Raw genomic sequence first — 115,343 nt, forward strand, 5'->3', positions numbered from 1 at the left:
GAGCGCTCCAGGCCGAAGCGCAGCCCCCGCTCGTCCAGTTGACTGCCGAGCAACGAGGTCCGGCCGGGGTCGGCACCCCGGCTACCCGACAGTACCCAGTCCAGGGCCGAGCCCAGAACCTCCGTCGCCAGCCGCTCGTACCGCTCCGGATCCAGCCCGAACCGGCGCAGCGCCTCCACCTGGCCGGACGCCGCCAACAGGTCGGCCAGCAGGGCCTCCTGAGGGGACCGGTCGCGCAGGCGTGCCCGTACGGCCGCCACCCGTGCGGCCGTGTAGTGGATCGAGGCCTCCGGCACGGACTCCAGGGTGAGCACCGCCGCCTCCCGGTCACCGGCGGCCAGTTGGACCCGGGCCAGGCCGAAGGCGGCGCTGACGAACCCCGGGTCGGTGATCCAGACCAGCCTGTAGTACTCGGCGGCATTGTCCAGTTGCCCCAGCACCTCCGCGCACAGCCCGAGGGCCAGCTTCGGGGCGGGCTCGCCGGGGAAGGCGTCGTAGATGGCGTCGAAGGACAGGGCCGCTATCTCGTCGTCGCCGGTGGCCAGCGAGGCGATCCCGCGGGCCCACACCACCCGCCAGTCGTCCGGATGCCGTTCCTCCAGCTCGGTCAGGGCCTCCCCGGCGACGGCCAGTTCGCCCAGTTCGAGCCGGGCGCGCAGCTCCCGCAGCCGCAGCTCGGCGGAGTCGGCCGGGGCCGAGCCGAGGGCGCCCAGCAGGTCGGCCGGGGCGGAGGCGAGGAGTCCGGCCAGGAACCCGGCGTTCGGGTCGGCGGGGTCCACCAGCGGCACCGGCAGGGCCAGCGCGGTGTCGTGCGCGTCGAGCGGGGCGGGCCCGGTCGCCGCCGGGGCCGCCACCGGGGCCCCGGCTCCCGGAGGAACCGCCGCCAGAACCGGAAGCGGAGCCGGAGCCGGAACCGGATCGGGCCCCGGCGCCGCGCTCCCGCGGCGGGGCGCGGGCACCCCGGCGCCCGCGATGTGCGTGGCGGAGGTACCGAGCGCGGGCACGCTCCCGGCCCCGGACCCGGCCCCGGGCCCGGCCCCCGCCCCGGCCCCCGTCACCGGAGCGGGCACGGAAACCCCGGCCCCGGACGGCTCCGGCACTCCCGCGCCGGCCGCCCCCGGCTCCCCGGCCGGAGCCGGAGGCGGAAGCGGAGCCGGACCGGGAACCGGCGCCACCGATCGGCGCCGGCGCCCCCACACCCCGCGCGGGACCTCCCGCACCCCCAGCCGGGACACCTCCGCCCCCGCCACGTCCGCGTACAAGCGGGTGTCGGGAACCCGCAGTTCCGGCCCGAACAGGGTCGACGGCTGCGGCCGCGGCCGTCCCGTCTGGAGCGCGACCACCTCCCGCAGCACGCCCGTCAGCTGGTCCGCCATCTCCTGCGCGGAGGCGAACCGCCGCCCCGGATCCGGGTCGGTCGCCCGTACGAGCAGCCGGTAGAACGACTCGTACCGGCCGAAGACCTCGATGTGCTCCGGATCCGGCAGCGAGTCCACGAACACGTTCGTGTAGCCCTGGAAGTCGAAGGTCAGCACCGCCAGGGTGCGCGCCACCGTGTACAGGTCCGAGGCCACCGAGGGCCCCAGCTCCGCCACCTCGGGCGCCTGGTAGCCCACGGTGCCGTAGATCGCCGACTCGTCGTCGTCCATCCGCCGGACCGCGCCCATGTCGATCAGCTTCAGCTGGTCCTGCTGCTGGATGGCGTTGTCGACCTTGAAGTCGCAGTACAGCAGGTTCCTGCTGTGCAGGTGGCCGAGGGCCTCCAGGGCCTCGATCCCGTACGCGCAGGCCTGTTCCACCGGCAGCGGGTCCCGCCGCCCGTCCGGCCGGCGCCGCTCGTTCGCGATCTCCTTCAGCGACTTGCCGCCCACGTACTCCATGACGATGTACCCGTCGAGCGAACCCGTCCGCTGGTCCAGGTGCTCCACGAAGTTGTAGATCCGCACGATGTTGGAGTGCTCGATCTCCGCCAGGAAGCGCCGTTCGGAGATCGCCGCCTCCATCGCGTCCTGGTCGCCCGTGTCCAGCAGGCCCTTGAGGACCACCCACCGGTTCGAGACCGCCCGGTCCACCGCCAGGTAGACCCAGCCCAGGCCGCCGTGCGCCAGACAGCCCGCCACCTCGTACTGGCCGTGCACCACGTCACCGGCGCGCAGCTTCGGCACGAAGGAGTACGGGTGTCCGCACTTGGTGCAGAACCCCTCCGTCCGGCCCGGCCGGTCGCCCCGCGCCCGGCCCACCGGCGCCCCGCAGTCCGAACGCGAACAGAACCGCTTGCGCTCGGGCACCTCCGGGTTCTCCAGCACCGCCGCCGAAGGATCCGGACGCGGCACCTCCGGCATGGTGACCAGCCCGGCACCCAGCCTGCTGCGCCCCGACGAGGGGGCGGCGGAACCCGAACTGCGCACCGACACCGAACGGGTGGACGCGGCACCCGGCAGGGACCGCGAGAGCCGGCCCGACACCGACCGGCGCGAGGACGAGGAACGCGAGGACCGCGAGGAGCGCGCCGACGCCGAGGAGCGGCCCGAACCGCGCGAGCCCGCCGACCCCCGGGAATCCCCGTGCCGGGCGGCGCTCGTCATCCCCGTCGGCGGCGACACCAGCTCCTCCGCGCCCGCCGCGACCGAGCCGACCGGCGCGAGCCCGCAGGTGTCGCAGTAGACCTCCCCGCCGCCCATGTCCTCGTACGTCCCCGGGCAGCCGGGACGCCCGCACGGCGTTCCGATCAGGCTCACGCGTCCTCCTCCTCCGGCCCGGCGGGCCGGTGGTCCTCCGGCAGGGGCTGCCGCGGTACCAGTGTCTCGGCCGTCGCCCTCTGGTAGCGCAGGACGGCCTGCTCGGCGGCGCGCAGGTCGCACGGCGCGCTCCAGAGCATCCGCCGCGCCGCGTCGTAGCGCTCGATCAGCAGCGGGTCCTCCGCCATGCCGTGCCGGGCCACCTTCGCCTTGTACGCGTCCAGCCGGCCGCGCAGTTCCGCCCGCACCGCCAGCGGCGCCGTCACCGCGGTCAACGATTCGCGGGCCCGGGTGAGTTCCTCGTCGGACCGGTCCTCCAGGGAGTCCAGCAGCGGCGACAGCCGGTGCCACTGGGACCGCCGCCGGTACTCGGCCGCCGCCGCCAGCTCCTCCTGCAGGGCCGTCGGCGGGCCGCTGACCGCCGGGACCTCGGACGCCGCGATCTTCGCCAGCACCTCGACCCGCGCCGTCCGCGCCTCCGCCAGGGTCCGGTCGGCCCGCGAGAGCACGTCCCGCACGCCGATCAGCCGCGCCTCCGCGTCCTGCCGCACGGTCAGCACCGCCTCCACCTCACGGCGTACGTCGTCCAGCGCGCGGGCCGCCCGGTCGTAGCGGCCGGTGTCGGGCCGGCCCCCGCCGGGGGCGGAACTCCCCGCCGCCGGGATCCAGAACCCCAGCGGGTCCGCGATCACCCGAGCGCGCAGCTCCGCCAGCTCGGCGGTGATCTCCTCCAGGTCGTCCCCCGAGGGGTGCTCGCCCGGCCGCACCCCGACCGAGTGCGCGAGGGCGCGCGTGCGGTGCAGTTCGGCGCCGAGCAGGTCGATCCGCGCGGGCAGCGCCGACCACACCGCGTCGGCGGCGACCACCACGTCCAGGGAACCGGCGTACAGCTCGTTCATCCGGGCCACCAGCTCGGCCAGCGAGAACCGCTCCGCCAGCGCGCTGCCCCCGGCTCCGGCCCCGGCGATCACCACTCCGGGACCGCGCAGCCGCTCGGTCAGCTCGGCCAGGTCCTCCCGGGTGGGCCAGCGGCGCCGCTCCCGGATCTCCCGGGCGGCGGCCAGCGCCCCGCTGTAGGCGTCGAAGTACGTCCACAGCCGGGTGACCGCCGCGTCGGCGGCGGCCCAGCGCTCCTCGGTGACCCCGCTCAGCGCGGCGCCCTCCAGCAGCCGGCGTCCGGCGTGGTCCTGGAGTGCGAGCAGCGAGGTCTCCACCGCCTCGTGCTCCGCGCCCAGCCGGGCCAGCGCCCGGTCGACCTCGTCGCGGTCCATCACGTCCCGCCCCGTCCCCGGTCGGCTCGCGTACGGCCTCGATTCCGCCACCGGCTCAGCCGTTCCGGTACTTGGGCGCGGGCGGCTGGGCCTGGCCCGGCAGCACGTTCTCGAAGTGCTTGCGGTAGGAGACCGCCCAGGGGCTCTGCTCGCCCCCCGCGCGGTAGTTCTCCAGCACCTTGTTGACCCGGCGCACCAGGTCGGAAGCGTCCTTGTTCATCGCCACCCCGTAGAACTCCCGGGTGAAGGGCGCACCGACCAGCTGCACCGACGGGTCCTGCGCCGCCTGGCCGGCGGCCAGGGCGTTGTCCGTGATGATGCCGTCGACCTCGCCCAGCTGCAGCCGCACCAGGCAGTCCAGCTGGTTGGGCACGGACACGGCCGCCGCACCGTACGACTTGGCCTTGAGCGCCGCCTCCGCCGTGGAACCGGCGGCCGTGCAGATCCGGCGGCCCTGCAGCGAGGCGTCGTACCCGGTGATGTGCGAACCCTTGGGGGCCAGCACCTGCTGCCCGGCCTCGAAGTAGGCCGTGGAGAAGGCCACGTCCTCCAGCCGCTTGCAGTTGATCGTCATGGTCCGCACGACCACGTCGACCCGGCCCTCCTGGAGCGCCGGGATGCGCTGGCTGGTGGGGATGGCCCGGTAGATGACCGCGTCCTCCCGGCCCAGGATGTCCTTGGCTATGGCCTTGACCAGGTCGATGTCGAAGCCGTCGAGGTGGCCGTCGGGGTTGCGGTAGCCCCACTTGAAGCTGTTCTGGTCCACACCCGCCACCAGCTTGCCCGCCTTGCGGATCCGCTCGATCGTCGGACCGTCCATACCGGACGGGGCCAGGCTGGCCTCCGGGTCCTGGCAGGTGTCGGCGGGGGCGAAGGGGGCCGCCGCCATCGTGGCCGGCTCCTGGACGGCGTTGCGGTGCGCGGTGCCCGGCGAGGTCCGGGCCAGCGGCAGCAGTACGGCCGCCGCCGTCACCGCGCAGGCGGCGGCCATCGCGCTCACCCCGCCCCAGCCGCGCAGCCGGCGCACGGCCCGCCGCGGCCGGGCCGCCTCGGCCGCGGCGGGCGCCCCGGCCGTCGCTGCGGCCGGGGCCGACGCCGCCTGGTGCCCCGCTCGTGTCCGCCGTATCCGCATCGATCTCACCTGTACTCCGAAAGCCTGCGACCGATGCCGAGGAGGGCGGCGGCCGCACCGACGGCCGCGAGCGCCGCCGAGCCCGTGACCAGCCCGCCCAGTGCGCCGAGCCCGCCCCGGGCGGCCCGGGTGAACTGGTTCTGCTCGTGGGCCACGGCCCGTTCCAGGGAGGCGTCCACCGTGTCGAACGAGGCCCCGCTGCTGTCCGGGTGCCGTTCGTCCCCGATGACCTGCGGAAGGGCGAGCTCGTAGTCGCCCTTCATGTCCGATTCCCGGGCCGCCGCGTGCCGCTGCTTCCACTGCGCCACACCCGCCACGGCCTGCGAGACGGGCTCGCGGCCGCTCGTGTCGTCGGCCAGGCGCAGGGCCCGCGCCAGGCCCTCGTCGAGCTGCTTCATGTTCTTCTCGTAGTCCACGTCGTACTTGTCGGACTTCTTGTCCGCGGCCAGTACGGCGCCCCGCGCGATCAGCGTCAGGTTCTCGTTGGCCCGCGCCTGGAGCGAGGCGATCCGCGCGTCGTTGAGCACCTTCAGCGACTCCTGGCCGCCCGTCCGGGCCTCGCTCAGCCCCGACCGGGCGAACGTCTGGCCGACCGTCAGCCACAGCAGCACGATCGCGGCGGCGGCCGTCGCGGCGAGCAGCCCGTGGTTGAAGACCCTGTGGGTGCGCAGGTAGTTGCGGCGCTGGGCCCACACCAGGGCGGCCAGCGCCAGCACTCCCGCACCGGTCGAGGCCAGGGGCCAGGCGCGGGCCTCGTCGTAGTCCGTGTAGAGCCGGCCGGTCTCCGCCTCGTACAGGCGCTGCGCGGCGGGCAGCAGGACCGTGCTCATCTGCTCGTTGGCGTAGCGCAGGTAGGCGCCGCCGAGCGGCAGGCCCTGCCGGTTGGTCGCGCGGGCCTGCTCGATCAGGCCCGTGTAGCGGGGCAGCTGCTCGCCGAGGAGGGCGATCTCCTTGCGCGAGTCTCCCCCGGCCCCGGTGTTCGCGGCGGCGCTCACCAGCAGCCGCGAGGCGTTGGCGATGTCCTTCTCGTAGCGCAGGCGCACGTCGCGGGGCTCCTGGGCGCCCGCCAGGAAGCCGCTGGAGGAGGCCGTGTCGGCATCCGCGAGGGAGCGGTAGATGCTCGCCGCGTCCGCGCTCAGCGGCTGGCTGCGGCCCACCACGTCGTCCGCGGCGGTGACCCGGCCGGAGACCTCCCACACCGCGACCGCGCCGAACAGGACGACCAGCGCGGCCAGCGCCGCGCCGATGATCCGCAGCCGGCCCGGCTCGGTCGTGGCCGCGGCGCGCAGCCGCTCGACGCCCTCCGCCCAGGCGGTGCTCCGCCCCGGCGGCCCGGACGCCCCCGACGGCGCGGGCGCTCCCGCGTCCGGCCCGGAGGCGGCGCTCCCGGGCGCGGCCGCGCGTGTCGTGATGGCCACCCTGACCTCCCCCTCGGTCCTCTGCTCCGCAGCAGTATGGCCGTAGTGGCGACCGACCACAGCACCCGGAGCCCGATCTTGGGCGATCCCACGCCCCCGTGCGCCCCCTTGCCGCCCCCACGGCTCCCCGTCCCCCTTCCCACCTCAATACGCCCCGCCACGCCCCACGGTTCCCGACTCGCCCGCCCGGCGCGCGGGTTCACCCGAAGTGGGCACGGAGCTTCGCGTGGGAGTCGGGTGGGGCGGCGAGGGCGTCGAGGCCGAGGAGGGCGGCGCCCAGGACCGGGGGGGCCGTCACCACCGAGAGGCGGGCCAGCGGGGCCCGGGCGGCCAGGAGTTCCGCGATCCGGTCGTTCAGCTGCGGGTGCCCGGCCGCGAGGACGCTGCCGCCCAGCAGCACCGGCACCTCCTCCCGCAGCAGGTCCAGCCGCTCCAGCGCCACCGCGGCCAGCGCCACCACCTCGCCGGCCTGGCGTTCCACGATCGCAGAGGCCACCGGGTCGCCCGCGGCGGCCACCGCGAACAGCACCGGCACCAGTTCGTGCATCCGCCCGCGGGCGACCGCGCCCAGGTGGAGGGCCTCGATCAGCGCGGCCATCGAGGCCAGCCCGAAGTGCGCGGGCATGGCCTGCGCGAGCAGGGTGGGGCCGCCGCGTCCGTCCTCGGCGCGCGCCGCCCACCACATGGCGTCCTCCGCCAGGCCGCCCCCGCCGCCCCAGTCGCCGGAGATCACCCCGAGGGCGGGGAAGCGGGCGGTCCGGCCGTCGGGCAGCATCCCGACGCAGTTGATCCCCGCCCCGCACACCACCGCGACCCCGCGCGGCAGGTCCGTTCCGGACAGTCCCGCCCGAAGGATCGCGAAGGTGTCGTTGCGCACCTCGGTCCGCGTGCCCCAGCCGCGCGCGCCGACCGCGGCGGTGAGCTGCCGTTCCTCCACCGGGAGGTCGGCGTTGGCCAGGCAGGCCGAGACGAGCTCGGCGCAGGGCGCGCCGGGCCGCAGCCCAGCCGCGGCGGTGGCCTCGTCGACGGCCTGCCCGAGCACGTCCACGGCCGCCTCGATGCCGATCCGGGGCGGCTGGAAGCCCCCCGAGCGCCCGGTGCCGAGGACGGTGCCGTCGGCGCCGATCAGGGCCACGTCGGTCTTGCTGTTGCCCGCGTCGACGGCGAGGACGGCCGCCGCGGGGCCGCTCGCGCGGGCCGTGCCGGTCGTGCCGGTCGTGCCGGTCGTGCCGGGCACACCGGTCACGCCCATGGCAGGTGCTCCTTGTTGTGCGCGAGCAGCCGGTCGGTCAGCCCCTCCGCGAGGTCGTACTGGCCGACCAGCGGATGTGCGAGGAGCGCTTTGGAGACCCGCTCGCGTCCGCCGCGCAGCGCCGCGTCCAGCGCGAGGTCCTCGTACGCGCTCACGTGGGCGGTCAGTCCGGCGAACAGGGGGTCCAGGCGGGGCACGGGCAGCGGTACGGGACCGGAGCCGTCGACGCGGGCCTGGACCTCGATGACGGCGTCGTCGGGCAGGAAGGGCAGGGTGCCGTCGTTGCGGGTATTGACCACCTGCACGGAGGGGCCGCCGCCGCCCAGCAGGGCCGCGGCGAGGTCCACGGCGGCCTCCGAGTAGAAGGCGCCGCCCCGTTTGGCCAGCAGTGCGGGCTTCTCGTCGAGCGCGGGGTCCCCGTACAGGGCGAGGAGTTCCTTCTCCATCGCGGCGACCTCGGCGGCCCGGGAGGGCTTCTCGCCCAGTTCCCGGACCACCTCGTCGTGGGCGTAGAAGTAGCGCAGGTAGTACGAGGGCACGACGCCGAGCCGGTTCAGCAGGGCGCGCGGCAGGCGCAGGTCGGCGGCGACGGCGTCGCCGTGGCCGGCCAGCAGCCGGGGCAGCACGTCGGTGCCGTCGGGGCCGCCGAGGCGTACGCCCGTCTCCCAGGTCAGGTGGTTGAGGCCGACGTGGTCGAGGTGGACCTCGGCGGGGGCCACGTCCAGCAGCGCGGCGAACTTCCGCTGCAGGCCGATGGCGACGTTGCACAGTCCGACCGCCTTGTGCCCGGCCCCGAGCAGGGCCCGGGTGACGATCCCGACGGGGTTGGTGAAGTCGATGATCCAGGCGTCGGGGGCGCTCCGGCGGACCCGTTCGGCGATGTCCAGCACCACGGGGACGGTGCGCAGGGCCTTGGCCAGGCCGCCCGCGCCGGTGGTCTCCTGGCCGACGCAGCCGCACTCCAGTGGCCAGGTCTCGTCCTGGAGCCGGGCCGCCTGGCCGCCGACGCGCAGTTGCAGCAGGACCGCGTCGGCGCCGGCCACCCCGGCGTCGAGGTCGGAGGTGGTGGTGACGGTGCCCGGGTGGCCCTGGCGGGCGAGGATCCGCCGGGCCAGGCCGCCGATCAGCTCCAGCCGTTCGGCGGCGGGGTCGATGAGCACCAGTTCGGCGACCGGCAAGGTGTCGCGCATGCGTGCGAAGCCGTCGATCAGTTCGGGCGTGTAGGTGGAACCGCCGCCCACCACTGCGAGTTTCATCGGGCCTAGCCTTTCACTCCGGTCAGGGTGACGCCTTCGACGAACGCCTTCTGGGCGAGGAAGAAGAGGACGATCACCGGGGCCATGACGAGCACGGTGGCTGCCATGGTGAGGTTCCAGTTGGTGTGGTGCGCGCCCTTGAAGGACTCCAGGCCGTAGCTGAGGGTCCAGGCGGCCGGGTTGTCGGAGGCGTAGATCTGCGGGCCGAAGTAGTCGTTCCAGGCGTAGAAGAACTGGAAGAGGGCCACGGCGGCGATCCCCGGCCTGGCCATCGGCAGGACCACCCGCAGCAGGGTGCGCAGCTCGCCGCAGCCGTCGACGCGGGCGGCGTCGAGGTATTCGTCGGGGATGGTGAGCAGGAACTGGCGGAGCAGGAAGATGGAGAAGGCGTCGCCGAAGGCCATCGGGACGATCAGGGGCCACAGGGTGCCGGAGAGGTCGAGCTGTTTGGCCCAGAAGAGGTACATGGGGATGACGACCACCTGCGGCGGCAGCATCATCATGGCGATCACCAGCAGCAGCGCGAGCCGCCGGCCGCGGAAGCGGAACTTGGCGAGGGCGTAGGCGACGGGCACCGAGGAGACCACGGTGAGCAGGGTGCCGAGGCCCGCGTACAGGAGGGTGTTGCGCCACCAGGTGAGGAACCCGGGGGTGTGCCAGACCTTGGCGTAGTTGCCCCACTCCCAGGTGCGCGGCCACAGGTCGCGGGTGAGCGCCTGGTGGTCGCTCATCAGGGAGGTGAGGAAGAGGAAGACGAAGGGGAGGACGAAGAACAGGGCGGCGGCCACCCCGAGGGAGTGGACGGCGACCCAGTGCAGGACCGCCTTGCGGGTACGCGGCCGGGCCGCCGGGGCCGGTCCGCCGGCGGGCGGCCGGGTGCGGGGGCGCTCGTCGGTCGGGTTCGTGTCGGTCAGGGTCATCTCAGTCACCGGCTCCGATCAGTCCGCCACGGCGGCGCATCAGGAGCGCGGTGAAGGCCATGGAGAGGGCGAACAGCACCAGGGCGACGACGCAGGCGGCTCCGTAGTCGGAGCGCTGGAAGCCGACGTTGTAGACGAGCTGGGGCAGGGTCAGGGTGGACTTGTCGGGGTAGCCCGGTTCGAACTGCTGGCCCGAGCCGCCGATGACCCCGGCGGCCACCTTTCCGGCGACCAGCGGCTGCGTGTAGTACTGCATGGCCTGGATGACCCCGGTGACCACGGCGAACAGGACGATCGGGGAGATGTTCGGCAGGGTGATGTGCCGGAAGCGGGCCCGGGCGCCGGCCCCGTCGAGCTCGGCGGCCTCGTACTGCTCCTTCGGTACGTCGAGCAGCGCGGCCATGAAGATCACCATCAGGTCCCCGACCCCCCACAGCGCGAGGGCGGTGAGCGCGGGCTTGGACCAGGCGGCGTCGGTGAACCAGCCGGGCGTGGGCAGTCCCATGCCGTCGAGCAGGGTGTTGGCGGGGCCGGTGCCGGGGTTGAGGAGGAAGACGAAGGCCAGGGTCGCGGCCACCGGCGGGGCCAGGTAGGGCAGGTAGAAGAGGGTGCGGAAGATCCCCGCGCCGGTTTTGATCTTTGTGATGAGCAGGCCGATGCCGAGGCCGAAGACGACCCGGCAGCTCACCATGACGACCACCAGCCAGAGTGTGTTGCGCATGGCCGGCCAGAAGAGCGGATAGTCGGTGAAGACGTAGCTCCAGTTGGCCAGGCCGTTGAGGACGGGCGGGCGGAAGCCGTCGTAGCGGGTGAAGGAGAAGTACACGGTGGACAGCAGCGGGTAGGCGAAGAAGACGGCGAAGCCGATCAGCCAGGGCGACAGGAACGCGGCGGTCCGCAGGGCCGCCCGGCGCCGTTTGGCCCGTGCGGTGTTGGGGGCCACCGGGTCACTTCGCCTTCGCGATGTCGGTGTCGATCTGCCGGTCGGTGGCGGCGAGACCGGCCTGGAGGTCGGGCACGTCGCCCTTCTCGAACCGGTACGCGAAGTCCTGGAAGGTCAGCTGGTAGGTGCCGCCGTCCGGCTGGGCCGGAGTGGTGTTCGACTTCGGGTGCCGGGCGATGTCCATGAAGGTCTTCAGCGCGGGGGTCACCTTGAGGTCCGGGGACTCCAGCGCGGCCAGCGTGGAGGGCACGTTGTGGATGGAGTTGGCGAAGGCCACGACGGCCCCGGTGTCGGTGGTCATGTACTTCACCAGCTCCCAGGCGGCGTTCTGCTTGCGGCTCGTGGAGGAGATGCCCATGATCGTGCCGGAGAGGTAGCCCTTGCCGTAGTCGTCCACCTGGTCGTCGGGTACGGGCAGCGGGGCGGTGGCGACCTCGAAGCCGACCCCGGCCTCCTCGGCCATGGCGGCGCGCCATTCGCCGTCGATCTGCATGACCACCTGACCCTTGTTGAAGGGGTGTGCGGAGCTCCACTCGTCCCCGAAGCCGGCCCGGTACCTCTCCAGCTTCTCGAAGCCGCCGAGTTTGGCGACCAGGTCCTTCTGGGCGGTCAGCATCTTCGCGAAGGCCGGGTCCTTGGCCAGGTTGGAGCTGCCGTCGGCGGCGAAGTAGGTGGGGCTCCACTGCGCGACCAGGCGCATCGGGGTGGTCTCGTAGCCGTGGAAGGTGGGCATCACGCCGAGCTGGTCGTACGAGTCCCCGTTGGACTTGGTCAGCGCCTGGGCGTCCGCGACGAACTGGCTCCAGGTCTTGGGGGGTTCGGTGATCCCGGCGGCCGTGAAGGCGGTCTTGTTGTAGACGAGGCCGTAGGCGTCGTGGAGCAGCGGGAGCGTGCACTGGTCGTCCTTGAACCGGGTGTACTCCAGCAGGGTCTTGGGGAAGACCTTCGCCTTGTCGATCCCGGACTTCAGGAGGAAGGGGTTCAGGTCGGCGAGGGCGCCGGAGTTGCAGAACTTGCCGACGCTGTCGGTGCTGAAGGAGGAGACCACGTCGGGGGCCTTGTCCCCGCCCGCGCGCAGCGCCTGGTTGACCTTGTCGTCGGTGATGTCGCCGGTGACCTCGACCTTGATGTTCGGGTGCGCCTTCTCGAACCGGGCGATGTTCTCCTCGATGGCCTTCACCTCGGCGGGCGTGTTCCAGCCGTGCCAGAACTTCAGGGTGACGTCCGCCTTCGGGTCGTCCGAGGCGGTGCCGGCGCTCTGGCCCGTGCAGGAGGTGGCGAGTACGCAGAGGGCGGCCAGGAGGGTGGCCGCGGTGATCGGTCGTCGTCCGGTTCTGGGCATGGCGGTGCTCGCTCTCTGGGGGGAGGAACTTCCGGTGGGTGGTGCCGGTGAGGGGCAGAGGGGCGCGGGGGTGGGGGCGGGGTCAGCGGGAGGTGTCGAACACTTCCTCACGGGCGGCGGCCAGGGCGCTCTCCAGGGCGCCGCGCAGGACGGGCCGTTCGTGCACCTCGCCGGCGACCAGGCGGGGCCGGGAGGGGGCGATTTCGGCGAGCTCGTCCTGGAGGAGGGTGCGCAGGGGGTCGCCGCCCGCGCTGATCACGGCCCCGGACAGGACCACGAGTTCCGGGTCGAGTACGGCGACCAGCGAGGCGAGTCCGGTGGCGAGGACGGTGGCGTAGGACCGCAGGAAGTCCAGGTGCGGTCCCTCGGGTTCGGCGGCGGCCCGCCGCAGCAGGGCCACGGCGGCGGCCACCTGGGGCCCCGGCGGCGCGGCGGCGGACCCGGGCGGCAGGGCCCCGGTCCCGGTATCCGTGCCGGGTGCCGCGGGGACCTCGACGCCGTGTTCGCGGGCGAGGCGGGGCAGCACCTGGGCGCCGGCCAGCTCCTGGTAGCCGCCGGAGTTGGCCCGGGTGACCTGCCGGACCAGGGGGTGCCCGGGGACGGGCAGGAAACCGACCTCGCCGGCGCCGCCGGTCCAGCCGCGGTGCAGCCGGCCGCCGAGCACCAGGGCGGCGCCGAGGCCCTCCTCGTTCCAGAGCAGGACGAAGTCCTCGTGGCCGCGGGCCGCGCCGAGGCGCTGCTCGGCGACGGCGGCGAGGTTCACGTCGTTCTCGTACTCGACCGGCATGGGCAGGGCCGCGGCCAGTTCGTCGAGCAGGGTGGGGGAGTGCCAGCCGGGGAGGTGGCTGGCGTAGCGCAGCCGGCCGGTCTGCGGGTCGAAGGCGCCCGGGGTGGCGATGACCAGGCGGTGCAGGTCGTCGCGGTGCAGTCCGGCGGCCGCCACGGCTCCGTCGAGGGCCGCGGTGACCTGTGCGACGGCCTCGGCGCCCTCGGCGTAGGGCAGCTCGAAGCCGCCGACGACGGTGCCGCTCAGATCGGCGACGGCCGCGACCACCCCCTCGGGGGTCACGTCGAGCCCGCCGACGTGGGCGACGCGCGCGTTGAGGGCGTAGAGCTGGGCGTTCGGCCCGGGGCGGCCGCCGTCGGTGCCGGTGGCCACGACCAGCCCGGCGGCCTCCAGGCGGGCGAGCAACTGCGAGGCGGTGGGCTTGGAGAGGCCGGTCAGGTGCCCGATGCGGGTCCGGGAGAGCGGGCCGTGCGTCAGCAGCAGCTCCAGGGCGGCACGGTCGTTCATGGCGCGCAGCAGGCTGGGGGTTCCGGGGGTGGCGGCGGGCATGGGGCTGGGTCTCCCTCACCGAGGTGAACTGTTAGGTAAGTTTCCTATTGGCGTCCGAGCCGTGTCAATGGCGGTGCGGAGGGTGGTGCGGAGGGTGGTGCCGAGGCGGGCCCGCCGGGGTGCGGACGGGGGTGCGTACGCCGCTGCCCCGCCGGCGGTGACCGGCGGGGCAGCGGCTGCGGCGCGAGGCGCGCGGGACTACTTGGAGATCCGGGGGTTGCCGGGCGAGGACGGCGCCGGGATCGGGTTGGTGGCCATGGACTGCGGGGAGGACGGGTTGGCCAGCGCCGAGGGCGGGGCGACGGAGGCGGCCGGGTCCGGGGCCTCCTCCGGCTCGGACGCGTCCGGCAGGCCGCCGATGATCCGGATGCCCGCGGCGTCGAAGGCCTCCTTGATCCGCCAGCGCAGCTCGCGCTCCACGGCGAACTGCTGGCCCGGCATGGTCTTCGCCGACACCTTCACCGTCATCGAGGCCAGCAGCACCTCGTCCAGGCCCAGCACCTCCACCGGCCCCCACAGGCGCTCGTCCCACGGGGACTCCTTCGCCAGCGAGTCCGCGACCTCCTGGACTACTCGGCGGATGTGCGCGAGGTTCTCCGTCGGCTTGACCTGCACGGCCACGCCGGCCGTGGCCCAGCCCTGGCTGAGGTTGCCGATCCGCTTGATCTCGCCGTTGCGGACGTACCAGATCTCCCCGTTGTCGCCGCGCAGCTTCGTCACGCGCAGCCCGACCTCGATCACCTCGCCGGAGGCCACTCCGGCGTCGATCTTGTCGCCGACGCCGTACTGGTCCTCCATGATCATGAAAACGCCGGAGAGGAAGTCCGTCACCAGGTTGCGGGCACCGAAACCGATCGCGACGCCCGCCACACCGGCGCTCGCCAGCAGCGGGGCCAGGTCGATCTTCAGGGCGGCCAGCACCATCAGTGCCGCCGTGCCGAGGATCAGGAACGAGGCCACCGACCGCAGCACCGAACCGATCGCCTCGGACCGCTGGCGCCGCCGCTCGGCATTGACCAGCAGCCCGCCGAGCGCGGTGCCCTCGACGGCCTCGGCGCTGGTGTTCATCCGGCTTATGAGCTTGGTCAGGGCCTTGCGGACCACCGAACGCAGCAACGCCGCTATCACGACGATCAGCAGGATGCGCAGGCCGATGCTCAGCCAGGTGGCCCAGTTCTCCTCGATGAAGCTCGCGGCGTTGGTCACGCTCTCGGCGGCGTCGTCGGTGGTGTTCGCTGCCAACGGGAGCAGGGTGGCGGGCGAGGGCACGGCGGGGAACCTCCAGGCATAGCGGTCTGCCCGCGGGACGTGATGCGGGACAGGCCAACCACACTAACCGGGCACGGGCCCGACCCCGTTGTCGTGTTCGAGGGAGAGACCCGACTCGCCGGGGGATGAAGGGGGGTGTGGTCGAAAACACCTCGGACCCGTTACGGGCGCGTGGTGGCGCTTCGACCAGCCGTAAGGGGAGACTGGAGAGCAGATCGTCCCGGCGCGAGCCACGCGCCGCCGGCGTACAAGGAGGCAGTCCGTGCCGCACGTCCTGGTCCTCAACGCGTCGTACGAACCCCTCGGTGTCGTACCGCTCCGCCGCGCGCTCGTCCTCGTCCTGGAGAACAAAGCGGTCTCCCTGGAAGAATCGGGCGCCTTTCTGCACAGCGCGACGAGAGCCGTCCCCGCTCCCAGCGTGGTCCGGCTCAAGCGCTTCGTGCGGGTCCCCTACCGGGGGCCCGTTCCACTCACCCGTCGCGCGCTCTTCGCCCGCGACGGTGGCCGCTGCATGTACTGCGGGGCCGTCGCCACCAGCGTCGACCACGTCATCCCGCGCAGCCGGGGCGGCCAGCACGTCTGGGACAACGTCGTCGCCGCGTGCCGCCGCTGCAACCACGTCAAGGCCGACCGGCACCTGCTGGAGCTCGGCTGGCGGCTGCGCCACCAGCCCGCCCCGCCGTCCGGCCTGGCCTGGAGGATCATCGGAACGGGCCACCGGGATCCCCGCTGGATGCCGTACCTCCAGCCGTACGGGGCGGACGACGCGCTGGAGCGCATCGGGGCCGCCGCGTCATAGGGGCCGCGGACCCGGCTACGGGAGCACCGAGAAGGCCGAGGCCGACCAGAGGCTGCAGCCGAAGCGGGTCGCCCGGCGGTCGCAGGTGACGCGGACGAACCGGGTGTCCGCAGCGTCGAGCCGGACGGTGTCCACACCGCCGCGCGAGGTCACCGCGACGGCCGGGCGCCAGTGCACGCCGTCGGGGGAGGTCTCGACCCGGTACGCGGAGGGGTACGCGTCCTGCCAGTGCAGGCGCAGCAGCCCGATCCGGGCCGGGGCCGCCAGTTCCGCCCGCCACCAGGCCCCGTCCACCGCCGGTGAGGACCACCGGGTGGCGTCCGAGCCGTCCACCGCCGCCGACGCCGGGAAGCGCGGGTCCTCGTCCGCCGAGGAGGAGGCCCGCGCGCCGCGCAGCAGGTCCGGGCCACCGGTGCGCGGCACGGCCCGTACGGTCAGGGTGCGCGTCTCCCCGGCGAAGGCCACCGGGACGGCGTAGGTCCCGGCCGGGGTGCCCGCCGGCACCGTCACCTCCAGCGGGACGGACACCCGCGTGCCGCGGGGCACCACCAGGTCCCCGGGCACCTTGACGGCCACCCCGGCGGGCGGGGCCGCCGTGAACGGGCCGCGCACCTCGCCCGGTCCGAGGGACGACAGCTGCGCGGTCACCGTGTGCGGGCCGCCGCCCATCTCCACGTCGGCCGGGGCCGCGTCGGCCAGGTCCAGCCGGACCCGCGGCCCGTCCGCGAACCACGGCACCACCGCGTGCACCACCGGGTCGGCGCCCGTCCACGACAGCCGCACGGCGTCGGCGCGCACCCCGGCCGCGTCGGCCTGGGTCCATCCGGAGGCGGTCGCCTCGCCGATCCGGCGCCAGCCCTCGCCCGGTACCCGTACCTCCACCGACGCGCCCCGCGCGTCGGCGGCCGGGGGGTCCGTCATGACGGTGACCGCGGAGAGCGGACGCGCGGTCTCCAGCCGGACCGTCCAGGAGCCGGGCGCGTGCTCCACGGTGCCCTCCTGGCGGGCCGCGCCCGTCCAGCCGTCGGACTCCTCGGCCACCCGCTTCAGGAAGGGGTCCAGCACGGAGGTGTCCACCTTGGCCCCGCCCTTCTCGGCCAGGGCCCGCCGCGCCGCGTCCAGTTCCCGCGAGGCCTGCCAGGCGGCGGCCCCGTCGCCCCGGGCCTCGGCCCGCAGCAGGTCCACGGCCAGCTCGCCCGCGGCCCCGTAGCGCGAGAGCCGCTCCAGCCAGGGGCCCGCCTCGGCGGCGTAGGAGGGCAGTCGGGCCGGGGCCTCCCGCAGCACGGTGAAGGCCGCCCGCAGCCGCTCGCCCGCCTTGGGGTCACCGGCCGCGCGGGCCCGCCAGAACTCCTCCACCAGCGGCTTCAGGTACGCGGACTCCTCCAGCTTGAGCCCCGAGGAGGCGGTGTTGCCGGCCAGGGCGGCCAGCGCCTCGCGGGTGCGCCGGTCGGGGCCCGCCAGATCGTGCACGGCCGCGGCCCAGGACTCCCCGGCCCGGTAGCCGCGCGGGTTCCAGGCGTAGTCCGCCGCCGTGAACAGCGGGATCCGCGACAGGGTGCCCTGTTCCATGGCGTTGGCCAGGACCCCGGCCGAGCCTCCGGCCACCGCCGGGTCGCGGCCCGCGTAGGGGCCGAGGAAGATGCGGCCCGGGTCCCAGTCGTTGACCGGGTAGTTGTCCATGGTGACCAGCGGGTGCCCGAGCGCGGAGCGGGCTCCGGCCAGCTCCTTGCCCGTGATGGTGCGCGGCACCACGCCCACGCCCGTCCAGGCGACCTCCACCCGGGGGTCCAGCGCGCCGGCCAGCGCCGTGCGGTAGGTGGTGGCGCCGTCCTGGAAGTACTCGGTCGGCAGCAGCGACAGCGGCGCGGCCCCCGGGTGCCGGGCGGCCAGGTGCGCCGCCAGTTCGCCCGCGACCTCGGCGTGCGCCTTCGCCGCCGCCGCGGGACCCGTGCCGTAGCGGACCCGGTCGGCCCGGCAGCCCCACTCCGTGTAGCTGACGTCCTGGAACTGCAGCTGGAAGGCCCGGAAGCCCAGCTCCCACATGGCGTCCACCTTGCGCAGCAGCGCCGCCCGCTCGTCCGCCGAGGCCAGGCACATGGACTGCCCCGGGGACACCGCCCAGCCGAGGACCACCCGGTTGGCGCGGGCCCGCTCCGCCAGCGCCCGGAACTCCTCCTGCCGCTCCGGCGGGTAGGGGTCGCGCCAGGCCGTCGTGCGGTACGGGTCGTCGCCGGGGGCCAGCAGCAGGCGGTTCTGCTTGGTGCGGCCCAGGAAGTCGAGCTGGGCGAGCCGCTGCTCCCGCGACCAGGGCTGCCCGTAGAACCCCTCGGTGACCCCGCGCACGGGGGCGATCGGCCAGTCGCGCACCAGCATCCCGGGGACCTTCCCGGGCCCGGCCGCCAGCAGTTGACGCAGCGTCTGCGCGGCGTGGAACAGCCCGTCCTCGCCCACCCCGGCCAGCGCGACCGTGTCCCGGCCGCCCGTGCGGCCCACCGCCAGCCGGTACCCGCCGTCGGGCAGGTCCCCGGCGGCGGCCGCGCCGAGGGAGCGCAGCGCGGCCTCGGCGTCGGGGCCCTGGAGCCGTACGACGAGGGCCCGTTCGGGCAGCGCCGCCCCCGGGGCCCGCTCGTGCAGGGTCCGTACGCCCGCCCCGCGCAGGGCGGTTCGGACCACCTCGGCGGCGTACGGGTCCACGTCGTGCGGGGCGACCAGCACGGCCTCCGCCCCCACCGGCAGCTCCCGCCCCGGATCGGCGACCGCCGACTGCGGCCGGGGCCACACGGCGGGCCCCTCGGCGGCGGTTCGCGGGGGATCGGAGCCCGGGTCGAGCAACGGTACGGGGACCGCGGCGGAAGCGGCGGCCGCACCGCCGTCGGGACGCGGCGTACCGGAGGTCTTCGGCGTGGCGGTGATGCCCTGCGGGGTCGCGGCGACCGCCCCGCCCAGCAGGCTCCCGATGACGGCGACCGCCGCCGCGGTGCTCCGCTTCCTGCCCCTGAGCTGCACGAAGCCTCCCCGTCCCGAGTCGTCCCCCGCTCGTACGAACGAGCCAGAGCCCACCACCCGTGCGGCTGAAGTGTCAATCGGGGAGGGTGATCTGACCTGGATCCGCCAGGAATGCGATGCCTCCGACTGGGTATGGCTGCGGTGTTCACCGGGGGTGTTGCATGGGCGCGTCCGACGGACCCGCACGAAGGAGTGCTCCCATGAACGCCCGAACCGCCGTCCGCACCACCGCCCACGCCCCGCTCGCCCACCTGCCCGCCCAGTCCGGGCCGGCCCAGGGCCCCCTCACCAGCGAGCCCCCGCTGGCCGGCTCCGCGTACGCGCCGCTGACCAGCGAACCCCCGCTCCTGGAGGAGGCTCCGCTGACGAGCGAGCCGACCACCCCCGCACCGTCCGCCGAGGGCCTCTAGGGCACCGGGCGGACCGCCCCACCCCACGACAAGGGAGCTCCATGGACGACCTCGCCCGGCTCGCGGCCCTGCACGGCGTCGCCACCCGCTACCAGCCCGCCGAGGACGTCACCGCCGACGTCCCCGAGGCCACGGTCCGGGCCGTCCTCGGGCTGATCGGGGTACCGCTCGACACCGCCGGGGACGTCCGGGCCCTGGCCGAGGCCGCCGAACGGGAGCGGGCCGTGCGGCTGCTGCCGGCGACCGTGGTGCAGTGGCGCGGGGAGGCCGTTCCGCAGGCCCTGGCCGCGCTGCCGCCCGGGACCCGGCTGAGGGTGGCCCCGGAGGACGGGGCGGCAGAGCGGGACTGGGCCGCGGAGCTGCCCCTCGGGGTGCACCGGCTCACCGCCGAGGCCCCCGACGGGCGCACCGCCGGGGCCACCCTGATCGTGGCCCCGGACCGGGCGCCGGCCACCCCCGGCCGGGCCCACGGGCTCCTCGTCCAGCTGTACTCGCTGCTCTCGGAGCGCTCCTGGGGCATGGGTGACCTCGGGGACCTGGCGGAGCTGGCCCGCTGGGCGGCCACCACCCACGGCGCCGGGTTCGTCCAGGTCAACCCGGTGCACGCGGCCGTGCCCGGCACGCCGACCGACCCCTCCCCGTACCGGCCCGCCTCGCGCCGCTTCCCCGACCCGGTGTACCTGCGGATCGAGGACGTCCCCGAGTACGCGCACTGCCCGGAGCGGGCCGCCCTCGGTGAACTGGCCGCCCGGGGCGGGCGGCTGCGCCGGGAGGTGCTGGAGAAGGGCGCCCTGATCGACCGGGACGCCGTCTGGGAGCTCAAGCGCGCCGCCCTGGAACTGCTGTACGCCGTACCGCGTTCCCCCGAACGGCAGGCCGCCTACGAGGGGTTCCGCGCCGGGCAGGGCGCTCCGCTGGATCGGCACGCCGCCTGGTGCGCGGCGGCCGCGGGGGAGGATCCGGCGGAGCGCGCCGACTTCCACGCCTGGCTGGTGTGGCTGACGGACGAGCAGCTCACGGCCGCCCAGCGGACCGCCCGGGAGGCCGGGATGGCGGTCGGGATCGTGCACGACCTCGCGGTGGGGGTGCACCCCGAGGGCTCGGACGCCCGGACCGGGCCCTTCCACGCCCGCCGCGTCTCGGTGGGCGCCCCGCCGGACGCCTTCAACGCGCGGGGCCAGGACTGGGGGCTGCCGCCCTGGCGGCCCGACGCCCTGGAGGAGTCCGCGTACGCACCCTTCCGGGACCTGCTGCGCGGGGTGTTCCGCTACGCGGGCGCGGTGCGCGTCGACCACGTCATGGGCCTGTTCCGGCTCTGGTGGATCCCCGAGGGGGCCCCGCCCGCCGAGGGCACGTACGTCTCCTACGACGGCGAGGCGATGCTGGCCGTCCTGGTGCTGGAGGCCCACCGGGCCGGGGCGCCGGTGGTCGGGGAGGACCTGGGGACGGTGGAGCCGCGGGTGCGCCGGGAGCTGGCCCGGCGCGGGATCCTGGGCACCTCCGTGCTCTGGTTCGAGCGGGACTGGTCCGGCAGCGGAGATCCGCTGCCGCCCGGGGCCTGGCGGGAGGGCTGCCTGGCCACCGCCACCACCCACGACCTGCCGCCCAGCGCCGCGAAACTGGCCGGGGCGCACGTCGAACTGCGCGACCGGCTCGGCCTGCTGACCCGCCCGGCGGAGCGGGAGCGGGCCGAGGACGCCGCCGACACCGCGCAGTGGCTGCGGGTGCTGGACGGGCTCGGGCTGGAGACCAAGGACGAAGAGGCCGCCGTGCAGGCCCTGTACGCCTTCCTGCTGCGCACGCCCGCCCGGCTGGTCGGCGTGTGGCTGCCGGACGCGGTGGGGGACCGGCGGCCGCAGAACCTGCCGGGCACCTGGGACCAGTACCCCAACTGGCGGCTGCCGGTCGCGGACGAGACGGGCCGGCCGCTGACCCTGGAGGCGCTGACCGCCTCGCCCCGGGCGAACGCCCTGCTGAGCGCGGTCCGGGAGGGGGCGCAGACCCGTACGGCACCCCCGGGCGCGCGCCCGCTTTAGGTGTTCGCTACTTTGGCACCGTGGACAAGAAGAACGCTCTGCGCGCCGGCGCCGTCACGGCCGGATCGACGCTGATGATGCTGCTGATGACGTCTCCCGCCCTCGCGCTCACCCGCGACGACGGCGACGACCCGGGTCCGGGCCTGAGCATTGGCGAGACCATCGGCCTCTACGTGGCCCTGCCGATCGTGCTGTTCCTGGTCATCGCGGGTCTCGTGATGGTCACCGACAAGTCGCGCAAGCAGCAGTAACACCAGAACGGACGTGGGACGGCCCGACCGGGCGCATCCACTGCCGAAGGCTTCCGGGGCGCCGGAGGTCCGCCCGTCCGGCTCCGGCCGTGGACGGGTGGACCTCCGGCGCCCCGTCGCGTCCGCGGCCGCTCCCCGGGCCTACGGGACGTCGGCCAGCAGCTTGCGGAGCAGTCCCGTCAGGACGTCGATCTCCGCCGCGTCGAACCCCTTGAGGGCGGCGGCCTGCGCCTCCAGGCCGGCCCCGACCGCTTCGTCGATGAGGGCGAGTCCGCGCTCGGTGATGGTGACCTGGAGGCCGCGGCGGTCGTGCGGGTCCGGGCTGCGCGTGAGCAGTCCGGCCTTCTCCAGCTTGTCCAGGCGCCCGGTCATGCCGCCGGTGGTGAGCATGAGCGTGGCCGACAGCTGGCGCGGCGAGAGCGTGTACGGGGCCCCGGAGCGCCGCAGCGTGGCGACGACGTCGAACTCCCCGGTGGAGATCCCGTAGCGGTTGTAGACCCGCTCCATCGCGTCGCCCATGGCCCTGGCGATCCGGTAGATCCGGCCGAAGACGCCCATGGGGGCGGTGTCCAGGTCCGGTCGCACCGCGAACCACTGTGCGGTGATCGCGTCGACGGCGTCCTTGCTGGCTGCTTCTTCCCTGATGACCTGGTTCATGTCCGAAGTATCCAAGTTCCGCTTCCTCGTTCGCAAGAAACTAGCTTGCAGAAAACTAGCTTAGTAGTAAGCTACTTACGAGCGATCTAGTTGGGGGCAGCGGGCTCCCGGTCGCCACCGCCGAGGAGTCGCCGTGAACCGCGTCGCCACCATCGCACTGACCGCGCTGGCCCCCATCTCCTGGGGTTCCACCTACGCCGTCGCCAGCGAACTACTGCCGCCCGACCGGCCGCTCTTCACCGGGGCCATGCGCGCCCTGCCCGCCGGACTCCTGCTGATAGCACTCTCCAGGAGCCTCCCCAAGGGCGCCTGGTGGTGGAAGTCCGCCGTCCTCGGCACCCTGAACATCGGGGCCTTCTTCCCCCTCCTCTTCCTCGCCGCCTACCGGCTGCCCGGCGGCGTCGCGGCCGTACTGGGCTCCGCGGGCCCGCTGTTCGTCGTCGGCCTCGCGGCCCTCGTCCTGGGGGAGCGGGCGAGGCTGCGCACCGTGCTCGCCGCGGTGGTCGCCGCGTTCGGCGTGAGCATGGTGGTGCTGACCGCCGAGGCGAAGCTCGACCTCATCGGCGTCATCGCCGGCATCGTCTCCTCCGCCTCCATGGGCGCCGGCACAGTGATGACCAAGCGCTGGGGGCGCCCCGAGGGCGTCGGCCCGCTGGCCGTGACCGGCTGGCAGCTCACCGCGGGCGGACTCGTCATCATCCCCATCGCGGCCCTGGTCGAAGGCGCCCCGCCCGCCCTCGACGGCAAGGCGTTCCTGGGCTACGGCTACATGATGCTGATCAACACCGGCGCCGCGTACGTCCTCTGGTTCCGCGGCATCGGCAAGCTCTCCGCCACCTCCGTCACCCTGCTCGGGCCGCTCTCCCCGCTCACCGCCGCCGTCATCGGCTGGGCCGCGCTGGGCCAGGCGCTGACCCCGATCCAGGTGGTGGGCATGGCGATCGCCTTCGGAGCCACCGTCTTCGGACAGCTCCCGGGCCGCGCCGACCGCGCCGCCGCCCCCGTGGCCGCCGCCCCCGTGGCCGCGGCACCCAAGGAACCGTTCGGTTCTCCTGAAGAAACCGATCGAAATGTTTCGATGGACCTGGGCAATGTGAAGGTGCGACGGTAGGGCACATCCAGATCAGCTCCAGACCCGAGGGAGAGACACCCAGGTGGCCGTCACGGACCGCGCCCGAACCGTTTCGCAGGAACAGCAGCAGTCCGACAGCGGACGCGGGAAAAGGGGGGCCGCCGGGGTCGGCGTCCTCCTCGCCCTGCTCGCGACGGTCGTCTGGTCCGGCAGCTTCGTGGCCACCCGGGGAATGGCAGGGTCCGTCCCGCCCGTCCAGGCCGTCTTCTGGCGCTGGATCATCGCCGCCCTCGCGGTCGCCCCCCTCGCGGCCCGGCAGGCCTGGCAGCAGCGGGCCCTGATCCGCAGGCACCTCGGCTACATCAGCCTCGCCACCCTCTTCGGCGTCACCCTCTACAACACCCTCGTCCACCAGGCCGGACTGACCACCTCCGCCTCCAACATGGGCATGATCATGGCGGCTTCGCCGGTCATCATGGCCCTCTACGCCCGCCTCGGCGGCGAACGGCTCGGCATCCGGCGGACCTCCGGGATGCTGCTCGCGGCCTTCGGGGTCCTGTTCCTCGTCGGAGACGGCTCGCTCGGCTTCGACTTCACCGCCGGCGACCTGTGGATGTTCGGCGCCGCGCTCTCCTTCGCCACCTACAGCGCCCTCCTCAAGCGCAAGCCCGCCGAGATCGGCGGCCTCGCCTTCCTGTTCACCACCTTCGTGCTCGGCGCGCTGATGCTCGCCCCCGCCTACGCCGTCTCCCTCCACCTGCAGGGCGGATTCGAGGCCACCGCCGGGACGGTCGGACCGCTGCTCTACGTCGGCGTGTTCTCCTCCGCCGTCGCCTTCTTCGCCTGGAACAAGGCCATCTCGCTCATCGGCGCCGCCCGCGCCGGAGTCGTCTACTACCTCCAGCCGGTCTGCGTGGCGGGACTGGGCCTGCTGCTCCTCGGCGAGCGGACCGGCCCGGCCGAACTGCTCAGCATGGCCCTGATCCTCGGCGGAGTCGGGCTGGCGAGTGTCACCCGGAGGTAGGTTCGGGGGCGTGATCGAGTGGGACATCAAGAAGCTGCGGATCCTGCGGACCCTGGCCCACCGGGGGACCGTCACCGCGACGGCCGAGGCGCTGCACATGACGCCCTCGGCCGTTTCGCAGCAGCTGACCAACCTCGCCCGGCAGCTGGGGGTCCCGCTGCTGGAGGCGCAGGGGCGCCGGGTCCGGCTCACCGACGCCGCCCACCTGGTGCTGCGTCACACCGAGGACGTCTTCGCCCAGCTGGAGCGGGCCGACGCCGAAATCGCCGGGTACCTCTGCGGGGAGGCCGGGGAGGTGCGGATCGGCGCCTTCTCGACCGCCGTCCCGGTGCTCGTGGTCCCCGCCGTCGCCGCCCTGCGGCGCAGCCACCCCGGGATCGAGGTCCGGATCCGTGAGACCGAGGCCGCCGAGTCCTACGAACTCCTCTCCGCCGGGGTCGTCGACCTCGCCCTGTCCCTCGCCGCCCACGCCCCGGGCGCCGGTGACCCCCGCTTCACGCGGGTCACCCTGCTGGAGGACCCCCTTGACGTCGCGCTGCCGCCCGGCCATCCGCTGGCCGCGGCGCGGGGCCTGCGGCTGGCCGACCTGGCCGGGGAGCGGTGGATCTACGGGGGCAGCGGGCCCTGGTCGGAGATCACCCGCAGCGCGTGCGAGGCGGCGGGGTTCGTACCGGAGCAGGCGCACTCGGCGTCCGGGTGGACGGCGATCCTCGCGATGGTGGAGGCCGGGATGGGGGTCGCGCTCGTACCGCGGATGGTGTCGGGGAGGGCGGAGGGGGTCGCGGTGCGGGTCCTGCACCAGGACCGGCCCACGCGGCACGTGATCGCCGCCCTGCGGCGGGGCTCGGAATCGGCCCCCGCCCTGGCCCGCGTCCTGACGGCCCTCCAAACCGCAGCCACCTGACCCGTCCCGCCACCGCTGCGCGGGCTCCGCCCCCGTACCCCCGCGCCTCAAACGCCGGCGGGGCTGGATCTTCCAGCCCCGCCGGCGCTTGAGGCGCGGGCGCGGAGCGCCGTGCAGTGAGCCGCGCCGGCGACTGAGGCGGGAACGGAGGAAGGGCGGGTAGGGGACAGCACCGCGCAGCGGCACGCACCCGCACACGACGGCCGAGCCGCGCGAGCGACGCGTCGGAAATGGGCCCGGCCCCGCCCGCCCCCGGAGGGGCCGGCGGGGCCGGGTGTCGGGCCGGGGGTCAGGAGCGGGAGGCCGCGGCGGCGTCGGCCGCCTGGGCCTTCAGGGCGCGTTCGACGCCCGACCGGGACTCCGACACCAGCCGCCGCAGCCCCGCGTTCGGCTCGGCCGAGGCCAGCCACGCGTCCGTCGCGTCCAGCGTCTCCTGCGAGACCTGCAGCGACGGGTACAGGCCCACCGCGATCTGCTGCGCGATCTCGTGGCTGCGGGTGTCCCAGATCTCCTTGACCACCGCGAAGTACTTCGCCGCGTACGGCGCGAGCAGCTCCCGCTGGTCGCTCTGGACGAAGCCGCCGATCACGGCCTCCTGCACCGCGTTCGGCAGGTCCGCGGAGTCGATGACCGACGCCCACGTCTCCGCCTTGGCGGCCGCCGTCGGCCGCGCCGCACGGGCCGTCGCCGCGTGGCGCTCGCCCGCCGCCGTCGCGTCCCGCTCCAGCTCGGCCGCGATGGCCGGCTCGTCCGCGACACCGGTGGCGACCAGCCGCTCCAGGAACGCCCACCGCAGCTCGGTGTCCACGACCAGGCCCTCGACGGTCTCCGAGCCGTCCAGCAGCGCCGCCAGGTACGCGAGCTGCTCCTCGGTACGGGCCGTCGCCGCGAAGGCCCGCGCCCACGCCAGCTGGTGGTCGCTGCCCGCCCCGGCCGTCCGCAGGTGCTCCCGCGTGGCCTCGGTCCAGGTCGCCAGGCCCTGCTCCCGCCACGCCGGGTCGGCGTACAGGTCCACGGCCAGCTTCACCTGGCGGTGCAGGGACTGCACGACGCCGATGTCGGACTCCTTGCCGATGCCCGACAGGACCAGCGCCAGGTAGTCGCGGGCGGCGAGCTCGCCGTCGCGGGTCATGTCCCAGGCGGAGGCCCAGCACAGGGCGCGCGGCAGCGACTCGGTGAAGTCGCCCAGGTGCGCGGTGACGTTGGCCAGCGAGACCTCGTCCAGGCGGACCTTGGCGTACGACAGGTCGTCGTCGTTGAGCAGCACCACGGCAGGACGGGCACGGCCCACGAGCTCCGGTACCGCCGTCCGCTCGCCGTCGATGTCCAGCTCGACGCGGTCCGTGCGGACCAGCTTGCCGTCCTGGAGCTCGTACAGGCCGACCGCGATGCGGTGCGGGCGCAGCACCGGCTCGCCCTTGGCGCCCGCGGGCAGGGCCGGGGCCTCCTGCCGGACGGCGAAGGCGGTGATCATGCCGTTCTCGTCCGTCTCGATCTCCGGGCGCAGGATGTTGATGCCCGCCGTCTCCAGCCACGCCTTCGACCAGGCGGTCAGGTCGCGGCCGGAGGTCTCCTCCAGCGCGCCCAGCAGGTCGGACAGTCGGGTGTTGCCGAACGCGTGCGCCTTGAAGTAGGCCTGCACGCCCTTGAAGAAGGCGTCCATGCCGACGTAGGCGACGAGCTGCTTGAGGACCGAGGCGCCCTTGGCGTACGTGATCCCGTCGAAGTTGACCAGGACGTCGTCCAGGTCACGGATGTCCGCCATGATCGGGTGCGTCGACGGCAGCTGGTCCTGGCGGTACGCCCAGGTCTTCATCGAGTTGGCGAAGGTGGTCCAGGCGTGCGGCCACTTCGAGCCCTCCGCGTACGCCTGGCAGGCGATGGAGGTGTACGTCGCGAACGACTCGTTCAGCCACAGGTCGTTCCACCACTCCATGGTGACCAGGTCGCCGAACCACATGTGCGCGAGCTCGTGGAGGATCGTCTCCGCGCGGACCTCGTACGCCGCGTCCGTCACCTTGGAGCGGAAGACGTACTGGTCGCGGATGGTGACCGCGCCGGCGTTCTCCATCGCGCCCGCGTTGAACTCCGGGACGAAGAGCTGGTCGTACTTGGCGAAGGGGTAGTCGTAGGCGAACTTCTCCTGGAACCAGTCGAAGCCCTGCCGGGTCACGTCGAAGATCTCGTCCGCGTCGAGGAACTCGGCGAGCGAGGGGCGGCAGTAGATGCCGAGCGGGACGGACTGCCCGTCCTTGCCCTCGTACGAGCTGTGGACGGCGTGGTACGGGCCGACGATCAGCGCGGTGATGTACGAGGAGATCCGCGGGGTCGGCTCGAAGGCCCACACCCGGTCCTTCGGCTCCGGCGTCGGGGAGTTCGAGATGACCGTCCAGCCCTCGGGGGCCGTCACGGTGAACCGGAACGTCGCCTTCAGGTCGGGCTGCTCGAAGCTGGCGAAGACCCGCCGCGCGTCCGGGACCTCGAACTGGGTGTACAGGTAGGCCTGCTGGTCGACCGGGTCGACGAAGCGGTGCAGGCCCTCGCCGGTGTTGGTGTAGGCGCAGTCGGCGACCACGCGGAGCTCGTTGGCCCCGGCGGCGAGCCCGGACAGCGCGATCCGCGAGTCCTGGAAGACTGCGGCGGCGTCCAGCGCCTCGCCGTTCAGGACGACCTCGTGCACGGCCGGCGCGACCAGGTCGATGAAGGTCTCGGCGCCGGCCTCGGCCGACTCGAAGCGCACGGTGGTCACGGACGGGAAGGTGCCGCCCTCCTGCGCACCGCTGAGATCGAGTTCGACCTCGTACGAGTCGACGGTGAGCAGCTTCGCCCGCTGCTGAGCCTCTTCACGGGTGAGATTCGTGCCAGGCACGCGGTCATCTCCTTTGATGGTGACGTTGCCCCGCCATCCTTCCACGCGCTCCGCGTCACCGCGCCGGAGTAATCCACGGGCGAACGCGAGGTCCGATTCCCGCCAGCGCCGGCGGGCCGGGAGGGGCACGATCGCAGCCATGACCTCCTCCACCGCCCGCGCCGCCGGAACCCCTCCCGCCGCCGCCGTCCTGCCCCGCCCCGTCGACCCCACCGTCCTCGCCGGGCTGCGCCGCCGCGACGACGCGGGCCGGCCCTGCCTGCCGTACGAGGACCCGGAGGGCGGGGCCCCGCTGCGCTGCTGCCTGCGCCGCAGCCGGGCGGGCGAGCGCATCGCCCTGGTCTCCTACGCGCCGCTGCGCCGCTGGGCGGCCGGTTCCGGTGCGGACCCGGGGGCGTACGACGAGCAGGGGCCCGTGTTCGTGCACGCCGACCCCTGCGCGGGCCCGGCGCAGGACGGCGCACTGCCCTTCGGGACGCCGGGGGCGCTGCGCGTCGCCCGGCGCTACGACGCGGGCGGCCGGATCCTCGGCGGCCGCCTGCTGGACCTCGGAGAGGAGCCCGACGCGGTCGTCGGGGAGGCGCTGGCCGAGGCCTTCGCCGACCCGGAGGTCGCGCTCGTGCACGTCCGCGCGGTGGAGTACGGCTGCTTCCTCTACGAGGTGCGGCGGCCGTGAGACGCGGGAGGGGCGGGTGCCGTGCGGCACCCGCCCCTCCCGCGCCCGGAATCCGGATCAGCCCTGGCGCAGCTCCTCGGCCACGAGCTCGGCGATCTGGACGGCGTTCAGCGCGGCGCCCTTGCGCAGGTTGTCGTTCGACAGGAACAGCGCGAGACCGTTGTCCACGGTCTCGTCGACGCGGATGCGGCCCACGTACGAGGCGTCCTTGCCGGCGGCCTGGAGGGGGGTCGGGATCTCCGACAGCTCGACGCCGGCGGCGTCCTTCAGCAGCTCGTAGGCGCGCTCGACGCTCAGCGGGCGGGCGAAGCGGGCGTTGACCTGGAGCGAGTGGCCCGAGAAGACGGGGACGCGCACGCAGGTGCCGGAGACCTTGAGCTCCGGGATCTCCAGGATCTTGCGGGACTCGTTGCGGAGCTTCTGCTCCTCGTCGGTCTCGAAGGAGCCGTCGTCGACCAGGTTGCCCGCGAGCGGCACCACGTTGTAGGCGATGGGGCGCTTGTAGACGGCCGGCTCGGGGAAGTCCACCGCGCCGCCGTCGAAGGTCAGCTGGTCTGCGTTCTCGGAGACCGCGCAGGCCTGGCCCTTGAGCTCGGCCACGCCGGCCAGGCCCGAGCCGGAGACGGCCTGGTAGGTGGTGGCGACCAGCGCGGTGAGGCCGGCCTCGTCGTGCAGCGGGCGCAGCACGGGCATCGCGGCCATCGTGGTGCAGTTCGGGTTCGCGATGATGCCCTTGGGGCGGTTCTTGATCGCGTGCGGGTTCACCTCGGAGACGACGAGGGGGACCTCCGGGTCGCCGCGCCAGGCGGAGGAATTGTCGATCACCACAGCGCCCTGGGAGGCGACCTTCTCGGCGAGGGCGCGGGAGGTGGCGCCGCCGGCCGAGAAGAGCACGATGTCCAGGCCGGAGTAGTCGGCCGTGGAGGCGTCCTCGATGGTGATCTCGCGGCCCTCCCACTCCAGGGTCGAGCCCGCCGAACGGGCCGAGGCGAACAGCCGCAGCTCGTCCACCGGGAACTTGCGCTCGGCCAGGATGCCGCGCATGACTCCGCCGACCTGTCCGGTGGCTCCGACGATTCCGACCCTCACGGTGACTCCTCTTGGTACGTAGGCGCGGGCGCGCGTGGGGCCATCATGCGTTCGACCCCACGAGGCTTGTCCAATCCATTGTCCGAGCAGCGGACGGTGTCCGGGATGTGAACCTCCGTGGCGAGTGCGTGACGGGCGTGTTTCGGGGCCCCCGAACTTCCGTTTTGCCTGGTCAAGGCCGGTTAGCGTCCGGTCTGTCGTGCCCGTTATCCGGACACGGCGTACCAGACATCGAAATGCTCACCTCGGGGAGAACACCGTGCGGGACATCCGCCACCGCCGCCGGTCGATACCGGCCCTCGCCGCCCTCGCGGCCGCCGCCGTCGCCGCGCCGCTCCTGATCGCCGCCGCCCCGGCGTCGGCCCACGACAACGACCACCGGGACCGGCGCGGGGCCAAGCTGGCCAAGGAGCTCGTGGAGGAGGTCACCGCCCGCGGGGCCTACCGCCACCTCGCGAAGTTCCAGCAGATCGCCGACGCCAACGGCGGCAACCGCGCCGCGGGCACCCCCGGCCACGCGGCCTCCGCCGCCTACGTGCACGACACCCTGAAGAAGGCCGGGTACGACGTCTCGTACCAGGACTTCGACATCTACGAGGCGCACACCAGGACGGAGAAGACCACCGTCCTCGGTGCGGGCGGGCGCGAGCTGGCCACGGCCGCCTTCACCTTCACCCGGTCCACCCCGGCGGGCGGTCTCGTCGCCCCGCTCGCCCTCGCCCGGGTCGACGAGACCCCCGGCTGCACCGCCGACGACTACCCGGCCGGCGCGTTCACCGGGAAGATCGCCCTGGTCAAGCGGGGTGCCTGCACCTTCGTGGAGAAGCAGCGGGCGGCCGCCGCGGCCGGCGCCGTCGGCGTGATCGTCTACAACCACAGCGGCACCACCCCGGTCCGCGGCGGGTTCTCCTCCCCGTCCGAGGGGGTCATCCCGAGTGCGGGCATCACCCTGGCCGACGGCGAGGCGCTGGCCGCGGCCGCCGCCGCGGGTGAGGTGAAGGTGCGCCTGGACCTGGACCAGGAGCACGTGAAGAAGACCACCCGCAACGTGATCGCGGAGACCAGGGGCGGCCGCGCCGACCGCGTGGTGGCCCTCGGCTCCCACCTGGACTCGGTCCCCGAGGGCCCCGGGATCAACGACAACGGCTCGGGCTCGGCCGGGCTGCTGGAGGTGGCTCTCAAGCTTGCGGACGAGGGCGCCAACAAGAAGGGCAAGGGCACCGCGAACAAGGTCCGCTTCGCCTGGTGGTCGGCGGAGGAGCTGGGCCTGCTCGGCTCCGAGCACTACGTGGCGCAGCTGAACGAGAAGCAGAAGAAGGACATCGCGCTCTACCTGAACTTCGACATGATCGCCTCGCCGAACCCGGCGCAGTTCGTCTACGACGGCGACGACTCGGACAAGACCGGCGAGGGCGCGGGCCCGGCCGGCTCGGCGCAGATCGAGGCGCTGATCAACGGCTTCCTCGACAAGAAGGGCAAGCCGCACGAGGGCAGTGACTTCGACGGCCGCTCGGACTACGGCCCCTTCATCGCGAACGGCATCCCGGCGGGCGGCACCTTCACCGGCGCCGAGGGCGTCAAGACGGCGGAGCAGGCCAAGCGCTACGGCGGCACGGCCGGGTCCCCGTACGACCCGAACTACCACGGTGCGGGCGACACCCTGAAGAACCTGGACCTGAAGGCCTTCGACACCAACCTGGACGTCATCGCCCACGCGGTGGGCACCTACGCGCAGGACCTGAGCTCGATCGGCAAGTAGCGCGGGCCGGCCCGAGGGGGGCGGGTACGGCGAAGGGGCGGGCGCCCGATGCGGGCGCCCGCCCCTCCGTCATGCCGTCACGCCCTCACGGGAGTTACGGGAGGACCTTCTCGATCTGCACGCTGCCGAGACCGGCGGCGGTGCCGCGGGCGTTGAGCAGCTGGACCTGGCCGAAGAACTGACGGCCCTCGGGGGCCGCGCTGGAGACCAGGACGTTCGCCGAGACGTTCGCCGAGGCGCCGGTGGCGAGGTTCACCTTGGCGGCCTCGTCGACCTGGACGGAGCCCAGGGCGGAGGAGAAGTACACGTCGCGGTAGTCGTACGTGGTGGAGCCGGACGGGATCGCGTAGCCGATCACCTTGATGGTGTAGGTACCGGCGGCGGGCTTGGCCAGGCTCACGGCCTCCTCGGAGTCGCCGTCGGCGGACGAGGCGACCTTGACGCCGTCCTTGTAGACCTCCAGGTCGAGGTCCGCGGCGGTGTCGGAGGGCTTGCCGATGGCGACGTCGAGGCGGGAGACGCCCTCGCCGACGGTGACCTCGGTGGTCTGGGTCTCACCGGTCGCGATGGTCGGCTTGGCGACCTTCGCGGAGCCGAGCGGGCCGCCCTGGAGCGTGCCGCCGGAGATGGCCGCACCGTCGTTCTTCACGGTCCACTGGACCGGCGCCGGGGTGCCCTGCTTGACCTCGGGGAGGACCTTGACGGCCGGGTCGAAGCCCGCGCCGAGGACCGAGACGTCCAGCTTGAACGGGTTGTCGAGCAGCGGCGACGTACGGCGCGACTCGACCTCGATCTCCCAGACGCCCGGCTGCGGGTCGGCGTACGAGCGCAGGTCGGGGCGGCAGGTGTTCGCCGGGTTGTCGTAGTTCGGGTAGCACTGGGTGGTCGCGCTGTCCTCGACGCCCGTGCCGTACGGGTGGATCGAGATGAAGCGGGTCTGGCTGCCCGGCTGCAGACCGCCGAGGGCGACCTCAAGGGTCTTGGCGCCCTGCGGGACGGTCACGAAGTACGACTTGTGGCTGTTGCGCTGCACGGAGGAGGTGTCCGACAGCGTGAACGACGGCTTCGCCAGCGGGGTGGAGGCGACGACCGTGGTCAGGATCTGCTTGTCGATGCCCTCGGTGGTCGGGTCGTCGAGCTGCAGGATGCCGCTGTGCACGCCGGCCGACTTGACGTTGGCCTCGACCTTGATGGTGACGGGCTTGTTCAGCGGGAGAGTGACGTAGTCGTAGCCGCCGACGACCTTGAAGGTGCCGTCGTTGTTGCGCCAGCTCAGGTTGTGCCGGGTGCCGTACTTCACGCCCGTGGTGCGGGTGACGACGACGTCGTAGACCTTCTTCTGGCCGACCTTGAGGCCGCCCTCGCGGTCGTACAGGCCGGTGCCGAAGCCCGGGGTCTTCAGGAACTGGTCGAGCGCGGTGTCGACCGGGGCCTTGACGGTGAACTCTTCGGCCTTCGCGTTGCGCTGGATGGACTGCCAGGCGTCGACGATGTTGATGAGACCGGCACCCTGGGCGTGCGCCGGGACGTCGTCGATCTTCTTCGCGGTGCTGGTCAGCGCCACGCGCAGGGACGCCGGGGTCAGCGCGATCTTCTGCTGCTTGGCGGCCGAGATCAGCAGGGCGCTGGCGCCCGTCGCCTGCGGCGAGGACATCGAGGTGCCCTGGAGCATCGAGTAACCGGCCGGCAGGCTGTAGCCCGCCTCCTTGACCGGGCTGCCGGGCAGCCAGGTCTGGGTGGTGTTGATGGCCGCGCCGGGGGCGGTGATGGTCGGCGTGAACCCGCCGTCCTCACGCGGACCGCGCGAGGAGAAGGGGAACATGTTGTACTTCTTCGACACGCCGGAGCCGTAGTTGGCCGCCCAGGTCTCCTTGGAGACCGCCGCGCCCACGGAGATGACCTTGTCCGCGAGGCCGGGGTCGCCGATGGTGTTGACGCCGGGGCCCTCGTTGCCCGCCGAGATGACGAGCTGGACGCCGTAGGTGTCGATCAGGTTCTTGTACAGCTCCGAACGGGCGTTGTTGCCGTCGTTCAGCGCCGGGAGACCACCGATGGACATGTTGACGATGTCCACGCCGCGGTTGACGACGAGGTCGATCATGCCCTCGGTCAGCGCGATGTTGGTGCAGCCGCCGGACCAGGAGCAGGCGCGCGAGGAGACGAGCTTGGCGCCGGGCGCCTCACCGTTCATCTTGCCGCCGAAGAGGCTGTTGGCGGCCGTGATGCCGGCGACGTGCGTGCCGTGCTCCGACTCGATGATGCCGATGTTGACGAAGTCGGCCTTCTTGCCCACCCAGTCCCCGCCGAAGGGGTCCATGGGGACGTCCTTGCGGATCTGGATCACGAACGGGATGCGCTCGGCGACGTCGGTCGCCGGGTTGTCCGTGCCGAAGTAGCCGACCTGGTAGCCGTCCTTGTACGGCTTCATCGGCTCGTTGTTGGTGAAGTCGCCGTCCTGGTCGGTGTCGACGCGGACGGTGCCGGCCACCGGGTCGTACAGCATGCCGAACTTGTCGGTGGTGTCGCCGTCGCGGTTGACGTCGCCCTTCATGTCACCGGTGGCGGTGATCGACTCGCTGAAGCGGCTCCACTGGAAGCTGCCCTCGGGCGCCTTCCAGCTCTGGCCGCCCGCGGTGAAGGAGCCGCCGGTGGCGGTGACCGGGGTGACCTGGGGGCGCCAGGTGGCGTCGTTGTCCAGGATCGGGTCGGTCGCGGTGACCCAGTCGACGATCTTGCGCTCGCCGGTGGTGGTCTTCTGGAGGGCCGGGTGCGCCACGTCGACGCCCGAGTCCAGGATGCCGATGGTGACGCCGCGGCCGTCGGCCTGCGGGTTCTTCTGGACGAAGTCCACCGCGCCGGTCTCGAAGGACGGGTTGTACGGGTTCTTCGCCGGGGTGTTCTTGTCCGGCGCCGGGTAGGACCCTTCGGCGGTCTTCTTGGCCGCGCCGGCGTCCTTGCCCGCGTCGGGGCGCGGGTCCGGCAGCTGGATCTCCTGCCGCAGGTCCATGCCGTGTACGGATTCGAGCTTGGCGGCGGCCTTCAGTGCGGCCTCGGCCTTGTCGGTCGGCAGGGTCGCACGGACGTAGCCGAGCTTGTCGTACGTCTGGCCCACCGAGGCGCCGTGGACGGCGTCGAGCTGGTCGGCCACCTGCTTCGTCTGCCCGGGGGCGGTGGCGACCATGACGGTGACGGTCGCGTCACCCTTGGCCTTGGCCTCCTGGAGCAGCTCGGCGTCGACCGAACCGAGCTTCTGGTCGGCCGACTTGACCGGCGGCGCGTTCCGCGGGTCGTCGCCGGCCGCCGCGAAGGCGGGGACGGCGCCGGTGGCGCAGAGGGCGGCCACCAGGCCCGCGGCCGCCGCGACGCGGGCGGCACGCCGCGCGCCGGGTATGGCCCCGGTGGTGGAGCTGGGGGAGTCGAGGGTCATCAGCATCCCTGGCTAAGTGAAAGATACGGTCCGGATTTCGGTGCCGGATGACCGGTCAGCTTTGCGCAAGTGACAGCTGTTTGGGGAGGGTTGTTATTGACCGAGACCTGACATGGCGGACTCTCGCCAGTGTGTACTACCCGCCAGTAGGGACATGCCGGGGCAAGGCGGGGCGACTCGCAGCGGTATGCGAGTTGATTTATCGACTTTGCAGCCTCACGCCGCGTGCGGCGCAGGTCTCCGTCTCATGACCGGTGTGACAGATTCCGACCGTTCAGCGCTCGCGCGTGCGCGCGTAGTGCCGCGAGGCCTTGGCGCGGTTGCCGCAGACGGCCATCGAGCACCAGCGCCGGGTGCCGTTGCGCGAGGTGTCGTGGAAGTGCAGGATGCACGTCTCCGAGGCGCACTTGCGGATCCGGTCGGGCGCCGACCGCAGCAGTTCCAGGTAGTCGCGGGCCGCGGTCCATGCGGGTCCCCAGGAAGGGTCGTCGAACTCCGCTCGCTCGCCCGGACCTTCGGCCGTGAGGGTGGCCCGGATGCGGCCGTGCTCCAGTACGGCGTCGATCAGCTCGCGGGCGCCGGTGTCGGCCGGGTCCGTGACGGCGCGGGCGAGGGCCTCGCGCGCGGTCAGCAGGTGGACCAGGGTCGACTTGTCGGCGCGGAAGCGGCCGTCCAGCCCCGTGCTCCGCAGCCAGAGGGCCAGCCCCTCCAGCCGGCTCAGGCCGAAGGCCCCGGCGAAGAGGTCGGTGGGCACGCCCTCCGGCATCCAGCGCGTGTTCACCAGGTCGAGGGCGAGCGGCTCCCCGATGAGCGGACGGGGGTCCGTCGTCGGTACTGCCGTCATGTCCGCCTCCTCGCTCCGCTAACCCCTCAAGGGTACGTGGCCGGTTGACGCCCGGATCTCTAACCTCTAATCTCAATTTAGAAGGTTAGAACCACTGAAGGGAACCCTCATGACCGCCACCGCCGTCGGCGCGCTCCGCACGGGCCACGTGGGCCTCAACGTCACCGACCTGGACCGCTCGCTCGCCTTCTACCGCGACGCCCTGGGCTTCGAGCTCCTCGGCGAGGGCAAGGAGGACGGCCGCCGCTTCGCCTTCCTGGGCCGCGACGGGGAGCTCGTCCTCACCCTCTGGCAGCAGGCGCAGGACCGGTACGCCCCTCAGGCGGCCGGACTGCACCACCTGGCCTTCTCCGCCGGCGCGATCGAGGAGGTCCGGGCGTACGAGGAGCGGCTGCGCGGCCTGGGCGTCGACTTCGCCTACGAGGGCGTCGTCGCCCACCGCGAGGGCGCCACCTCCGGCGGGATCTTCTTCCACGACCCGGACGGCACCCGGCTGGAGATCTCCGTGCCGACCGGCGCCGAGGGCGCTCCCGCCCCGACCGCAGGTGCTCCGACCTGCGGGTTCTTCTAGGCCCTCAAGGAAGGGGAGCCGCCATGGACCGGTACCACCGGGGCTCGCTGGCCGTGCAGGAGCGGGTCGGCGTGCGCGAGCTCGCCGACCACGTCGGCCGCTCCATCGGCAGCGGCATCCGGGACGTCGCCGCGGCCTTCCTCGCCGGGCAGCCGCACCTCGTGGCCGGCGCGGCGGACGGCGACGGCCGGATGTGGGCCTCGATGCTCACCGGGCCGCCCGGTTTCGTACGGGCCGAGGGGCGCGACCGGATCACGGTCGCGGGCGGCCTGCCCGACGGGGATCCGCTGGCCGGGGCGCTCGCCACCGCAGGCACCCGGGTCGGCACGATCGCGCTCGATCCGCGCACCCGGCGCCGGATGCGCCTGGGCGGGACCCTGGAGGTGACGGCCGGCGGTTTCGCGGTCGGGGCCGAGCGGGTGTTCTCCAACTGCCCGAAGTACCTGCAGAAGCGGCAGCCGCTGGAGCTGGTGGCCGAGGGGCCCGGGATCCTGTGGCGCGGGCCGGCGCTCACCCCCGGCCAGGTGCGGGCGGTCCGCGCGGCGGACACCTTCTTCATCGCCACCGAGGCGGGGGCACAGGAGACCGACGCGAGTCACCGGGGCGGTATGCCGGGCTTCGTGGAGGTGCTCTCCCCGACCGAGCTGGTCTGGCCGGACTATCCGGGGAACGCGATGTTCCTGACCCTGGGCAACCTCGTCGCCGACGACCGGGCCGGGCTGCTCTTCCCCCACTGGGAGAGCGGGGCGCTGCTCCAGCTGAGTGGGCGGGCCCGGACCGAATTCGGCGCCGCGGGGGAGCGGCGGGTGCGGTTCACGGTCGAAGCGGTGGTGGAGGGCCTGCATCCGGGGCGGCTGCGCTGGAGCGCCCCGGAGTACTCCCCGGCCAACCCGCCCGTTCACCGGGGCAGTACGACCAGGTAGGCGGCGGGCTCGCGGTCGGCGGAGGCCGTCAGGGCGGTCCGGACGACCGCGGCCTGCTGCTCGGGCCAGTCGCGCAGCTTGCGCGGGGTCAGGTGCAGCACGGTCACCCCGAGGCGCTCCAGGGTCTCGCGCTTGCGGACGGCCTCGGCCCAGTCCTCGTCCTCGCCCTGGCGGGGTGCGCGGGTGTCGATCTCGATGGCGACGGCCTGCTCGGGCCAGTAGGCGTCCACCCCGCCGAGGTGCGGGCCGCCGGGCAGCCGCAGGTCCACGTTCCAGACGGGCTCGGGGAGTTCGTAGCCCCGTACGAGCTGGTACAGCCGGTCCTCGGCGATGGCCCGGCCCTCCGCGAGCAGCGCCTCCACGGCGTCCACCACGTGCGGCCGGTTCAGCAGCCGGGCGACCGTCAGCTCCCGTACGACGGCGGCCGGTTCGCAGTGGCCGGAGCGGACGGCCTCGCTCAGCAGGCGGCGTACGGTGTCGGCGTCGGAGAGCTGGGCGACGGCGTCGGCGACGGCCCGCGCCACCGGGGCCACGGGCAGGCCCGTCACCTCCAGCGGCCGGGGCGGGGTGTGGGCGCGGACGATCCGGACGTCGCCGGTGGAGCGCAGCCGGCGGGTGCCGGGCACGAGGACGTCGATGTGCGCGAGGCCGAGCAGGGCGGGGGCGGCGGAGAACCGGTAGAGCGCGAGCGCCGCCAGCCCGGTGATCATGGCCTCGCCGCCGCGCCGGCCCGCGTACAGCAGGGCGGCGTGCAGCCGCTCCTCGCTCGTCGCCGGGCCGGAGTGCAGGAGGAACACCCCGGGCAGGACCTGCTGCCAGGGGCGCCCGGCGGCCTCGGCGGCGCTCACTCCGTGCTCCCGCAGCTGGGCGAGGGTCAGCACGCGGGGGCGGCTGGCGGTGAGGTGGGCGAGGGGTGCGTTCTGGTTCATGACGCGGTGATTCCCTCAGGCCATGGCCTTGCTAACGCCTGTTACACGTTCGTCGACAAATCCGGACAAGACGGGGCTAAAGTACGGGCGTTCGACTGCCGATGACGTGCCCTCGCCCGTCGCCGGTTCCCGCTCGCCGCCGGCTCGTCCCGTCGGGCGGGGCCGGAGATCCGGCCCCGCCCGACGGCCGGGGTCAGGCGCCGTCGCGGGCCTGGGCGCGCAGGGCGCGGGCCAGGTCGTCGCGGGACTCCAGGACCAGCCGCCGCAGCGCGGGCGCCGCCTCGGGGTGAGCGGCCAGCCAGGCGTCGGTCGCCTCGACCGTGGCCGGGGAGTCCTGCAGCATGGGGTAGAGCCCCTTCACCACGTGGATCCCGATCTGGATCGAGCGCTGCGCCCAGATCCGCTCGATCACCTCGAAGTACCGGTCGGCGTACGGGGCGAGCAGCTCGCGCCGCGAGGGCTGCTGCATCCCGTCGATGGTGGCCTCGACCAGCGCGTTCGACAGCGCGTCCGACTCGACGACCGCCGCCCACGCCTGGTCCTTGACGGCCGCCGACGGCCGCGCGGCCAGGCACCGCACCTGGTGCCGCTTGCCCGACGCCGTGTCGTCGCGGGCGAGTTCGGCGCCGAGCACGCCCTCGTCCACCGACCCGTGCGCCGCCAGCGGCAGCAGGAAGTCCCAGCGCAGCTCCTGGTCGACGTCCAGCCCGTCGATCCGGGCGGTCCCGTCGAGCAGGCCCAGCAGCAGCTGGAAGTCGCCCTCGGTGGCCGCGCTCGCCGCGAAGAACCGGGCCCAGGTCAGCTGGTGCTCCGACCCGGGCTCAGCCAGCCGCAGCTCGCGCAGGGCGCCCGCCGCCAGGTCCCGGCCGCTCTGCTCGCGCCGCCCGGCCGCCGCGTAGTGGGTGACCGCGCTCAGCGCCTGCCCGTGCAGCATCTGGAGCACGCCGACGTCGGTCTCCCGGCCGGCGTGGGCGAGGAACAGCGAGAGGAAGTCCCGGGCCGGCATCAGCGCGTCGCGCGTCAGGTTCCACAGCGCCGACCAGCACAGGGCCCGGGCCAGCGGGTCCGTGAGGTCGCCCAGGTGGCCGCGGAGCGTCTCCAGGGAGGTCTCGTCGAAGCGGATCTTGCAGTAGGTGAGGTCCTCGTCGTTGACCAGGACCAGGTCGGGACGGTCCAGCCCGGCCAGTTCCGCGACCGCCGTCCGCGCCCCGGCCACGTCCGCCTCGGCCCGCGCGTAGCGCACCAGCGCGCCCGCCTCGGTCCGGTACAGGCCCACGCAGACCCGGTGCGGGCGCAGCTCGTCACCCTCCTGGAGGACCGCCAGCTCGGTGATCCGGCCGTCCGCGTCCGTGGTGACCACCGGGGTGAGCGCGTTCACGCCGGCCGTCTGGAGCCAGGCCCGCGACCACTCGGCCATGTCCCGCCCGGAGACCTCCCCGAGCACCGACAGCAGGTCGTCCAGGGTGGTGTTGCCGTAGGCGTGCGCCTTGAAGTAGCGCCGCGCGCCGTCCAGGAACGCCTCCCGGCCCACGTACGCCACGAGCTGCTTGAGGACCGCTGCGCCCTTGGCGTACGTGATCCCGTCGAAGTTCAGCTTGGCGTCCTCCAGGTCACGGATGTCGGCCGTGACCGGGTGGGTGGAGGGGAGCTGGTCGGCGCGGTACGCCCACGCCTTGCGGCTGTTGGCGAAGGTGACCCAGGCCTGGTCGAAGCGGGTGGCCTCGACGAGTCCGAAGGACCCCATGAAGTCCGCGAAGGACTCCTTCAGCCACAGGTCGTCCCACCACTTCATGGTGACCAGGTCGCCGAACCACATGTGCGCCATCTCGTGCAGGATGACGTTCGCGCGCCGCTCGTAGGACGCCTGGGTGACCTTCCCGCGGAAGATGTACTCCTCGCGGAAGGTGACCATCCCCGGGTTCTCCATCGCGCCCAGGTTGTACTCCGGGACGAAGGCCTGGTCGTACTTCCCGAAGGGGTACGGGTAGTCGAAGATCTCGTGGAAGAGGTCGAAGCCCTGCTTGGTGACGAGGAAGACGTCGTCCGCGTCGAAGTGCTTCGCCAGCCCCTTGCGGCACATGGCGCCGAGCGGGATCGTCAGGTCCCCGCGGGTGTAGGTGTCCGTCACGTAGTGGTACGGCCCGGCCACCACGCAGGTGATGTACGTGGAGATGGGCGCGGTCTCGGCGAAGCGCCGGACCTGCCCCTCGTGGGATTCCTCCACGCCGTTGCTCCACACCCGCCAGCCCTCGGGCGCGGTGACCTCGAAGCGGTAGGGGGCCTTGAGGTCGGGCTGCTCGAAGTTGGCGTAGACCCGGCGGGCGTCCGCCGGCTCGTACTGGGTGTAGAGGTAGACCTCGCCGTCCTCGGGGTCCACGAAGCGGTGCATGCCCTCGCCGGTCCGGCTGTAGGCGCAGTTCGCGTCCACGACCAGGACGTTCTCGGAGGCGAGCCCCTCCAGGGCGATCCGGGCCCCGTCGAAGACGGCGGCCGGGTCGAGGGCGCGCCCGTTGAGCGTGACGGAGTTGACCGAGGGGGCGATCAGGTCCGCGAAGGAGGAGGCGCCCGGCGTCGCGGCCCGGAAGCGGATGGTGGTCACCGAGCGGAAGGTCCGGGGGCCTTCGGCCGGCTCGGCCTCGTCCACGGCGGACCTCAGGTCGAGGGCCACCTCGTACCCGTCGACGGACAGCAGTCCGGCCCGCTCGCGGGCCTCGTCTCGGGACAGGTTCTCTCCGGGCACGTGCACTCCTTCGTGCGTGATCGTGGTCTTCGGTTCGAATCCTCCCACGGGGGAATGGGCGCGGGCCCGGCCCGGTTGGCCTGGGGGATGGCTGCCGAGAGACGTTCTGGCTGACTTGAGGAGAGACATGGCCGACACGCAGGTGCGGGAGAAGACCCCCGTCGACTTCTGGTTCGACCCGCTGTGCCCCTGGGCGTGGATGACGTCCCGCTGGATCCTGGAGGTCGAGAAGCTCCGCGACATCGAGGTCCGCTGGCACGTGATGAGCCTGGGCGTGCTCAACGAGAACAAGCTCGACGAGCTGCCCGAGGCCTACCGCGAGATGCTCGGCCCCCAGGCCTGGATCCCGGTGCGGGTGGTGACCGCCGCCGAGCAGAAGTTCGGCAAGGAGGTCACCGGCAAGCTCTACACCGCGCTCGGTACCCGCATCCACAACGAGGGCCGCGGCAACACCCCCGAGGTGATCGCCGAGGCGCTGGCCGAGGTCGGGCTGCCGGCGGAGCTCGCCGCGTTCGGCCTGAAGGACACCTTCGACGCCGAGCTGCGCGCCTCCCACGAGGACGGCATCGACCGGGTCGGCCAGGAGGTGGGCACCCCGGTGATCTCCGTGCCCGGTGCCGACGGCGAGGACGTCGCCTTCTTCGGGCCGGTCGTCACCCCGGCCCCGCGCGGCGAGGCCGCCGCCCGGCTCTGGGACGGCACCCTGCTCGTGGCCTCCACCCCGGGCTTCTTCGAGATCAAGCGCACCCGCGACAAGGGCCCGAGCTTCGAGTAGCCGCCCGGACCGCCCGACGCGAAGGACCCCCGTGAGTCACGTCCTCACGGGGGTCCTCCGCTGTACACGCCCGCCGGTGAAGGCTGAGAAGACGATCACGAGGCGGACGGGTTCGGGGAAGCGGCGATCAGCCCTTGACGGGGATCAGCAGCGGGGTGTTCGCCTTGGCGTCGGCGTAGCGCTTGGCCACGTCCTGCCAGTTGACGACGTTCCACATGGCCTCGATGAAGTCCACCTTCTGGTTCTTGTACTGCAGGTAGAAGGCGTGCTCCCAGGCGTCGAAGACGAGGACCGGCACGGAGGCCTGGCCGACGTTGCCCTGGTGGTCGTAGATCTGCTCGACGATCAGACGGCCGCTGATGGGCTCGTACGCGAGCACGCCCCAGCCGGAGCCCTGCGTCGCGGAGGACGCGAAGGTCAGCTGCTTCTTGAACTTGGCGAAGGAGCCGAAGGACTCGGTGATCGCGTCCGCCAGGTCGCCCAGGCCGTCGGCGGCGGTGGGCTCGCCGCCGCCCTCGCCGGTCTTCGGGCTGGCCATGTTGTGCCAGTAGATGCTGTGCAGGATGTGGCCGGAGAGGTGGAACGCGAGGTTCTTCTCCAGGCCGTTGAGGGCGCCCCAGTTCTCCTTGTCGCGCGCCTCCTCCAGCTGCTCCAGCGTGGTGTTGGCGCCCGCGACGTAGGCCGCGTGGTGCTTGTCGTGGTGCAGTTCGATGATCTGCGGATTGATCACCGGCTCCAGCGCCGCGTAGTCGTAAGGAAGCTCAGGAAGCGTGTAGATGGCCATGCGTGTGTCCGGTCCCCTCGGCGTGCCAATCGCTTATTGCAATTAATGCGCAACTGCACGCTAGCAGTATCTATTCCATGCTTCGAGTAAGGGTCGCCTCTCTTGAGCGGACCTCCACAACGCCGGAGGCCGGGCTCATGCGGTCGCATGAGCCCGGCCTCTGACGTGCCGTCCGACGGGGGTGTTACATCGGAACGGAGCTCTGGGAGCCCGCGCGGGCGGCGGCCCGGCGCTGCACGGCGTACCCGGTCGCGGCCAGGGCCACGGTCAGCCCGCCGGTGAAGAGGACCTGCACCCGGGTGTCCTCGCCCAGGGCCATCAGTACCAGCACCCCGGCGACCCCGGCCAGTGCCACCCAGGTCAGGTACGGGAAGCCCCACATCTTCACGACCAGCCGCTCGGGAGCCTCCCGCTCCAGGCGCCGGCGCAGCACGAACTGGGAGACCGCGATGAAGCCCCAGACGATGAGGATGACCCCGCCGACCATGTTCAGCAGCCAGGCGAACAGGGTGTCCGGGTACCAGTACGAGAGCAGGACGGTGACGAACCCGAAGCCGCAGGAGGCGAGCACCGCGCGGCGCGGCACCCCGCCGGTCGCCTTGCCCAGCGCCCTGGGGCCCTGGCCCCGGGCGACGAGGGAGTGGGCCATGCGCGAGGAGCCGTAGATGTTGGCGTTCATCGCGGAGAGCAGGGCGATCAGGATGACCACGTTCATGATCTCGCCGGCGGCCGGGATGCCCAGGTGGTCCAGGGTGGCGGCGTAGGGGCCGACCGCGGTGACCGCGGGGTCGTTCCAGGGCAGCAGGGTCACGATCATCAGCATCGAGCCGACGTAGACGACCGCGATCCGCCACATGGTGGTCTTCACGGCCTTGGCCACGCCCTTGACCGGGTCGTCGGACTCGGCCGCGGCGATGGTCACCGTCTCCAGTCCGCCGTACGCGACGACCGAGGCGAGCAGGCCGACCAGCAGGCCGTCGACCCCGTTGGGCAGGAGGCCGCCGTCGTGGACCAGGTTGGCGGCGCCCGGCGAGGAGGTGCCGGGCAGCAGGCCCAGGACGGCGAGGGTGCCCAGGCCCAGGAAGAGGGCGATGGCCCCGATCTTCAGGGCGGCGAACCAGAACTCGAACTCGCCGAACCGCGAGACGGCCCCCAGGTTGCTGCCGCAGAAGACGGCCATGAAGACGAGCACCCACATCCACGAAGGGGTGCCGGGGAACCAGCCGGTCATGATGTGCGCCGCGCCGATCGCCTCGATGGCCACGCCCACGCACAGCAGGATCCAGAACATCCAGCCCGCTGTGAAACCGGCCCACGGGCCGATCGCCCGGTCGGCGTGCACGGAGAAGGAGCCGGAGGCGGGGTTGGCGGCGGACATCTCGCCGAGCATCCGCATCACGAACATCACCAGCAGCCCGGAGGCGGCGTACGCGAGCACGATCGAGGGCCCCGCCGCCGCGATCCCGGCGCCCGAGCCCACGAAGAGCCCGGCGCCGATGACCCCGCCGAGGGCGATCATCGAGAGGTGGCGCTGCTTGAGGCCGTTGCCCAGGGGGGATCCGGCGGGGGCCTGCCGCCCCGGGGGCGGCGCGAGGGTGCTGCTGCTCTGGCTCATGAGGGGTGTGCCTGTCCGGTGTGCGGCGTGTGCGGGGGTTGGTGCGAAGGGCCCCAGTGTGCCGACTGTCCGATCACCGGACGTTCTGCGTCCGATATGCGGACGGGCGATTCACGGATCGTGATCACGTCCGTACGCTCGCGGCAGGACCGGGCGGGCCGCGCCCGGCGCCGCGCCGAGAGGGGCCCCGCGATGGACCGCACCACGACACCACTGCCCGCCACCGGCCGGGGCGTCCTCGTCACCGGAGCCTCCCGGGGCATCGGCCGGGCGATCGCCGCCGCGTTCGCCCGGCAGGGCGACCGGGTCGCCGTGCACTGCTCGGGGCGCGGGGCGGACGCCGAGGAGACCCTCGCCGCGCTGGAGGGCGAAGGGCACGCGCTGCTCGCCGCGGACCTCGCGGACCCGGCCCGCGTCGCGGAGCTGGCCGACGCGGCCGACGCCGCGCTGGGCGGGGTGGACGTGCTGGTCAACAACGCCGCCGTGATGGTCGGTCACCCCCTGGCGGACACCTCGTGGGAGGACTGGCAGGAGGCCTGGCGGCGCACCGTCGACGTGAACCTCCTCGGCGCCGCCCACCTGAGCCACCGCGTCGCCCACCGCATGATCGGAGCCGGCCGCGAGGGCCGCATCGTCAACGTCGGCTCCCGCGGCGCGTTCCGCGGCGAACCCGACCACCCCGCCTACGGAGCCACCAAGGCCGCGCTCCACGCACTGGGCCAGTCCCTGGCCGTCTCCCTGGCCCCGCACGGCATCGCGGTGGCCTCCGTCGCCCCCGGGTTCGTCGCCACCGAACGGGTCGCCGGCCGGCTGGAGGGCCCCGAGGGCGAGGCCATCCGCGCCCAGAGCCCCTTCGGCCGGGTCGCGGACCCCGCCGAGATCGCCTCCGCCGTGCTCTACCTGGCCTCCCCGGCGGCGCTCTGGAGCTCCGGCACCGTCCTCGACGTCAACGGGGCCTCCTACCTGCGCACCTGAGGACGGCGAGGACCCCCGCGCCCACGGCACGGGGGTCCTCCGGTCCACTCGTCGCGCGTACGCGTGCGGGCTACGCCCCGTCGGCCGCCACCGCGCGGGACCGCCGCTCGCGCACCTCCCGCACCCACGCCACCAGCAGCACCACGGCCGCCGCCCCCGACGACCACAGCAACTGCGGTCGCGCCGAGTCGTCGAAGAGCATCAGCACCAGCACCGCCGCCATCCCCAGCAGCGCCGCCCACGTCAGGTACGGGAACAGCCACATCCGCAGCGTCAGCCGCTCCGGCATCTCCCGCTCCAGGATCCGGCGCAGCCGCAGCTGCGAGACCGCGATCAGCGCCCACACGAACAGCAGCACCGCGCCGACCGCGTTGAGCATGTAGAGGAACACCGTGTCCGGCCACAGCAGGTTCAGCACCACGGAGACGAACCCGAAGGCCACCGAGGCGAACACCGCCCGGCGCGGCACCCCGCCGCCGGACACCTTCAGCAGGGCCCCGGGCGCCTCGCCGCGCTCGGCCAGGGAGAACACCATGCGCGAGGAGCCGTAGAGGTTGGCGTTCAGCGCCGACAGCAGCGCCACGAACACCACGATGTTCATGATCTGCCCGGCGGCCGGGATCCCGATGGAGTCCAGCACCGCGACGTAGGGGCTCTCGCCCGGCTTCAGCGAGTCCCACGGCAGCAGGGTCACGATGACCAGCATCGAGCCGACGTAGAAGAAGAGGATGCGCCACACCGCGCTGCGCACCGCGCGGGCCACCGAGCGGGCCGGGTCGTCCGACTCGGCGGCCGCGATCGTGACGACCTCCAGGCCGCCGAAGGCGAAGACCACCGCGAGCATGCCGGCGACCACCCCGCCGAAGCCGGCCGGGAAGAAGCCGCCGTGGCCGCTCAGGTTGGCCGCGCCCACCGGGTCCGTGTCGGGGAGCACGCCGAAGATCGCGAGGGTGCCCAGGACCAGGAACAGGACGATGGCCCCGACCTTCAGGGCCGCGAACCAGAACTCGAACTCGCCGAAGTTCTTCACGGCCGCCAGGTTGCTCACGGTGAAGACCACCATGAAGACCAGCACCCACACCCACTGGTCGACCGAGGGCAGCCAGCCGTTCGCGATCTTCGCGGCGCCGGTGGCCTCCACGGCGAGCACGACCACCAGCAGGAACCAGTAGAGCCAGCCCGCCGAGAAACCGGCCCAGCGCCCCAGGGCCTTCTCCGCGTACACGGAGAAGGAGCCGGAGGCGGGCATCGCGGCCGACATCTCGCCGAGCGCCCGCATCACCAGCATCGCGAGGACGCCCGCGAGCAGGTAGGAGCAGATGATCGCCGGTCCGGCGATGCCGATGCCGGCGCCGGAGCCGACGAAGAGCCCGGCGCCGATCACGCCGCCGAGGCCCAGCATGGTCAGGTGGCGCTGCTTGAGGCTGTGGCTGAGGGGTTCCGGGGGCAGGTCGCCCGCGGTGACGTTCGGGTCGGGCAGATGGTCGCGCATGAGGAGATGCTCGTACTCTCGGTCGGCCAAGCGGCGCTGGCGGCTGCACAGGGGATTGGCGGGAACCTACAGTCTGGCCGGAGGACACCCGCAGGAGCAAAAAGGACGTGTGGTCGAATGTGGCCCGTGACGAGGATCACTCCGACTCGGGTGTAAGGGCGGGTCTTTGTACGGTCTCCACCAAACCGGGGAGTATGCCTTTGTCCCGCCCGGCGGTGGGGCGGCGCAGCGGCCCGCCGTAGCCTCACGGTGTCCTGTCGATCACCACCTCGCGGAGCCCCCCGATGAGCACTGCTTCCGTCTCCTTCCGGCCCGGCGCCGTCCTCGCCGACCTGCTGCCCGCGAGCCGCGTCCGCGACATCGCGCTCGTCGTCGGCGGAGCCGCGCTCACCGGCCTCGCCGCGCAGATCTCGGTTCCCGTTCCCGGCTCGCCCGTCCCGGTCACCGGCCAGACCTTCGCCGCCCTGCTCGTCGGCAGCGCGTTCGGCGCCCGCCGCGGCTTCCTCTCGCTGGCCCTGTACGCCCTCGTCGGCATGGCCGGCGTGCCGTGGTTCGCGGGCGGCACCTCCGGCGCGGGCGGCGCCTCCTTCGGCTACGTGCTCGGCATGCTGCTCGCCGCCACCGTCGTCGGCGCCCTCGCGCGGCGCGGCGCCGACCGCTCGGTCCTGCGGACCGCGGGCAGCATGGTGCTGGGCTCGGCCGTCATCTACGCGGTCGGCGTGCCGTACCTGATGGCCGCCACCGGCATGTCCCTGAGCGCCGCCGTCGCGGCGGGCCTGGTCCCGTTCCTGATCGGCGACGCCCTCAAGGCCGCGCTCGCCATGGGCGCCCTGCCGGCCGCCTGGAAGCTGGCGGGCCGCCGGGGCTGAGCCCCGTACCCGCTCCGCTGCACGGCAGCCCCGGACCGCGAGTGCGGTCCGGGGCTGCCGTGCGTGGGCCGGGAGGGCTAGGCGTCGACGGAGGCGTCGGCGACGGCCTCGACGGCGTCCTTGCGGCGCAGCGCCGTGCGGAGCACGCCGATCACCACGACGACGGCGGCGACCAGCAGCGAGAGCAGGACGGTCTCGCGGTTGTCCTTGTCGTAGACCATGTAGCCCAGGACGAAGGTGATCATCGCGGCGGTGGCCCAGGTCAGGTACGGGAAGAGCCACATCTTCACCGTCACCTTCTCCGGCGCCTCGCGCATCAGGATCCCGCGCATCCGCAGCTGGGTCAGGCAGATGACCAGCCACACGAAGAGCGCGATCGCACCCGAGGAGTTCAGCAGGAAGCTGAAGACCGTGTCGGGGGAGGTGTAGTTGAAGTAGACCGCGGCGAAGCCGAAGACGACCGAGCCGAGGATCGCGGTCACCGGCACGCCCCGCTTGCTGACCTTCGCGAAGGCCTTGGGCGCGTCGCCGCGCTCACCGAGCGAGAAGGCCATGCGGGAGGCGGTGTACAGGCCCGAGTTCAGGCAGGACAGCACGGCCGTCAGGACGATCACGTTCATGATCTGGCCGGCGTGCGCGATGCCGATCGAGTCCAGGGCGGCGACGTAGGAGCCCTTGTCGACGATCGACTTGTCGTTCCACGGCAGCAGGGTGAGGACGATGAAGATCGACCCCAGGTAGAAGACGCCGATGCGCCAGATCACCGAGTTGGTGGCCTTCGTGACGGCGCGGCGCGGGTCCTCGGACTCGCCCGCGGCCAGGGTGACGATCTCGCTGCCCATGAAGGAGAAGACGACCATCAGCACGCCGGTGAGGACCGAGCCCCAGCCGTTCGGCATGAACCCGCCGGTGTCCGTCAGGTGCGCGAAGCCCGCGCCCGGGTTGTCCGAGCCCGGCAGCACGCCGAAGACGGCGAGCATGCCGACGATGACGAAGGCGCCGATGGCGACGACCTTGATGCCCGCGAACCAGAACTCGAACTCGCCGTAGGAGGCGACCGAGCCGAGGTTCGTGACGGTCAGGACCGCCATGACGATCAGGGCCCAGCCCCACTGCGGGACGGCCGGGACCCAGCCTTCGAGGATCTTGGCGCCCGCGGTGGCCTCGACGGCCAGCACGACGACCCAGAAGAACCAGTAGAGCCAGCCGATGGAGAAGCCGGCCCAGCGGCCCAGCGCCCGGTCGGCGTAGGCGGAGAAGGAGCCCGAGTTCGGGCTCGCGGCGGCCATCTCGCCCAGCATCCGCATGACGAAGACGACCATGGCGCCGACGAGCAGGTAGGACAGGAGGATGGCCGGACCGGCCTTGGCGATGCCTCCGCCGGAGCCGACGAAGAGGCCGGCGCCGATGACGCCGCCAATGGCGATCATGGACAGGTGGCGGTTCTTGAGGCCGGCCTTCAGACCGTCGGAGGGCTTGGCGGATCCGGGTTCACCGGTCGGGTCGCCTGCCTTCTGAAGGGTCGTCGTGGTGCTCATGGACGGTTCCTTAGGTTCTCGGGTTTCGAGTTGCGGCATTCAAACCCGATTTCCGGCCATTGCGGAAGACCTTCCTCCGATAGTTGCCTGAGGTTCAGAAGGCGGGATCAAGGTCCCGACCCCTCCCGTCTGGGTTCTTTGGGTTTACTTGAGGTTTAGAAGTGACATACACGACACCCTCTGCCGATCTTCAGGCGCCCGCATGCCACACTCGATCCATGCGCGTGTATCTCGGATCCGACCATGCCGGCTTTGAGCTCAAGAACCACCTGGTGGACTGGCTCAAGAACAACGGCCACGAGCCCGTCGACTGCGGGCCCCACATCTACGACGAGGTGGACGACTACCCGCCCTTCTGCCTCCGCGCCGCCGAGCGGACCGCCGCGGACGAGGACAGCCTCGGCATCGTGATCGGCGGCTCCGGCAACGGCGAGCAGATCGCGGCCAACAAGGTCAAGGGCATCCGCGCCATCCTGGCCTGGAGCGTCCAGACGGCCGAGCTGGGCCGCGAGCACAACAACGCCAACGTCATCTCCGTCGGCGGCCGCATGCACACCCAGGACGAGGTCGTCGCCTTCATCGACGCCTTCCTGAAGACCCCGTACTCCGGGGCGGAGCGCCACACCCGCCGCATCGACATGCTCACCGCCTACGAGCAGACCGGCGAGCTCCCCCCGATCCCGGCCCACCACCCGCAGGACCGGTAGGCAGGACCCACAGGTGAGCGGCAGCGCCGCCGGACCCCGTCCGGCGGCGTGACCCGCCCGGACGCAGGAGCACCGCCGTGCCCGAGGGGCATACGATCCACCGCCTCGCCCAGGACCACACCGAGCGCTTCGCCGCCCGGCCGGTACGGGTGAGCAGCCCCCAGGGCCGGTTCGCCGAGAGCGCGGCCCTGCTCGACGGGCGCGAGCTGGAGAGCGCCGAGGCCCACGGCAAGCACCTCTTCCTGGAACTCGGCGACGCCTGGATCCACATCCACCTCGGCCTCTTCGGCAAGCTCGGCTTCGGCCCCGCCCCGGCCCCGCCGGCCACCGACACCGTCCGGCTGCGGCTGCTCAACGAGGACCACTACGCCGACCTGCGCGGCCCCACCGCGTGCGCCGTCGTCGACGAGGGCGAGAAGAAGGCGATACACGACCGGCTCGGCCCCGACCCGCTGCGCCCGGCCGACGACCCCGACCGCGCCTGGAAGCGGATCTCCCGCTCCCGCACCACCGTCGCCGCCCTGCTCATGGACCAGAAGGTCGTCGCGGGCGTCGGCAACGTCTACCGCGCCGAGGTCCTCTTCCGGCACGGCATCGACCCCTACCGGCCCGGCAAGGACCTCACCCGGCGCGAGTGGGACGCGATCTGGGGCGACCTCGTGGCGCTGATGCGCGAGGGCGTGCGGAACAACCGGATCGACACCGTCCGCGACGAGCACCTGCCCGAGGCGATGGGCCGCCCGCCGCGCGTGGACGACCACGGCGGCGAGGTGTACGTCTACCGGCGCGCCGCCATGCCCTGCCACGTCTGCGGGAGCGAGATCCGCACCGCCGGCCTCGCCGCCCGCAACCTCTTCTGGTGCCCCGGCTGCCAGTCCCGCTGACCGCCCCGGGCCCGCGGCCCGCGGCCCGCGGCCCGCGCTCCGGCAGGGCCGCGGCGCCGGATCCCGCGGCGTCCCATGGCGTCCTGCGGCGCTAGAAGCCGTGCGGGAGCCAGGGCGCCACGTCCCCGGCGAAGGCGCGCGACGCCCGCGTCAGGGCGCCCGGGCGCAGCTCGCGCACCAGGCCCGCCGCCGCCAGCGAGGCCAGGGTGATCCCGCCGAGGTAGGCCGAGCCCAGCTCCCGTACCGACAGCGCCAGGTCCGCCGCCGCCTCGGTCCGCACGCACCGCGCCGCTCCGTCCGCGTCCGCCGTCAGCCGCCACCGGCCCGCGTTCCACGGACAGAAGGCGTCCTCGACGTCCAGGACCACGTCCAGCGGGGCCGCGTAGCCCCGTGCGCCGAGCGCCGCCGGCAGGTCCACCAGGCGCACGTGCAGCGCGTCGCGCTGGCGCGTACGGGTCCGCCGGACGTCGCTGACCAGGTGCAGCAGCGGATCGTCCACCGGCCGTCCGAACGCGCGCACGCTCCAGGTCAGGTCGATCCCGAAGAGGTAGCGCCACAGCGCCGCGTACGCCGCCGGGTGCAGCGCGTCCACGTCCTGGACCTGGACCTTGCCGTCCGAGCCGCTCTGCTCCCAGTCCGGCGCGACCCGGTAGCGGGCGTACCCGACGACCTCGCCGTCCGCGCCCTCGGCCACCACGCACTTCAGCGGCGAGGCCCCGCCCCGGTGCCCCTCCGGGTCGAGCAGCGTCTTGAGGTCCCAGCCGGGCTGCCGGGCCGGCATGCCGGGACGCCGGGCGACCAGCCGGGCGTAGACCCGCTCGCAGTCGGGCAGCGCCTTGGCCGGGTCGACCAGGCGCAGCCGTACGTCGTCCGTCCCCGGGGGCACCGAGAGCCGCACCCGGGTCGTGTCGACGTCGACGGAGAGGGCGTAGGCGGCGGTGCCGTAGCCGAAGCGCCCGTAGATCGCCGGATCCGAGGCCGTCAGCACGGCGATCGCCTCGCCACCCGCACGGACGTCGTCCAATTGGCGCCGCATCAGCGAGGTGAGCACTCCGCGGCGGCGGTGCGTCGGGGCGACGCCCACCATCGTCACGCCGGCCGCCGGAACCGGCGCGCCGCCGCCCGGCACCGAGAGGCGGAAGCTGAAGGCCGAGGCCGAGCCGACGCAGTCCTCGCCGTCCCAGACGCCGAGTGAACGTTCCGGCTCGGTCAGGGACCGGAAGGTCTCCCGGTGCTGCGGGGATTCCGGCACGCCACCGAACGCCAGTTCCAGATGATCGAACCAGACGTCCCAGTCATCCATTGACAAAACGCGCATCTCCAGTGCCATGTGGCCATCCTTACCAGGGCATTCCATCCCGGTCGAAGTGTTTTCGACCGCCGGAGGGCCCGCGGTCCGGGGGTACCCCTGCGCGGGCACAGCCAGGATGGATAGGGTCCCGATGCAATGGCCGGAGCACGTGTGGAGACGCTCAGGGCCCGGACGCGCATGCTGTGGCACCGGGCTCGCACCGCCCTGCGCAAATCCGCCGTCGACTACTTCCGCGGCGACGCCTCCGACTGGCTCGCCTTCGCCGGGCTCCTGCTGACCGTCCCCGCCATCGCCTGCGGCACCATGATGCTGCCCGTCTGGTTCTCCCCGTCGGCCCTGGTCCTGCCCATCGTGGCCGGGGGCCTGCTGCTGCGGCCCGCGAGCCTGCTCGGCCTCTACGCCGCCTCCGCGACGGCCCTGATCGTCGAGGCCCTGGTGCTCGGCCCGTACACCCAGGGGCCGGCCAGGGTCACCCCGGGAACGGTCCTCGTCGTCGCCGCCTGCGGCTTCTTCGGGCTGGTCATCGCCCAGTTCCGCAGCCGCGTCGGCGTGCCGTGGCGGCGCGGCGGCACCATGCTCTTCGACCTGCGCGAACGGATCCGGGTCCAGAGCAAGCTGCCCGCCCTGCCGAGCGGCTGGCACCGCGAGATGGCGCTGCGGCCGGCCGGGGGCCAGTCCTTCTCCGGCGACTTCGTGGTCGCCGCCCGCACCAACGGCGGCCGGACCCTGGAGATCGTCCTCACCGACGTCTCCGGCAAGGGCATGGAGGCGGGCTCGCGTGCCCTCCTGCTCAGCGGAGCCTTCGGCGGCCTCCTCGGCGCCCTCCCGCACCGGGACTTCCTCCCCGCCGCCAACGGCTACCTGCTGCGCCAGGACTGGGACGAGGGCTTCGCGACCTCCATCCACCTGGTCCTGGACCTGGAGACCGGCGACTACGAACTGCTCTCCGCCGGCCACCTCCCCGCCCTCCAGCTCTCGGCCGGGACGGGCCGCTGGCGGGAGGTCACCGGGGAGGGACCGCTGCTCGGCGTCTACGACGGCGCGGAGTTCACCCCGGCCCGGGGCAACCTGCGGCGCGGCGACGTCCTGATGCTGTTCACCGACGGGCTCGTCGAGACCGCGGACCGGGAGATCAGCGAGGGCATGGACCGCCTCACCGGCGAGGCCGACCGCTACGTCGCGGCGGGGTGGGAGGGCGCGGCCTGGCACCTGATCGAGAAGGTCGCGAAGGACGTCAACGACGACCGAGCCCTCCTCCTCATCCGCCGCTCCCCTTGACCCCCGGGGGCCCCGAGAGGCCCATCTCCACGCCCCCAACCCCACCGGCCACCCACCGGCCCCCGGCCCGGACCCCACCGGCCGCCCTCCGGCCTGCTGGGCGCCCCCGGCCCGCCTGACGCCCCCGGCCCCGCTCCCGGCCCCGGGCGGGGACGGGGGCGGGGGCGGGCGGCCGGGTGGGCCAATGGGTGGGGATTGGACCGGTCCCCGCGGGCGCCGGAGGCCTACCGTGCCGGGATGGACCGCACCCTCGCCGCCGATCTGGCCCGTCTGCCCGACCTCCTCGACGCCACCCGCCGCGCCGCCGCCGAGGCCCTCGCCGCGCTCGACGCGCGGCCCGTCGTACCGGACGCCGGCGCCGCCGCCCCGCCCGCCCCCGAGCCGCTGCCCGAGCACGGCACCGGCACCGAAGCGGCCCTGGAGGCCTTCCGGTCCCGCTGGCAGCCCCGGTTCTCGGCCTCCGCCGGCCCCCGCTACCTCGGCTTCGTCACCGGCGGAGCCACCCCCGCCGCCCTCGCCGGGGACTGGCTGACCGCCGCCCACGACCAGAACTCCAACTCCGCCTTCGACGGCGCGGGCCAGCACCTCGAACGCGAGACCACCGGCTGGCTGCGCGAGCTCTTCGGCCTCTCCGACGCCCACACCGGCACCTTCGTCAGCGGCGCCACCATGTCCAACACCGTCGGCCTGGCCATCGCCCGCGAATGGCTCGGCGAACGCCTCGGCGTCTCCCCGGCCGAGGACGGCGCGGCGGCTCTCGGGCCCGTCCGCGTCCTGTCCGGGGCCCCGCACTCCTCCATCGCCAAGGCCCTCGCCGTCCTCGGCCTCGGCCGCGCGAGCCTCGTACGGGTCCCCACGCTCCCCGGCCGGGAGGCCGTCGACCCCGCCGCGCTCGACCGCGCCCTCGCCGACACCCCCGGCCCCGCCGTGGTCGTCGCCAACGCCGGCACCGTCAACACCGTCGACTTCGACGACCTCCCGGCCCTCGACGCCCTGCGCCGCCGCCACGACTTCTGGCTGCACACCGACGCCGCCTTCGGCGCCTTCGCCGCCCTCTCCCCGCGCCACGCCCACCTCACCGCCGGCCTCGACGCCTCCGACTCCGTCTGCGTCGACCTGCACAAGTGGCTCAACGTCCCCTACGACAGCGCCGTCCAGTTCACCCGCCGCCGCGACCTGCAGACCCGCGTCTTCCAGAACGCCGCCGCCTACCTCGGCCCCCTCGGCGACGACCCCGACCTCGTCCACCTCACCCCCGAGAACTCCCACCGGCTGCGGGCGCTGGCCGCCTGGTTCACGCTCCGCGCCTACGGCCGCGCGGGCCACCGCGAGATCGTCGAACGCGACGTCGACTGCGCCCGCGCCCTCGCCGGGGAACTGGAACGCGAACCGGCCCTGCGCCTGCTCGCCCCGGTCCGCCTCAACGTCGTCTGCTTCACCCTCGCCACCGCCCCCACCCCCGAACGCCTGGCCGCCCTGCGCGAGGCCGCCGGCGCCGAGGTCTTCGTCACCCCCACGGTGTACGGGGGAACCCCCGCCCTGCGCGCCGCGTTCTCCAACTGGCGTACCACGCAAGCGGATGTGCGCCGGGCCGCCGAGGCCCTCCGAACGGCAGCGAAGGGGATCGCATGACGCAGCAACCGCTGACCCTCCTGGAGGTCGAAGCCCTCGCCCGCGGGGCGCACGAGGGCCAGACCGACAAGGCCGGCCGGCCCTACGCCGAGCACCTCGCGGCCGTCGCGGAGGGCGTCCGCCTGCGCGGCGGCACCCCGGCGCAGCAGGCGGCGGCCTGGCTCCACGACGCCGTCGAGGACGAGGCGCTCAGCCCCGCCGACCTCGCCGCCGCGCCCCTCCCGCAGGAGGTCAAGGCCATGGTGCTGGCCCTCACCAAACGCCCGGGGGAGCCGCTGGAGGAGTACGCCGCCCGCATCCTCGCCACCCCCGGCGCGGCCCTCGTCAAGGAGGCCGACCTCGCGCACAACGCCGACCCCGTACGCCTCTCCGTACTGGACGCGCCCACCCGGGACCGGCTGACCGCGAAGTACGCGTACGTGCGTTCCCTCCTCGGCATCACCACCCCGTGACCCGCACCTCATGCCCGAAATATGCCGACTGGGGGTCCGCCTGGCGGGAAAGAGGCGATGGCGATTCGTCACGGGACGGATAGGCGGGCCCGGTTGGTGGGAGGATGGTGCATGTGGGGGCGTGCGCGGCCGCACGCCCCGGGCCGGCCAGGGGACGACCGAAGGTGTGATCAGTAGTGGCCATTTCGCTGTCAGTGGTGGTTCTGTTGGCGGTCATCCTGGTGATCCTGATCCGCGGCAAGCACATGAAGGCAGGCCCCGCGATCGTCGCGGTCCTCTTCGGCTTCTTCCTCGCGTCCAGCTCCATCGCCCCGGACGTCAACCGGTTCCTGAACTCCCTCGCCGACACCATCGCGGGGATCAAGCTCTAGCGGGACACGCCGGGACCCCGCGCGGGCACGTCCCTCACGGCCGAAGGTAGGCCGACGGGTCGGCCGCGGGGGCGGGCGTCCCGCTGAGGGTGACGTAGACGGGGTGGTCCGCGTTCCCCACCCGCAGGTGCAGCCACTGGTCGAGGTCGTGGATCGCGTAGCGGTGCAGGTACTGGAAGAAGAGTTCCAACTCGACGTCCGACAGCGGCTCGTCGTGCCTCTCGTTGCGCATGGCGAGAACCCTAGGCCAACCGCGAAAGCACCCCCGGGCCGCCGCCCCGGGAACGGCGAAGGGCCAGGTCGAGGAGATCTCCTCCGACCTGGCCCTTTCGACTTCAGAGCGGGTGACGGGAATCGAACCCGCGTAGCTAGTTTGGAAGACTAGGGCTCTACCATTGAGCTACACCCGCAGTACGCGCGCCACAGGTCCGGGGACCACGGCACGGACAGCATCCTAGCGGGTCGTACAGGGGGTCCGCACACCCCTTTCCCGCCGCCGTGTCCTGCGCCGGAGCCGCGCGCGCGTGCGGCCGCCGGAAAACCGCGCGCATCAGAGGGTCTCCGGGCATGTACCCTACGTGTCGCACCGACGGGGTGTGGCGCAGCTTGGTAGCGCGTCCGCTTTGGGAGCGGAAGGTCGTCGGTTCGAATCCGGCCACCCCGACCACCAGTACCGCCCGCACCAAGATCACGTATCGAAGATCGCGTTGTGGGCTGATTGCCGCTTGCGGTTACTATGCAAGCTGCGTGCCCGTGTGTCTGATGTACCGGGCCGAATCCGTCGAACCGCTGAATCGCAGCGATGCGGCAGAACCCCCAGCAGTCAGCCACAAGGAGACCGAACCGTGAAGAGCGCCGTGGAGACCCTGAACCCGACTCGGGTTCGGCTCACTGTTGAGGTGCCCTTCGAGGAGCTCAAGGACAGCCTCGACGCGGCGTACAAGAAGATCAACCAGCAGGTCACGGTGAAGGGCTTCCGCAAGGGCAAGATCCCCGCGCGCGTCATCGACCAGCGCTTCGGCCGCGGTGCGGTGCTGGAGGAGGCCGTCAACGACGCCCTCCCGAAGTTCTACACCGAGGCGGTCAACGAGGCCGACCTGAACCCGCTGGGCCAGCCCGAGGTCGACATCACGGAGCTGAAGGACGGCGAGCTGCTCGCCTTCACCGCCGAGGTCGACGTGCGTCCCGAGATCGAGATCCCGGACTACTCCGGCATCGAGGTCGAGGTCGACGCGATCGAGGTCTCCGACGAGGACGTCGAGAAGTCGGTCGAGCAGCTGCGCGGCCGCTTCGCGTCCACCAAGGACGTCGAGCGCGCCGCCCAGGACGGCGACGTCGTCACCATCGACCTGGAGGCCAAGGTCGACGGAGAGGTGCTGGAGGACGGTGTCGCCAGCGACGTCTCCTACACCATCGGCTCGGGCGAGCTCCTCGACGGCATCGACGAGGCCGTCAAGGGCCTGGAGGCCGGTGGCGAGGCCACCTTCACCTCCCAGCTGAAGGGCGGCTCCGCCGAGGGCAAGGACGCCGAGGTCACCGTCAAGGTCACCAAGGTCTCCGCCCGTGAGCTGCCGGAGCTGGACGACGAGTTCGCCCAGATGGCGAGTGAGTTCGACACCCTCGACGAGCTCAAGGCGGACAGCCGCAAGCGCCTTGAGAACATGAAGCAGTACGACCAGGCCACCCAGGCCCAGGAGCGCGTGCTGGAGAAGTTCCTGGAGCTCGCGGAGATCCCCGTCCCCGAGAAGCTGCTCGCGGACGAGGTCCAGACCCGCAAGCACAACCTGGAGCACCACCAGCTCGGCCAGATGGGCCTGGACCTGGAGAAGTTCCTGGAGATCCAGGGCAAGACGGTCGAGGAGTTCGACGCCGAGACCACCGAGCAGGCCGTCAAGGGCATCAAGACCCAGTTCCTGCTGGACGCCCTGGTCAACAAGGAGAAGCTGGGCGTCAACCAGGAGGAGCTCACCGAGCACCTCATGCGCCGCGCGCAGTCCTCGGGCATGTCCCCGGACCAGTTCGCCCAGGCCGTCGTCGAGGGTGGCCAGGTCCCGATGCTCGTCGGCGAGGTCGCCCGCGGCAAGGCCCTCGCGGTCGTCGTCGAGAAGGCCAAGGTCGTCGACACCAACGGTGAGGTCATCGACCTCTCCGACGAGGACGAGACCGAGGCCGCCGCCGAGGTCGTCGAGGACGCCGTCGACGGTGACACCGAGGTGAAGGCCGAAGAGGCCAAGTAACACCCCCCGGGCCGAGCCCGTGGAGCAGTAGTGGCAAGGGTCCGGACGCAGTCGCGTCCGGGCCCTTCGCCGTCCCCTCGTGACCCTCTTCGCGGGACCCGGTCACCTTGCGCTCCGAGCGAACAGTTCGGGAAGCGGGATGGCGTTGTCCTACCTGCGCGTTAGGGTCCATGAATACGAGGGCACGGGAGTACCCGACGCCGGCGGGCATCGCCCCACCGGTAGGTCCGCGCCCCAGAACGAGACGCTGAGACGGCATGTGGCCGTCGGAGACGAGCAGGTGGATACGTGACGAATCTGAAGCCTTACGCCGCGGGTGAGCCGTCCATCGGTGGCGGCCTCGGCGACCATGTCTACAACCGGCTGCTCGGCGAGCGCATCATCTTCCTCGGCCAGCAGGTCGACGACGACATCGCGAACAAGATCACGGCGCAGCTCCTCCTCCTGGCCGCCGAGCCGGAGAAGGACATCTACCTGTACATCAACAGCCCCGGTGGCTCCGTGACGGCGGGCATGGCGGTCTACGACACCATGCAGTACATCCCGAACGACGTCGTCACCATCGGCATGGGAATGGCGGCCTCCATGGGCCAGTTCCTGCTCACCGGCGGCACCGCCGGCAAGCGCTTCTCCCTGCCGAACACCGACATCCTGATGCACCAGGGCTCCGCCGGCATCGGTGGCACCGCCTCGGACATCAAGATCCAGGCCCAGTACCTGCTGCGCACCAAGCAGCGCATGGCTGAGATCACCGCGCACCACTCGGGCCAGACCGTGGAAGCGATCATCCGCGACGGCGACCGCGACCGCTGGTTCACGGCGGAGGAGGCCAAGGCGTACGGCCTGATCGACGAGATCATCTCGGCCGCCTCCCTGGTTCCCGGTGGCGGCGGCACCGGGGCCTGATCCCGGCCCCGGCGTACGGCCCGCCGTACCGCCCGCCCGCACAGGCACCCTCAGCCCGCAGAACGCCACCAGGATGGTGAACACCCAGATGCAGAACAACTTCTCCGCGAACTTCTCCGCGAGCGGCCTCTACTCCGGCCCGCAGGTGGACAACCGCTACGTCATCCCGCGCTTCGTCGAGCGCACCTCGCAGGGCGTGCGCGAGTACGACCCGTACGCGAAGCTCTTCGAGGAGCGCGTGATCTTCCTCGGCGTGCAGATCGACGACGCCTCCGCCAACGACGTCATGGCGCAGCTGCTGTGCCTGGAGTCGATGGACCCGGACCGCGACATCTCGATCTACATCAACAGCCCCGGTGGCTCCTTCACCGCGCTGACGGCGATCTACGACACGATGCAGTTCGTGAAGCCGGACATCCAGACGGTCTGCATGGGCCAGGCGGCCTCCGCCGCCGCCGTCCTGCTGGCCGCCGGCACCCCGGGCAAGCGCATGGCGCTGCCGAACGCCCGCGTGCTGATCCACCAGCCCTCGGGCGGCACCGGCCGTGAGCAGCTCTCCGACCTGGAGATCGCGGCCAACGAGATCCTGCGCATGCGCGACCAGCTGGAGACCATGCTGGCCAAGCACTCGACCACGCCGATCGAGAAGATCCGCGAGGACATCGAGCGCGACAAGATCCTGACGGCCGAGGACGCGCTCGCGTACGGCCTGATCGACCAGATCGTCTCCACCCGCAAGAGCAGCGCGGTCTGATCCTTGCCGTCAGTTGACGTGGCCGCGTCGTCGCATTGGGCGATGTGAACCACGTCAAGGGGGCCCCGCTCGGGGCCCCCGGCAAGGTACCGTCGGATATGAGGCACCAGGAGTCGCTGAACCAAGCGTCTCCCAGGCGAAGGGGAAGCACCTCGTGGCACGCATCGGTGACGGCGGCGATCTGCTCAAGTGCTCGTTCTGCGGAAAGAGCCAGAAGCAGGTGAAGAAGCTCATCGCAGGACCCGGTGTGTACATCTGCGACGAGTGCATCGACCTCTGCAACGAGATCATCGAAGAGGAACTCGCGGAAACCTCCGAGGTCCGGTGGGAGGAACTCCCCAAGCCCCGTGAGATCTACGAGTTCCTGGAGAGCTACGTCGTCGGCCAAGAGCCGGCGAAGAAGGCGCTCTCGGTAGCGGTCTACAACCACTACAAGCGGGTCCAGGCCGGTGAGAACGGCGGCGCGCAGGGCCGTGACGACGCGATCGAACTCGCGAAGTCCAACATCCTGCTGCTCGGCCCCACCGGCTCCGGCAAGACCCTGCTCGCGCAGACGCTCGCCCGCATGCTCAACGTCCCGTTCGCCATCGCGGACGCGACGGCGCTGACGGAGGCGGGGTACGTCGGCGAGGACGTCGAGAACATCCTGCTGAAGCTGATCCAGGCGGCGGACTACGACGTCAAGAAGGCCGAGACCGGGATCATCTACATCGACGAGATCGACAAGGTCGCCCGCAAGAGCGAGAACCCGTCGATCACGCGCGACGTCAGCGGCGAGGGCGTACAGCAGGCCCTCCTGAAGATCCTGGAAGGCACGACGGCCTCCGTCCCGCCGCAGGGCGGACGCAAGCACCCGCACCAGGAGTTCATCCAGATCGACACGACGAACGTGCTCTTCATCGTGGGCGGCGCCTTCGCCGGCCTGGAGAAGATCATCGAGTCGCGCGCGGGCGCCAAGGGCATCGGCTTCGGGGCGACGATCCGCTCGAAGCGGGAGATCGAGGCGAGCGACCAGTTCCAGGAGGTCATGCCGGAGGACCTGGTGAAGTTCGGGATGATCCCCGAGTTCATCGGCCGCCTGCCCGTCCTGACCTCGGTGCACAACCTGGACCGCGAGGCGCTCCTCCAGATCCTGGTGGAGCCGCGCAACGCCCTGGTGAAGCAGTACCAGCGCCTGTTCGAACTCGACGGCGTGGAACTGGACTTCGAGCGCGAGGCCCTCGAAGCCATCGCGGACCAGGCGATCCTCCGCCAGACGGGCGCGCGCGGCCTGCGCGCCATCATGGAGGAGGTCCTGATGTCGGTGATGTACGAGGTCCCGTCCCGCAAGGACGTGGCCCGCGTGGTCATCACCGCCGACGTGGTCCGCTCCAACGTCAACCCGACGCTGGTCCCCCGCATCGTCCCGAAGGACCAGGGCCCGCACGAGAAGTCGGCGTAGCCGCTGACCTGTTGCACGCAGAAGGGGCACTCCCGACCGGGAGCGCCCCTTCTGCGTGTGTCCTGCCGTCCGTTACTTCTTCACGCGCGCGGTGTTGTAGAGCTTCGCGGCGAGGTCGGCGGTCTGCTCAAGGGTGTAGCCGGGCTTGCCCGCGAGGAGGGAAGCGGTTTCACTCGCGCTCACTGCGGCGAGGGTGCTGTAGTCCCCCCAAATGCAGACGGGCACGGTGAATTCCTTGATCCCCTTGGTCGCCGTCGGGTCCTTCGGGGTGGCCTTGATCTCCTGGCACTTGAGCACGGCGCCCTTGAAGCCCGCCGGGGTCATCGACTTGGGACTGCCTACGAGCTCGACCGTCGACTTGTCGTTCTTCTGCGCGGCGTTCATCTTGAACAGGGCGAAGTAGGAGTCCACCGACTTCTCGGGGTCGGCGAGCTCACCGTAGAGGCCGCTGAACGTGAGGGTCTTGGTGGTCAGCGGGTTCTTCGGGTCGCCGATCCTGTAGCTCATGCCCACCTGGGTGGGGTTCTTGATGCCCGCGGCTTCGGCTTCCTGCTTGTCCTTGTCGCTAATGGGCTGCTCTTTGTATTCCGGGTTCTTCTGGAACTCGCCCACCGACTCCGGGGCGACCAGCTTGTAGCCCTTCGTGGCGTCCGAGACCGAGCCGCCCGAGCCGCCGCCCAGGAACCACCAGCCGGCGCCGCCGATGACGGCCACGACCAGGACCACCGCGATGACCGCGCCGGCCTTGGACTTCTTCGGGGGCTGCGGCGGGGGCATGTAGCCCTGCTGCGGGGGCTGCTGGTAGCCGTACGCGGGCTGCGGGGGCTGCTGCTGGTAGCCGCCCTGCTGGGGGAAGGCCGGCGGGGGCGGCGGGGGCGGGGTCTGCTGGGGGTATCCGTAGCCCGGCTGGGGGGCGGGCTGGCCGTACGGGCCCGGCGGCGGCGGGGGCTGCTGCCCGTAGGGGCCCGGCTGCTGCGGCTGCTGCCCGTACGGACCTGGCTGGTTGTAACTCATCCCGCGTCCCCCTGTGAGGTGTGCTTATCTGATTCACACATCCTTGCGGAAGGATCGTCCGCCCAGGGCATCGGGGTCCCGGCCGTTACGGAACCACTACGCCTTCGGGACCTCCATCGCCGCCCGCAGGGCGCGGGTCTGCCCGGCCAGTGCCTCGAACGTGACCGGCTCGTGCTCCACCGGGACGGTGACCGTCACCAGGGAACTGTGGTCCGCCCACATGCACAGCGTCAGCGGTCCCGCCCCGGTCGTGAGGGTGCCGCAGCGCATCGCCCCGCCCGCGGGCGTGCCGGAATCCTGGGTGGTCGCCCCGTTGACGCCCATGGCGTGGAGGCTCTTGGTGAGTTCGGCCCCGGGATCCTCGTCCGTGAAGGCGCCGGACGCCCCGCTGACCACCAGCTGCGCGGTGCCGCTCTGATCGGCGTAGACCACGGCCACCGGCTCGGTGCCCGGCTTGCGGGCCCCCTGCCCCTCCTTGATGGCGTCCACCCGCGGCCCGGAGTCCTGCAGGGTCAGGCCCTGGAAGGTGGCGGGCGGGGTCAGCCGGTAGCGGCCGGAGTCGTCGGGGGCGCCGAGGACCGCGTTCACGGCCATCCTGCCGAAGAACACCCCCGCGCCGACGGCGAGCACGGTCACCACCGTCCGCAGGACGAGCCTGCGCTTGCGCGGTGCCTGCGGTACCGGCTGACAGGGGAGGGGCGGCTGGATGATCTCGTTCATGAGGGCATCAGACGGGCCCGCTGCCATCGAGGTCAACGGAAGAGCCCGCGGTGGAATGGATTCGTGACGCGGGCGGCACCCGCCGTATCCTGTGCCCCGTGACCGAGAACACGCAGACACCCAGTGCCCCCAACTCCGAACTGCCGACCCAGTACGCGCCGGCCGAGGTAGAGGGGAAGCTCTACGAGCGCTGGGTAGAGCGTGGCTACTTCACCGCCGATGCCGCGAGCGAGAAGCCCGCGTACACCATCGTCATCCCGCCGCCGAACGTCACCGGCTCCCTGCACCTGGGCCACGCCTTCCAGCACACGCTCATGGACGCCCTCACCCGCCGCAAGCGGATGCAGGGCTACGAGTCGCTGTGGCTGCCCGGCATGGACCACGCCGGCATCGCCACCCAGAACAAGGTCGAGCAGCAGCTCGCCGAGGAGGGCAAGTCCCGCCACGACCTGGGCCGCGAGGAGTTCGTCGAGCGGGTCTGGCAGTGGAAGGAAGAGTACGGCGGCAAGATCCTCGGCCAGATGCGGCGCCTGGGTGACGGCGTCGACTGGTCCCGCGAGCGGTTCACCATGGACGAGGGCCTGTCCAAGGCCGTCCAGACGATCTTCAAGCGGCTCTTCGACGACGGGCTGATCTACCGCGCCGAGCGCATCATCAACTGGTGCCCCCGCTGCCTGACGGCCATCTCCGACATCGAGGTGGAGTACCAGGAGGACGCGGGCGAGCTCGTCTCCATCACGTACGGGGAGGGCGAGGACACCCTCGTCGTCGCCACCACCCGCGCCGAGACGATGCTCGGGGACACGGCCATCGCCGTCCACCCGGACGACGAGCGCTACAAGCACCTGGTCGGCAAGCTCATCAAGCTGCCGCTCACCGACCGCTCCATCCCGGTCGTCGCGGACACGCACGTCGACCCGGAGTTCGGCACCGGCTGCGTCAAGGTGACGCCCGCCCACGACCCGAACGACTTCGCCATCGGGCAGCGCCACGGCCTGCCCAACATGACGATCATGGACGAGCACGGCGTCATCACCGTCCACGGCCCCTTCCTCGGCCTGGACCGTTTCGAGGCGCGTTCCGCGGTCGTCGGCGCCCTGCGCGAGCAGGGCCGGATCGTCGCCGAGAAGCGCCCCTACCTGCACTCCGTCGGGCACTGCTCGCGCTGCTCCACCACCGTCGAGCCGCGCCTGTCCCTCCAGTGGTGGGTCAAGGTCGAGACCCTCGCCAAGGCCGCCGGTGACGCGGTCCGCGACGACCGGGTCAAGATCCACCCGAAGGAGATGGAGAAGCGCTACTTCGACTGGGTCGACAACCTCAACGACTGGTGCATCTCGCGCCAGCTGTGGTGGGGCCACCGCATCCCCGTCTGGTACGGCCCGGACGGCGAGGTCGTCTGCGTCGGACCCGACGACGAGACGCCCACCGGCGAGGGCTGGACCCAGGACACCGACGTCCTGGACACCTGGTTCTCCTCGGGCCTGTGGCCGTTCTCCACGCTCGGCTGGCCGGAGAAGACCCCGGACCTGGAGAAGTTCTACTCCACCGACGTCCTGCTCACCGGCCACGACATCATCTTCTTCTGGGTCGCCCGGATGATGATGTTCGGCCTCTACGCCATGGACGGCGAGGTCCCCTTCAAGACGATCGCCCTGACCGGCCTCGTCCGCGACGAGCGCGGCAAGAAGATGTCGAAGTCCTTCGGCAACGTCGTCGACCCGCTGGACTGGATGGACAAGTACGGCTCCGACGCCGTCCGCTTCACCCTGGCCAAGGGCGCCAACCCCGGCACCGACGTCCCGATCGGCGAGGACTGGGTCCAGGCCTCCCGCAACTTCGCCAACAAGATCTGGAACGCCACCCGCTTCGCGCTCATGAACGGCGCCACGGTCGAGGGCGACCTGCCCCCGGTCGAGAAGATGTCGGCGACCGACCGCTGGATCCTGTCCCGTCTGAACAAGACGGTCGCGCAGGTCGACGCGTACTACGAGGACTTCCAGTTCTCGAAGCTCAGCGAGGCCCTCTACCACTTCGCGTGGGACGAGGTCTTCGACTGGTACGTCGAGCTGTCGAAGACCACCTTCTTCGCGGGCGGCGAGGGCGCCGAGGTCTCCGGCCGCGTGCTCGGTGAGGTCCTGGACACCACCCTGCGGCTCCTGCACCCGGTGGTCCCCTTCGTCACCGAGACCCTGTGGACCACGCTGACCGGCGGCGAGTCCCTCGTCGTCGCCGACTGGCCGAAGGACAGCGGCTTCCGCGACGAGGCCGCCGAGAAGGAGATCGAGAACCTCCAGGCCGTCGTCACCGAGGTCCGCCGCTTCCGCGCCGACCAGGGCCTGCAGCCGGGCCAGAAGGTCCCGGCCCGCCTGGACCTGGCCGGTACGGAGCTGGCCGCGCACGAGGCCGCGATCCGGCAGCTGCTGCGCCTCCAGCCGGAGGGCGAGGAGTTCAACGCCACCGCGACCCTCCCGGTCGCCGGTGCCACCGTCGCGCTGGACCTGTCCGGCACCATCGACGTGGCGGCCGAGCGCAAGCGCCTGAGCAAGGACCTGGGCGCCGCCGAGAAGGAGAAGCAGCAGGCCGAGGCGAAGCTCGGGAACGAGGCCTTCCTGGCCAAGGCCCCGGACAACGTCGTGGACAAGATCAAGGGCCGGCTGGCCAAGGCCGAGGCCGACATCGCCCGGATCCAGGCGCAGCTGGACGGGCTGCCCGCCGCGTAGCTCCCGAGCCGGAAGGCCCCCGCACCGACCGGTGCGGGGGCCTTCCGCGTTCGGGCGGAAGGTCACGGGTGGACGGGCCGTCCGGCCCTGTCCCGGGGCGTCCATAGTGCCGTATATCACTTCATATGTCCGTCTCGTGGATCCGATCCGGTATGCGGAGCACGGATGATGGGGGGCATGCACGTCAAGCCCCTCGCCTCGGCGTTCCACCGGGTCGCGGCCTCCGGCCGCCGGCTCGCCGAGGGCTGGGGTGCTTCACCGCGGGCGCAGGACGTCCTGACGGCCCTGGGCTGTCTGGCCCTGATGGCGCTGGACCTGCCGGGTCTGGCCGCCGCCGACAACTCCCTCAGCGGGCCGCAGGCCGCCGTCGTGCTCACCGCGGGCTGCGCGACGCTGCTGGTGCGGCGCCGGCTGCCGTGGGCCTCGTACGTCACCGCGCTGCTGTTCATCGGCTGGCTGCACGAGCTGACGCTGATCCAGTTCGCGCTCTACTCCGTCGGCCGCTACCGGGGACGGCGGGCCGGGATCCTCGCCACCCTCGGCTACGTGGCCTTCGCGCTCGCGGTGTTCAGCCTTCCGGGCTGGCCCGAGCCGAGGGCGGAGACCCTCAGCGCCTTCCTCAGCCTGGTGGTGCCGATCGGGGTCCTCGCCTCGGCCGTGGGCATCGCCGCGTACCGGCACGACCTGGTGAGCGAGCTCCAGGCCCGCCGGGCGGAGGCCGCGGTGCAGGGCGCCGTCCAGCAGGAGCGCACCTCCGTCGCCCGGGACGTCCACGACTTCGTCGGCCGGGAGCTGACCCTGCTCACGGTGCGCTCCGAGGTGCTGTCGGTGCGGGCGCGCCAGACCTCGTACGCGAAGGACTTCGAGGAGCTGGCGGACACGGCGCGGCGGGCCCACCTGGTGCTCAACGAGATCATCGTGCAGCGCGGGGAACGGGCCGCGACCCCCGGTGTGGACGGGCTGGAGGAGCTGGCGCGCGAGAGCAGCCGGGCCGGTTCGCCGGTGCGGCTGGTCATGGACCCGGACGCGCACGCGCTGTCGCCGCTGCGGCAGGCGGCGGTCTACCGGGTGGTGCAGGAGTGCCTGACGAACGCGGCCAAGCACGCGCACGGCGAGACCATCGAGGTGGTGATCCGGGTGGACGGGCCGCAGCTGCGGATCGCGGTCAGCAACGGCCTCCCGGCCCGCACCCCGGGCCGGGCACCCGTCTCGGCGGGCTCGGGCACGGCGAGCATGTCCGAGCGCGTCCGCAGCCTGGGCGGCACGCTGACGGCGACCCGCACCGAGGACGCGTACGAGGTCACCGCGACCCTCCCGCGCGGCTAGGCCCTGTCGGCCGCCCGGTCGCGCCGCTAGGCGCCGAAGATGCTGCCGAGGGTGTCGAGGTCCTCGACGCACTTGCCCGAGCCGAGGGCCACGCAGTCCAGCGGGGCGTCCGCGACGAAGACCGGGATGCCCGTGGCGGAGGCGACGCGCAGGTCGAGGCCGGGCAGGAGGGCGCCGCCGCCGGTGAGGACGATGCCGTGCTGCATGACGTCCCCGGAGAGCTCGGGCGGGCACTCCTCCAGGGTGCTGCGGACGGCGGCGATGATCGCCTCGATGGGCTCGTCGAGGGCGGAGCGGACGTCCGCGGCGCCCAGTTCCAGGGTCTTGGGCATGCCACCGACCTTCTCGCGGCCCCGCACGGTGAAGGTGCGGGTCTCCAGCTCGGGCCGCTCCGGGACGGGCCAGGCCGAGCCGATGCCGATCTTGACGTCCTCGGCGGTGCGCTCACCGATGAGCAGGGCGTGCTCCTTGCGGACGTAGTCGATGATCGCGGTGTCCAGCCGGTCCCCGCCGACGCGCAGGGACCGCGAGGTGACGATGCCGCCGAGCGAGATGACGGCGACCTCGCAGGTGCCGCCGCCGATGTCCACGACCATCGAGCCGCGCGCCTCGGCGACGGGCAGTCCGGCGCCGATCGCGGCCGCCATCGGCTCCTCGATCAGGTGCACCTTGCGGGCGCCGGCCCGGGTGGAGGCGTGGATGATGGCCCGCCGCTCGACGGGGGTCACCCCGGACGGGACGCAGATGACCATCCGGGTGCGGGGGCGGCGGCCGGGGACGGCCTTGCGCACGAAGTGCCGGATCATCTCCTCGGCGGCCTCGTAGTCGCAGATCACCCCGTCCTTGAGGGGGCGGATCGCGGTGATGGAGCCCGGGGTGCGGCCGATCGTCTCCTTGGCTTCGGTGCCGACGGCGAGGGCCGTGGTCGTGCCCGCCTTGACCGCCACCACGGACGGCTCATTGAGGACGATTCCGTGCCCGCGCGCGTAGACGAGGGTGTTGGCGGTCCCCAGGTCCATCCCTATGTCGCGGCTGGAAGCTGTCTTGTTGGCGCTGGCCTGCGGCATTTGTTCCCCAATCTCCTGTCCGCAAGGCTTGCATAACGATCCGGTCGCTTTCGTCGCCGAAGGTCCCGAAACGGCCGGGCCGAAAGTCCCGGGGGCCCTCGTCCGTAGACTGGGTGCGTGAGTGAGCAGCAGCCCGAGAGCCACGACCGTGACGGCGTCGACCACCTCGACGACTCCTTCGACGAGTTCGACCAGATAGTGGCGGAAGAGTCCGACCGCGACCCCGACCTGGCGGTGATCGAGGCCGGCAGCCGCACCCTGCGCGCCCAGGCCGGGCCGCCCACGGGCGATCCGGTCCCCTCCCGCCCCGAGGACCCGGAGGTGGCGAAGGCGCTCCTGGAGGTGGAGCAGGAGCTCGCCACGCGCTGGGGCGAGACCAAGCTGGAGCCGTCGGTCAGCCGGATCGCCGCGCTGATGGACGTCCTGGGCGAGCCGCAGCGCGCGTACCCGTCGATCCACGTGACCGGCACGAACGGCAAGACCAGCACGGCCCGGATGATCGAGGCCCTGCTGAACGCCTTCGACCTGCGCACCGGCCGCTACACGAGCCCGCACGTACAGTCGATCACGGAGCGGATCAGCCTGGACGGGGCGCCGATCGACGCCGAGCGCTTCGTCGAGACGTACCACGACATCAAGCCGTACGTGGAGATGGTCGACGCGGCCGAGGAGTACCGGCTGTCGTTCTTCGAGGTGCTCACGGGCATGGCGTACGCGGCCTTCGCGGACGCGCCCGTGGACGTGGCCGTCGTCGAGGTCGGGATGGGCGGCAGCTGGGACGCCACCAACGTGATCGACGGCTCGGTCGCCGTGATCACCCCGATCAGCCTCGACCACACGGACCGGCTCGGCTCCACGCCCGGCGAGATCGCCCAGGAGAAGGGCGGCGTCATCAAGCAGGACGCCACCGTGATCCTGGCCCAGCAGCCGGTGGACGCCGCGCAGGTGCTGCTGAAGAAGTCCGTCGAGGTCGACGCGACGGTGGCCCGCGAGGGCATGGAGTTCGGGGTCGTCTCCCGCGAGGTGGCGGTCGGCGGCCAGATGCTGACCCTGCGCGGGATGGGCGGCGAGTACGACGGCATCTTCCTGCCGCTGTACGGCGCCCACATGGCGCACAACGCGGCGGTGGCGCTGGCCGCCGTCGAGGCCTTCTTCGGGGTCGGCGGGGAGCACGCGCGGGAGCTGGACGCCGACACGGTGCGCCGCGCCTTCGCCTCGGTGACCTCGCCGGGCCGCATGGAGGTCGTGCGCCGCAGCCCCACGGTGATCCTGGACGCCGCGCACAACCCGGCGGGTGCCCAGGTGACCGCGGAGGCGGTCACCGAGGCCTTCGGCTTCAGCCGGCTGATCGGTGTGGTGGCGGCGAGCGAGGGCAAGGACGTCAGGGGCGTCTTCGAGGCCTTCGAGCCGATCTTCGCGGAGGTCGTCGTCACCGAGAACACCAGCCACCGGGCGATGGGCGCGGACGAGCTGGCGGCCATCGCGGTCGAGGTCTTCGGAGCCGACCGGGTGCAGGTGGAGCCGAGGCTGGACGACGCCCTGGAGGCGGCCGTCACCCTGGCGGAGGAAGAGGCCGAATACGGTGGGGCCGGGGTCCTGGTGACCGGTTCCGTGATCACGGTGGGCGAGGCCCGCCTGCTGTTCAAGAGGGGCTGAGGGATCGATGCGCACGCTCTGCGCGAGCACGCTGATCGGTGAATTCTTCGTCGTCGGCTTCGCGGGCCTGGTGGCCATGAAGAACCCGGACCTGACCCAGGCCCAGGTGTGGACGGTCTGCGGCGTGACCATGCTGCTGTCGGTGCTGCTGTGCGGGATGCTGTCCCGTCCCGGCGCCGTCCAGCTGGGCTGGGCGCTGCAGATCGGGCTGATCGCGAGCGGTTTCGTGGTGCCCACGATGTTCTTCCTGGGCGCGGTCTTCGCTGGTCTGTGGTGGTGCTCGGTGCACTACGGCCGGCGGATCGACACGATCAAGGCACGCTGGGCCGCGCAGGCCGAGGCCGCCGCCCCTGACGCTGCGTGACGGGTCACCGTAACGGCCCTGTAGATTCGCCCTACCGCACCCGTATGCCGCAAGGAGTTAGAACATGACCCAGCGCACGCTCGTCATCCTGAAGCCGGACGCTGTCCGTCGCGGCCTGATCGGCGAGATCATCGGCCGGATCGAGCGGAAGGCCGGCTGGACCGTTCCCGCGCTGGAGCTGCGCACGCTGGACCGTCAGACGCTGGAGACGCACTACGCCGAGCACGTGGGGCGCCCGTTCTACGAGCCCCTCATGGGCTTCATGGAGAGCGGCCCGGTCGTCGTCCTCGTGGTCGAAGGGGAACGCGTGATCGAGGGTGTCCGCCAGCTGGCCGGGCCCACCGACCCGATCGCCGCGGCGCCCGGTTCCATCCGGGGCGACTTCGGCACCGTCACCCGGGAGAACCTGATCCACGCCTCGGATTCCGAGGAGTCCGCGGAGCGCGAGCTGAAGCTCTTCTTCCCCTCCCTCTGAGGGCCGAAGGGGCCTTTCGGGGCACTCCTTCCTGACGAGACATCAGCCAAATAGCGCTCATGACCTGGGGCGACCGAAGTAATTTCGGTCGCCCTTCGGTATTGCGGGTGGCAACCGGGAACGCCTGGACAGGACACGACGTCACCACTAAGGGGGCGGGTATCCGTTCCGGCGGGATTGCCGGAGTCCCGTCGCGCGGACTCCGCGCTTGCGGCACTACGATGGGGCCTCCACCCACACACCCACCTCGCCGACCCTGACAGCAGCCGCTATCAACTGGAAGGCCAGACGCTCCTCATGGGGAACAAGGGGAACAACATGTCGTTCATCGGCCGTGACATGGCGATCGACCTCGGGACCGCCAACACGCTGGTGTACGTGAGGGGCCGGGGAATCGTCCTGAACGAGCCGTCCGTGGTCGCCATCAACACGAACACCGGTGGCATCCTGGCGGTCGGCTCCGAGGCGAAGAAGATGATCGGCCGGACGCCCGGCAACATCGTCGCCGTAAGGCCCCTCAAGGACGGCGTGATCGCCGACTTCGAGATCACCGAGCGGATGCTCCGGTACTTCATCCTCAAGATCCACAAGCGCCGGTACCTGGCCCGTCCGCGCGTGGTGGTCTGCGTGCCCTCCGGCATCACCGGAGTGGAGCGCCGCGCCGTCATCGAGGCGTCCACGCAGGCCGGCGCCCGCCAGGTGCACATCATCGAAGAGCCCATGGCCGCCGCCATCGGCTCGGGCCTGCCCGTCCACGAGGCCACCGGCAACATGGTCGTGGACATCGGCGGCGGCACCACCGAGGTCGCCGTCATCTCCCTCGGCGGAATCGTCACCGCGCAGTCCATCCGGGTGGCCGGCGACGAGCTGGACAACGCGATCATCCAGCACATCAAGAAGGAGTACTCGCTCCTCCTCGGCGAGCGCACCGCCGAGCAGATCAAGATCACCATTGGGTCGGCGTACGACCTCGACAAGGACGAGCACACCGAGATCCGCGGTCGCGACCTCGTCTCCGGCCTGCCGAAGACGGTGGTCATCTCCGCCGCCGAGGTCCGCAAGGCCATCGAGGAGCCCGTCAACGCCATCGTCGACGCCGTCAAGACCACCCTCGACAAGTGCCCGCCGGAGCTGTCCGGCGACATCATGGACCGCGGCATCGTCCTCACCGGCGGAGGCGCCCTGCTGCGCGGGCTCGACGAGCGGCTGCGCCGCGAGACGGGCATGCCGATCCACATCGCCGAGGACCCGCTCGACTCCGTGGCCCTGGGCTCCGGCAAGTGCGTCGAGGAGTTCGAAGCCCTCCAGCAGGTTCTGGACGCCCAGCCCCGGCGGTGATCGAATCCCCGCGAACGGGGCATGCGGAACACAAGGATCCGCCGTACGGGTGCTACCGCGCCCGTGCGGCGGATCGTTGATATACAGGCACAGTCCGGTGCGTGCCCCGGCTCCACCGGAGCGGCTCCGCCGCATGGGTTTCTACGAGGAAGGCACGGCCTCCACACGTGAGGGACACACGAGAGAGCCGGCTGCTCCTGGTGCTGCTGATCGCCATCGCGTTCGCTTTGATCACGGTGGACATCAGAGCGGGTGAGGAGTCGCCGGTGGACGGGGCCCGGCAGGCCGCCGCAGCGGTCTTCGGCCCCGTGGAGAAGGGCATGGCGACCGCGGTGGATCCGGTCGCCAACGCCATAGGAGCCGTACGCGACTCCGACCAGCGCCACAGCCGCATCGCCACCCTGGAGCGCGAGAACACCGCGCTCAAGGCCAAGCTGGGCAGCGACGACCAGACCCGCAGCCGCATCCACGAGCTCGACCAGATGCTCAAGCGGGCCGGCGCCGGACAGTACGGCATCAAGGGCGCCGAGGTCATCGCCATAGGAGCGGCCCAGGGCTTCTCCTGGACCGTCACCATCGACGCGGGCAGCAAGGACGGCATCGAACGCGACATGACCGTCCTGAACGGGGACGGACTCGTCGGCCGCGTCACCACCGTCGGCCCCGACACCGCCACCGTGGTGCTCGCCAACGACCCCGACTTCACCGTCGGCACCCGGCTGGAGAAGACCGGAGAGCTCGGCTTCGCCACCGGCCAGGGCGACCGCGCCCTCTCCGTCCAGATGCTCAATGGCAAGGCCAAGGTGAACCCGGGCGACCGGCTCGTCACCTTCGGCTCCCGGGGCAACAAGCCCTTCGTACCCGGCGTCCCCATCGGAGAGGTCGTCAAGGTCGACCCCTCCCGCGGGGACCTGACCCGCACCGTGTGGGTGAGGCCGTTCGTCGGCTTCTCCCGCCTGGACATCGTCGGCGTCGTCGTCATGCCCCCGCGCGAGGACCCCCGCGACGCCGTCCTGCCCCCCAAGCCCGAGGCCCCCAAGCCCACCCCGACGGTCACGGTCACGGTCACCCCGTCCGCCGGCGCGTCCGTCAAGCCGGCCGACGAGTAGGAGCCGACCACCATGCGCTTCAACCGGATCCTGCTGTCGGGCACGCTCGTCGCCGTCGCCCTCGTCATCCAGGTCAGCGTCCTGGGGCGGCTCCAGCTGCCCGGGGCCGTCCCCGACCTCGTCCTGCTGACCGTGGTTGCGCTCGCCCTGGTCTACGGGCCCGTCGGCGGAGCCCTCATCGGCTTCGGCGCCGGACTCCTCGCCGACCTGGCCCCGCCCGCCGACCACGCCGCCGGACGGTACGCGCTCGTCCTGTGCCTCATCGGCTACCTCGTGGGCCTCGTCCGCCCCGACACCGGGCGGTTCCGCTCCGCCTGGGGCCCGATGCTCACCGTCGTCGCCGCCGCGATGTCCTCCACCCTGCTCTACGCGGGCGTCGGCGCCCTCGTCGGCGACACCGCCGCCCGCCACGTGGGCCTGGTCGGCCTGCTGTTCACCGCCACCCTGTACGACCTGCTGCTCGCGCCCTTCACGGTGCCGTTCCTGATGGCGCTCGCCCGCCGTGCCGAGAACGACCCGATGGCCGTCGAGGCCAACGGCGGTCCGCCGCAGGGCAAGGACGTCGCCTCCGGCTGGCTGGCCGGCGGCACGGGGCTGCGCATCGGCAGCCAGCGCGGCGGCCTGCGGCTGAAGACCGCGCGCGGCCGCGCCAACCGGGCCGGCCGCATAAAGGGTGTCAAGGGCGTGAAGAGCGTCAAGAAGCTGTGACGGGGGAGCAGTCGTGACCAACATTCCGGAGACCGGCCGCACCCATCGGGTGCAGATCCGGCTCGTCATCCTGCAGGTGCTCGTCTTCTCCCTGCTGCTCACCCTGGGCGGCCGGCTCTGGTACCTCCAGATCCGCAACGGCCAGGAGTACTCCGACGAGGCCAAGAACAACCACGTCCAGCAGGTGGTGCAGCCCGCCGTCCGCGGCTCCATCCTGGACGCGCGCGGCGTGCCGCTGGCCGACAACGAGACCCGTCTGGTCGTCTCCGCCAGCCGCACCGAGCTGATGAAGATAAAGGACAAGGGCAAGGGCGTCCTGACCCGCCTCGCCGGGGTGCTCGACATGAAGCCGCAGGACGTCATGGACAAGGTCCGCCTCTGCGACTCCAAGACCCCGCAGCCCTGCTGGAACGGCTCGCCGTACCAGCCCATCCCGGTGACCCTGGAGGCCACCACCCAGCAGGCCCTCCAGATCCGCGAACGCCCCGAGGACTTCCCCGGCATCACCGCCGAACCCACCGCCGTACGCCGCTACCCGGCCCCCGGCGGCGCCAACACCGGACAGGTCCTCGGCTACCTCTCCCCGGTCACCGACGACGAGATCGTCAAGGCGAAGAACACCAACTCGCCGTTCCTGCGCTCGGACCAGGTCGGCCGCTTCGGCCTGGAGCGCACCTACGACAAGGCCCTGCGCGGCAAGTCCGGCGTCACCCGCTACGAGGTGGACAACCTCGGCCGGGTCATCGGCCAGGCCGCCAACGACCCCGCCGTCCCCGGCGCCAACCTGGTCACCAGCATCGACGCCCGCGTCCAGGGGGTCGCCGAGTACGAGCTCAACGCGGCCATGATCGAGGCGCGCAAGCAGATCGACCGCAACACCGGCGTCCCCTACAAGGCCGACGCCGGCGCCATCGTCGTCCTGGAGTCCAAGACCGGCCGGGTCGTGGCGATGGCCTCCAACCCGACGTACGACCCCAACGTGTGGGTCGGCGGCATCTCCGGCAAGGACTACGCCAAGCTCACCGCCAAGGAGTCCAACGTCCCGCTGATGAACCGGGCGATCCAGGGCCAGGCCGCCCCGGGCTCCATCTTCAAGGTCATCCCGACCGCGGCCGCGGTCAACGCCGGGTACAAGTTCGACGGCGACTACCCCTGCCCCAGCTCGTACTCCATCGGCGGCCAGGTCTTCAAGAACTTCGAGTCCCAGGGCCACGGCAACATCACCCTCGGCCGGGCCCTGGAGGTCTCCTGCGACACCGTCTTCTACGCCCTCGGCCACCAGCAGTGGCTCAAGGACGGCGGGCTGCACCCGGTGAAGAACCCGGCGCAGATCTTCTACAAGACCGCCCACCAGTTCGGTCTCGGCGCGGAGACCGGCGTGGACCTGCCGGGCGAGGAGAAGGGCCGGGTCCCCGACCGCGAGTGGAAGCAGAAGTTCTGGGAGGCCAACAAGGACCAGTGGTGCAAGACCGGCAAGAAGGGCGGCACCTACGTCGAGCTGCTCTCCTACGAGAACTGCCTCGAAGGCAACCTCATGCGCGCCGGTGACGCCGTCAACTACTCCATCGGACAGGGCGACACGCTCGTCACACCGATCCAGATGGCCACCATCTACGCCGCCATCTCCAACGGCGGCACCCTGTGGAACCCGACCATCGGCAAGGCGATCATCAGCGCCGACGGCAAGAACGTCGAGGAGATCAAGCCGAAGTCCCACGGCAAGCTGCCCATGACCGAGGAGACCCGGTCGAAGATAGGAGAAGCGCTGGAGGGCGTCGCCACCCGCGGCACCGCCGCCTGGCGCTTCGGCGGCTGGCCGCAGAAGGAGATCCCGATGCACGCCAAGACCGGCACCGCCGAGGTCTACGGCAAGCAGACGACCTCCTGGTTCGCCACGTACACCGAGGACTACACGATCGTGATGACGATCTCCCAGGGCGGCACCGGCTCCGGGGCCTCCGGTCCCGCCGTGCGCAACGTCTACAACGCCCTCTACGGCCTCGACATGGCCGGCAAGCAGGACCCGAAGAAGGCCCTGCTGCCCAAGCCCGAGGCCGAGCTGCCCAAGGTGCAGCCCGACGGCTCCATCGACGCCCCCGAGGTCCGGCCGTACGTGCCGCCGTCCCCGGAGGAGTCCGCCCCGCCCGCGCTCGCCGGACCGCCGGCCCCGCCCGCCCACCGGCAGGACTGAGGCCCCGATGCAGACCGCCAACAAGTTCTCCGTCGCCCGGTACGCACCCCAGCGCGGACCCGTCGCCAAGCTGACCGCGCGGGACTCCGTCCTGCGCCGGCTCGACTGGCCGATACTGCTGTCCGCGTTCGCGCTGTCCGCCCTCGGCTCCCTGCTGGTGTGGTCCGCGACCCGCAACCGCACCACCCTGAACCAGGGGGACCCGTACTACTTCCTCCTGCGCCACGCCATGAACACCGGCATCGGCCTGGTCCTGATGATCGGCACCATCGCCCTCGGGCACCGCACCCTGCGCGGGGTCGTGCCCATCCTCTACGGGCTCTCCCTGGTGCTGATCATCGCCGTGCTCACCCCGCTCGGCGCCACCATCAACGGCGCCCACGCGTGGATCGTGATCGGCGGCGGCTTCTCGCTCCAGCCCTCCGAGTTCGTGAAGATCACGATCATCCTCGGCATGGCCATGCTGCTCGCCGCCCGGGTGGACGCGGGAGACCTCGCCCACCCCGACCACCGCACCGTCATGAAGGCGCTCTGCCTGGCCGCCGCCCCCATGGGCATCGTCATGCTGATGCCCGACCTCGGTTCCGTCATGGTCATGGTCGTCATCGTGCTCGGCGTGCTGCTCGCCTCCGGCGCCTCCAACCGCTGGGTGGCCGGCCTGCTCGCCTCCGGCGCCGCCGGGGCCGTCCTGATCTGGCAGCTCGGCGTCCTCGACGAGTACCAGATCAACCGCTTCGCGGCCTTCGCCAACCCCGAGCTCGACCCCGCGGGCGTCGGCTACAACACCAACCAGGCGCGCATCGCGATCGGCTCCGGCGGGCTGACCGGCTCCGGGCTCTTCAAGGGCTCGCAGACCACCGGCCAGTTCGTCCCGGAGCAGCAGACCGACTTCGTCTTCACCGTGGCGGGGGAGGAGCTCGGCTTCCTCGGCGCCGGACTGATCCTGGTCCTCCTCGGCGTCGTGCTCTGGCGGGCCTGCGTCATCGCCCGCGAGACCACCGAGCTCTACGGCACCGTCGTGTGCGCCGGGATCATCGCCTGGTTCGCCTTCCAGGCCTTCGAGAACATCGGGATGACCCTCGGCATCATGCCGGTGGCCGGACTCCCGCTGCCCTTCGTCTCCTACGGAGGATCATCGATGTTCGCCGTCTGGGTGGCGATCGGACTACTCCAGTCCATCCGCGTCCAACGCCCCCTTTCGGCCTGACCTCCGCCGTGCGGGGGCCGCTTTCCGCCGCGGCGGACGGCGGCCTCCCACCGGACCCCGTTCCGCATTAGATTCGGTTCATGGCGGAAACCCAGCGCGAGATCGAGCGGAAATTCGAGTTCACGCACGGCGACGGCACGGAAGGCGGCGGAGCGGGCCCCGGACGCGGCGGACGCCTCCCCGACCTGACCGGCACCGCCGGGATCACCGAGGTACGCGCCGAGGGCACCGTCCGCCTCGACGCCGTCTACTACGACACCCCCGACCGGCGGCTCGCCGCCGCCGGGCTCACCCTGCGGCGCCGCACCGGCGGCCACGACGCCGGCTGGCACCTGAAACTGCCCGTCGCCCCCGGCGTCCGCGACGAGATCCGGGCCCCCCTCGCCGACACCCCGCCCCGCGCCCTCACCGCCCTCGTCCGCTCCCGCGTCCGCGGCTCCGGGCTCGAACCGCAGGTCAGGCTGGGCTCCGAACGCGTCGTGAGCCACCTCCTCGACGCCCGGGGCGACTTCCTCGCCGAGCTGAGCACCGACACCGTGCGCGCCGAGCGGGGCACCGCCGTCGCCACCTGGACCGAGGTCGAGGTGGAACTCGGCGACGGCGTCGACCCCGCCCTCCTCGACGCCGTCGAGAAGCGCTTCCGCAAGGCCGGACTCCGGGTCAGCGACGCCCCCTCGAAGCTCGCCCGCGCCCTCGCCGAGACCGGCGCCGCCCCGGCCCCCGCCGCGGCCGCCGTAGAAGAACCCCCCGAGGGCACGGCGGGCGCGCACCTGCTGGCGTACCTGCGCGAACAGCGCGACGCCCTGATCGCCCTCGACCCCGCCGTCCGCCTCGACCTGCCCGACTCCGTCCACCAGATGCGCGTCGCCACCCGCCGGCTGCGCAGCGCGCTCGCCACCCACCGCCGGATCATCGACCGCGCCACCACCGACCCGCTCCGCGAGGAACTGCGCCACCTCGCCGCCGAACTCGGCGCCGACCGCGACCGCGAGGTCCTGCTGGAACGGCTGCGCACCCGCCTCGGCGAACTCCCGCGCACCCTGCTCCACGGCCCGGTCCGGTCCCGGCTGCGCACCTGGAACGCCGCCCGCCGCTCCGCCACCCGCCGCCGCGCCGTCGCGGTCCTCGACAGCCCGCGCCACCTGGCCCTCCTCGACGCCCTCGACGCCCTCCTGGCCGACCCGCCCCTGCGCGCCCCCGCCTCCCGCCCGGCCGGGCGGGTCCTGCCCAAGGCCGTACTGCGCGACTGGGACCGCCTCGCCCACCGGGTCGGCGCGGCCCTCGACCTGGAGCCGGGTGAGGAACGCGACCTCGCCCTGCACGAGGCCCGCAAGGCCGCCAAGCGCGCCCGCTACGCGGCCGAGGCCGCCGCCCCCGCCCTCGGCAAACCGGCCCGGCGCCTGGCCCGGGCCGCCAAGAACGTGCAGACCCTGCTCGGCGAGCACCGCGACGGCGTCGTCACCCGCGAGGCCCTGCACCGGCTGGCCCTCCAGGCGGCCGGCGCGGGGGAGTCCTCCTTCACCTGGGGCGTCCTCTACGGCCGCGAGGAAGAGGTGACCGCACGCTGCGAACGCGAGCTCCCGGCCGTCTGGGCCGAGGCCGACGACCCCGCGCTGCGGGCAGCCCTCACGTGATCATGTGGGCGGGGGCGGTCCGGCCCTCGGGGTACGCTTGAGAGTCGCCCCCTGCCCGCTTCACGAAAGTCGCGTGATGTCCGAGTCGGTCTTCCCACAGCTCGAAGCTCTGCTCCCGCATGTGCAGAAGCCCATCCAGTACGTCGGTGGTGAGCTCAATTCCACGGTGAAGCCCTGGGAGTCGTGCGACGTCCGCTGGGCGCTCATGTACCCCGACGCGTACGAGGTGGGGCTGCCCAACCAGGGCGTCATGATCCTCTACGAGGTGCTCAACGAGCGCGAGGGCGTCCTCGCCGAGCGCACGTACTCGGTCTGGCCCGACCTCGAAGAGCTGATGCGCGAGCACAAGGTGCCGCAGTTCACCGTCGACAGCCACCGCCCGGTCGGTGCCTTCGACGTGTTCGGCCTGTCCTTCTCCACGGAGCTGGGCTACACCAACATGCTCACGGCCCTCGACCTGGCGGGCATCCCGCTGGAGTCCAGGAACCGTACGCTCGACCACCCCATCGTGCTCGCGGGCGGCCACGCGGCCTTCAACCCCGAGCCGATCGCGGAGTTCATCGACTGCGCCGTCATCGGCGACGGCGAGCAGGCCGTCCTCGACATGACCGAGATCATCCGCACCTGGAAGGCCGAAGGCCGTCCGGGCGGACGCGAGGAAGTGCTGCTGCGCCTCGCGAAGACCGGCAACGTCTACGTGCCGGGCTTCTACGACGTGGAGTACCTGGAGGACGGCCGCATCGGCCGGGTCGTGCCGAACCGGTCCGGCGTGCCGTGGCGCGTGTCCAAGCACACCGTCATGGACCTCGACGAGTGGCCCTACCCCAAGCAGCCCCTGGTCCCGCTCGCCGAGACCGTCCACGAGCGCATGTCCGTGGAGATCTTCCGCGGCTGCACCCGCGGCTGCCGTTTCTGCCAGGCCGGCATGATCACGCGCCCCGTGCGGGAGCGAAGCATCACCGGCATCGGCGAAATGGTGGAGAAGGGCCTCAAGGCGACCGGCTTCGAGGAGGTCGGCCTGCTCTCCCTCTCCTCGGCGGACCACACCGAGATCGCCGACATCGCCAAGGGCCTCGCCGACCGCTACTCGGACGACAAGGTGGGCCTGTCCCTGCCGTCGACCCGCGTCGACGCCTTCAACGTGGACCTGGCCAACGAGCTGACCCGCAACGGCCGCCGCTCCGGCCTGACCTTCGCCCCCGAGGGCGGCTCCGAGCGCATGCGCAAGGTCATCAACAAGATGGTCTCCGAAGAGGACCTGATCCGCACCGTCGCCACCGCCTACGGCAACGGCTGGCGCCAGGTGAAGCTGTACTTCATGTGCGGCCTGCCCACCGAGACCGACGAGGACGTCCTCCAGATCGGTGACATGGCGGTCAACGTGATCGCCAAGGGCCGCGAGGTCTCCGGCCAGAACGACATCCGCTGCACGGTCTCCATCGGCGGGTTCGTGCCGAAGCCGCACACCCCCTTCCAGTGGGCGCCGCAGCTGTCGGCCGAGGAGACGGACGCCCGTCTCGGCAAGCTCCGCGACAAGATCCGCGGCGACAAGAAGTACGGCCGCTCCATCGGCTTCCGCTACCACGACGGCAAGCCCGGCATCGTCGAGGGCCTCCTCTCGCGCGGCGACCGCCGCATCGGCGACGTCATCCGCGCCGTGTACGAATCCGGCGGCCGCTTCGACGGCTGGCGCGAGCACTTCTCGTACGACCGCTGGATGCAGGCCGCGGAGAAGACGCTGCCCGCCTACGGCGTCGACGTCGCCTGGTACACCACCCGCGAGCGCACCTACGAGGAGGTCCTGCCCTGGGACCACCTGGACTCCGGTCTCGACAAGGACTGGCTCTGGGAGGACTGGCAGGACGCCCTCGACGAGACCGAGGTCGAGGACTGCCGCTGGACCCCGTGCTTCGACTGCGGCGTCTGCCCCCAGATGGACACCCACATCCAGATCGGCCCCACCGGCCAGAAGCTGCTGCCGCTGTCGGTCGTCAAGTAGCCCCGTGACCCCGAGTGCCCCCGCCGTCAACGGCGGGGGCACTCGCATGTGGCCCCGGCGCAACGGCTCCGGCGCAACGGCTCCGGCGCTTCTGGTGTCCTTAGCGGCATGGAAATGGAAAAGCGGCGGCCCGACCCCGGCGCCGAAGGGTGCCTCGTCGGCGTCCTGCGGGTCCCGGTCAAGATCGTGGCCGTCCTGGTGGTCCTGCCCGTACGGGTGGTCTGGGACGTGCTCGCCGCCTCCGCCCGGCTGCTGCACCGGCACGTTCTCGCGCCGGCGGGGCAGGGGCTGGCCTGGTTCCACGCGCACGCGCTGCGACCCGTACTGCGGGGGCTCGGCCGGACCGCCGGGATCCTGCTGATGCTGGTCTTCGTCTGGCCGTGGACGGGGCTGTGGCGGTACGTGTTCGCCCCCGCCGGGCGCGGGCTGGCGTGGCTGGGCCGCGGGCTGGCCACCCACCTGCTCCGGCCGCTGGGCCGGGGCCTCGCCTTCGCCGGGTGGGCCGTTCTCGTCCGGCCGTGGGCGATGCTCCGCCGCCACGTCCTGGTCCCCCTCGGCGACGCGCTGCTCACGCACCTGCTGCGGCCGCTCGGCCAGGGGCTCGGAAGGGTCCTGAGCGCGGTGGGCCGGTACCTGCTGCTGCCGCTCGGCAAGGGCGCCGCCTGGGCCGGGTGGGCCCTGGGGATGGCACTGTTCGTCTGGCCGTGGACCGCCCTGTGGCGGTACGTGCTCGTGCCCGCCGGGCGGGGTATCGCCTGGGCGGCGCACGGGGTGGGGACCGCGCTGGCGTGGCTGGGCAGGGCGCTGTTCGTGTGGCCCTGGGCCGCGCTGTGGCGGTACGTGCTCGTGCCCGTCGCCGTCGGTGCGTACCGGTACGTGCTGGCACCGCTCGGCCGCGGGGCGTACACGTACCTGCTCGCCCCCCTCGGCCGGCTGCTCGTCGCCGCGTGGCACCTCGCCGGCCGGATCAGCCGGGCCCTGGGACGCGGACTGGTCCGGCTGTGGCGCGGGTGCGTCGCGCGGCCCTGCGCCTGGGCCTACCGACAGGTGGCCACCCCCGCCGGGCACCTCGTCCGCGAAATCTGGCGCACCGCCCGCGCCGCCGTCCGCGAAGCCCGCGCCGAGGTGCGGCGCGCCCTGTTCGGGGCCCCGCCCCGGGAACCGGTGAGGTCACGGGCGCGTACTCTGGGTAGTACGACAGCCGTAGGCAGCGTGCCCGCTCCCGAGATCTCCCTGCACGAACGGCAGGGGTGAGCCGGGGGCAGGGCGTCGCCGCCCGGCCCCACGGACACTCAGGGCGACGCGCGAGCCGCGACGCCCCGCACAAGGAGAAGAACCACTGGGCAAGCGACAGCCCGAAGGCCCGCCTCCCGCACCGGTGGTGCAGCGCATCCGACTGCGCTACACCAAGCGTGGCCGCCTCCGGTTCACCAGCCACCGAGACTTCCAGCGCGCCTTCGAGCGCGCCCTGCGCCGCGCCGAGGTGCCCATGGCGTACTCGGCAGGCTTCACCCCGCACCCCCGGGTCTCGTACGCGAACGCCGCGCCCACCGGCACCGGCAGCGAGGCCGAGTACCTGGAGATCGGGCTCGCCGCGCCCCGCGACCCCGAGAAGCTCCGTGAGCTCCTCGACGAGTCGATGCCGGTCGGGCTCGACATCATCGACGCCGTCGAAGCCCGCACCTCCGGGCTCGCGGACCGGCTGACCGCCTCCGTGTGGGAGCTGCGCCTGGAGGGCGTGGACCCCGCCGACGCCGAGCGGGCGGTGGAGACCTTCCTCACCGCCGAGACCGTGGAGGTGCAGCGCCGCACCAAGAACGGCGTGCGCACCTTCGACACCCGTGGCGCGGTCGTCAGCCTGGAAGCCCTTCCTGTTCAGGCTGATAGGCCGCTGGACAATGCCTGTGCGATACTGCGGCTGGTTGTTCGGCATTTGACACCTGCCGTGCGACCCGACGACGTCCTGTCCGGTCTCCGAGCTGTGGCCGACCTGGCGCCGCCGGTCCCCGCTGCGGTGACCAGGCTGGCGCAGGGGCTCTTCGACGAGGAGTCCGGCACGGTGACCGACCCGCTCGCGCCCGACCGCGAGGCTGTCACGGCCGCCCCACCCACGGCCGCCGTGCCCGCCGACGCGAAGGCGCCGGAAGGTCCCGCCGCGTAGGGATCGTCGTCGTCGCGCCGCCCTGGCACTCGGGAGCCACCTGGGTCGGGCAGCGCACTGACCTGAAGACTTCCGCCAGGCCGTACGGACAAGACGTACGGAACCGGCGGCCATGGACTACAGCTCCCGTGTGGCGAACGCGCCCCGGAGGCCGGTTCCGCGCTATCCGCGCGGAGCCGTGCCGGACCGGACGTCAGCCGCGGCGCCCGGGAGCGTGACGGGAGAACCGCCCGCATGCTCAACACCGAAAACGAGAACACCCCCACCGCCGACACCGGCAGCCCGAGCGACAACCTGCCCCCGCGCAGGCGTCGCCGCGCCGCCTCCCGGCCGGCCGGCCCGCCCGGCGGCGCTGCCGCCGCCCCGGAGGCGCCCGCCGCCGAGGCCGCTGCGGTCGCTCCGGTCGAGGAGGAGGCTCCGGCCGCCGCTCCGGCGCCGCGTGCCCGTCGTCGCGCCACCCGCGCGGTGGCGGCTCCTGCTGCCGAGGCTGCCGAGGCCGTGGTCGTGGAGGCCCCGGCCGCGCCCGTCGTGGAGGAGGAGGCCCCGGCCGCCGCTCCCGCGCCGCGTACCCGCCGCCGTGCCACCCGCGCCGCCACCGCCCCCGAGGCGCCCGCCGCCGAGGCCGCTCCGGCCGCTCCGGTCGAGGAGGAGGCTCCGGCCGCGGCCCCCGCGCCGCGTGCCCGTCGTCGTGCCACCCGTGCCGTGGCCGCTCCGGCGGCTCCTGCTGCCGAGGCCGTCGAGGCCGTGGTCGTGGAGGCTCCGGCCGCGCCGGTCGTGGAGGAGGAGGCTCCGGCCGCCGCTCCCGCGCCGCGTGCCCGTCGTCGTGCCACCCGTGCCGTGGCCGCTCCGGCGGCTCCTGCTGCCGAGGCCGTCGAGGCCGTGGTCGTGGAGGCTCCGGCCGCGCCGGTCGTGGAGGAGGAGGCTCCGGCCGCCGCTCCCGCGCCGCGTGCCCGTCGTCGTGCCACCCGCGCGGTCGCCGCTCCGGCGGCTCCTGCTGCCGAGGCCGTCGAGCCCGCCGCGGTGGAGGAGGAGGCCCCCAAGGCCGCCCCCCGCGCCGTGACCGTCGCCGACGCCGTGGACTCCCCCAAGCGCGGCGGCCGCCGTCGCGCCACCCGCTCCTCCGCCCCGGCTGGCCCGGCCGCCCCGGCCGCCGCCGCCGAGACCGAGGCGCCCGCCGCCCCGGCGGAGCCCCGTGCCCGCCGCGCCGCCCGTCCCGCCGTGGCCGTCTTCCAGGCCCCGGTCTTCGCCGAGCCGATGTTCCAGACCCCGGAGACCGCCGCCATGGCCGCCGCGGCCGCTGCCGCCGCGCAGCGGGCGGAGGAGGCCGAGGAGGAGGAAGAGACCGAGGAAGAGACCGTCGCCGAGGTCCAGGCTCCGGCCGCCGCGCAGCCCGCCGGCCGCCGTCGCCGCCGTCGTGGCTCCGCCGAGCCCGTGGCCCAGGCCGCGCCGTCCGGCCCCGTCTCGCTGGCCGACGTAGAGCTCGTGGACGAGGAGCAGGAGGCCGAGGCCGCCGAGCTCGACGAGGACGAGGCCGACGAGTCGGGCGAGCGCCCCTCGCGCCGCCGCCGTCGTGGTGGCCGTCGCCGCCGTCGCGGTGAGTCCGCCGACCTGGACGAGTCCGCCGACGAGGACGCCGAGGCCGAGGCCGAGGCCGCCGAGCAGGAGGAGGAAGAGGAAGAGGAGTCCGACGAGGCCCTCGGCTCCAGCTCCAGCCGCCGGCGCCGCCGCCGTCGCCGTCGCAGTGGTGACGGCGCCGCCGACACCGAGGCGGGCGACGAGGACGGTGTCCGTACCGTCGTCAAGGTCCGCGAGCCGCGTCCGGCCCGCGAGCGCAGCGAGTCCACCTCCTCCGACGAGGTCCAGTCCATCAAGGGCTCGACCCGCCTGGAGGCCAAGAAGCAGCGCCGCCGCGAAGGCCGCGAGCAGGGCCGCCGCCGCGTCCCGATCATCACCGAGGCCGAGTTCCTGGCCCGCCGCGAGGCCGTCGAGCGCGTGATGGTCGTGCGCCAGTCCGGCGAGCGCACCCAGATCGGCGTCCTTGAGGACAACGTGCTCGTCGAGCACTACGTCAACAAGGAAGAGGCCACCTCGTACGTCGGCAACGTCTACCTGGGCAAGGTCCAGAACGTGCTGCCGTCGATGGAGGCCGCCTTCATCGACATCGGCAAGGGCCGCAACGCGGTCCTGTACGCCGGTGAGGTCAACTTCGAGGCGCTCGGCATGGCCAACGGCCCGCGCCGCATCGAGTCCGCCCTCAAGTCCGGCCAGTCGGTCCTGGTGCAGGTCACCAAGGACCCGATCGGCCACAAGGGTGCCCGCCTGACCAGCCAGGTCTCGCTGCCCGGCCGCTACCTGGTCTACGTGCCCGAGGGCTCGATGACCGGCATCAGCCGCAAGCTGCCCGACACCGAGCGCGCGCGCCTGAAGAGCATCCTCAAGAAGATCGTCCCCGAGGACGCGGGCGTCATCGTGCGCACCGCCGCCGAGGGCGCGAGCGAGGACGAGCTGCGCCGTGACGTCGAGCGCCTGCAGGCCCAGTGGGAGGACATCCAGAAGAAGTCGAAGCAGATCTCGACCTCTTCGCCGAGCCTGCTGTACGGCGAGCCGGACATGACCGTCCGCGTCGTGCGCGACATCTTCAACGAGGACTTCTCGAAGGTCATCGTCAGCGGTGACACCGCCTGGGAGACCATCCACGGCTACGTGAACCACGTGGCCCCGGACCTGGCCGGCCGGCTGTCGCGCTGGACCTCCGAGGTCGACGTCTTCGCGACGTACCGGATCGACGAGCAGCTCGCCAAGGCGCTCGACCGCAAGGTGTGGCTGCCCTCGGGCGGTTCCCTCGTGATCGACAAGACCGAGGCGATGATCGTCATCGACGTCAACACCGGCAAGTTCACCGGTCAGGGCGGCAACCTCGAAGAGACCGTCACCCGGAACAACCTGGAGGCGGCCGAGGAGATCGTGCGCCAGCTGCGGCTGCGCGACCTGGGCGGCATCGTCGTCATCGACTTCATCGACATGGTCCTGGAGTCCAACCGCGACCTGGTCCTGCGGCGCATGCTGGAGTGCCTGGGCCGCGACCGCACCAAGCACCAGGTGGCCGAGGTCACCTCGCTGGGCCTGGTGCAGATGACCCGCAAGCGGGTGGGCCAGGGTCTGCTGGAGTCCTTCTCCGAGACCTGCGTCCACTGCAACGGCCGCGGTGTCATCGTGCACATGGAGACCCCGACCGCGGTCGGCGGCGGCGGCAACGGCAAGCGCGCCAAGCGCCGCGGTGGCCGGGCCCTGGACCACGAGCACGAGCACGAGCTCGATGTGATCGAGACCGTCGAGACCGACGTGTTCGAGGCCGAGACCGAGGCCGAGGTGGCCGCCGAGGTCGCCGCGCCGCGCGCGCTCCCGGAGCCGGAGTTCGTCCCGGGCGAGGAGCTGTACGGCAGCCCGGCCGAGGCCGAGGCCGCCGCGGGGGTGAGCGGGCGTCGCAACCGTCGCCGTGCCACCCGCAAGGCGACCGCTCCGGCGGGTGCCCCGCGGGCTGCGGAGCGGGCCGCGGCCCCGGTGCAGGCTCCGGTGACCCCGGTCGCCGAGGCCGAGCCGGTCACCGAGCCGGCCGACACGGTGCTCCAGCCGGCCGTCGAGGCCGTGGAGACCGCCGTGGCTGCGGAGCCGGCCGAGGCCGCGCCGAAGGGCCGTACGCGTCGCCGTGCGACCCGCAAGGCCACCGCGCCGGAGCCGGTCGCCGAGGCGCCCGTCGAGGCGGAGCCCGCGCCGGTCGTCGAGGCCGCGCCCGAGCCCGTCGTCGAGCCCGAGCCGGTCGTCGAGGCCGTGACCGAGGCCGCTGTGGCCGAGGTGGCGGAGCCGGTGGCCGAGCCGGTCGTGGAGGCCGCTCCGGCGCGTCCGCGCCGCCGTGCCACCCGCAAGGCCACCGCGCCCGCCGGTTCCCCGGCAGGGGCGGCACAGGCGGCCGTCGTGGTCGTCGAGGCCCCGGCCGCCGAGCCCGAGCCCGTCGTGGCCGCCGAGCCGGCCGCCGAGGCCGAGCCGGAGGCGGCGGCCGAGCCCGCGGCCCCGGCGAAGAAGGCCGCCCGCAAGGCTCCGGCCAAGAAGGCGACCACCACGGCGAAGAAGGCCCCGGCCAAGAAGGCGGCGGCCGCGAAGAAGACCGTCGCGAAGAAGGCGACGGCCAAGAAGACCGTGGCGAAGCGGGCGACGAAGAAGACCGCGGCGGCGGAGCAGCAGACCCCGCCGTCCGTCTCGGCTCCCGCCGAAGCCTGATCCGCGTGACGCCCGTGGGCCCCGCCGAGCGGCGGGGTCCACGGGCGCGCGGGGCCCGGTTTGACCCCCTGGAACCGGCCCCGTAACCTAGACCGTCGGCGTGTCTTGAACGATTACCCGTTCAGCGTGCGTCGCGCTCCTGAGCACCTTCCTCCCGCATCGACCGCGCAAGCGGACGGGCCACGGGAGAGGCCGCTCGTCCAATTCCGGATCACCGTGGGCCCCGGCCCGCGTGAGCGGCTGGCTTCAGGAGCATCCGTCCCGAGTGAGAGAGAGATCCGCGTGTACGCCATCGTGCGCAGCGGTGGTCGCCAGCACAAGGTTGCTGTCGGCGACATCGTTGAGGTTGACAAGATTTCCACTGCCAAGGTTGGCGACACGGTCGAGCTCTCGACCCTGCTCGTTGTCGACGGCGACGCCGTGACCAGCGACCCGTGGGTGCTGGCCGGGATCAAGGTTCAGGCCGAGATCGTGGACCACCACAAGGGCGCCAAGATCGACATCCTGCGCTACAAGAACAAGACCGGCTACCGCCGTCGCCAGGGTCACCGTCAGCAGTACACGGCGATCAAGGTCACCGGTATCCCCACGGCTGCGAAGTAAGAGGGACTGAGACATGGCACACAAGAAGGGCGCATCGTCCACCCGGAACGGGCGCGATTCCAATGCTCAGCGGCTCGGCGTGAAGCGCTTCGGCGGTCAGGTCGTTTCCGCTGGTGAGATCCTCGTTCGCCAGCGCGGCACCCACTTCCACCCGGGTTCGGGTGTGGGCCGTGGCGGCGACGACACGCTGTTCGCGCTGCAGGCCGGTTCGGTCGAGTTCGGCACGCACCGTGGCCGCAAGGTCGTCAACATCGTTCCGGCCGCCTGATCCAGCTCCTGCTGAATCTCAAGCGTTCGTAACACCCCGAGGGCGGATCTCGTCTCTTCCCGGCGCATGCCGGGAAGAGAGGTCCGCCCTCGGCGCGTTGTCACATAGACACGTTTAATGGGCAGCAAGGCCTGCCCGGGACATTCCCGTATGTATCTGGAGGAACACCCATGACCACCTTCGTGGACCGCGTCGAGCTGCACGTCGCCGCGGGTAACGGGGGCCACGGCTGCGCCTCCGTTCACCGGGAGAAGTTCAAGCCGCTCGGCGGCCCCGACGGCGGCAACGGCGGCCGTGGCGGCGACGTCATCCTGGTGGTGGAGCAGGCGATCACCACCCTGCTGGACTACCACCACAGCCCCCACCGCAAGGCCACCAACGGCAAGCCCGGCGAGGGCGGCAACCGCTCCGGCAAGGACGGCCAGGACCTGGTCCTGCCCGTGCCGGACGGCACCGTCGTCCTCGACAAGGAGGGCAACGTCCTCGCCGACCTCGTCGGCCAGGGCACCACCTACGTGGCCGCCGAGGGCGGCCGCGGCGGCCTCGGCAACGCCGCGCTGTCCTCCGCCCGCCGCAAGGCCCCCGGCTTCGCGCTCCTCGGCGTCCCCGGCACCACCGGCGACATCGTCCTGGAGCTCAAGACCGTCGCCGACGTGGCGCTCGTCGGCTTCCCCAGCGCCGGCAAGTCCTCGCTGATCTCGGTGCTCTCCGCGGCCAAGCCGAAGATCGCGGACTACCCCTTCACCACCCTCGTCCCGAACCTGGGCGTGGTCACCGCCGGCTCGACGGTCTACACCATCGCCGACGTCCCCGGCCTGATCCCGGGCGCCAGCCAGGGCAAGGGCCTCGGCCTGGAGTTCCTGCGCCACGTCGAGCGCTGCTCGGTCCTCGTGCACGTCCTGGACACCGCGACCCTGGAGACGGACCGCGACCCGGTCGCCGACCTCGACGTCATCGAGGAAGAGCTCAAGATCTACGGCGGCGGCCTGGAGAAGCGTCCGCGCCTCGTCGTCCTGAACAAGGTCGACATCCCCGACGGCCAGGACCTCGCCGAGATGGTCCGCCCGGACCTGGAGGCCCGCGGCTACAAGGTGTTCGAGGTCTCCGCCGTCGCCCGTACGGGTCTCAAGGAGCTCTCCTACTTCCTCGCCGAGGTCGTCGCCAAGGCCCGCGCCCGCAAGCCCAAGCAGGAGGCGACCCGCATCGTCATCCGGCCCAAGGCCGTGGACGACGCCGGCTTCACCGTCACCTACGACGAGGTCGAGGACGTCTACAACGTGCGCGGCGAGAAGCCGGAGCGCTGGGTGCGCCAGACCGACTTCAACAACGACGAGGCCGTCGGCTACCTCGCGGACCGCCTCAACCGCCTCGGCGTCGAGGACGCGCTGAAGAAGGCCGGCGCCCGCGCCGGCGACGGCGTGGCCATCGGCTCCGACGAGAACGCCGTCGTCTTCGACTGGGAGCCGACCATGATGGCCGGCGCCGAGATGCTGGGCCGCCGCGGTGAGGACCACCGCATGGAGGCCCCGCGTCCGGCCGCCCAGCGCCGCAGCGAGAAGGAAGCCAAGCGCGGCGACTCCGCCCAGCAGGAGTACGACGAGTTCCGTCCCTTCTAGGGGCACGCGCACACGTTTGAACTCCGCTTTACGCCGTTCGCCTAGGATCCTCCGGGTGAGCAGCAGCGATTCCAGCAGTGACGCCACCACGGGCGGCCCCGCCGTCTCCGTGGTGGTGATCGCGTACAACGACGCCGGGCTCGTGGGCGAGGCCGTGGCCTCGGCCCTCGCCCAGGGCCCGGTGGTCGCCGAGGTCATCGCGGTGGACGACGCCTCCTCGGACGGGACCGCGCGGGTGCTCGACGCCCTCGCCGCCGAGCACCCCCGGCTGAAGGTCGTGCACCGCACGGAGAACAGCGGGGGCTGCGGCACCCCGCGCAACGACGGGATCGCGGCCGCGAGCGCGCCGTACGTCCTCTTCCTGGACAGCGACGACGTCCTGCCGCCGGGCGCCGCCGAGGCCCTGGTCCGGGCCGCCGTCACCCACCGCGCCCCCGTCACGGTCGGCGCGTGCGTGCGCCGCGAGCTGCCGGAGGGCCGCGAGGTCCCCTGGATGCCCGGCCTGTACACCCCCGGTGAGGTCGTCGAGCGGCCCGCCGACCGGCCCGAGCTGGTGCGCGACACCCTCTGCGTGAACAAGCTCTACGAGCGCGCCTTCCTGGAGAAGCACGCGATCCGCTTCCCCGACGGCCGTTTCGTCTACGAGGACTTCGTCTTCACCTCCCGCGTCCTGGCGGCCGCCCCCCGGATCGCGGTCGTCGGCGACCTGGTCTACGTGTGGCACGTGCGCCGCAGCGCCGCCCAGGTGTCGATCTCCCTGGCCCGCGCCGACGTCGGCAACTGGCGCTCGCGGATCGCCGCGCACACCGTCGCCTCCCGGACCCTCGCCGAGGCCTCCCCGGAGCTGGGCCGCGCCTGCCAGGCCAAGTTCCTCGACTACGACCTGCGCATGTACCTGCGCGAGCTCGGCGAGGACCCCGGCTACCGGGCCGCCTGGTGGACCCTGACCCGCGACTACCTGACCGGCTTCGCGGACGCCGACATCGAGGCCGCCCCCGCCCGGGCCCGCTGGACCGCGCGCGTGCTGCTGGCGGTCGAGACCCCGCCCGCCGACCTGGAGCGGCTGGTCCGCTTCGCCGCCGAGCCGCCCCGGCTGCTGCCCCCGTACGCCACCGGCGACGGCGGCGGGCCGGTGTGGAGCACGGAGCTGCCGGTGCCGCTGGACGGACTCGACGGCCTGCCCCTCGCGGAACTCCCCGTCACCGTCGACGCCGAACCCGCCGGGCGCGGGGCGGTCCGGATCCGGGTGCACGACCTGTACGGCCGCCTCGCCGCGGCCGGTCCGCGCACCGTCCGGCTGGACTTCCTGCCCCGCGCGGGCGGCGCCGCCGTCGCCACGCGCCCCGTGGAGCTGCGGGCCGCCCCCGACGGGGACGGCTGGAGCGCCGAGGTGCCCTTCCGGATGCCCGCCCTGGCCGCCACGGGACGCCGCCGCGGGCTGCGCGGGATGCAGGCCTGGGACGTCCGGGCGGGCGTGGAGTGCGGCGACGGGAGCTCCCTCGTCACTTCGCTGCGCCCCCTCGGCGGACTGCTCCGGCGCCGGGCGCTGCCCAGCAGCCGGTACGGTGTTCTGCTGGCGCAGCCCTACCGCACGGCCGCCGGAGCGCTGGCCCTGCGCCTCGCGCCCGGTGCCGGGGGCGCGCTGACCTTCGTACGCAACCGCCTCGACCGCGCCCGCACGCGCAGGTCACGCTAGAGCTCGGGAGATACGCATGACTTTCCTCATCACCGGTGGGGCCGGCTACATCGGCTCACACGTCGTCCGGGCGATGCTGCTCGCGGGCGAGAAGGTCGTGGTCTTCGACGACCTCTCCACCGGCAACGAGCACCGTGTCCCGGAGGGCGTCCCGCTGGTGACCGCCTCGGTGCTGGACCGTCTCGCCCTGGACCGGGCCATCGCCGACCACCGGATCACCGGTGTGGTGCACCTCGCGGGCAAGAAGCAGGTCGGCGAGTCCGTCGAGAAGCCGCTGTACTACTACAACGAGAACGTCCAGGGCCTCACGGTCCTGCTCCAGGCCGTCGCCGCCGCCGGGATCCGCAACTTCCTCTTCTCCTCCTCCGCCTCGGTCTACGGCATGCCCGACGTGGACCTGGTCACCGAGGAAACGCCCTGCGCCCCGCTCAGCCCGTACGGCGAGACCAAGCTGGCCGGTGAGTGGCTCGTGCGGGCCGCCGGCAAGGCGCACGGGATCTCCACCGCCTGCCTGCGCTACTTCAACGTGGCGGGAGCGGCCACCCCGGAGCTCGCGGACACCGGCGTCTTCAACCTCGTCCCGATGGTGTTCGAACGCTACGACGCCGGCGAGGGCGCCCGGATCTTCGGCGACGACTACCCGACCCCGGACGGCACCTGCATCCGCGACTACATCCACGTCGAGGACCTGGCGGACGCCCACGTCGTGGCCGCCCGCCGCCTCGCCGAGTGGGCCGCGGCCGGGGACCACAAGGACCTGACGGTCAACATCGGGCGCGGCGAGGGCGTCTCCGTCAAGGAGATGGTCGAGCTGCTGAACGAGGGCACAGGCCACACCTACGCCCCCACCGTCACCCCGCGCCGTCCCGGCGACCCCGCGAAGGTGGTGGCCTCGGCCGACCGGATCGCGGCCGAGCTGGGCTGGAAGGCCCGGCACGACGTCCGCGAGATGGTCACCTCGGCCTGGGCGGGCTGGCAGGCCAACCGCGCGGCCGCCGCCACCGCGCACAAGGACCTCCACACGGTCTGAGCCCACCCGGCCCGCACCACGACGAAACCGCCCGCCCCGGATCCGGTCCGGGGCGGGCGGTTTCTTCGCGTGATCAGTGGCGCACCTGGCGGACCGGGCGCACCTGGCGGACCGGGCGCACCTGGCGGACCGGGCGGACCGGGCGGATCAGCGCTCCAGGAACGCGAAGAGCTCTTCCCACCGGTCGGTGATCTCCTCGCTGGAGTAGCGCCGCACGTGCCGGAAGCCCGCGTCGCCGAGCCGGTCGCGCAGGGCGCCGTCCGTCATCAGCGCGTCCAGGTGCGCGGCCAGCTCCATGGTGTTGCCGAGACGGGCCAGCAGCCCGTCCTCACCGTCCCGCACGATCTCCCGGACGCCCGGCGCGCAGTCGAACGCGGCCGCGGGCAGCCCCGCCGCCATGGCCTCCAGCAGGGTGATCGGGAACCCCTCCGCACGGGAGGCCTGGGCGAAGACGGAGGCCTCGCGCAGGGCGCCCAGCACGTCGCTGGTGCTGCCCATCCACTCCACCGACTCGTCCAGCCCCAGCTCGGTGCAGTGCCTGCGCAAGGTGGCCTCCTCCGAGCCCGCCCCGTAGATCCGCAGGGTCCAGTCGGGGTGGCGCGGCACGGCGTCCGCCCACGCGTCGAGCAGCAGGTCCATGCCCTTCTCGAAGGAGAGGCGGCCGACGCTCGCGACCACCTTCGCCGTCCGCGGAGCGGGCTCGTCGGGCATGAACGGCAGCGGGTTCGGCATGCTGTCGACGTTCTCCATGCCCGCCCGGATCCACAGGTCCGCGTCCTCGGGGGTGAGCACCAGGAGGCGGTCGGCCTCGGAGTAGAAGCGGCGCACCCGCTCGCCCCGGGTCGACTTGTTGCTGGCCTCGAACGACTCGTGGCTCATGCCGATGACCGAGAGCCCCTTGGTGTCGGCGAGGGACACCCACTCCATCGCCCAGACCTGTGTGACGATCACCACGGCGCCCGGCGCCGCCGCCCGGAACATCCCGGTCAGCACGTCCGCCTTGGCCCGCATCTGCGCCCGCCGGGACGCCTGGCGGCGCCGTTCGGGGGCGTTGAGGCGGCCCTTGACGCCGTGCAGCCGGCGGGCCTTGGGCGGGTGGGTGGCGTAGAGCGTCGTCATCTCGTACGGGAGGTCGGCGGGCAGCTTCTGCCGGATCTCCTCGGCGACCGGCGCGATGCCGACGACGTGCACGCGGTGGCCGCGCCCGCTCAGCAGCCGGGCCATCTGGTGGGACCACGTGGTCACACCGCCGAGCTCGTCCACGCTGTTGGAGACGAGGAAGACGTCGCGGCCGCCCTCGGTGGCGGTCTGCTGGCTCACTTGCCGCTCCTGGTGAAGAACTTCTCGACGATCTGACGGGCGGCGTCCCCGCGGTCGTACTCGCCGAACTCGCTGAGGAAGCGCTGGCGGGCCTCCGCGTACTTGGCGTCCGCCTCGTCGAAGGCGCCGACGGCCTGCATCAGCTCGTCGGCCGTGGCCACCACGGGGCCCGGCGCCTTCTCCTTGAGGTCGAAGTAGGTGCCGCGGATGTCCGTCGCGTACTTCTCGTAGTCGTACGCGAAGAACAGCATCGGCCGGTCCAGCACCGCGTAGTCGAACATCACGGAGGAGTAGTCCGTGATCAGCCCGTCGGCGAGCGCCAGCAGCGGGGTGATGTCGTGGTACCGGGACACGTCCACGACGCGGCCCGCCACCGACGGCGGCAGCGAGACGCTGTTGAGGTAGTGGGTGCGCACCAGCAGGGTGAAGCGGTCACCTAGCCGGTCCGCGAACTCCTCCACGTCGAAGGGGAACTCGAAGCCCTCCACCGTGCCGTCCGCGTTCGCCCGGAACGTCGGCGCGTACAGCAGCACCTTCTTGTCCGGGTCGATGCCCAGCTCGGCGGCGAGCGGCCCGCGCACCCGCTCCCCGCTCTGCACCTCGGCGCGGTGCGCCTCGACCAGGGCGTCGTTGCGCGGGTAGCCGGTGCGCAGCAGCACCTCGTCGCGCAGCCGGAAGCCCTTGGCCAGGGTGCGGACGTCGTGCTCGGAGCGGATCAGGAAGTGGTCGAAACGGTCGACGGCCGCCTGGAAGCGGTCCTGACCGGCCTTGCCCTGCGCCTTGGTGCGGGGCTCGTGGAAGCCCATCCGCTTGAGCGCGGAGCCGTGCCAGGTCTGGATGTACGTGGTCCCGGGGCGCTTGGCCAGGGCCAGCGGGAAGCCCTGGTTGTCGACCCAGTACTCGGCCTGGGCCAGCGCCCGCAGGTACGGCCAGCTCCAGCGCCGCACCAGGGTGGCCTCCTTGGGGAAGCCGGTGGGCTTGCCGCCCGCGTAGGACCAGATCGCCTCGAAGGGCGCGCCCTGGCGCACCATCTCCTCGTAGATCGCCTTCGGGCTGTCGCTGTACTGCTTGCCCATGTGGCTCTCGAAGACGACGGTGCCCTTCTTGACCGGCAGCTTCGAGAAGACCTCGTGGTAGAGCTTGACCTTCTGCTCGCCCGAACCGAGGTTGCGGCGGGCCTTCAGGGCCCGGCGCAGGCTGCGCTTGACGACGCCGGCGGCCTTGCCGTGCATGGCGTTGTTGAGCAGCGCCTGGGTGCGGACGGCGGCGCGGCCCTCGGCGGTCAGGACGTAGGAGAGGTTGCCCTTCTTGGTCATCTCCGGCTCGAAGCGGTCGGAGACCAGCCGGGTCAGGCGCGGACGGACCCGCAGCCGGGCCGCGGACTCCAGGTCGACGCCGCCGACCGAGACGCGCGTGGTCATCCGGTCGCCGCCGGCCGTCAGCTTCAGCCGGACGTCCCAGACGGCGTCGATGATGCCGAGCGGACGGACCGTCGAGGCCACGTCGGCCGTGGTGCTCCACTCGATCGTGTCACCGGCGTGGCGCACGGTCGTCACGGGGAACGTGAACGAGCGCACCCCGATCTGGCGCCGGGCCCGGAACTCCAGGGTGGCCTTCAGCGGAGTCTCGGCCTTGATCCGGCCCAGCGGGTTCACGATCCGGCCCGCGAGGGTGACGGTGCCGCGGCCGTCGTCCTCGTACGAGGTCAGCCGGTTGCCCAGGGCCAGCGAGGACAGCGGGGCGGTGTGGTAGCCCTGGTCGGTGACGTCCAGTATGCGGCGGCCCTCGTCGTCGGCCGGGTCGTCGATGTGCCGTGCGCACCAGTAGACGCGGCCGTCGCGCTCGGCGAGCGGGGAGCACAGCCGGCCCTTGTTGGTCATCGCGTCGGCGGCCGGCAGGAGGTTGTCCCAGTCCTCCTTGCCCAGCAGGTAGGCGCAGATGGCCTGGAGGTGCGTGACGTTCTCGTACGCGGCCGGGTCGATGCCCGCCAGGTAGCCGTTGGCGAGCCGGGCGAACTCCTGGCGGTACGCGTCGCCCAGCAGGGGCAGGTCGCGCAGGTGGAGCACCAGGTCGTGCTTGAGGAACTTGGCGTCCTTCGCGGACTTGATGGCCGTGTGCCCCTTGGCGGCCAGCAGCTCGTCGACGCGGCGGTGGATCTCCATCCGGTGGACGAAGTTCGCGATCTCGTGGCGCCGGTTGCTGATCGACAGCGCGGAGGCCTTCTCGACCACGTTCCAGAAGTACACGTGGTTGGGGATCAGCGTGATGCGGCGCGCGGCGACGTACGCCTGCGCCGAGAACAGCAGGTCCTCGTAGTGGATGCCGACCGGGAACTCCAGGCCCTGCTCCAGCAGGAACTCGCGCCGGTAGCACTTGTTCGTGGAGAGGGTGTCGTAGACCAGCAGGTCCGGGTACTCGGTGATGGAGTCCAGCGTGCGGGTGCGCGCGTAGATCCACGGGTACCACTCGGTGGTCTTGTTCCAGCGGTTGTCGAGGTGCACGCGCACGCACATGCCCGAGACCAGGTCGGCCCCGGTGCGCTCGGCCGCGGCCAGCATGTTCCGGCAGGCGTTGCGTTCCAGTACGTCGTCGCTGTCCAGGAACATGACGTACCGGCCGGCGGTCTGCCGGATCCCGTGGTTGCGGGGCGCGCCGCACCCGCCGCTGTTCTCGGGCAGCCTGAAGGCGCGCACCCGCTCCGGATGCGCCGCCGCCAGCTCCTGGGCGACCTCGTACGACCGGTCCTTGCTGCAGTCGTCCACGATCACGACTTCGACCCCGCGCAGGGTCTGGTCCAAAACCGACTGGACGGCTGTCGGCAGACGCTCTGCGTCGTTGTAGACGATGACGACCACGGAGACGTCAGGCACGTGCACCTCGATCCCTTCGTTCCATTCCGCTTATCCAGTCAAAGCTACCGTGTGCCGCACGCGACTCGGGCAGGCCGACGTCCGGCGTGCATACTTCTAAGGAGAGGTGAGTGGCGGGTCCGGTCGCCGACAATCACCCGTTCGGAGCCAGCAGGAAGTGTCCATGACCAAGCTGTCCGTAGTTGTCCCTTGCTACAACGAAGAAGCCGTGATCGACAGCTTCGACGCAGAGATCCGCAGGGTCCTGGACGCCCTGCCCGTGGAGTACGAGGTCTGCTACGTCGACGACGGCAGTCGTGACGGGACCCTCGGAAAGCTCCGCACGATCGCCGCGGCGTACGGGGAGCAGACCCGGTACGTGTCCTTCAGCCGGAACTTCGGCAAGGAGGCGGGCATGCTCGCCGGGCTGAAGGAGGCCACGGGCGACGCGGTGGTCATCATGGACGCCGACCTCCAGCACCCGCCGGAGCTGATCGCCACCATGCTGGAGCACTACCGGCAGGGCCACGACCAGGTCATCGCCCGGCGCACCCGCGAGGGCGACAAGAAGGTCCGCTCGGCGCTCAGCCGCCTCTACTACCGCGGGGTCAACCGCTGGGTCGACGTGGAGCTCACCGACGGGGTCGGCGACTTCCGGCTGCTCTCCCGCCCGGCCGTCGACGCCCTGCTGGCGCTCCCGGAGTACAACCGCTTCTCCAAGGGCCTCTTCTCGTGGATCGGCTTCGACACCGTCCACTTCGACTACCAGAACGCCCAGCGCGAGGCCGGCGAGACCAAGTGGAAGTTCGGCTCCCTGCTGAACTACGGCATGGACGGGCTGATCTCCTTCAACAACCGGCCCCTGCGCATCGGGATCTGGCTGGGCGTGTCGCTGGTCGGGCTGACCGTCCTGTACGCGCTGTGGATCACCGCGATGGCGATCACGAACGGCATCGACTCGCCGGGTTACGTCACCCTCGTCGCGATGATCGCCGGTATCGGCGGCGTTCAGATGATCATGCTGGGACTGATCGGCGAGTACATCGGCCGCATCTACTACGAGACCAAGCGCCGCCCGCACTTCCTCGTCAAGGAAGCCCACGGCGTGACCACCGAGCGGATGCCCGAGGCCTCCGAAGCCGTGATCGTGGAGCGCAGCAGCCGATGACCCCCACCCCGCCCGCGTCCGCCTCCGCATCCTCGCCCGGGTCCCCCGCCACGCCGCCGCGCGGCCGCCGGGAACAGCTCGGACAGATCTTCCGCTTCGCCCTCGTGGGCGGGGTCAACACCGGCACCTTCTTCGCGCTCTACCTGCTGCTGCACCCGTGGATGCCGTACTTCGCGGCGTACACGCTGGCCTTCGTGCTGTCGATGATCGGGTCGTTCTTCATGAACACCTACTTCACCTACCGCACCCGGCCCACCTGGAAGAAGTTCCTGCTCTTCCCGCTGACCAACGTCACGAACTACGTGATCCAGTCCGTCGGCCTCTACGCCCTCGTCACCTGGGCCGGGATGGACACCCGCATCGCGCCGCTGGTCGCGGCCGTCGTGGCCATCCCGTTCACCTTCCTGCTCTCGCGCAAGATCCTCATCCCGGGGACCGCCGCGGGCGCGGGGGACGGGGGGCGGACCGGAGCCGAGCCCGAGCGGTCCTCGTCCACGGTCTGAAACCGGCGGGCGCCCCCGCCGCGCCACCCCGTAGATTGGGCCGGTCGAACGGATCGGTCGGTTGGTGAGGGGAAAGACGTGTCAACGGCTAGGCAAGGTGTCGTGGACGCCCGCAGGATCGTGGTCAAGGTCGGCTCCTCCTCCCTGACCACCGCGGCGGGCGGACTCGACGCCGACCGGGTGGACGCGCTGGTCGACGTACTCGCCAAGGCCCGCAGCGGCGGGGAGAAGGAGATCGTCCTGGTCTCCTCCGGCGCCATCGCCGCCGGACTCTCCCCACTCGGCCTGGCCCGCCGCCCCAAGGACCTCGCCCGCCAGCAGGCCGCCGCCAGCGTCGGCCAGGGCCTCCTCGTCGCCCGGTACACCGCCTCCTTCGCCCGCTACGGCATCCGCGTCGGCCAGGTCCTGCTCACCACCGACGACACCAGCCGGCGCGCCCACTACCGCAACGCCTACCGGACCCTGGACCAGCTGCTGGCCATGGGCGCCCTGCCCGTCGTCAACGAGAACGACACCGTCGCCACGGACGAGATCCGCTTCGGCGACAACGACCGGCTGGCGGCCCTGGTGGCCCACCTCGTACGCGCCGACCTCCTGGTCCTCCTCTCCGACGTCGACGGCCTCTACGACGGGGACCCCTCCCTGCCCGGGACCACCCGCATCGACGAGGTGCACGGCCCCGAGGACATCGCGCACGTCTCCATCGGCAGCGCGGGCAAGGCCGGCGTCGGCACCGGCGGCATGGTCACCAAGGTCGAGGCCGCCCGGATCGCCGCCGCCGCCGGGATTCCCGTCGTCCTCACCTCCGCCAGCCAGGCCGCCGACGCCCTGACCGGACGCCCGACCGGCACCCACTTCCACGCCACCGGCCGCCGCTCCGCCGACCGGCTGCTGTGGCTCCAGCACGCGTCGACCCCGCAGGGGCACCTCGTCCTGGACGACGGCGCCGTGCGGGCCGTCACCGAACGGGGCAGCTCGCTGCTGGCCGCCGGGATCGCGGCCGTCGAGGGCGACTTCGTCGCCGGGGACCCCGTCGAACTGCGCTCCGCCGACGGCCGCGCCGTCGCCCGCGGGCTCGTCAACTTCGACGCGAAGGAACTTCCGCAGCTGCTCGGCCGGTCCACTCGGGACCTCGCCCGCGAGCTCGGACCGGCGTACGAACGGGAGGTCGTCCACCGCGACGATCTGGTCCTGCTGCAGGGCTGAGGTTCGGCAAAACCGCCGCGCGGAGGGCCGGGGACTGGTCAACTGTGAGGGGCGGACACGCGTAGCGCAGACAGGAGGCGGCTGGTGAGACGAGCGCTGACCAGCGTCGGCACGGGGGACCGGCACGAAGGCGGGGACGGGGACGCGGCCGCGGACGCCTCCCGCCTGTGGCACATCACCCTGAGCGTCTCCGGCAAGCCGGCGCCGCTGTCCGAGGTCCGGCGCGGGCTGGAGCAGCTCGCGCACGACCACCCCTTCCTGCTGACCAGCCGGTACGCCGACGACCACGCGGAGATCCGGTACTGGGAGGAGGCCCGCGACCTCCACGACGCGGCCGCCGTCGCGCTGCGGCTCTGGGGCGAACACCGCTCGACGGCGCAGCTGCCGCCGTGGGAGATCGTCGGCCTGGAGGTCATCGACCGCGCCACCTACCACCAACGCGTGGCAGAGGGCTACGGCCCGCCCCCGGCCCATCCGGTGGGCGTCCACCCGTACTGACCACCCCGACCCCTTCGGGGGCGCTACCGCTGGATCTTCCAGCCCCGCCGGCGTTTGAGGCGCGGGCGTCCGGGAGCGGAGCCCCCGAAGGGGTCCGGGCGGAGCCCGGGGAACGGAGGAAGGGCGGGTAGGGGACAGCACCGCGCAGCGGCACGTACCCGCACGCGACGGCCGGGCACCGGCCACGGGCAGCGGCCCCGCCCCGGCACACCACGCCCGCCAGGGCGACCCGTCTCGGGGGATGGAACCGCGGCCGCGCGCCCCCGCCCGGGGACTACCCTGGCCGCATGACCTCGCTCGACGACGCCACCGCCACCGCGACCACCGCCTCCCCCGTCCTCGCCACCGCGCGAGCGGCCCGCACCGCCGCCGCGGCGATCGCCCCACTCCCGCGGTCCGCCAAGGACGCGGCCCTGCTGGCGATCGCGGACGCGCTGGAGGCCCGTACGGCCGAGATCGTCACCGCCAACGCCGTCGACACCGACAAGGCCCGCGCCGCCGGCACCAGCGAGACCGTCATCGACCGCCTCACCCTCACCCCCGAGCGCGTCGCCGCGATCGCCTCCGACGTCCGCGACGTCGCGGCCCTCCCCGACCCCGTCGGCGAGGTCGTCCGCGGCTCGACCCTCCCCAACGGCATCGACCTCCGCCAGATCCGCGTTCCCCTCGGCGTCGTCGGCATCATCTACGAGGCCCGCCCCAACGTCACCGTCGACGCCGCCGCCCTCTGCCTCAAGTCCGGCAACGCCGTGCTCCTGCGCGGCAGTTCCTCCGCCTACGCCTCCAACGTGGCCCTCGTCGGCATCCTCCGCGACGCGATCGAGAGCGCGGGCCTGCCCGCCGACGCGATCCAGCTGGTCCCCGGCGAGTCCCGCGACTCCGTCCGCGAGCTGATGCGCGCCCGCGGCCTGGTCGACGTGCTCATCCCGCGCGGCGGCGCCTCCCTCATCAAGACCGTCGTCGAGGAGTCCACCGTTCCGGTCATCGAGACCGGTACCGGAAACTGCCACGTCTACGTCGACGCCCAGGCCGACCTCGCCATGGCCGTGGACATCCTCGTCAACTCCAAGGCCCAGCGGCCCTCCGTCTGCAACTCCGCCGAGACCCTCCTCGTGCACCGCGACATCGCCGCGGCCTTCCTCCCGCTCGCGCTGGACGCCCTCGCGGACGCCGGGGTGACCGTGCACGGAGATGCCGAGGTGCTCTCGTACGCCGAGGAGTCCAAGGTCACCGCCCTCCCCGCGACCGACGAGGACTGGGCCGCCGAGTACCTGTCCTACGACATCGCCGCCGCCGTCGTGGACTCCCTCGACGACGCCGTCGCCCACATCCGCCGCTGGACCTCCGGCCACACCGAGGCGATCGTCACCACCTCGCAGGCCGCCGCCCGCCGCTTCACCCAGCTGGTCGACTCCACCACGGTCGCCGTGAACGCCTCCACCCGCTTCACCGACGGTGGTCAGTTCGGCTTCGGCGCCGAGATCGGCATCTCCACCCAGAAGCTGCACGCCCGGGGCCCGATGGGCCTCCCGGAGCTCACCTCCACCAAGTACATCGTCACCGGCGACGGTCACGTCCGGTAACCGGCACCCGAACGCGGTGTGGCCGGATTCCGGCTTACACCCTGCCCAAAGCAGCCCCCCAGGTCTACGCTGGTCCCGTGCCGGACGACGTGGGGGGCAAGCCGTTCCCGGACGACGGGGAGCCCGACGACGACCGCGGAGGCGCGGATCAGGAATTCGCCTCCGTGGTGTTCGACGAGGCCTTCGTCCGGAACGCCGAGATCCATGAACCGAGCGCGGCCGAGCGCCAGCTCGCCGCCGACCGGGCGCGCGCCGACGCGGAGGCCGCCCGCGTCGCCGGAGGCTGGGCCGGCGAGGACGACTACGGCCATCCCGACGGGTACGGGATCGACGACCCCGGATGGGAGCCCGGCCACTACGGCTACGGCTACGCGGAAGGCCCGTACGGGGCCTACGGCGGAAGCCTGCGCCCCTACCGCGGCCGCTCGCCCTGGCTGCGCCCGGTCGCCTGGGTGCTCGCCGTCGTGATGGGGCTCGGCATGGTCGCCCTGGCCTTCAGCGCCGTCTACCGCAGTGCCGCCGGCGAGGCCGACCCCGCACCCGCGCCCGCCAGTACGCCGCTCGGGGAAGTCACCGGGGTCGGCGCGTTTACGTACCCCGTCGGCCGCCAACCCTGAAGGTACGACCCCACTCGCCCGTTCCGGAGCTGGGGGCTTCTCTGAAGCGGGGACAGCGGGGAGAAGCGATGGCCGTTCCAGGAGATCCACCAGGCGGCACCCCGGAGGGCATCGGCGGGGGTGACGACGAGCTGCACCCGGACGAGTACCGGTCGGTGGTGTTCGACGAGGACTTCGTCCGCGCTGCCCGGCTCCAGGAGTTCTCCGCCCGGGAACGCATGGGCGAGCACGCCCGGGCCGTCCGCAGCCGGTCCATCTGGTCCGGAGCCGGCCCCCGGCACGGCAACGGCACCCCGGGCCGTGGCGCCCGGCAGGGCATGCTGCTCGTGCTGCTCATCGCCACGGCCTTCGCGGTCGCCGTCTACATGGGCCTGCGCAATCCCTACGTGCCCCCGGCGGGCGGCAGCACCGAGCCGCTGAGCAGCACCGTCGTCCCCCTGGCGCCGACCGCCGCCGTACCGGGGGGCCGGCCCGCGGACCTCTACGCCGACAGCCCCGCGGCCGAGTACCGGGTCGGGGCGGCCGGGATCACCATGCCGGCCGCGCGCCGCACCCAGCACTTCACCGAGAGCCAGGTCGTCGCCGCGCTGTCCATCGCCAAGGACTACCTGGTGCAGTCCTCGCTCGACCCCGACGTGCTCGCCGGCAACGCCTCCCGGCCGGTGCGGGTCCTGCTGGACCCCGGCCAGCTCGCGCAGTTCGACGAGAGCATGGCCTCGCCCTCCGGCGACGGCCGGCACGCGATCACCGGCTGGCTGGTCCGCTTCGAACCGCACACGGCCGTCGTGGCCGACTCCCGCGTCCGGGTCAGCGGCACCCTCGCCTACGAGGAGTCGAGCCCGGAGGTGCTGGAGGTCACCAGCGACCACACCTTCGTGTACGCCGTCCGCCCGGCCACCGGCCCGCCGACCGCCGCCGACGGGGCCTCGCTGTTCACCGTCCGCCGCGAGCTGCGGATGCGCTTCGACCGGGAGGACCTCACGACCGGCCGGACCGAGCTGGTGTCGGCGTACGTGATGGCCGGGCCCCAGGACTGCGCCACCGAGCCCGCGGAGGGCTTCCGCCCGCTGCCGGCCGGAGCCGGTCCCACCACCGTCGGCCCGCCCGCGAGCGACCCGTACGCCAGCGGCCACCCCAGGCGCACCGCCGGCCTCTGCGGCGTCATGGCCCACCCCACGGCCGACCCGGCCCCGGCGCCCCAGGATCCGGCGGCCCAGGATCCGGCGGGCCCGGCCGTGTTGCGCCCCGTACCGGAGACCCGGGACCCGGCGCCGCCGGGGGAGGCGGCCTCGGTCAGCCCTGGTCGGTAGCCCCGCCCGAGCCCTTGGCGTCCTTGCCCTCGGAGCGGCCGGACCCGGCGGACCCGCCGCCCCCCGCGGCCCCGGTGAACCGGTCGCGCAGCTTGCCGCCGAGGTCGCCCGCACCGCCCGCTATGTCGCCGACCAGCTTCATCAGCGGATCCTTGCTGCCGCGCACGGAGTCCGCGTAGTGGGAGGCGGACTGGCGGAAGGAGTCGGTCACCGAGGTGTCCTTGTCCTCCTCGCGCCGCGGGTAGTGGCCGTCCATGATCCGCTGGTAGTCCCGGTTCTGGGACCACTTCTTCAGCTCGGCCGCCCGGACCGTGGTGAAGGGGTGCGTCCGGGGCAGCATGTTGAGGATCTTCAGGACGGAGTCGCGCAGGTCCCCGCCCGCCTCGTACTCCTCCGCCTGGGCGAGGAAGGCGTCCACGTTCATCTCGTGCAGGTGGTTGCCGCCGGCGAGCTTCATCAGGCCCCGCATCGAGGCGTTGAGGTCCTGTCCCACCAGCAGCCCGGCCCGGTCCGCCGACAGCTCCGACTTGCGGAACCACTCCCGCAGCGCGGTCACGATCGCCGAGATCGCGACCGTTCCGAGCGGGATCCACGCCACCTTCAGGGCCAGGTTCGTCAGGAACAGCAGGACCGTGCGGTACACGGCGTGCCCGGACAGCGCGTGGCCCACCTCGTGGCCGATCACCGCCCGCATCTCCTCCTCGTCGAGCAGTTCCACGAGCGCCGTCGTCACGACGATGATCGGCTCGTCCAGCCCGATGCACATGGCGTTGGGCCGCGGGTCCTGCTGCACGTACATCAGCGGGACCTGCTCCAGGTCCAGGATGTAACAGGCGTCGCGCAGCATCTCGTGCAGGTGGGGGAACTGGGTCTCGCCCACGCGCACCGAGTCCGACAGGAACAGCAGCCGCAGGCTGCGCTCCGGGAGGAGTCCGCTCAGGGCCTTGAACACCGTGTCGAAACCGCTCAGCTTGCGCAGCGCGACCAGGGCCGAGCGGTCCGCGGGGTGCTCGTACGCCCGCGAGGAAATGCCCGGGAACCTCCTGCGGTTGCGTGCCGGTCCCTTGTCGAATCCGATGTCCGTCATAGCGCTCTCCCCCTCGATCGGCTCCGTCGCCTCACGTCCATCCTCTCCAACGCCTGAGTCGGCGTGAGGGTGCCCCGGGGCCCCGCATACGATGTGAGCGAAGTCTCCGCCCGCTCCCGACTCGATAGGTACCTGCCTGATGAGCCTCTCCACCACCGCCCACAACCTGGTCGTTCTCGCTGCGGAGGGCGGCGAGCAGCACGGCGGCAACCACGACAGCCTGAGCCCCTACCTGACCGGCGGCGGCGCCTTCTGCATCCTGCTGCTGATGCTGTGGGTGACCACCCGCCTCAACCGCGACCGCTAGACCCGGCTCGGTTCCGGTCCGGCCGCCGTGGACGTGCCACCGGGCCAGTAGGCTCTGCGCTCATGGGAGAGCAGGAAGTGCCTACGGGCCCGGTCAAGCGCCGGCTCGGCGTCATGGGCGGGACGTTCGACCCGATCCACCACGGACACCTGGTGGCCGCCAGTGAAGTGGCCGCCCTTTTCCACCTCGACGAGGTGGTCTTCGTGCCGACGGGCGAGCCCTGGCAGAAGTCGCAGCGGGCCGTGTCCCCCGCGGAGGACCGCTACCTGATGACGGTCATCGCGACGGCCTCGAACCCGCAGTTCTCGGTGAGCCGCATCGACATCGACCGCGGCGGTCCGACGTACACGATCGACACCCTGCGGGACCTGAGCGCGCTCAACGCCGATGCCGACCTCTTCTTCATCACCGGCGCCGACGCCCTCGCGCAGATCCTGACCTGGCGCAACGCCGACGAGCTGTTCTCCCTCGCGCACTTCATCGGAGTGACCCGGCCCGGGCACGTGCTCACCGACGACGGCCTGCCCGAGGGCGGGGTCTCGCTGGTCGAGGTACCGGCGCTGGCGATCTCCTCCACCGACTGCCGCGCGCGCGTCGCGCAGGGCGACCCCGTCTGGTACCTGGTGCCGGACGGCGTGGTGCGCTACATCGACAAGCGTGAGCTGTACCGGGGAGCCTGAGCTTCCGGAGAGAGGGGCCCCGCGGTGAACGACCCACAGGAGCCGTACGACCCGTACGCCGGCCGGCAGCAGCTCATCGGATACGACCCGTACGGCAGACCGGTCTACGGCCAGGTCCCCGCGCAGTCCGTCCAGCCCGCCCCGCCCCAGTACGAGCAGCCGTACGAGCAGCAGTACGACCAGGCGTACGGGCAGACGTACGACCCCGCGTACGGGCAGTCGTACGACCAGGGGGTGCCGGGGCAGCAGCAGTACTACGCGCCGGCGGACCAGCACCGGGACCCTGCCCACGGGTACGACACCCGGCAGGACCGGCAGTGGATCCCGCAGCAGCACGCCGCACCGGCCGCTCCGCAGGCCGCGCAGGCCCCGCAGGTCGCGCAGGCCCCAGGGCAGCCGGAGGCGCGGCCCGAGCCGCAGCCTGTGCCCGCGCCGCAGCCCGTGCCCGCGCCGCGCCGGGAGGCCGCCGCTGACCCGGAGCCGGACCCGGGCTACCGCACCGAGCAGTTCGCGTTCATCGACCAGCAGGACGAGGAGTCCGAGGACGTCATCGACTGGCTCGCCTTCACCGAGAGCCGGACCGAACGGCGCGAGGAGGCCCGCCGCCGCGGCCGCAACCGGGTGGCCGCGCTGATCGTCGTGCTGGCCCTCTTCGTCGTCGGCGGCCTCGGCTACCTCTGGTACGCGGGCAAGCTGCCCTTCCTCGACGGCCCCGGGCAGAAGAAGGCCGCCGCGGCCGCCACCGGGGCGCAGAAGCGCGACATGATCGTCGTCCACCTGCGCAACACCAAGCGGGGCGGCAGCTCGACGATGCTCCTCGTGGACAACGTCACCGCCAAGCAGGGCGCCACCGTCCTGCTCCCCAACACCCTCGGCGTCGCCAAGGAGGACGGCACCGGAACCTCCCTCGGCAAGTCGGTCGAGGACGGCAGCCTCGGTACCCGCGAGGCCCTCGACACCGTGCTCGGCACCCACATCGGCGGCACCTGGCGCCTGGACACCCCCTTCCTGGAGCGCCTCGTCGACCTGGTCGGCGGCATCGAGGTGGACACGGACACGGCGGTCCCGGCCGACGACCAGGCCAAGGCCCCCGCCGTGGGCCAGGGCCCCAAACAGTCCCTGACCGGCGCGATGGCCGTCGCGTACGCCACCCACCGGGCCCAGGGCGAGCCGGAGGCCAAGCAGCTGGAGCGCACCGGCAAGGTGCTCTACGCCGTCCTGCGGAAGGTCCCCGGCGATCCGAAGGCGGCGGCCACGACCGTCGAGAGCATGGGCCAGATCCTGGACCCGGGCCTGGACGCGCAGAGCCTCGGCGCCCTGCTGTCGCGCATCGGCGAGCACGCCAAGGAGGGCGCCTACCGCACCGAGGTGCTCTCGGTGAAGCCGGACGGCGGCCTCACGGAGGACGCCGGCAAGCGGGTCGTCAAGGAGCTCCTCGGCGGCTCCTTCACGGCCGCCCAGCCCGGCGCCGTCCCACGGGTGGGCCTCAAGGACGCCACCGGCGACGAGAAGGCGCAGACCGCGGCCAAGGCGGCGCTGCTCAACGGCGGCTACGCCTTCGTGGACGGCGGCAAGGCCGACCGGACGGCGCCCGCCTCGCAGGTCACCTACCAGGACGACGCGCAGCGGGACCGGGCCGTCGGCGTCGCCAAGACGCTGGGACTGGCGGAGACGTCCGTGAAGAAGGCCGAGAACGTGGTGAACGCGGACATCGTGGTGACCCTGGGCAAGGACTACAAGCCGTCCTGAGCCCGCCCGACCCGGCCGTGGCACCACCCCGGCCCCGGCCCTGACCTGGGGCTCCGCCCGCGCGGAACGTGACGCGCGGGCGGGGTCGGCGGTACATGAGACCCTTGTAAGGATCTGCCCGCCAACCCGAAAGCATGGCCAGTGACCGCCACGGACCGCTCCATCGAGCTCATCACCGCCGCCGCCCAGGCCGCGGCCGACCGGCTCGCGCACGACATCATCGCGTACGACGTCAGCGACGTGCTGTCGATCACCGATGCCTTCCTGCTCGCCTCCGCGCCCAACGACCGCCAGGTCAAGTCGATCGTGGACGAGATCGAGGAGCGGCTGCTCAAGGAGCTCGGCGCCAAGCCGGTGCGCCGCGAAGGCGACCGCGACGCCCGCTGGATCCTGCTCGACTACGTCGACATCGTCGTGCACGTCCAGCACAGCGAGGAGCGCGTCTTCTACGCGCTGGAGCGCCTGTGGAAGGACTGCCCCGAGATCGAGCTCCCCGAGGACGCCAAGCTCACCATCGGCAAGGCCGAGGAGCACGCCAAGCTGCGCGAGGCGGCGGGCGACGACGAACTGGACGGTGATCTGTTCTGAGCACGGCCGAAACGGGCAAGTCCGGCAGGAAGATCGTCCTCTGGCGGCACGGCCAGACCTCGTGGAACCTGGAGCGCCGCTTCCAGGGCTCCACGGACATCGAGCTGACCGAGACCGGTGTGGCGCAGGCGCGCCGCGCCGCCCGGCTGCTCGCCTCCCTCCGGCCCGACGCCATCGTGGCCTCCGACCTGCGCCGGGCCTCCGCCACGGCGGCCGAGCTGGCCGCCGTCACGGGCTTGGCGGTGGAGCACGACCAGGCGCTGCGCGAGACCTACGCCGGCGAATGGCAGGGGCTAACCCACGAGGAGATCCTCGGCAAGTACGGCGAGCAGTACGCCGCGTGGAAGCGCGGTGAGCCCGTCCGCCGGGGCGGCGGCGAGCTGGAGACCGAGGTGGCCGACCGCGCCGCCCCGGTGGTCCTGCGCCACGCCGGTCAACTCCCGGAGGGCGGCACGCTCGTCGTCGTCAGCCACGGCGGCACCATCCGTACGACGATCGGCCGGCTGCTGGGCCTGGAGGCGCACTACTGGGAGGGCCTCGGCGGGCTCTCCAACTGCTGCTGGTCCGTCCTCGGCGAGGGCGCGCGCGGCTGGCGCCTGATGGAGCACAACGCCGGCACGCTGCCGGAACCGGTCCTCGGCGACGACGACTGAGGGCCGCCGCAGGGCGCCTCGGACCCGGATTTCACTTTCCGGCTGGTCACAGGCTAGAGTTCTTCTTGTTCGCAGCGAAGAACACCGGAAACGGGGGAAGCGCAGCGGAGAGCGGGGCTATAGCTCAGTTGGTAGAGCGCCTGCATGGCATGCAGGAGGTCAGGAGTTCAATTCTCCTTAGCTCCACAGTGAAGGATCCCGTCCCCAACAGGGGGCGGGATCCTTGCGTTTGTTCCCTTTGTGCTTGCTGACCCGGCCGGTACGGGCATGGCAGAATCGGACGGCCGGAGGGGGACACGACGGCCCGACGCGGGAGGGAGTCGCTGACGGATGGGTGCACACCGGCGGCGGTGCGACTGGTGCGACAACGGCACGCCGATCGTGCGGGACATGGACCCGGTCAATCCCGACTACCAGTACTGGTGCGAGGAATGCGCGCGGGCGCTGATCATAAAAGGCGACCCGATCGAGACGTACCGGGAGCTGGAGGGCGAGCCGATCTACGGCCGGCTGCTCGACGAGCACTGCACGCTGAAGCGGTTCTACCAGTTCGCACGCGCATGACGCGGTAAGTCAGGATGATGCGGGTCAAATCGGGCATGGCTCGGGTTCCACGGAAACCGATTTTTGGACCAGGGCCATGACCGTGTAATGTTTGGGACGTCGCCAAGGGGAACCGGAAACGGGAAGCCGGGCGGCAGGCAGGACAAGGGGCTATAGCTCAGTTGGTAGAGCGCCTGCATGGCATGCAGGAGGTCAGGAGTTCAATTCTCCTTAGCTCCACAGTGAAGAAGCGGGCCACCCGGATAGGGTGGCCCGCTTCTCGTTGTGCCCGCCCCGTGGAACGGCAGAGCGCCCGTGGGAGGCGCTGCGGTACCCTGACGCCATGCGTGCCGTACGCCTTCTGCTTACCGAGCCGCGCTGATCAGTACCGACCCCTTCGAGCGAGTCGGCATCGGCGCGGCGTCCCCTCCTGTGCGAGGGGTTTTTTCGTTTGGGCGGGCAGAGACGGCAGAGACGATCGATGGAGCTTCAGAAATCATGAGCGAGACGAACACCCCGGCCCCCGAGGCGGCCGAGGCGCACCGCTACACGGCTGCCATGGCCGCCGACATCGAGGCACGCTGGCAGGACGTATGGGACGCGGAGGGCACCTACGAGGCGCCGAACCCGACCGGCGACCTGGCCGGTGACCCGGCGGTCGTCGCGCGCCCCAAGAAGTTCATCATGGACATGTTCCCGTACCCGTCCGGTGCGGGCCTGCACGTCGGCCACCCGCTCGGGTACATCGCCACCGACGTCTTCGCGCGCCACCAGCGGATGTCCGGCCACAACGTCCTGCACACCCTGGGCTTCGACGCCTTCGGCCTGCCGGCCGAGCAGTACGCCGTGCAGACCGGCACGCACCCGCGGGTCTCGACCGAGGCGAACATCGAGAACATGAAGGTCCAGCTGCGCCGGCTGGGCCTGGGCCACGACAAGCGCCGGTCGTTCGCGACGATCGACCCCGAGTACTACAAGTGGACCCAGTGGATCTTCCTGCAGATCTACAACTCCTACTACGACACCGACGCGAAGCGGGCCCGGCCGATCTCCGAGCTGGTCGCCGCCTTCCAGAACGGCACCCGTGAGGTCCCCGGCGGCCGCGCCTGGGCGGAGCTGACCGCGGGCGAGCGCGCCGACGTCCTGAACGGCTTCCGGCTGGCCTACGCCTCCGACGCGCCCGTCAACTGGTGCCCGGGGCTGGGCACCGTACTGGCCAACGAGGAGGTCACCGCGGACGGCCGGTCCGAGCGCGGCAACTTCCCGGTCTTCAAGGCCAAGCTGAGCCAGTGGAACATGCGGATCACCGCGTACGCGGACCGCCTGCTGGACGACCTGGACGCGCTGGACTGGCCCGAGGCCATCAAGCTGCAGCAGCGCAACTGGATCGGGCGCAGCGAGGGCGCGCGCGTCGACTTCTCCGTCGGCGGCGCCGGCGCGATCACCGTGTTCACGACCCGCCCCGACACGCTGTTCGGTGCGACGTACATGGTGCTGGCGCCCGAGCACGAGCTGGTCTCCTCGATCGTCCCGGCGGCCTGGCCCGAGGGCACCCACCCCGTGTGGACCGGCGGCCACGCCACCCCGGCCGCGGCCGTGGACGCGTACCGCAAGCAGGCGGCGTCGAAGTCCGACGTCGAGCGGCAGGCCGACGCCAAGGACAAGACCGGTGTCTTCACCGGCGCGTACGCGACCAACCCGGTCAGCGGCGAGCAGGTCCCGGTCTTCATCGCCGACTACGTGCTGATGGGCTACGGCACCGGCGCGATCATGGCCGTTCCGGCGCACGACGCCCGCGACTTCGAGTTCGCCCGCGCCTTCGAGCTGCCGATCCGCTGCGTCGTCGAGCCCACCGACGGCCGGGGCACCGACCCGGCCGAGTGGGACGAGGCGTTCGTCTCCTACGACGCGAAGCTGGTGAACTCGGCCGGCGAGGGCATCTCCCTGGACGGCCTGGGCGTCGTCGAGGCGAAGGCCGCGATCACCGACTGGCTGGCGGAGCGCGCCATCGGCGAGGGCACCGTCAACTTCCGCCTGCGCGACTGGCTGTTCAGCCGTCAGCGCTACTGGGGCGAGCCCTTCCCGATCGTCTACGACGAGGACGGCGTGGCGCACCCGCTGCCCGAGTCGATGCTGCCGCTGGAGCTGCCGGAGGTCGAGGACTACTCGCCGCGCACCTTCGAGCCCGACGACGCCGCGTCCCAGCCGGAGACCCCGCTGTCGCGCAACGAGGCGTGGGTCCACGTGGACCTGGACCTGGGCGACGGCGCGGGCGTCAGGCGCTACCGCCGCGAGACCAACACCATGCCGAACTGGGCCGGCTCCTGCTGGTACGAGCTGCGCTACCTGGACCCGAACAACGCCTCGGCGCTGGTGGACCCGGAGATCGAGCAGTACTGGATGGGCCCGCGCGAGGGCGCGCCGCACGGTGGCGTCGACCTGTACGTGGGCGGTGCCGAGCACGCGGTGCTGCACCTGCTGTACGCGCGGTTCTGGTCCAAGGTCCTGTTCGACCTGGGCCACGTCTCCTCGGCCGAGCCGTTCCACAAGCTGTTCAACCAGGGCATGATCCAGGCCTACGCCTACACGGACGCGCGCGGCGTGTACGTGCCGGCGGCCGAGGTCGAGGAGCGCGACGGCGGCTACTTCTACAAGGGCGAGCCCGTCAAGCGCGAGCACGGCAAGATGGGCAAGTCCCTGAAGAACGCCGTCACGCCCGACGAGATCTGCGAGGAGTACGGCGCGGACACCCTGCGCCTGTACGAGATGGCCATGGGGCCGCTGGACGTCTCGCGTCCGTGGGACACCCGCGCCGTGGTCGGCCAGTACCGGCTGCTGCAGCGCCTGTGGCGCAACGTCGTCGACGAGGAGAGCGGCGCGGTCACCGTCGTGGACGGCGAGCCGGGCGAGGACACCCTGCGCGCCCTGCACAAGGCGATCGACGGAGTCGGCGGGGACATGGCGGGCCTGCGGTTCAACACCGCCATCGCCAAGATCACCGAGCTGAACAACACCCTGACGAAGGCGGGCCGGCCGCTGGAGCGCTCGGTCGCCGAGCGCCTGGTGCTGCTGGTCGCCCCGCTGGCGCCGCACATCGCGGAGGAGCTGTGGCACCGGCTGGGCCACAGCGACTCGGTGGTCCACCAGGACTTCCCGGTCGCGGACCCGGCGTACGTCGTGGACGAGACCGTCACCTGCGTGGTGCAGGTCAAGGGCAAGGTCAAGGCGCGCCTGGAGGTGCCGCCGGCCATCTCGGACGCCGACCTGGAGCAGCTGGCGGTCACGGACGCGGGCGTCGTGGCGGCCCTGGGCGGCGCCGAGATCCGCAAGGTGATCGTGCGTGCGCCGAAGCTGGTGAACATCGTCATCTGAGCCGAGTGACCCCCGGCATGGGGGAGATCCCGTACGGGCAGGTTGGGGGTTCGTTTGGAACCCCCGACCTGCCCGTGGCGTTTACGGTGGAAGGGGACGGACGGCGGAGGAAGGAAACCTCATGGAGGCGGGCGCTTTGATCATCTTTGCCCTGTTGGTGCTGTTCGCCTTTCTGGGGCTGGGCGTGTGGGCCGCCGTGAAGGTGGTCGGCGCGGCGAAGCGCGGCGTGGACCGGACGATCACCCAGGCCCGCCGCACCGTCGAGGACACCGCCCTGAGGGCGAAGAGCCTCGGTCAGGTCGGGGTCCCGGGGGCCCTGGCGCAGTTGCGGCTGGACCTGCGGACCTCGATGCGGGCCACGCAGCAGGCGCTGTACCAGGGGGTGCAGACGGACGCCTCGCTGAAGGAGTCGATCGGGCTCTTCGAGCGGCTGAGCGCGCACGGCCACGAGCTCGACGAGGAGCTGAAGCGGCTGGAGCAGGAGCCGGACCGGCGCCGGATCGCCGACGGCCTGCCCGAGCTGCGCGAGCGCACCGCGAAGATCACGGAGGCCTCGGACTCGCTGCGGTGGGCCGCGCGGGACCGGGCCCGCCGGTTCGCGCAGGACGACCTCACGGCCCTGTCGGAGCAGATCGAGATGGAGTCGGGGGCGCTGCGGGACTGGTCCCGGGAATCGGTGGACGACCTCGCGGCCGCGGCGGAGGCCGCCGGGGCCACCGGAGGGGCTGCCGCCGGTGACGGGGCTCCGGCCGCCGGGCCCCGCCCGGCCGCGCTGAACCCGTCCGCTCCGGCGGCGCACCACCCCTGGCAGAAGACGCCCAGGCCGGAGGCCACCACCTGAAGGGAGGGGCGGGCGAGGTCCGGGCTGCCGGATCCACCGCTGTGGCGGTAACCTCCGGCTCATGTCCCGCCATGTCGCGATCGTCACCGATTCCACGGCCTATCTGCCCCCACCGGCGATGGCGCGGCACGGAATCACCGCAGTCCCCCTGACCGTGGTCCTGGGGGACGAGGCCCTCGAAGAGGGTACGGAGATCTCGGCCCGCAGCCTCGCCGTGGCCCTCCAGAAGCGCCGGCCGGTGACCACCTCCCGTCCGGGTCCCGAGGAGTTCGTCCGGGCCTACCGGGCGGCCGCGGAGGCCGGTGCGACGGGGATCGTGAGCCTGCACCTGTCCGCCGAGTTCTCGGGCACCTATGACGCCGCCGTGGTCGCCGCCAAGACGGCCCCCGTCCCGGTTCGCGTCGTCGACACCGGGATGGTCGCGATGGCCCTCGGCTTCTGCGCCCTCGCCGCGGCGGAGGCGGCCGACGCGGGAGGTTCCGTCGACGAGGCCGTGGCCGCGGCCGAGAAGCGGGCCGGGGAGATGGCGGCGTACTTCTACGTGGACACTCTCGACTACCTGCGCCGGGGCGGCCGGATCGGGGCCGCGCAGGCCCTCCTCGGGTCGGCCCTGGCGGTCAAGCCGCTGCTGACGCTGGACGGCGGGCGGATCGAGATGCTGGAGAAGGTGCGGACTGCCTCGAAGGCCATCGCGCGCCTGGAGGAGCTGGCGGTGGAACGGGCCGGGACGCGCAGCGTCGACGTCGCCGTGCACCACCTCGCGGCCCCGGAGCGGGCCGAGAAGCTCGCCCAGCGGCTCCGCGAGCGGATCCCGGGTCTGGTCGAGCTGCACGTCAGCGAGGTCGGCGCGGTGATCGGCGCGCACACCGGGCCGGGGCTGCTGGCGGCGGTCGTGTCGCCCCGCTGATCACCGGAACGGGTGGCGGAGTTTTCCACAACGGGCGCTCCGTCCACCGGAATTGGGGCTTCCGAACGGGGATCGGGGATCGGGCCTAGCGTCGTGGCATGACTCTTCGTGTGCGTGCCCCGCGCCTTTCCGGGGCTTCTGAAGTGGCGGTCGGTCACGACGCCGCTGCCCTGCGGGACGGGGGCGGTGCGGGCGGGGCTCGTGGTGCGGGTGCGGAGCCCGGGCGGGGCCGTGGCTCCGACGGCCGGTTCCGCGACCGCCGCCGGGTCCGGTCGCGGCCCGGCCCGGACCCCGCGGTGGTGCGGCGCCGGGCACAGGCCTTACTGGCGGGCGCCGCGCCGCCGACGACGGGGCGGGGCGCGGGGGTGGTGGGGCCGGGGCCGGGGACTGGGGTGGAGCGGGGGGTGGAGCCGCCTCTGGTGCGGGGGTCGGTGCCGGGGGTCGGGGGCGGAGTGTTGCCGGAGCCGGAGCCGGAGCCGGAGCCGGAGCCGGAGCCGGAGCCGGAGCCGGACCGGGAACCGGATCCGGAGCTGGACCGGGGGCCGGAGCTGCGGCTGGGGGTGGAGCCGGGGTTGGAGCCGCCTCCGGGGGGCGGGTCCGGCGTGGAGGCCCGGGGGCGGGTGGCCGATCCGCCGCCGGACGCGGAGCCGTGGCTGGGCGCCTATCCCAGGGCCTGGCCCGAGGTGGCGGGGCAGGAGGGGCCGGATCGGCCGGTGGAGCCCGTCGCGCCGGTGGTCGGGGCGGTGGGGCCTGAGGTGACCGGCCTGGCCGGGGTACCCGGAGTGCCTCGGGTGCGAAGAGTTCCTCTGGCGGCCGCGGGGCGGTCGGTGCCCGGGGCGCCCGTCGGGCGGGGGAGGCCGGGAGGGCCGGTCAGGCCCGTGGAGCCGGCCGTCGGGGCGGTGGCCGGGCTCGGTACGCCGGACGGGCCGAGGGGGGCCGTCGCGGGGGCCCGGTGGTCGGCGGTGCGGGAGCGGATGCCGGTGTGGGTGCAGGCCCGGTGCGGGATGGAGCCACGGACGGTGGCCGCCGTCGCCGTCGTACTGGTCGCGGCGCTCGGATTCGCCGCCCAGCAGTACTGGTCCGGGCGGCCGCGGCCGGTGACGGCCCCCGCGGTGGTCGCCCCGCCGTCCGCGCCGTCCCCGGCTCCGGGCGCCCCGGTCGTCGGCGGAGGGGCCCGGATCGTGGTGGACATCGGCGGTGGGGTCCGGGAACCCGGGGTGCGGCGGCTGCCCGGCGGCTCGCGGGTGGAGGACGCGCTGGCCGCCGCCGGGGGAGTACGGCCCGGCACCGACACCACCGGGCTCAACCGCGCCCGGATCCTGGTGGACGGCGAGCAGGTGCTGGTGGGGGTCACCGCGCCACCGGTCCAGGGCGGCCCCGGCAGCCCGGGGGGCGCCGGACCACCGGGGCCCGGCCCCCTGAGCCTGGCCAGTGCCACCGTCGAGCAGTTGGACGGGCTGCCCGGGGTCGGCCCCGTGCTCGCCCGGCACATCGTCGACT

At 72.4% G+C, this 115,343-nt stretch carries 93 protein-coding genes and 4 tRNA genes (2 of these 97 only partly in view); 65 read left to right on the top strand and 32 right to left on the bottom strand.

Features of this window, described 5'->3' with window-relative positions; translation table 11 throughout:
• Nucleotides 1-2,333, bottom strand: the 5' portion of a protein-coding gene (locus SLAV_RS24160; protein WP_425276223.1) for a serine/threonine-protein kinase. The gene continues 94 nt to the left of window position 1, outside the view; the window shows 2,333 of its 2,427 coding nt (coding positions 1-2,333); the start codon lies at nucleotides 2,331-2,333; its stop codon lies beyond the left edge, outside the window.
• A gap of 7 nt (nucleotides 2,334-2,340) precedes the next feature.
• Between SLAV_RS24160 and SLAV_RS43680 the strand changes: the two genes are divergently transcribed.
• Nucleotides 2,341-2,664: a hypothetical protein gene (locus SLAV_RS43680; protein ID WP_425276224.1), complete on the top strand. Its 324-nt coding sequence runs from the start codon at nucleotides 2,341-2,343 to the stop codon at nucleotides 2,662-2,664.
• 70 nt (nucleotides 2,665-2,734) lie between these two features.
• Here the strand turns inward: SLAV_RS43680 and SLAV_RS24165 are convergent, their stop codons facing one another.
• From SLAV_RS24165 to SLAV_RS24210, 10 genes are all read right to left on the bottom strand, one after another.
• Nucleotides 2,735-4,009, bottom strand: coding sequence for a hypothetical protein (locus tag SLAV_RS24165; RefSeq protein WP_030229574.1), 1,275 nt, complete (start codon nucleotides 4,007-4,009; stop codon nucleotides 2,735-2,737).
• Nucleotides 4,010-4,064: 55 nt separating this feature from the next.
• Nucleotides 4,065-5,000: a glutamate ABC transporter substrate-binding protein gene (locus SLAV_RS24170; protein WP_234333562.1), complete on the bottom strand. Its 936-nt coding sequence runs from the start codon at nucleotides 4,998-5,000 to the stop codon at nucleotides 4,065-4,067.
• 146 nt (nucleotides 5,001-5,146) lie between these two features.
• The gene (locus SLAV_RS24175; protein WP_030229576.1) at nucleotides 5,147-6,559 is read right to left on the bottom strand and encodes a GlnX family signal transduction membrane protein; all 1,413 of its coding nucleotides are present in this window, start codon (nucleotides 6,557-6,559) and stop codon (nucleotides 5,147-5,149) included.
• Between the two features lie 199 nt (nucleotides 6,560-6,758).
• On the bottom strand, nucleotides 6,759-7,811 hold the full coding sequence (locus SLAV_RS24180) for an N-acetylglucosamine kinase (RefSeq protein WP_078950291.1): 1,053 nt from the start codon (nucleotides 7,809-7,811) through the stop codon (nucleotides 6,759-6,761).
• The gene (locus tag SLAV_RS24185; protein WP_030229579.1) at nucleotides 7,802-9,067 is read right to left on the bottom strand and encodes a 6-phospho-beta-glucosidase; all 1,266 of its coding nucleotides are present in this window, start codon (nucleotides 9,065-9,067) and stop codon (nucleotides 7,802-7,804) included. The genes SLAV_RS24180 and SLAV_RS24185 overlap by 10 nt, the downstream gene beginning before the upstream one ends.
• A 5-nt stretch (nucleotides 9,068-9,072) precedes the next feature.
• Nucleotides 9,073-9,987: a carbohydrate ABC transporter permease gene (locus SLAV_RS24190; RefSeq protein ID WP_078950292.1), complete on the bottom strand. Its 915-nt coding sequence runs from the start codon at nucleotides 9,985-9,987 to the stop codon at nucleotides 9,073-9,075.
• Between the two features lies 1 nt (nucleotide 9,988).
• Complete coding sequence (locus tag SLAV_RS24195; RefSeq protein WP_030229581.1) at nucleotides 9,989-10,930, bottom strand: carbohydrate ABC transporter permease; 942 nt, start codon at nucleotides 10,928-10,930, stop codon at nucleotides 9,989-9,991.
• A gap of 4 nt (nucleotides 10,931-10,934) precedes the next feature.
• The gene (locus tag SLAV_RS24200; protein ID WP_030229582.1) at nucleotides 10,935-12,272 is read right to left on the bottom strand and encodes an extracellular solute-binding protein; all 1,338 of its coding nucleotides are present in this window, start codon (nucleotides 12,270-12,272) and stop codon (nucleotides 10,935-10,937) included.
• Between the two features lie 82 nt (nucleotides 12,273-12,354).
• A complete protein-coding gene (locus tag SLAV_RS24205; protein ID WP_030229584.1) occupies nucleotides 12,355-13,608 on the bottom strand; it encodes an ROK family transcriptional regulator in 1,254 nt (417 codons plus the stop codon).
• 198 nt (nucleotides 13,609-13,806) lie between these two features.
• Nucleotides 13,807-14,877 (bottom strand): mechanosensitive ion channel family protein, encoded by a 1,071-nt coding sequence (locus SLAV_RS24210; protein WP_037687122.1) that lies wholly within the window; start codon nucleotides 14,875-14,877, stop codon nucleotides 13,807-13,809.
• Between the two features lie 262 nt (nucleotides 14,878-15,139).
• Here SLAV_RS24210 and SLAV_RS24215 point away from each other — a divergent pair, with 262 nt between their 5' ends.
• The gene (locus SLAV_RS24215; protein WP_030229586.1) at nucleotides 15,140-15,676 is read left to right on the top strand and encodes an HNH endonuclease; all 537 of its coding nucleotides are present in this window, start codon (nucleotides 15,140-15,142) and stop codon (nucleotides 15,674-15,676) included.
• Nucleotides 15,677-15,691: 15 nt separating this feature from the next.
• Here SLAV_RS24215 and SLAV_RS24220 read toward each other — a convergent pair whose 3' ends face one another.
• On the bottom strand, nucleotides 15,692-18,682 hold the full coding sequence (locus tag SLAV_RS24220) for a glycoside hydrolase family 84 protein (protein WP_030229587.1): 2,991 nt from the start codon (nucleotides 18,680-18,682) through the stop codon (nucleotides 15,692-15,694).
• A 200-nt stretch (nucleotides 18,683-18,882) separates the two neighbouring features.
• Here SLAV_RS24220 and SLAV_RS43210 point away from each other — a divergent pair, with 200 nt between their 5' ends.
• The 3 genes from SLAV_RS43210 to SLAV_RS24235 are packed head-to-tail and all read left to right on the top strand — an operon-like array spanning nucleotide 18,883 to nucleotide 21,379.
• The gene (locus SLAV_RS43210) at nucleotides 18,883-19,092 is read left to right on the top strand and encodes a hypothetical protein (RefSeq protein WP_030229588.1); all 210 of its coding nucleotides are present in this window, start codon (nucleotides 18,883-18,885) and stop codon (nucleotides 19,090-19,092) included.
• A 41-nt stretch (nucleotides 19,093-19,133) separates the two neighbouring features.
• Nucleotides 19,134-21,128, top strand: coding sequence for a 4-alpha-glucanotransferase (locus SLAV_RS24230; RefSeq protein ID WP_030229590.1), 1,995 nt, complete (start codon nucleotides 19,134-19,136; stop codon nucleotides 21,126-21,128).
• Nucleotides 21,129-21,148: 20 nt separating this feature from the next.
• The gene (locus SLAV_RS24235; RefSeq protein WP_030229592.1) at nucleotides 21,149-21,379 is read left to right on the top strand and encodes a hypothetical protein; all 231 of its coding nucleotides are present in this window, start codon (nucleotides 21,149-21,151) and stop codon (nucleotides 21,377-21,379) included.
• A 141-nt stretch (nucleotides 21,380-21,520) separates the two neighbouring features.
• On the opposite strand, the gene SLAV_RS24240 is transcribed toward SLAV_RS24235, so the two are convergent.
• Nucleotides 21,521-22,036, bottom strand: coding sequence for a MarR family winged helix-turn-helix transcriptional regulator (locus SLAV_RS24240; protein WP_030229593.1), 516 nt, complete (start codon nucleotides 22,034-22,036; stop codon nucleotides 21,521-21,523).
• Nucleotides 22,037-22,169: 133 nt separating this feature from the next.
• On the opposite strand from SLAV_RS24240, the gene SLAV_RS24245 reads away from it, so the two are divergent.
• From SLAV_RS24245 to SLAV_RS24255, 3 genes are read left to right on the top strand one after another with little or no spacing between them, the layout of a single operon-like run.
• Nucleotides 22,170-23,147: an EamA family transporter gene (locus SLAV_RS24245; protein WP_030229594.1), complete on the top strand. Its 978-nt coding sequence runs from the start codon at nucleotides 22,170-22,172 to the stop codon at nucleotides 23,145-23,147.
• Nucleotides 23,148-23,190: 43 nt separating this feature from the next.
• Nucleotides 23,191-24,132 carry a DMT family transporter gene (locus SLAV_RS24250; RefSeq protein WP_030229595.1) on the top strand — a complete coding sequence of 314 codons (942 nt, stop codon included), beginning with the start codon at nucleotides 23,191-23,193 and terminating at the stop codon, nucleotides 24,130-24,132.
• Between the two features lie 10 nt (nucleotides 24,133-24,142).
• The gene (locus SLAV_RS24255; RefSeq protein ID WP_030229597.1) at nucleotides 24,143-25,036 is read left to right on the top strand and encodes a LysR family transcriptional regulator; all 894 of its coding nucleotides are present in this window, start codon (nucleotides 24,143-24,145) and stop codon (nucleotides 25,034-25,036) included.
• 289 nt (nucleotides 25,037-25,325) lie between these two features.
• Here SLAV_RS24255 and pepN (SLAV_RS24260) read toward each other — a convergent pair whose 3' ends face one another.
• Entirely contained in the window at nucleotides 25,326-27,905 is a 2,580-nt protein-coding gene (gene pepN, locus SLAV_RS24260; RefSeq protein WP_030229598.1) for an aminopeptidase N, read from the bottom strand.
• Nucleotides 27,906-28,044: 139 nt separating this feature from the next.
• Here pepN (SLAV_RS24260) and SLAV_RS24265 point away from each other — a divergent pair, with 139 nt between their 5' ends.
• Nucleotides 28,045-28,581 (top strand): DUF1203 domain-containing protein, encoded by a 537-nt coding sequence (locus tag SLAV_RS24265; RefSeq protein ID WP_037687124.1) that lies wholly within the window; start codon nucleotides 28,045-28,047, stop codon nucleotides 28,579-28,581.
• A 57-nt stretch (nucleotides 28,582-28,638) separates the two neighbouring features.
• On the opposite strand, the gene SLAV_RS24270 is transcribed toward SLAV_RS24265, so the two are convergent.
• Nucleotides 28,639-29,670 carry an aspartate-semialdehyde dehydrogenase gene (locus SLAV_RS24270; RefSeq protein ID WP_030229600.1) on the bottom strand — a complete coding sequence of 344 codons (1,032 nt, stop codon included), beginning with the start codon at nucleotides 29,668-29,670 and terminating at the stop codon, nucleotides 28,639-28,641.
• A 259-nt stretch (nucleotides 29,671-29,929) separates the two neighbouring features.
• Here SLAV_RS24270 and SLAV_RS24275 point away from each other — a divergent pair, with 259 nt between their 5' ends.
• Nucleotides 29,930-31,429: a M28 family metallopeptidase gene (locus SLAV_RS24275; protein WP_051840790.1), complete on the top strand. Its 1,500-nt coding sequence runs from the start codon at nucleotides 29,930-29,932 to the stop codon at nucleotides 31,427-31,429.
• A gap of 94 nt (nucleotides 31,430-31,523) precedes the next feature.
• On the opposite strand, the gene SLAV_RS24280 is transcribed toward SLAV_RS24275, so the two are convergent.
• Together SLAV_RS24280 and SLAV_RS24285 are read right to left on the bottom strand one after the other, a co-directional pair.
• Nucleotides 31,524-34,856 carry a S8 family serine peptidase gene (locus SLAV_RS24280; protein ID WP_030229602.1) on the bottom strand — a complete coding sequence of 1,111 codons (3,333 nt, stop codon included), beginning with the start codon at nucleotides 34,854-34,856 and terminating at the stop codon, nucleotides 31,524-31,526.
• Between the two features lie 274 nt (nucleotides 34,857-35,130).
• Nucleotides 35,131-35,700: a CGNR zinc finger domain-containing protein gene (locus tag SLAV_RS24285; RefSeq protein ID WP_030229604.1), complete on the bottom strand. Its 570-nt coding sequence runs from the start codon at nucleotides 35,698-35,700 to the stop codon at nucleotides 35,131-35,133.
• A 109-nt stretch (nucleotides 35,701-35,809) separates the two neighbouring features.
• Between SLAV_RS24285 and SLAV_RS24290 the strand changes: the two genes are divergently transcribed.
• Entirely contained in the window at nucleotides 35,810-36,271 is a 462-nt protein-coding gene (locus SLAV_RS24290; protein ID WP_030229605.1) for a VOC family protein, read from the top strand.
• Between the two features lie 23 nt (nucleotides 36,272-36,294).
• Nucleotides 36,295-37,194 carry a pyridoxamine 5'-phosphate oxidase family protein gene (locus SLAV_RS24295; protein WP_030229606.1) on the top strand — a complete coding sequence of 300 codons (900 nt, stop codon included), beginning with the start codon at nucleotides 36,295-36,297 and terminating at the stop codon, nucleotides 37,192-37,194.
• Here SLAV_RS24295 and SLAV_RS24300 read toward each other — a convergent pair.
• Together SLAV_RS24300 and pepN (SLAV_RS24305) are read right to left on the bottom strand one after the other, a co-directional pair.
• Nucleotides 37,170-38,123, bottom strand: a complete 954-nt coding sequence (locus SLAV_RS24300) for a putative endonuclease domain-containing protein (RefSeq protein ID WP_030229608.1) — start codon at nucleotides 38,121-38,123, stop codon at nucleotides 37,170-37,172. The genes SLAV_RS24295 and SLAV_RS24300 overlap by 25 nt on opposite strands.
• A 193-nt stretch (nucleotides 38,124-38,316) precedes the next feature.
• The gene (pepN, locus tag SLAV_RS24305) at nucleotides 38,317-40,863 is read right to left on the bottom strand and encodes an aminopeptidase N (RefSeq protein ID WP_030229609.1); all 2,547 of its coding nucleotides are present in this window, start codon (nucleotides 40,861-40,863) and stop codon (nucleotides 38,317-38,319) included.
• A 127-nt stretch (nucleotides 40,864-40,990) separates the two neighbouring features.
• On the opposite strand from pepN (SLAV_RS24305), the gene SLAV_RS24310 reads away from it, so the two are divergent.
• A complete protein-coding gene (locus tag SLAV_RS24310; RefSeq protein ID WP_030229611.1) occupies nucleotides 40,991-41,638 on the top strand; it encodes a mycothiol-dependent nitroreductase Rv2466c family protein in 648 nt (215 codons plus the stop codon).
• A gap of 127 nt (nucleotides 41,639-41,765) precedes the next feature.
• On the opposite strand, the gene SLAV_RS24315 is transcribed toward SLAV_RS24310, so the two are convergent.
• Together SLAV_RS24315 and SLAV_RS24320 are read right to left on the bottom strand one after the other, a co-directional pair.
• Entirely contained in the window at nucleotides 41,766-42,422 is a 657-nt protein-coding gene (locus tag SLAV_RS24315) for a superoxide dismutase (protein ID WP_030229612.1), read from the bottom strand.
• Nucleotides 42,423-42,606: 184 nt separating this feature from the next.
• Nucleotides 42,607-44,037 carry an amino acid permease gene (locus SLAV_RS24320; protein WP_030229613.1) on the bottom strand — a complete coding sequence of 477 codons (1,431 nt, stop codon included), beginning with the start codon at nucleotides 44,035-44,037 and terminating at the stop codon, nucleotides 42,607-42,609.
• A gap of 192 nt (nucleotides 44,038-44,229) precedes the next feature.
• On the opposite strand from SLAV_RS24320, the gene SLAV_RS24325 reads away from it, so the two are divergent.
• The gene (locus SLAV_RS24325) at nucleotides 44,230-45,012 is read left to right on the top strand and encodes an SDR family NAD(P)-dependent oxidoreductase (RefSeq protein WP_030229614.1); all 783 of its coding nucleotides are present in this window, start codon (nucleotides 44,230-44,232) and stop codon (nucleotides 45,010-45,012) included.
• 70 nt (nucleotides 45,013-45,082) lie between these two features.
• Here SLAV_RS24325 and SLAV_RS24330 read toward each other — a convergent pair whose 3' ends face one another.
• The gene (locus tag SLAV_RS24330; protein WP_030229616.1) at nucleotides 45,083-46,504 is read right to left on the bottom strand and encodes an amino acid permease; all 1,422 of its coding nucleotides are present in this window, start codon (nucleotides 46,502-46,504) and stop codon (nucleotides 45,083-45,085) included.
• A 284-nt stretch (nucleotides 46,505-46,788) separates the two neighbouring features.
• Between SLAV_RS24330 and SLAV_RS24335 the strand changes: the two genes are divergently transcribed.
• Nucleotides 46,789-47,373 carry a biotin transporter BioY gene (locus tag SLAV_RS24335; RefSeq protein ID WP_030229617.1) on the top strand — a complete coding sequence of 195 codons (585 nt, stop codon included), beginning with the start codon at nucleotides 46,789-46,791 and terminating at the stop codon, nucleotides 47,371-47,373.
• A 77-nt stretch (nucleotides 47,374-47,450) separates the two neighbouring features.
• On the opposite strand, the gene SLAV_RS24340 is transcribed toward SLAV_RS24335, so the two are convergent.
• Nucleotides 47,451-48,911 carry an amino acid permease gene (locus tag SLAV_RS24340; protein WP_030229618.1) on the bottom strand — a complete coding sequence of 487 codons (1,461 nt, stop codon included), beginning with the start codon at nucleotides 48,909-48,911 and terminating at the stop codon, nucleotides 47,451-47,453.
• Nucleotides 48,912-49,129: 218 nt separating this feature from the next.
• Between SLAV_RS24340 and SLAV_RS24345 the strand changes: the two genes are divergently transcribed.
• Together SLAV_RS24345 and SLAV_RS24350 are read left to right on the top strand one after the other, a co-directional pair.
• Nucleotides 49,130-49,618 (top strand): ribose-5-phosphate isomerase, encoded by a 489-nt coding sequence (locus tag SLAV_RS24345; protein WP_030229619.1) that lies wholly within the window; start codon nucleotides 49,130-49,132, stop codon nucleotides 49,616-49,618.
• A gap of 77 nt (nucleotides 49,619-49,695) precedes the next feature.
• On the top strand, nucleotides 49,696-50,502 hold the full coding sequence (locus SLAV_RS24350; protein ID WP_030229620.1) for an Fpg/Nei family DNA glycosylase: 807 nt from the start codon (nucleotides 49,696-49,698) through the stop codon (nucleotides 50,500-50,502).
• A 91-nt stretch (nucleotides 50,503-50,593) separates the two neighbouring features.
• Here SLAV_RS24350 and SLAV_RS24355 read toward each other — a convergent pair whose 3' ends face one another.
• Nucleotides 50,594-51,832: a GNAT family N-acetyltransferase gene (locus tag SLAV_RS24355; RefSeq protein WP_030229622.1), complete on the bottom strand. Its 1,239-nt coding sequence runs from the start codon at nucleotides 51,830-51,832 to the stop codon at nucleotides 50,594-50,596.
• Between the two features lie 117 nt (nucleotides 51,833-51,949).
• On the opposite strand from SLAV_RS24355, the gene SLAV_RS24360 reads away from it, so the two are divergent.
• The 4 genes from SLAV_RS24360 (at nucleotide 51,950) to SLAV_RS24375 (ending at nucleotide 55,547) form a co-directional block, all read left to right on the top strand.
• A complete protein-coding gene (locus SLAV_RS24360; protein WP_030229623.1) occupies nucleotides 51,950-53,092 on the top strand; it encodes a PP2C family protein-serine/threonine phosphatase in 1,143 nt (380 codons plus the stop codon).
• A gap of 237 nt (nucleotides 53,093-53,329) precedes the next feature.
• Nucleotides 53,330-54,724: a pyridoxal phosphate-dependent decarboxylase family protein gene (locus SLAV_RS24365; RefSeq protein WP_030229624.1), complete on the top strand. Its 1,395-nt coding sequence runs from the start codon at nucleotides 53,330-53,332 to the stop codon at nucleotides 54,722-54,724.
• Nucleotides 54,721-55,176 carry an HD domain-containing protein gene (locus tag SLAV_RS24370; RefSeq protein ID WP_030229625.1) on the top strand — a complete coding sequence of 152 codons (456 nt, stop codon included), beginning with the start codon at nucleotides 54,721-54,723 and terminating at the stop codon, nucleotides 55,174-55,176. Before SLAV_RS24365 ends, SLAV_RS24370 begins: the two co-directional genes overlap by 4 nt.
• A 176-nt stretch (nucleotides 55,177-55,352) precedes the next feature.
• Nucleotides 55,353-55,547, top strand: coding sequence for a hypothetical protein (locus SLAV_RS24375; RefSeq protein ID WP_030229627.1), 195 nt, complete (start codon nucleotides 55,353-55,355; stop codon nucleotides 55,545-55,547).
• A 34-nt stretch (nucleotides 55,548-55,581) separates the two neighbouring features.
• On the opposite strand, the gene SLAV_RS24380 is transcribed toward SLAV_RS24375, so the two are convergent.
• On the bottom strand, nucleotides 55,582-55,779 hold the full coding sequence (locus tag SLAV_RS24380; protein WP_030229628.1) for a hypothetical protein: 198 nt from the start codon (nucleotides 55,777-55,779) through the stop codon (nucleotides 55,582-55,584).
• Nucleotides 55,780-55,886: 107 nt separating this feature from the next.
• Nucleotides 55,887-55,957: transfer RNA gene (locus SLAV_RS24385), tRNA-Gly, on the bottom strand.
• Nucleotides 55,958-56,137: 180 nt separating this feature from the next.
• Between SLAV_RS24385 and SLAV_RS24390 the strand changes: the two genes are divergently transcribed.
• From SLAV_RS24390 to clpX, 5 genes are all read left to right on the top strand, one after another.
• Nucleotides 56,138-56,214 (top strand) — tRNA-Pro (locus SLAV_RS24390).
• 178 nt (nucleotides 56,215-56,392) lie between these two features.
• A complete protein-coding gene (gene tig, locus SLAV_RS24395; RefSeq protein ID WP_030229631.1) occupies nucleotides 56,393-57,784 on the top strand; it encodes a trigger factor in 1,392 nt (463 codons plus the stop codon).
• 288 nt (nucleotides 57,785-58,072) lie between these two features.
• A complete protein-coding gene (locus SLAV_RS24400; RefSeq protein ID WP_030229632.1) occupies nucleotides 58,073-58,690 on the top strand; it encodes an ATP-dependent Clp protease proteolytic subunit in 618 nt (205 codons plus the stop codon).
• A gap of 73 nt (nucleotides 58,691-58,763) precedes the next feature.
• Nucleotides 58,764-59,444, top strand: coding sequence for an ATP-dependent Clp protease proteolytic subunit (locus tag SLAV_RS24405; RefSeq protein ID WP_030229633.1), 681 nt, complete (start codon nucleotides 58,764-58,766; stop codon nucleotides 59,442-59,444).
• A 154-nt stretch (nucleotides 59,445-59,598) separates the two neighbouring features.
• Nucleotides 59,599-60,885: an ATP-dependent Clp protease ATP-binding subunit ClpX gene (gene clpX, locus SLAV_RS24410; protein ID WP_030229634.1), complete on the top strand. Its 1,287-nt coding sequence runs from the start codon at nucleotides 59,599-59,601 to the stop codon at nucleotides 60,883-60,885.
• Nucleotides 60,886-60,957: 72 nt separating this feature from the next.
• Here the strand turns inward: clpX and SLAV_RS24415 are convergent, their stop codons facing one another.
• Both SLAV_RS24415 and SLAV_RS24420 read right to left on the bottom strand, forming a co-directional pair.
• Complete coding sequence (locus SLAV_RS24415; protein WP_030229636.1) at nucleotides 60,958-61,899, bottom strand: hypothetical protein; 942 nt, start codon at nucleotides 61,897-61,899, stop codon at nucleotides 60,958-60,960.
• 96 nt (nucleotides 61,900-61,995) lie between these two features.
• The gene (locus SLAV_RS24420) at nucleotides 61,996-62,619 is read right to left on the bottom strand and encodes a hypothetical protein (protein WP_030229637.1); all 624 of its coding nucleotides are present in this window, start codon (nucleotides 62,617-62,619) and stop codon (nucleotides 61,996-61,998) included.
• Between the two features lie 98 nt (nucleotides 62,620-62,717).
• On the opposite strand from SLAV_RS24420, the gene SLAV_RS24425 reads away from it, so the two are divergent.
• Nucleotides 62,718-65,339, top strand: a complete 2,622-nt coding sequence (locus SLAV_RS24425; RefSeq protein ID WP_030229638.1) for a valine--tRNA ligase — start codon at nucleotides 62,718-62,720, stop codon at nucleotides 65,337-65,339.
• Nucleotides 65,340-65,516: 177 nt separating this feature from the next.
• Nucleotides 65,517-66,665: a sensor histidine kinase gene (locus SLAV_RS24430; protein ID WP_030229640.1), complete on the top strand. Its 1,149-nt coding sequence runs from the start codon at nucleotides 65,517-65,519 to the stop codon at nucleotides 66,663-66,665.
• Between the two features lie 26 nt (nucleotides 66,666-66,691).
• Here the strand turns inward: SLAV_RS24430 and SLAV_RS24435 are convergent, their stop codons facing one another.
• Nucleotides 66,692-67,732, bottom strand: coding sequence for a rod shape-determining protein (locus tag SLAV_RS24435; protein ID WP_051840792.1), 1,041 nt, complete (start codon nucleotides 67,730-67,732; stop codon nucleotides 66,692-66,694).
• A gap of 117 nt (nucleotides 67,733-67,849) precedes the next feature.
• Here SLAV_RS24435 and folC point away from each other — a divergent pair, with 117 nt between their 5' ends.
• From folC to galE, 18 genes are all read left to right on the top strand, one after another.
• Nucleotides 67,850-69,388 (top strand): bifunctional tetrahydrofolate synthase/dihydrofolate synthase, encoded by a 1,539-nt coding sequence (folC, locus tag SLAV_RS24440; protein WP_030229643.1) that lies wholly within the window; start codon nucleotides 67,850-67,852, stop codon nucleotides 69,386-69,388.
• A 7-nt stretch (nucleotides 69,389-69,395) separates the two neighbouring features.
• Nucleotides 69,396-69,752 (top strand): DUF4233 domain-containing protein, encoded by a 357-nt coding sequence (locus tag SLAV_RS24445; RefSeq protein ID WP_030229644.1) that lies wholly within the window; start codon nucleotides 69,396-69,398, stop codon nucleotides 69,750-69,752.
• 64 nt (nucleotides 69,753-69,816) lie between these two features.
• Nucleotides 69,817-70,227 carry a nucleoside-diphosphate kinase gene (gene ndk, locus SLAV_RS24450; protein WP_030229645.1) on the top strand — a complete coding sequence of 137 codons (411 nt, stop codon included), beginning with the start codon at nucleotides 69,817-69,819 and terminating at the stop codon, nucleotides 70,225-70,227.
• Between the two features lie 318 nt (nucleotides 70,228-70,545).
• Complete coding sequence (locus SLAV_RS24455; protein WP_008738981.1) at nucleotides 70,546-71,565, top strand: rod shape-determining protein; 1,020 nt, start codon at nucleotides 70,546-70,548, stop codon at nucleotides 71,563-71,565.
• A 167-nt stretch (nucleotides 71,566-71,732) separates the two neighbouring features.
• Entirely contained in the window at nucleotides 71,733-72,674 is a 942-nt protein-coding gene (gene mreC, locus SLAV_RS24460; protein ID WP_030229647.1) for a rod shape-determining protein MreC, read from the top strand.
• 12 nt (nucleotides 72,675-72,686) lie between these two features.
• Nucleotides 72,687-73,382 (top strand): rod shape-determining protein MreD, encoded by a 696-nt coding sequence (mreD, locus tag SLAV_RS24465; protein WP_030229648.1) that lies wholly within the window; start codon nucleotides 72,687-72,689, stop codon nucleotides 73,380-73,382.
• Between the two features lie 13 nt (nucleotides 73,383-73,395).
• A complete protein-coding gene (gene mrdA / locus SLAV_RS24470) occupies nucleotides 73,396-75,573 on the top strand; it encodes a penicillin-binding protein 2 (RefSeq protein ID WP_030229650.1) in 2,178 nt (725 codons plus the stop codon).
• 7 nt (nucleotides 75,574-75,580) lie between these two features.
• Nucleotides 75,581-76,780 (top strand): rod shape-determining protein RodA, encoded by a 1,200-nt coding sequence (rodA, locus tag SLAV_RS24475; RefSeq protein WP_030229651.1) that lies wholly within the window; start codon nucleotides 75,581-75,583, stop codon nucleotides 76,778-76,780.
• Nucleotides 76,781-76,860: 80 nt separating this feature from the next.
• Nucleotides 76,861-78,414: a CYTH and CHAD domain-containing protein gene (locus SLAV_RS24480; RefSeq protein ID WP_030229652.1), complete on the top strand. Its 1,554-nt coding sequence runs from the start codon at nucleotides 76,861-76,863 to the stop codon at nucleotides 78,412-78,414.
• A gap of 73 nt (nucleotides 78,415-78,487) precedes the next feature.
• Nucleotides 78,488-80,413: a TIGR03960 family B12-binding radical SAM protein gene (locus SLAV_RS24485; protein ID WP_030229654.1), complete on the top strand. Its 1,926-nt coding sequence runs from the start codon at nucleotides 78,488-78,490 to the stop codon at nucleotides 80,411-80,413.
• Between the two features lie 108 nt (nucleotides 80,414-80,521).
• Nucleotides 80,522-81,667, top strand: a complete 1,146-nt coding sequence (locus tag SLAV_RS24490; RefSeq protein ID WP_199922154.1) for a hypothetical protein — start codon at nucleotides 80,522-80,524, stop codon at nucleotides 81,665-81,667.
• A 127-nt stretch (nucleotides 81,668-81,794) separates the two neighbouring features.
• On the top strand, nucleotides 81,795-82,574 hold the full coding sequence (locus SLAV_RS24495; RefSeq protein WP_030229656.1) for a TIGR03936 family radical SAM-associated protein: 780 nt from the start codon (nucleotides 81,795-81,797) through the stop codon (nucleotides 82,572-82,574).
• Nucleotides 82,575-82,808: 234 nt separating this feature from the next.
• Nucleotides 82,809-86,849: an Rne/Rng family ribonuclease gene (locus tag SLAV_RS24500; protein ID WP_100660957.1), complete on the top strand. Its 4,041-nt coding sequence runs from the start codon at nucleotides 82,809-82,811 to the stop codon at nucleotides 86,847-86,849.
• 282 nt (nucleotides 86,850-87,131) lie between these two features.
• Nucleotides 87,132-87,452, top strand: coding sequence for a 50S ribosomal protein L21 (gene rplU, locus SLAV_RS24505; protein ID WP_030159347.1), 321 nt, complete (start codon nucleotides 87,132-87,134; stop codon nucleotides 87,450-87,452).
• Nucleotides 87,453-87,465: 13 nt separating this feature from the next.
• A complete protein-coding gene (rpmA, locus tag SLAV_RS24510; protein WP_030013081.1) occupies nucleotides 87,466-87,720 on the top strand; it encodes a 50S ribosomal protein L27 in 255 nt (84 codons plus the stop codon).
• A 170-nt stretch (nucleotides 87,721-87,890) separates the two neighbouring features.
• Nucleotides 87,891-89,336, top strand: coding sequence for a GTPase ObgE (gene obgE, locus SLAV_RS24515; protein ID WP_030229659.1), 1,446 nt, complete (start codon nucleotides 87,891-87,893; stop codon nucleotides 89,334-89,336).
• Nucleotides 89,337-89,391: 55 nt separating this feature from the next.
• Nucleotides 89,392-91,032 carry a glycosyltransferase family 2 protein gene (locus SLAV_RS24520; RefSeq protein WP_051840795.1) on the top strand — a complete coding sequence of 547 codons (1,641 nt, stop codon included), beginning with the start codon at nucleotides 89,392-89,394 and terminating at the stop codon, nucleotides 91,030-91,032.
• 16 nt (nucleotides 91,033-91,048) lie between these two features.
• On the top strand, nucleotides 91,049-92,062 hold the full coding sequence (gene galE / locus SLAV_RS24525; RefSeq protein ID WP_030229662.1) for a UDP-glucose 4-epimerase GalE: 1,014 nt from the start codon (nucleotides 91,049-91,051) through the stop codon (nucleotides 92,060-92,062).
• A gap of 147 nt (nucleotides 92,063-92,209) precedes the next feature.
• On the opposite strand, the gene SLAV_RS24530 is transcribed toward galE, so the two are convergent.
• Both SLAV_RS24530 and SLAV_RS24535 read right to left on the bottom strand, forming a co-directional pair.
• On the bottom strand, nucleotides 92,210-93,382 hold the full coding sequence (locus tag SLAV_RS24530) for a glycosyltransferase (RefSeq protein WP_030229663.1): 1,173 nt from the start codon (nucleotides 93,380-93,382) through the stop codon (nucleotides 92,210-92,212).
• A complete protein-coding gene (locus SLAV_RS24535) occupies nucleotides 93,379-96,258 on the bottom strand; it encodes a bifunctional glycosyltransferase/CDP-glycerol:glycerophosphate glycerophosphotransferase (RefSeq protein ID WP_030229664.1) in 2,880 nt (959 codons plus the stop codon). Before SLAV_RS24535 ends, SLAV_RS24530 begins: the two co-directional genes overlap by 4 nt.
• A gap of 157 nt (nucleotides 96,259-96,415) precedes the next feature.
• On the opposite strand from SLAV_RS24535, the gene SLAV_RS24540 reads away from it, so the two are divergent.
• From SLAV_RS24540 to SLAV_RS24570, 7 genes are all read left to right on the top strand, one after another.
• Nucleotides 96,416-97,399: a glycosyltransferase family 2 protein gene (locus tag SLAV_RS24540; RefSeq protein ID WP_037687132.1), complete on the top strand. Its 984-nt coding sequence runs from the start codon at nucleotides 96,416-96,418 to the stop codon at nucleotides 97,397-97,399.
• On the top strand, nucleotides 97,396-97,902 hold the full coding sequence (locus SLAV_RS24545) for a GtrA family protein (RefSeq protein WP_078950294.1): 507 nt from the start codon (nucleotides 97,396-97,398) through the stop codon (nucleotides 97,900-97,902). Before SLAV_RS24540 ends, SLAV_RS24545 begins: the two co-directional genes overlap by 4 nt.
• 78 nt (nucleotides 97,903-97,980) lie before the next feature.
• Nucleotides 97,981-99,108, top strand: a complete 1,128-nt coding sequence (gene proB / locus SLAV_RS24550; protein ID WP_030229667.1) for a glutamate 5-kinase — start codon at nucleotides 97,981-97,983, stop codon at nucleotides 99,106-99,108.
• 81 nt (nucleotides 99,109-99,189) lie between these two features.
• The gene (locus SLAV_RS24555) at nucleotides 99,190-99,606 is read left to right on the top strand and encodes a DUF8830 family protein (protein ID WP_051840799.1); all 417 of its coding nucleotides are present in this window, start codon (nucleotides 99,190-99,192) and stop codon (nucleotides 99,604-99,606) included.
• Nucleotides 99,607-99,893: 287 nt separating this feature from the next.
• Nucleotides 99,894-101,189 carry a glutamate-5-semialdehyde dehydrogenase gene (locus SLAV_RS24560; protein WP_030229669.1) on the top strand — a complete coding sequence of 432 codons (1,296 nt, stop codon included), beginning with the start codon at nucleotides 99,894-99,896 and terminating at the stop codon, nucleotides 101,187-101,189.
• Between the two features lie 77 nt (nucleotides 101,190-101,266).
• Nucleotides 101,267-101,806 carry an SCO2584 family spore wall biosynthesis protein gene (locus SLAV_RS24565; protein WP_037687134.1) on the top strand — a complete coding sequence of 180 codons (540 nt, stop codon included), beginning with the start codon at nucleotides 101,267-101,269 and terminating at the stop codon, nucleotides 101,804-101,806.
• Between the two features lie 68 nt (nucleotides 101,807-101,874).
• Nucleotides 101,875-103,116: an SCO2583 family membrane protein gene (locus SLAV_RS24570; RefSeq protein ID WP_030229672.1), complete on the top strand. Its 1,242-nt coding sequence runs from the start codon at nucleotides 101,875-101,877 to the stop codon at nucleotides 103,114-103,116.
• Here the strand turns inward: SLAV_RS24570 and SLAV_RS24575 are convergent.
• Nucleotides 103,100-104,203, bottom strand: a complete 1,104-nt coding sequence (locus tag SLAV_RS24575; protein ID WP_030229673.1) for a M48 family metallopeptidase — start codon at nucleotides 104,201-104,203, stop codon at nucleotides 103,100-103,102. The two genes, SLAV_RS24570 and SLAV_RS24575, sit on opposite strands and share 17 nt — an antisense overlap.
• Nucleotides 104,204-104,342: 139 nt before the next feature.
• On the opposite strand from SLAV_RS24575, the gene SLAV_RS41580 reads away from it, so the two are divergent.
• From SLAV_RS41580 to SLAV_RS24635, 12 genes are all read left to right on the top strand, one after another.
• Nucleotides 104,343-104,510, top strand: coding sequence for a hypothetical protein (locus SLAV_RS41580; protein WP_037687136.1), 168 nt, complete (start codon nucleotides 104,343-104,345; stop codon nucleotides 104,508-104,510).
• A gap of 62 nt (nucleotides 104,511-104,572) precedes the next feature.
• Nucleotides 104,573-105,190 carry a nicotinate-nucleotide adenylyltransferase gene (gene nadD, locus SLAV_RS24580; protein ID WP_030229675.1) on the top strand — a complete coding sequence of 206 codons (618 nt, stop codon included), beginning with the start codon at nucleotides 104,573-104,575 and terminating at the stop codon, nucleotides 105,188-105,190.
• 24 nt (nucleotides 105,191-105,214) lie between these two features.
• Nucleotides 105,215-106,939 carry an LCP family protein gene (locus tag SLAV_RS24585; RefSeq protein ID WP_030229676.1) on the top strand — a complete coding sequence of 575 codons (1,725 nt, stop codon included), beginning with the start codon at nucleotides 105,215-105,217 and terminating at the stop codon, nucleotides 106,937-106,939.
• A gap of 141 nt (nucleotides 106,940-107,080) precedes the next feature.
• Nucleotides 107,081-107,527 carry a ribosome silencing factor gene (rsfS, locus tag SLAV_RS24590; protein ID WP_030008628.1) on the top strand — a complete coding sequence of 149 codons (447 nt, stop codon included), beginning with the start codon at nucleotides 107,081-107,083 and terminating at the stop codon, nucleotides 107,525-107,527.
• A complete protein-coding gene (locus SLAV_RS24595) occupies nucleotides 107,524-108,180 on the top strand; it encodes a histidine phosphatase family protein (protein WP_030229678.1) in 657 nt (218 codons plus the stop codon). The genes rsfS and SLAV_RS24595 overlap by 4 nt, the downstream gene beginning before the upstream one ends.
• A gap of 113 nt (nucleotides 108,181-108,293) precedes the next feature.
• A tRNA-Ala gene (locus tag SLAV_RS24600) sits at nucleotides 108,294-108,366 on the top strand.
• A gap of 144 nt (nucleotides 108,367-108,510) precedes the next feature.
• Entirely contained in the window at nucleotides 108,511-108,744 is a 234-nt protein-coding gene (locus tag SLAV_RS24605) for a hypothetical protein (protein ID WP_030229679.1), read from the top strand.
• 146 nt (nucleotides 108,745-108,890) lie between these two features.
• A tRNA-Ala gene (locus SLAV_RS24610) sits at nucleotides 108,891-108,963 on the top strand.
• A gap of 258 nt (nucleotides 108,964-109,221) precedes the next feature.
• Nucleotides 109,222-112,095 (top strand): leucine--tRNA ligase, encoded by a 2,874-nt coding sequence (gene leuS / locus SLAV_RS24615; protein ID WP_030229680.1) that lies wholly within the window; start codon nucleotides 109,222-109,224, stop codon nucleotides 112,093-112,095.
• A 121-nt stretch (nucleotides 112,096-112,216) separates the two neighbouring features.
• A complete protein-coding gene (locus SLAV_RS24620; protein ID WP_030229681.1) occupies nucleotides 112,217-112,936 on the top strand; it encodes a hypothetical protein in 720 nt (239 codons plus the stop codon).
• Between the two features lie 61 nt (nucleotides 112,937-112,997).
• Nucleotides 112,998-113,843 (top strand): DegV family protein, encoded by an 846-nt coding sequence (locus tag SLAV_RS24625; protein ID WP_030229682.1) that lies wholly within the window; start codon nucleotides 112,998-113,000, stop codon nucleotides 113,841-113,843.
• Between the two features lie 878 nt (nucleotides 113,844-114,721).
• A protein-coding gene (locus SLAV_RS24635; protein WP_335341787.1) for a ComEA family DNA-binding protein crosses the window boundary here: on the top strand, nucleotides 114,722-115,343 show its 5' portion. The gene runs 104 nt beyond the window's last position; only the first 622 of its 726 coding nucleotides appear in the window; it begins with the start codon at nucleotides 114,722-114,724; the stop codon falls past the right edge of the window.

It is taken from the genome of Streptomyces lavendulae subsp. lavendulae (genome assembly GCF_002803845.1).
GTDB lineage: Bacteria > Actinomycetota > Actinomycetes > Streptomycetales > Streptomycetaceae > Streptomyces > Streptomyces lavendulae.

What these genes read in the sequence shown, in the direction of transcription:
- rpmA (WP_030013081.1), top strand. Translation starts at nt 87,466, where the DNA reads ATGGCACACAAGAAGGGCGCATCGTCCACCCGGAACGGGCGCGATTCC.
- obgE (WP_030229659.1), top strand. Translation starts at nt 87,891, where the DNA reads ATGACCACCTTCGTGGACCGCGTCGAGCTGCACGTCGCCGCGGGTAAC.
- SLAV_RS24560 (WP_030229669.1), top strand. Translation starts at nt 99,894, where the DNA reads ATGACCTCGCTCGACGACGCCACCGCCACCGCGACCACCGCCTCCCCC.
- SLAV_RS24540 (WP_037687132.1), top strand. Translation starts at nt 96,416, where the DNA reads ATGACCAAGCTGTCCGTAGTTGTCCCTTGCTACAACGAAGAAGCCGTG.
- SLAV_RS24570 (WP_030229672.1), top strand. Translation starts at nt 101,875, where the DNA reads ATGGCCGTTCCAGGAGATCCACCAGGCGGCACCCCGGAGGGCATCGGC.
- SLAV_RS24340 (WP_030229618.1), bottom strand. Translation starts at nt 48,911, where the DNA reads ATGAGCACCACGACGACCCTTCAGAAGGCAGGCGACCCGACCGGTGAA.
- SLAV_RS24625 (WP_030229682.1), top strand. Translation starts at nt 112,998, where the DNA reads ATGTCCCGCCATGTCGCGATCGTCACCGATTCCACGGCCTATCTGCCC.
- SLAV_RS24205 (WP_030229584.1), bottom strand. Translation starts at nt 13,608, where the DNA reads ATGCCCGCCGCCACCCCCGGAACCCCCAGCCTGCTGCGCGCCATGAAC.
- SLAV_RS24265 (WP_037687124.1), top strand. Translation starts at nt 28,045, where the DNA reads ATGACCTCCTCCACCGCCCGCGCCGCCGGAACCCCTCCCGCCGCCGCC.
- SLAV_RS24435 (WP_051840792.1), bottom strand. Translation starts at nt 67,732, where the DNA reads ATGCCGCAGGCCAGCGCCAACAAGACAGCTTCCAGCCGCGACATAGGG.
- SLAV_RS24295 (WP_030229606.1), top strand. Translation starts at nt 36,295, where the DNA reads ATGGACCGGTACCACCGGGGCTCGCTGGCCGTGCAGGAGCGGGTCGGC.
- SLAV_RS24545 (WP_078950294.1), top strand. Translation starts at nt 97,396, where the DNA reads ATGACCCCCACCCCGCCCGCGTCCGCCTCCGCATCCTCGCCCGGGTCC.
- SLAV_RS24480 (WP_030229652.1), top strand. Translation starts at nt 76,861, where the DNA reads ATGGCGGAAACCCAGCGCGAGATCGAGCGGAAATTCGAGTTCACGCAC.
- SLAV_RS24355 (WP_030229622.1), bottom strand. Translation starts at nt 51,832, where the DNA reads ATGGCACTGGAGATGCGCGTTTTGTCAATGGATGACTGGGACGTCTGG.
- SLAV_RS24420 (WP_030229637.1), bottom strand. Translation starts at nt 62,619, where the DNA reads ATGAACGAGATCATCCAGCCGCCCCTCCCCTGTCAGCCGGTACCGCAG.
- leuS (WP_030229680.1), top strand. Translation starts at nt 109,222, where the DNA reads ATGAGCGAGACGAACACCCCGGCCCCCGAGGCGGCCGAGGCGCACCGC.
- mreD (WP_030229648.1), top strand. Translation starts at nt 72,687, where the DNA reads ATGCGCTTCAACCGGATCCTGCTGTCGGGCACGCTCGTCGCCGTCGCC.
- SLAV_RS24240 (WP_030229593.1), bottom strand. Translation starts at nt 22,036, where the DNA reads ATGAACCAGGTCATCAGGGAAGAAGCAGCCAGCAAGGACGCCGTCGAC.
- SLAV_RS24455 (WP_008738981.1), top strand. Translation starts at nt 70,546, where the DNA reads ATGTCGTTCATCGGCCGTGACATGGCGATCGACCTCGGGACCGCCAAC.
- SLAV_RS24320 (WP_030229613.1), bottom strand. Translation starts at nt 44,037, where the DNA reads ATGAGCCAGAGCAGCAGCACCCTCGCGCCGCCCCCGGGGCGGCAGGCC.
- ndk (WP_030229645.1), top strand. Translation starts at nt 69,817, where the DNA reads ATGACCCAGCGCACGCTCGTCATCCTGAAGCCGGACGCTGTCCGTCGC.
- SLAV_RS24445 (WP_030229644.1), top strand. Translation starts at nt 69,396, where the DNA reads ATGCGCACGCTCTGCGCGAGCACGCTGATCGGTGAATTCTTCGTCGTC.
- SLAV_RS24190 (WP_078950292.1), bottom strand. Translation starts at nt 9,987, where the DNA reads ATGACCCTGACCGACACGAACCCGACCGACGAGCGCCCCCGCACCCGG.
- SLAV_RS24415 (WP_030229636.1), bottom strand. Translation starts at nt 61,899, where the DNA reads ATGAGTTACAACCAGCCAGGTCCGTACGGGCAGCAGCCGCAGCAGCCG.
- SLAV_RS24310 (WP_030229611.1), top strand. Translation starts at nt 40,991, where the DNA reads ATGGCCGACACGCAGGTGCGGGAGAAGACCCCCGTCGACTTCTGGTTC.
- SLAV_RS24280 (WP_030229602.1), bottom strand. Translation starts at nt 34,856, where the DNA reads ATGACCCTCGACTCCCCCAGCTCCACCACCGGGGCCATACCCGGCGCG.
- nadD (WP_030229675.1), top strand. Translation starts at nt 104,573, where the DNA reads ATGGGAGAGCAGGAAGTGCCTACGGGCCCGGTCAAGCGCCGGCTCGGC.
- SLAV_RS24330 (WP_030229616.1), bottom strand. Translation starts at nt 46,504, where the DNA reads ATGCGCGACCATCTGCCCGACCCGAACGTCACCGCGGGCGACCTGCCC.
- SLAV_RS24360 (WP_030229623.1), top strand. Translation starts at nt 51,950, where the DNA reads ATGGCCGGAGCACGTGTGGAGACGCTCAGGGCCCGGACGCGCATGCTG.
- galE (WP_030229662.1), top strand. Translation starts at nt 91,049, where the DNA reads ATGACTTTCCTCATCACCGGTGGGGCCGGCTACATCGGCTCACACGTC.
- SLAV_RS24370 (WP_030229625.1), top strand. Translation starts at nt 54,721, where the DNA reads ATGACGCAGCAACCGCTGACCCTCCTGGAGGTCGAAGCCCTCGCCCGC.
- SLAV_RS24405 (WP_030229633.1), top strand. Translation starts at nt 58,764, where the DNA reads ATGGTGAACACCCAGATGCAGAACAACTTCTCCGCGAACTTCTCCGCG.
- SLAV_RS24620 (WP_030229681.1), top strand. Translation starts at nt 112,217, where the DNA reads ATGGAGGCGGGCGCTTTGATCATCTTTGCCCTGTTGGTGCTGTTCGCC.
- SLAV_RS24325 (WP_030229614.1), top strand. Translation starts at nt 44,230, where the DNA reads ATGGACCGCACCACGACACCACTGCCCGCCACCGGCCGGGGCGTCCTC.
- SLAV_RS24285 (WP_030229604.1), bottom strand. Translation starts at nt 35,700, where the DNA reads ATGACGGCAGTACCGACGACGGACCCCCGTCCGCTCATCGGGGAGCCG.
- SLAV_RS24605 (WP_030229679.1), top strand. Translation starts at nt 108,511, where the DNA reads ATGGGTGCACACCGGCGGCGGTGCGACTGGTGCGACAACGGCACGCCG.
- SLAV_RS24200 (WP_030229582.1), bottom strand. Translation starts at nt 12,272, where the DNA reads ATGCCCAGAACCGGACGACGACCGATCACCGCGGCCACCCTCCTGGCC.
- SLAV_RS24335 (WP_030229617.1), top strand. Translation starts at nt 46,789, where the DNA reads ATGAGCACTGCTTCCGTCTCCTTCCGGCCCGGCGCCGTCCTCGCCGAC.
- SLAV_RS24380 (WP_030229628.1), bottom strand. Translation starts at nt 55,779, where the DNA reads ATGCGCAACGAGAGGCACGACGAGCCGCTGTCGGACGTCGAGTTGGAA.
- SLAV_RS24345 (WP_030229619.1), top strand. Translation starts at nt 49,130, where the DNA reads ATGCGCGTGTATCTCGGATCCGACCATGCCGGCTTTGAGCTCAAGAAC.
- SLAV_RS24165 (WP_030229574.1), bottom strand. Translation starts at nt 4,009, where the DNA reads ATGGACCGCGACGAGGTCGACCGGGCGCTGGCCCGGCTGGGCGCGGAG.
- SLAV_RS24490 (WP_199922154.1), top strand. Translation starts at nt 80,522, where the DNA reads ATGGAAATGGAAAAGCGGCGGCCCGACCCCGGCGCCGAAGGGTGCCTC.
- SLAV_RS24300 (WP_030229608.1), bottom strand. Translation starts at nt 38,123, where the DNA reads ATGAACCAGAACGCACCCCTCGCCCACCTCACCGCCAGCCGCCCCCGC.
- SLAV_RS24180 (WP_078950291.1), bottom strand. Translation starts at nt 7,811, where the DNA reads ATGGGCGTGACCGGTGTGCCCGGCACGACCGGCACGACCGGCACGACC.
- SLAV_RS24230 (WP_030229590.1), top strand. Translation starts at nt 19,134, where the DNA reads ATGGACGACCTCGCCCGGCTCGCGGCCCTGCACGGCGTCGCCACCCGC.
- SLAV_RS24430 (WP_030229640.1), top strand. Translation starts at nt 65,517, where the DNA reads ATGCACGTCAAGCCCCTCGCCTCGGCGTTCCACCGGGTCGCGGCCTCC.
- SLAV_RS24500 (WP_100660957.1), top strand. Translation starts at nt 82,809, where the DNA reads ATGCTCAACACCGAAAACGAGAACACCCCCACCGCCGACACCGGCAGC.
- SLAV_RS43210 (WP_030229588.1), top strand. Translation starts at nt 18,883, where the DNA reads ATGAACGCCCGAACCGCCGTCCGCACCACCGCCCACGCCCCGCTCGCC.
- SLAV_RS43680 (WP_425276224.1), top strand. Translation starts at nt 2,341, where the DNA reads ATGGTGACCAGCCCGGCACCCAGCCTGCTGCGCCCCGACGAGGGGGCG.
- rodA (WP_030229651.1), top strand. Translation starts at nt 75,581, where the DNA reads ATGCAGACCGCCAACAAGTTCTCCGTCGCCCGGTACGCACCCCAGCGC.
- SLAV_RS41580 (WP_037687136.1), top strand. Translation starts at nt 104,343, where the DNA reads ATGAGCCTCTCCACCACCGCCCACAACCTGGTCGTTCTCGCTGCGGAG.
- SLAV_RS24185 (WP_030229579.1), bottom strand. Translation starts at nt 9,067, where the DNA reads ATGAAACTCGCAGTGGTGGGCGGCGGTTCCACCTACACGCCCGAACTG.
- SLAV_RS24575 (WP_030229673.1), bottom strand. Translation starts at nt 104,203, where the DNA reads ATGACGGACATCGGATTCGACAAGGGACCGGCACGCAACCGCAGGAGG.
- SLAV_RS24315 (WP_030229612.1), bottom strand. Translation starts at nt 42,422, where the DNA reads ATGGCCATCTACACGCTTCCTGAGCTTCCTTACGACTACGCGGCGCTG.
- SLAV_RS24365 (WP_030229624.1), top strand. Translation starts at nt 53,330, where the DNA reads ATGGACCGCACCCTCGCCGCCGATCTGGCCCGTCTGCCCGACCTCCTC.
- SLAV_RS24170 (WP_234333562.1), bottom strand. Translation starts at nt 5,000, where the DNA reads ATGGCCGCCGCCTGCGCGGTGACGGCGGCGGCCGTACTGCTGCCGCTG.
- SLAV_RS24290 (WP_030229605.1), top strand. Translation starts at nt 35,810, where the DNA reads ATGACCGCCACCGCCGTCGGCGCGCTCCGCACGGGCCACGTGGGCCTC.